This window comes from Mycetocola sp. 2940 (assembly GCF_040548835.1).
Lineage (GTDB): Bacteria > Actinomycetota > Actinomycetes > Actinomycetales > Microbacteriaceae > Mycetocola_A.
This window is the reverse complement of the sequence record NZ_JBEPSK010000004.1, coordinates 168,313-282,616: the sequence shown is the minus strand read 5'-3', so window position 1 is coordinate 282,616 and position 114,304 is coordinate 168,313. Positions and strand designations below refer to the sequence as shown.

Sequence of the window (114,304 nt, the reverse complement as noted above, 5' to 3'; positions counted from 1 at the left end):
AGTGGGTGAGATAGATGAACATCGACGCCCCGGCCACCGCGGCGACGAGGGGAACCAGCCACCGCGGCACGCGTACCGCGGGAACCCAGACCAGCGCGAGCACGCCTCCCGCGACGAGCATCTCCCGCATCGGATCACCGAAGAATCCGGCCGAACCGGCCACGGCGATCGCGGAGACGAGGATGCGCCGGGCCGTCGTGTCAGCACGGGCCACGAGCCAGCCGAGTGCGATGAGCCACACGACCACCGGCGCCGAGTAACGTTCGACGTACTCGGCCCGAGGGCCGGCGATGGCGACGCGCGCGATGAAGGCGATCGTGAATACCACAAGAGCGAAGGCGAAAGGCGATCGCCGTTCAAGACGGTCGACGGCGCGGAACGCGAACAGCGCGGCGAGACCGGCGAGAGTCCAGAGCATTGCTTCGAGGAACCAGAACTGCCACTGCTCGTTCCACCGTCCTTCGCTCGGCACGAGGTTGTTCAGGAGCAGTACGGTCGTGAGCTGATACTGGCCGGTCAGAAGCGCGACGCCCCCGATCCAGAGCACCGCGGGCGCTGCGAGTTGGGCAGTGCTGCGCCCGAGCGAGCGGAGCCGCGACCGCCCCTCCACCGATGCAAACTGGAACCGGGCGAGGTTGTACCCGGCAACGGCGAGCAGCAGGTGCGCGCCGCCCTTGACCACGAACAGGTCGGCGTGGGTGCCGACGATGAGCACGATCGAGAGCGCCCTCAGCATGGCGGGTGTTTCGAGGTGGACGAGGCTCGCGAGACGCGAGCGCAGGCGCGCACCGACTGGCCGGTGTGAGGTATCCGCCGGGCCGGCGGGCACGATCGACGTGTCGGCGACGTCATCGGTGTCGGCGGTGGTGGTCGACGCCGCCAGTTCCCGCACGGTGCGCGTCGGCCAGTCGCGCGGCAACGCGCCAACCATCGACTCCAGCCGCAGGGACACCTCGATGTAGCTGAGCGAGTCGCCGCCGAGGCCGGCGAAGGAGTCGTCGAGTGTCACGTCGGGGCGGGTCAGCAGTGTCGCGAACAGATCGCGGATCGCTTCGGGCGAGGTGTCGGTCGGGGACGCGCCACGCGTACCACCGGAGACGACGGCGCGATCCTGCAGTGCGGCGAAACGCACCAGCGCCGCCGTGTCGGGCTTGCCGCTCGAGGTGCGAGGGAACTCGTGGACCGCGTACGCCGCGATGGCGTGCTCCGGTACACCAACGAGCGCAGCAATGCGCTCCTGTGCCCGGCGAACCGTGCGGTCCGAGGTGGCGAAGAGCAGCAGCCGTTCACCGGCGCTGGCGACGCGCACGTCGATTCCCTCGTCGGCGAGGAGCCGCTCCACCCGGTCGAGGTCGACCCGCAGTCCGAAGATCTTGACGAAGCGGCTGATCCGGCCGACGATCTCATACAGCCCGTCCTCGCGACGGCGGGCAAGGTCCCCGGTGCGCAGCTCAGAAGCGGTGCGACCGAGCCTGAAGTCCTCCGGTGTTTCGGCGTAGCCGAGCATCACGTTCGGGCCCTCGTAGACGAGCTCCCCCGAATTCCCGGCCGGAGCATCCGTGCCGTCGCTCGCGTCGATGCGAAAACGACCACCGGGAATCGGTCGTCCGATGGCTCCGGCGGATGCACCGATCAGCTCGGGAGGCAGATAGGCCATCCGTGCGGTGGCTTCGGTCTGGCCGTACATGACGAACAGGTCGAACCCGCGTTCGTCGCCGATCTGGGCGAAACGATGGACGGTCTCGGGCGCGAGGCGTCCACCCGCCTGGGTCACGTAGCGCAGGCTCGGAATCGGACGTTCGGCGAAGCCGCTCGCCTCGAGCAGGTCGAAGGTGTGGGGCACGCCGGCGAAGGAGGTGATCCGGTGAGCGGATGCCTCCTGCCAGAAGGCGTCCTCGGTGACGGACCGCTCCGTGAGCAGAAGGCTCGCACCGGTGAGCAGATGGCTGTTCACCACCGACAGGCCGTAGCAGTACTGCAGGGGCAGCGTCGTCGCAGCCCGGTCGCTGGATTCGAGCCGCAGATACTCGGCGATGGATGCGGCGTTGCTGCGCAGGTTGTCGAAGGAGAGACGCACGAGCTTCGGCGACCCGGTCGACCCCGACGTGCTGGCGAGCAGCGCCAGCTCGGGATGGAAAACGTGGCGACTGTCCGGGTGACGCTTGTCGAGCGTCCATCCTGACGGACCGTTGTGGGCGACCACGTCGGGTCTGAACCGCTCGGTGAAGGTGGCCCGGTGGGCCACGCTCGCCTCGTCCTCCCCGTCGGGTACGAGGAGCACGGGGTGCCCGTCCTCGAGCGCGGCGAGGTAGGTGACGATCGGCTCGAGCGCATTGGCCGCGGAGATCATCACGAGGCGCCGGATGCCACCGAGCTCACTCCTGCGCTCGCCGACCCGCCGGGCGAGTTCCGAGTAGGTGATCGTCCCACCGTCGACGACCAGTGCCGGAGCGTCGGGTCGGCCGCCGAGAAGGGACAGGCCGGGGGCAGCGGCGATTGTTGGCATTGACGAAGAGCACTTTCGGCGGGGAACGGGGAGGCGACCCGGGGATCCGGGCTTAGGTAAGCATAACCTAACAGCGAGGCCGGAGCCCGGGTCGCGCCCCGTCGAGCTTCAGGCGACTACAACGTTGCCGCCGACGGGTCCCAGTCCTCCGCCAGAGGCACCGGCTTCTCGACGGTGGAGGACACCGTTGTCGTTAGCCCGGTCTCGGCGGCGGCCGAGATGGACAGCAGCACGTCGAGCACGTGCTCGGCGACCGCGCCGCTTGCCCGCTCCTGCCCTCCCCCGCGGATCGCCCGGGCCAGGTCGAGAACTCCCGACCCGCGCCCGAAGAACGACCCGGTCGCCGTCAGGGTCGTCGGTTCGTCGTGTCCGAAACGCCACAGGGTGGAGTCCCCGTCGAACATGTTCGGGTCGGGCAGCACAATGGTGCCTTCGGTGCCGCTGATCTCGACGAAACCGGCACGCGGCAGGGCGTTCTGGAAGCTGAAGGTCGACTGCGCCGACTGACCGCCTTCGAAGCTGATGAGGGCTGCGTGGTGGGTGGGAACTTCCACGGGGAACGTCTCACCGATCCTCGGGCCGCTGCCGACCGAACGCGTGTCGTGCGATTTCGAGGACACCGCGCTGACCCGTGCGGCCGGCCCGAAGGCGTGGACGAGCGTCGTGACGTAGTACGGGCCCATGTCGAAAAGCGGGCCGGCGCCGTACGCGAACAGGAAGTCGGGATTGGGGTGCCAGGCTTCGGGCCCGGGCACGTGGAAGATCGTCGTCGCGGTGAGCGGTTCGCCGATGTCGCCGCGGGCGATCGCGCGTAACGCGGACTGGATGCCACCCCCGAGCACGGTGTCAGGGGCACACGCGACACGCAGGCCGGCCGCAGCCGCGGTGGCGAGCAATCCGGCTCCGGATGCGGCGTCGAGCGCCAGGGGCTTCTCGCTCCAGATGTGCTTGCCAGCGGCAAGGATCTGCTGGCCAACCTCGACATGGACGGCAGGAATCGTCAGATTCACAACGATTTCAATGTCATCCCGGGCGAGGAGTTCCGCGACGGAGCCGCTGCCCGAGATGCCGTAGGCGGTTGCCTGTGCTTCAGCGCGGGCCAGGTCGATGTCGGCGATGAAGCGCACCTCGACGTCACGGAACTTCGTCAGATTGTCCAGGTACTGCGTGCTAATGACTCCTGCGCCGATGATGCCGACGCCGACAACTCCGGTGCGGCTCACTTGTCGTTCTCCGAGAGCCATGCGAACGACTGGGCGACCCCGTCGAAAACATCGCCGGCATAACCGTCGAACTCGACGACCCGCAGGGCATGGGGTGCGGCCGCGAGAATCGCTCGGACGTTGACATCCCCCTGTCCGGCCGGGAGCTGGGACTCGAACGCGGTTGCGAGGGCATCCGGCACGTTCAGCGCGCTCTCGCTGCTGGGCAGCGCCGTGGCGATGTCGCCGACGATCGGACCGTCCTTGATGTGGAGGAACTGCACCCGCTGGCCCAGACGCTGAAGCAGCTCAGCCGGGTCGACTCCCCCGACCGTGGCCCAGTAGGTATCGACCTCGAGCACGACCTCGGGCGAGAGTCGCTCGAGGAACAATTCGTAAACCGGGCGGCCGTCGATTGTGTTCGCGAACTCCCACTGGTGGTTGTGATAGCCGAATCCCAGCCCGGACGCGGCCGCCAGGACCTGCAGTTCGTTGACCCGGTCGGCGATCCAGGCGACGTCGTCGCGCGTCTGCCACCGGTCGGCGGGGATGAACGGGTCGATCACGGTGCCGATGCCGAGCTGCGCGGCAGCGGCGAAGGCACGCTCAGGATCTTCGGAATCGATCACCGGCGCGTGGCCGGACGGTGCGGCGACACCGGATGCCGCGAACGCTCGGGCGTACTCGTCGGCACGCTCCACGAACGCATACGGTTCGACCTTGGTGAAACCGATCGCCGCGATGCGGGCGACAGCGCCCTGAAGGTCATCGGCGATCGCGTCGCGGACGGTGTACAACTGCACGGACGGAGAAGTGGGCATTGAATGGCTCCTGAAGACTGACGACGGGATGGGAGGCGTGCCGTGCACCAATGGCACGAGAGCAGTTTAGGGTCGTTCGGACCTCGCTGTCGCGCCAGGTGCCACCGCGGATGGGACTCTGCACCGAGCACGAAGGTCCCGTCTCCGCCAGGTGGCGGGCCCTTCGTGCGCGGTTTCGCTATGCGCTCAGCAGCGCACCGCGATCAGCGGCTAGCGCTCGATCTTGTCGAGGTGCAGCATCTTCGCGAGGTTCTTGTCGAGCTCGTCGTCGCGGAAGACCTTCTTCCAGTCGTCCTTGATGATCGATTCCTTGCCGTAGTCCATCGCGATGAGGCACGCGTCGCTGAACGGGTTGTCGCCACGGAGTCCGTTGGCGAGCGCGACCTGCGTGTGGCCGAGGAGGATCGACCGTGCTGCGGGCTCCGGAACACCCATCGTGTTCACGGCTTCGTCGAGGGCTTCCTTGAGGAGCGCGCCGATCATGCAGGCGATGGTCTCAACGAGAGTCGGCTCGAGCTGGGCGAGCTGCTTGATGGTGACCCAGTGCACGTCGACGACGGGGGCGTAGATCGCCCGGACGGTGGCCTCGACGATGGCCTTCTTCTCGGGGTCGTCCGACTCGATCGCCGCGATGGCATCCTGGGGCGCGGCGATGCCGCCGAACGTGTCCGCGTACTCCTCAGGCGTGGTGCGCTGCAGGAAGATCGACGGGTGGCACGGGTGCGCAACCGCCTGGATGACGTCGTCACGGGTGGTGAGCAGTCCGGCGTATGCCGCGGCGGGGTCGAGGGTGAGGACGATGGCGCCCGCCTTCAGCTGCGGCACGATCTGGGCCGTGACGGGGCCGAGGGCGAGGTCGGGGACGGCGAGCACGACGATGTCGGCGTCGGCGATCGCTTCAGCGGTCTCGGTGAGGTCACGGCCGGCGGCACGGACACGGTCCTGGCCGACGGGCGAGTTCTCGCTGTAGAAGACGGTGTGGTCGGTCTTGGCGAGGTTGTCGGAGACGCGGGTCCCCATCTTTCCTCCGGCGCCGATCACGGCGATGGTGGGGTTGAAGTCGGTCGTGGTCATCGGTTTCTCCTCAGGTAGTCCAGGGTGGTGGTTGTCCAGGCGATCTCTGCCTGCACGGTGGTTTCGGGGTCGCCCTGCCACGGCAACCAGTGTTCGACGATTTCGTTGATGCCGCGGGCCTCCGGCGTCACGGTCGCGAGCAGGTGGGGGTAGTCGTGCAGCCCCTCGCCCATCGGGGCACCGCTGTAAGTGAAGCCGACCCAGCCGTCCTGTCGCGCGAAGGCGAAGTCCTTCACGTGCACGTTGCGGGTGAGCGGGGCACACCGTTCGACGGCATCCCTCGGCAGTTCCAGTCCGGCGACGACATTCGCCGGGTCGAGGCAGATGCCGAGCCGGTCGCTCCCGACGCGTTCGATCAGGCCGACGAGGTCCGCGGTCGGCACCTGCTCGTACGTCTCGAGCGCGAGCGTCACGCCTGCCGCATCGAACGACGGCAGAATGTCGTCGAGAATGCGGGATGCCTCGTCGAGGCTCGGGCGGAAGTCCGGCGAGTAGACCATGCTCCGTACGAGCTCAGCGTCGAACAGGTCAGCGAGACGCAGGAACTCGGTCAGGTGCGCCGGGTCGATGCCCTTCGTCCCGAGCTCGATCGTCAGCCCGAGGCTGCGGGCCGCGGCGGCAGCGTCGTCGAGCTCGGAGTCGGACATCTCGAGAAGCGGCGCGTAGTCGCAGATCTGGAACAGATCGACGTCGAGCTCACGGGTGCGCTCGAACGCACCGACCAGGCTGAGCGGCTCGGGCACTCGCGCCGAGTGCTGCCAGAAGAAGGCGTAGGTTCCGAGGCCGATCATGCGCGTACCGTGGATCCGGCGAGCGTTGCGGCCTCGTCGAGGACTGATGCCAGCGCCGCCGGGTCGTGCGCGAAACGGCCGAGGAACAGCCCGTCGACCGAACCGCCCAGGGCGGTCAGCAGGCCGGGTCCTGCGGATCCGCCGTAGATCACCGAGCTGCCGTCGCGACCGGGCAGCGCGTCGACGGCGGTACGGAGGGCACGAGCGACAGCGATGATGTGCTCAGCGGGCGCCGGTTCGGGGGCGCCGATCGCCCAGACCGGTTCATAGGCGACGTGAACACGGCCGGCCGGGGCGCCATCGAGCGCGGAGTGCAGTTGCTGGATGACCTCGCGGGCGGCGGCATCTGGTTTGCTGCGGAGCGTCTCACCGATGCAGAGCACAGGGGCGATGCCGTTGCGCAGGGCGGCGGTGGTCTTCGCCGCCACGATCTCGTCGTCCTCGCCGAAGATCCGTCGTCGTTCGGCGTGGCCGACCTCGACGACGCCGACACCGAGTTCGGCGAGCTCAGCGCCTGAGACCTCGCCTGTGTACGCGCCGTCGTCCTCCCAGAACAGGTCCTGGGCGCCGACGACGACCGGGGTCCCGGCCAGCGCCTCGATCGCGGCGGGGATGGCGACGAAGCTGGGGATGACGAACAGTTCCACCGCGCCGTTCCTCACCGACTCGTTCTCGCGGGCCAGCTCGGCCACCTGAGCGAACCATTCCCGGGCGCGGGCGTGCCCGAAGTACATCTTCAGGCTCACTCCGACGACGACGGGTGCCATCAGCAGCTGCCGGTGGCTTCGTACGTGTCGAGGACGGCGACTTTCTCAGCGCTGGCGGAGGTCTCGTCGAAGCGGTAGGTGAGCCATTCGCGCACGAGGCGGCGGGCCAGTTCGGCGCCGATCACGCGCTGGCCGAGGGCGAGCACCTGCGCGTTGTTCGACAGCACGAGGCGCTCGACCGAGAAGCTGTCGTGGGCGACGGATGCGCGCACGCCCTTGACCTTGCCGGCCGCCATCGCCACACCCATCCCGGTGCCGCAGATCACCAGGCCCCGGTCGGCCTCCCCTGCCGCGATGGCCTCGCCGACGGCGACGCCGACCCGCGGGTACGGGGTGTGGCCGTCAGCGTCCACACCGACATCGGTGACGCTCTCGACGAGGTCGTTGGCGAGGAGGTCCTTCTTGAGGATCTCTTTGTAGTCGAATCCGGCGTCATCGGATCCGATGACGATACGAAGCTTGTCCATTTACTTTTCCTGTTCCTTGAGTACGGTGGCGAGTCTCTGGACGATGAGCGCGAGCGAGTGCGCTCCGGCGTCCGGGGTGCCGAGCGATTTCTCGGCGTGGGGCCGTGCCCGGCCCATCCGCGGCAGTAGATCGGCGGTTGCGGCGGCAGCAGCGGTCGACGCGTCCGCGGCGATCGCCCAGGCGGCGGCGAGTCGCGCTCCCCCGGCGATCTCACGCGACAGGGTGTCGGCGAAGGGGACGAGCGAGTCGACCATGGTTTTGTCGCCGGGCACGGCGCCGAAGGTCAGGATGCTGTCTTTCGCACCCTGCACACCGGCAGCGACCGCAGCTCGGGTCGGCGCGGCCGTGTCGCCGAGCGCCGTGGCGACGGCGGTGAGCGCGGCACCCCACAGCGCACCGGACGTTCCTCCGGCGCGGTCGGACCAGGCGTCCGCTGCGCGGGTGAGCACGGTCTCGGCGCCGGCACCGCGGTCGAGGGCGTCCTGCGCCGCCGCCTTCGCCGCCTGCGAGCCACGCTGCATCCCGATCCCGTGGTCACCGTCACCGGCGACCGCGTCGATCCGGCCGAGTTCGTCGACGTTCTCGTCGATCACGCCGGCGATCGCCTCGATCACGGCGAACGCGATCCGGGCGGCCGCCTGGGATTCGGCGCTCGCGTCCGGGATCTCGTCCACCCCGGCGGCGCTGTCGACGATCGGTGCCTGCTCGGCCGCGGCGACGGAACCCTTGCGGTAGGCGGGCGTGTCGGCCGGGGCACGCCAGAACGTTTCGAGTTCGTCGTCGAGCCAGAACAGGGTGAGCGAGACCCCGGCCATGTCGAAGCTCGTGACGAGTTCGCCGACCTCGGGGTCGACGACGGTGACGCCGGCGTCAGCGAGGAGCTCGGCGACCCGGCGGTACACGACGAACAGTTCCTCGTACTTGACCGAGCCGAGGCCGTTGAGGATGACCCCGGCCCGCTGCCCGTCGGCGGAGTCGATGCCGTCCGGGAGTTCGGCCAGGAGCCTCGTGACGAAGAGTTCGGCGAGGCCGTCGGCGGTGGGCACATCGGTTTCATCGATCCCGGGCTCGCCGTGGATGCCGATCCCGACGCCCATCCGGCCTTCGGGCACGGTGAACAGCGGGGCTTCTGCTCCGGGGAGGGTGCAACCGGTGAACGCGACCCCGAACGACCGGGTGCGCTCGTTGGCGAGCGTGGCGACCCGGACGACGTCGTCGAGCGAGTAGCCCGCTTCGGATGCCGCAGCGGCCGCCTTGAACACGGTCAGGTCGCCGGCGATCCCGCGGCGTTTGTGCTTCTCCGCGACCGACGCGCTGGCGATGTCGTCGGTCACGACAACGGTCCGGCAGTCGATACCGTCAGCGATCAGGCGCTCCTGCGCCTGGGTGAAGTGCAACACGTCGCCGGCATAGTTGCCGTATGTGAACAACACACCGCCGCCCTGGGACGCCGCCGCGCCGACCGAGTGCACCTGCTGGGCCGAGGGCGACGCGAACAGGTTGCCCATCGCGGCACCATGAGCAAGACCCTGACCGACCAGGCCGCCGAACGCCGGGTAATGGCCCGACCCGCCGCCGATCACGACAGCGACCGATCCGGGTGTCGAGACCGTGCTCCGGATGACTCCCCCGGAAACCCGGCGAACCTGGGAGGCGTTGGCCGCGACGAAACCGTCGATCATCTCGTCGGCGAAAGCGACCGGGTCATTGAACAGGCGAGTCATATGCGAGAGCTCCGAATAGGTAGGGAAAGAGTAACGGTGTGGGGGTGGGGCGGCCGGATCGCGGCCGCCCCATCGACGGTTGCTGCGGACGGTTACTGCGCCAGAGCCTGGGCGTCGACCTCGTCGACGGTACCGGGCGGGGTCCTCTTGGCACGGGACAGGATGAGCATGATCACGCCGGAGAGGGCCATGAAGCCACCGACGATGAACATCGGCAGCTCATAGCTGCCCGTCCAGTCCGCCACGGCACCCGTGAGGAACGGCGCCGAGAATCCGGCCAGGTTTCCCACGGTGTTGATCAGGGCGATGCCCGCTGCGGCTGCCGCTCCGGTGAGGAATTGCGTCGGCAGGGTCCAGAAGTTCGGCAGGGCCGAGAAGATCGCCGAGGCGGTGATGGCAATGATCAGGATCGTGGCGAACGGGGACCCGGCGAAGAGGGCGAAGGGGATGCTCAGCGCGCCGACGAATGCCGGGATGACGATGTGCCAGGTCTTCAGTCCACGCCTCGTGGCATCCCGGGACCAGAAGTACAGGGCGAACGCTGCAGGGATGTACGGGATAGCTGTGATCAGACCCTTCTGGAAGGTGTCGAACTCGGTACCGAACTGAGCCTGGAAGCCCTCGATGATCGTCGGCAGGAAGAATCCGAGCGAATAGAGGCCGTAGATGAAGCCGAAATAGATGAACGCGAGCGCCCAGACCCGACCGCTCTTGAAGGCGTCGCGGATGCGGCCGTGTCCGTGCGTCTTCTCGGTGTGCTTGCGCTCGGTCTCCAGGGCTCCGGTGAGCCAGACCTGCTCTTCATTCGTCAGCCATTTGGCATCCGCCGGGCGGTCCTTGAGGTAGAAGAAGGCGACGATGCCGATGAGAATGGCGGGAATGGCCACACCGAGGAACATGAAGCGCCAGCCTTCGATCCCGAGCCGTTCACCCTGGATGACGAGGATGGCTGCGAGCGGGGCTCCGATGACCGTCGTGAGTGGCTGTGCCAGGTAGAACAGCGCGAGGATCTTGGAGCGGTGCGCCGCGGGGACCCAGAGGCTGAGGAACAGGATCGCCCCGGGGAAGAAGCCGGCTTCGGCGACACCGAGCAGGAAGCGCAGGACGACGAGCTGCTCGAAGTTCTGGACCCAGGTGAAGAGCAGGGCGACGATTCCCCAGCTGACCATGATCCGGGCGAGCCACTTACGGGCGCCGAACCGGTGCAGGGCGAGGTTCGACGGAACCTCGAGCAGGATGTAGCCGATGAAGAACACGCCCGAGGCGAATCCGAACTGCGCCGCAGACAGCGCGAGGTCTTCGTTCATGCCGTTCGGAGCAGCGAACCCGATCGCGGTCCTGTCGAGGTAATTGATGAAGAACATCAGTGCCACGAAGGGCACGAGGCGAACGGCAACCTTCTTGATCGCAGACTTCTCGACCGCTGATTGCGGTTGAGAAGTCGGTGTGGTGGAGGCCACTTCTAACTCCTTTGTTAAGACACGAAACTGCGACGAGGCTCAGAAAACACTGCTGCCGCGAAACGAGTATTCAAGAAATTTTGAATGCTGTCAACCGGTTGACCAAAATATTCGTCAACCGGTTAGCCGAATTGACGCTGAGGGGGTGACTTCCGCGAGGCATCCGCTAGCCTCGAGCCATGCCGGCATACCCGAATGATACGTCCGCAGGAATCGCTGCGTCCATTGGCAGTCTTGCCGGAAATACACCGGTGTCCGCTGTGGCGAAGCGTCTGCTGGAGATCTTCACTCGGGGTGACATCGAACCAGGGACCCGGCTGCCCCCGGAACGCCAGCTCGCGACGACCCTCGGCGTCGGCCGCTCGGCTGTTCGCGAAGCCCTTGCAGCGCTCGAGCTGCTCGGCATCGTCGACGTACGCCCCGGCTCGGGAACCTACCTTCGCGGTTCCGCAAGTGAACTCCTCCCCCAGACGCTCAGCTGGGGGCTCATGCTCGACGAGCCGCGAACCGCGGAACTCATCGAGGTACGTGGAGCACTGGAAATCTACGCAGCGCGACTGGCCGCATCCCGGATCTCTGACGAGGCGCTCGGACGCCTTCGCGAGCACCTCGACGACATGCGTGCACACATCGACGACCTGCACGCGTTCGTCGAGGCTGACCTGCAGTTCCACTCCGAGCTCGCGCGCAGTATCAATAACACGGTTCTTCTCGACCTGTTACAGAGCATCCGGTCTCTCCTCCGCGTCTGGGTGGACCGTGCAGTGCAGCAGCCCGAGGAAGCCTCGGTAGCGATCGAAGAGCACACCGCGGTGTTCGAAGCGATCGCGACGCGGGACCCGGATGCTGCGGCGTCGGCCATGGCCATCCACATGAACACGGCAGGGGCGCGCCTCTCCCGGTCACTGACGCCGTAGCCGCCGCATCCAATGGCTCGCTGTCGTATTCTGTCGGCTCAGGATCCCCGACGGGGCCGCATCGTGGTGTCCTTTGCTCCTACTATGGAGGAGACGAACGGTCAACCGGTTCACCGCATGCGGTGAACTCAATCGAAGGAAATGGATGACGTGACTGGAAGATTGCAAGGCAAGACGGCACTCGTGACCGGGGCGGGATCCGGGATCGGCCGCGCCATCGCCGAACGATTCGCTCGCGAGGGGGCCACTGTTGTGATCTCCGACCGCGACATCGACGCGGCGAGGGCCGTCGCATCAGCCATTCCGACAGCGATCGCACTCGAACTGGACATCGCCGACGAGTCCAGTGTCGCCTCCGCCTTCGCCGGGCTGGCCGATTCGGGGCGCGCTCCCGATGTGGTCGTCGCCAACGCGGGTGTGCAACTGTTCGGTCAGGATGCGCCCATCGCCGACCTCTCGCTCGAAACCTGGAAGCGCACAATCGACGTCAACCTGACAGGCACCTTTCTCACGGTCAAGCATGCCGTGCGGGCGATGCTCGGGCGCGGTGGCTCGATCATCCTCACGGGCAGTCCCACGGGCTTGAACGGAGAGGGACGGGATTTCACCGCGTACTCGTCGTCGAAAGCGGGTATCCACGGGCTGGGCCGCACGGTCGCCGCCGCGTACGCGGCAGACGGCATCCGCGTCAATACGGTGGTGCCCGGCTACACCGAGACTCCCCTCGTCTCCGCGATCTCCGGTGACGCAGAGGCGCGCGCCGCGATCGTGTCACGCATTCCCCTCGGCCGGGCCGGTAAGGCTGACGACGTCGAAGGAATCATGGTCTACCTCGCCAGCGACGAGGCCACGTTCGCCACCGGCGCGATCTTCCGCGTCGACGGCGGCATGACGACGCTCTAGCCCGTGGCCATGACCGACTCCTCCACGGCGAGACCAGCTCGGATCGAGCGCCTTCATCCCCCGACCGACCTCCTGCTCGAGCGAGAGGCGACGGCAACGACCCACGTCATCGGTCCATGGTCGATGTCACTTCGGGGCGCGGAGATCGACGACATCACCTTCGACGGAGCGCTGATTCTCCGAAGCATCCGTCTCATCGGGCGCGATGAAGACTGGCGCACCCTGCCGATGCACCTTGACGCCAATGGACCGCAAACCGGATTCCACCGAACGGGTGAGGGTTTTGACCTGCACGGACGCGGTGGAGCCGACGGCAGTCTCTTCAGGTGGAGTCTGGCTCTCCAGATCGACGGTGATGCGCTGGTTGTCACGGCTCGCGTTGAGGCCACCACGTCGTTTCGCCGCAACAGGCTCGGCCTCATCGTGCTGCACCCGCCGGACCTCGCCGGTCGCCCGCTGGCAGTGGAACATCCGGCGGGAACCACCACCACGACGTTTCCCGAGCGCATCTCCCCGCACCAGCCCGCCAGGGACATCGGTGCCTTGTCGTGGCAAGCATTGACCGCGGCCGCACAGGGTGCCGCGGCCGTGGACTGCGATCTCCGGTTCACCGGCGACGTGTTCGAGATGGAAGACCAGCGCAACTGGACGGACGCGTCGTTCAAGACCTACTCGACCCCGTTGTCGGAGCCCTTTCCGGTGGAGCTCGCCCGGGGCACCGTCGTTCACCAGTCCGTCGAGTTGCGCTGCGCGGGCCCCGGTCGCGGTCGCACGTCGGCGGAAGAGCCCGACCCGGGAAGGTCGCTCAGCGCGGGCGTTGCGTTCGGCGCCGAAGACCCCACCATCACGCTCCCCCACGTGACGACCTCGGTGTCGAACGGACCCGGTGCCGGACCCCAGATGTTCCCGGCGTTCGGACCGCTGCTCTGTGAGCTGGATCCCGGCTTTGCCGGCTGGCGCGCCGTGCTCGACCGGGCCGTGCGGGAATCCGGCGGGCGGGCACTCGACCTGCGGCTCATCGTCGAGCAGCCCGACGAGGTGAACCCGGTGTTGGATGTGATCCGGGATGCGAACATCGCCATCGACAGGGTTGGCGTCTTCGACCGGAGCACGCACGTTTCTGAACCTCACCTGCTGGTCGGCCTCCGGAGAACGCTGGACGACCGCGGCATCACCGCCGACCTGCTCGGCGGCACCCGCGCCCACTTCACCGAACTCAATCGGAACCACGCCCGGCTTGCGGAGTGGGACGGACCGCTGTCGTTCAGCATCACGCCGTTCATGCACGACCGGGGCGGGCATCAGCTCGTGGAGTCCATTGCCATGCAACGGCTCGTCGCCCGCGACGCCCTCGACATCGCGCAGGGCCGCCCGCTGCATATCGGACCGATCACGCTCGGAGCCCGGTTCAATGCCGTGGCGACCACCCCTGCCCCGTCGCCAAACGAGGGCACCATTTCGGAAGGATTCGGGGCCGAGCTGGTCGACGGCGCGACCGACCAACGGCAGAGCTCACCGTCCCTGGCCGCGTGGGTGCTGGCAAGCGTCGCCGCACTGACGGTCAGCGGCGTCGCCTCGTTGTCCTACTTCGAGGCATCCGGAGCCCGTGGGCTCGTCGACGCCGACGGGCACAAGACGGCAGCGGCTGAGATGCTGGAGGTCATCGCCACGCTCTCAGGCGGCGCGGTCGCCCCTCTGCTGTCGGATCATCCGGCGATCGTGGGTCTCGCCGTCGCCGGACGAGGCGATGGTGCCGACGCCGGCACCAGGGTGGCTTTGGTGGGCAACCTCAGTGATACGCCGGTGACCGTCGAGATGGACGAAGTCGACAGCGTCACGCTCCAGCCAGGCGCCACCACACGGATCGCGATCCGTGGGCACTCGTTTCCCGCGGGTCACGCGTCATCGACCACATGATCGGCGGGGCTCACACGTGAGCCCCGCCGATCATTCCTGGGTTGACTAGCCTTCGAGCGCGAAGCTCGTGTAGGTGTCGGCGTTGGAGGTGTCGATGACGACGCAGTCGATGGACTGTTTCTCTTCGGCTCCGGTCTCCCCGGTGCGGATGAACTCGTCAGCCTGCTGCACGGCGAGTTCCGAGATCAGAACGGCCGGCTGCAGGCCGGTGGCAACGAGCTTGCCGTCCTTGATCGCCTGAACGGCGTCGGGGCTGCCGTCGAAACCGACGATCTTGATCTTGTCGAGCAGCCCTGCAGCCTCGACGGCGGCGACGGCGCCGAGCGCCATGGTGTCGTTGCCGGCGATGATGCCCTGGATGTCGGGGTCACGCTGGAGAAGCGTCTCCACCTTCGAGAAGGCTTCATTCTGGTCCCAGTTCGCCGTCTCCTTGGCGGCCGAAACGAGGTTCGGGTACTGGGAGATGACACTGGCAAACGCCTCAGAGCGCACGCCGGCGTTGGTGTCCGACTCCTTGCCGGTCAGTTCGATGTACTTGCCACCGTCCGGAAGGGCAGCGACGAAGGACTCGGCAACGGCCGCAGCGCCCTGGGCGTTGTTCGCGACGATCTGTGCCTTGGCAATGCCGGATTCGTTGATCTCACGGTCGATGAGGAACACAGGAACCCCGGCTTCGTCCGCTTTCTTGATCGGGCCGATGGATGCGTCGGCACCCGCGTTGTCGAGGATGATCGCCTTGGCGCCCTTGCTGATGGCGGAGTCGATGAGTTCGCTCTGCTTGTTCGGGTCGTCATCGTGCGAGGCGACGGAGGTCTCGTAGCCGAGCTTCTCTGCCTCGGCCTTGGCGGCATCCGCTTCTGCCTTGAAGAAGGGGTTCTCCTGCGCGGGCGTGATGATCGCGATGAGGCCGCCGGCCTCGCCGGAGCCGGAGCCGGAGTCGTCCGCGTCGCTTGAGCCGCCTGGGGCTCCTGCACAGCCGACGAGGCCGACGATGGTGAACACTGCGACTGTCGCAGCGAGAATCTGTCGCTTCATTGCTTGGATGCCTTTCGTTTCTTGGTGTGTTCGGCAGGAACGCCGGGATGGGAATTTCGGTCAGGAAAGTGTTTTGGCTGGAGTCAGGTCGCTGTGGCTGCTGGCAGCCAGCGCCGCGTTCTTCGATCGTTTGATGCGCTGCTGGGCCTGGTCGAGCATGACGGCGAGGATGATGACGGCGCCCTTGATCGTGATCTGCCAGAAGGTTGAGACGCCGACGATCACGAGGCCGTCACTCAGGAAGCCGATGACGAACGCACCGATGAGCACGCCGCGCACGTTCCCGCGGCCGCCGGTGAGCGCCGCGCCGCCGATCACGACAGCGGCGATGGCGTTGAGCTCGAACGATTCTCCGAGTTGAGGCGCGGCGCTGGTCAACTCGGACGAGATGATGAGGCCTGTCGTCGCTGCACAGAACCCGCTGATCATGTAGACGCGCAGTTTGACTCGTTGAACCGGAACCCCGGAGAGTTCCGCCGCCCGCTCATTGCCACCTGTTGCGTAGACCCAGCGGCCGAACGGCATCCGCGTGAGCACGAAGGCGGCCACGAGGGCGAAGACCACCATGATCCAGATCGCGGTAGGGATGCCGAGGAGTCGCCCGCCCCCAATCAGGCCGAAGCCGGTGTTGCCCAGTGCCTCCTCCCCACCCAGCCGCGGATAGGTCGAACCGTTCGAAATGAGAAGAGCGGCGCCTCGGGCGACGTACAACATGCCGAGGGTCGCGATGAACGGGGCGACGCTGAATTTCGTCACGAGGATGCCGTTGATCCAGCCGACGAGGGTCCCGACGGCGAGCGAGCACAGCACGACGACCCACACCGGCGGGTAGACCACGACGCCGAAGAGGTCGAGCTGCCAGCCCTGGAGGAGCACGCCGGCGACGACCCCGGACAGCCCGACGGTCGACCCGACGGAGAGGTCGATGCCTCCCTTGAGGATGACGAAGAGCATGCCGAGCGCGAGGATCGCGTTGTAGGCCACGTGCTTGGTCATTGTCAGCAGGTTGTTGAAGGTCAGGAACGAGTCCGACAGCAGCGCGAAGATGATGACCAGAACGATGAGGGCAATGAACGCGCGGCCCTCGAGCAGGATCCCGAGGTAGTCGATCTGGCGCTTGTCAGCACCGGCTTTGCCGTTGCCGGGGCCTCGGCCATTCGTGGACGGGCGCACGCCCGACGTCGTTGCAGTCACTTTCCGAGTCCATTCTCTGGTTCCACAGCATCGGTTGATTCGCCGGAGGCCACCATGAGGCCCTCGCGGTCGGTGTGTTTCGGGTCGAACTCGGCGACGATCCGGCCCTTGGAGAGCACGATCACCCGGTTCGACACGCCGAGGGCCTCGCCTACCTCGGAGGTAGCGAAGAGAACCCCGAGCCCCCGTTTTGCTTCGCGGGCCATGAGCCCGAAGATCTCCGCTTTCGCTCCGACGTCGATTCCGCGGGACGGCTCGTCGAGCAGGATCACCTCAGGCTCGGTCATGAGAATTTTCGAGATCACGACCTTCTGCTGGTTGCCGCCGGAGAGCGAGGAGATGGCCGCCGAGGGCCCCGACGTCTTCACCTTGACGTCGGAGACAGCTTTGTCGATGCTGGCCCGCTCCCCCCGTCGATTGAGGACGATGCCTTTCACGAAGGCGAGCAGGTTGGCGAGCGAGGCGTTCTCGCCCACCGTCATCGTCTGGACGAGGCCGTCCCGCTGACGGTCCTCCGGCACGAGCGCAAGTCCGAGGGCGATACGCTCTGCGACCGATTCCCTGTCGAGCACCCGACCCTTGAGTTCCACGGTTCCCGACTGGATCGGGATTCGGCCGGCCAGGGCTTCGAGAAGCTCCGTCCGGCCGGCGCCCATGAGCCCGTACAGACACACGATCTCCCCCGCGCGGACCTCGATCGAGAGGTCGTCGACGGCGAGTCGCGCCGGGTTCGACGGGTCGGCGATCACGATGTTCTTCAGCGACAGCACCGGTTCGCCGAATTCCTCGAGGAGGTCGGGCGACAGGTCGCCGACGTCGCGCCCCACCATGTTGGAGATGACCCAGCCGAGGTCGATCTCGTTCCGGTCACCGAGAGCGACGAGGTCCCCGTCCCGGAACACCACGGCGTGATCGGCGATCTCCAGGGCCTCTTCGAGGTGGTGGGAGATGTAGACGATGGCGACGTTCTCGGCGGTGAGCTCACGGATGAGCCTGAAGAGAACCTCGACCTCGGTCCCGCTCAGCGCCGACGTCGGTTCGTCCATGATGAGCACACGCGCGTTCCCGGCCAGAGCCCGGGCGATCTCGACAATCTGCTGCTGGCCGAGACGGAGGTCACCGACCAGTGTCTTCGGGTCGAGCCGTTCCTCGAGCCGTTCCATGAGCCGGACGGTGGTGGCGTTCTCCGCGCCGTAGTCGATGATGACTCCGCCGCGCACCTCTTCGCGGCCCATGTAGATGTTGTCCCTCACATTGAGGTTGGGGGCGAGGCTGAGTTCCTGGTGGATGATCGCGATGCCGCGGGATGCCGCGTCGACGGTGTCGCGGAGCTGCAGCGGTTGGCCGTCCAGCTCGAGCGTGCCCGATGTCGGGGTTTCCACACCGCTGAGGATCTTCATCAGCGTGGACTTTCCCGCGCCGTTCTCGCCGAACAGCACGGTGACCGTGCCCTTCCGGATCGAGAAGTCGACGCCTTTCAGCGCCCGGGTCGCGCCGTAGCTCTTCGTGATGCCGATGGCGCGCATCACGACGTCGTCCACGTCGGTCACTGCTCCACCCCGAACTCGACGGGGACGACCGAAACGAGGGCTGGATTCACCCGGGTGAACGCGCCAGTGACCGTGACGGTCTTCCCCTCGAGCGTGGCCGGGTCGACATCCGCGAGCACCTGCTCCTTGACGAGGGTGTTCAATTCGGTCGCGACCTCCTGGAACTCGAGCTGGTTGGTGAAGTCGTTGAAGTTGACGGTCCCCGTGGCGTCCCGGATCGCCGTGCCGTTGATGGCAGGGCCGATCTGCACCTGCACGACGACACCCTCGGGGAGGCCTTCGACGGCCACCGGGAGGATCGACCCGTTGGGCGCGCCGGCGACACCGGTGAACGTGACAGGGAACGAGTAGGCGCTCGACGATCCGGAAGAGTGACCGAAGTCGGCCTCATCCGCGCCGCCGGCGAGGTCTTCGAGCAGCGCCGGAAGCTCCGTGGCATCCTCGGTGATCGCGGGGACGATGTCCTCGTCGAAGTGTTCGGCGGCGTAATCAGCCGGCTCGAAGGCCCCCGCCTGGGATGCTTCGGCCGCCTCGCCGATCGAGAGCACCTTCGTGCTGGCGATCGCCGCCGCGACGACGACGAGGGCGACCAGAACGCCGGTGAGCTTCACGATCAAACGGCGTCGTGGTGCGGTAACGGTCATCGACCGGCTCCTTTGCGGGTCACGCATCTCCAGCATTTCGGCAACAGGTCGCCTGGCTGTGAGTGCTGTGCGGTGTCGAGATCCATCGACGGGGCGTGCCTATCATGTACCACTCGTCACCTTTTGGTCAACCGGTTGTTCAGGAGGTCGGTAGTCGAACCGACTGATGGCTGGTCAACGGCAAAGGCCGTGCGGTCATCTGCCCGCACGGCCTCTGCCTCCTACAACGCGTGTAACCCTTGACGGCTCCCGCCAGTGCACCCTGAACGAAGTAGCGCTGGAAGAGCAGGTAGACGATGAGCACGGGCACCGCCGACATGAAGATGAACGCGTTCAACGGTCCATAGTCCGTGCCGTGCTGGGTCGAGAAACTCTGCACGGCCAGCGGGATCGTCCAGTTGGTCTGGGAGCGGAGCAGCGTCATCGCCATGGCCTATTTTTCGCCGCCACTCACAACGATGCGTGTGGATTTCCGCGAGATCGGGATGACCACCTTCCGCATGCTGCATCAGCAAATACTCACAGGACAGTTCGGCGAGCACCCCGTGCTCGATCCGGAGCTGATCATCCGTCCTTCTACCGCCGCACCGCGCGCACATTCCCTCTGAAGCCGGGCGGCTACGCCAGGACGGCCGGACCGCAACCGACCGGGCCGGCTGAGCGCCGACGTGAACTCACTCTCATTCTGCGGCAAGATGTTCAGCTCGAACTCGACGGATCGTGCCTGAGCGGGAGCGGAGCACGATCGACTCGGTGGTGACCGCCCGTCCGACGCGTCGAACATCTCGCACGAGCCTCCGTCCGTGACGCCGGCCGCGACGAATCGGAACGAACCCGCGTACCAGCGCGAAAACGGGTGAAGGCGAAGCCGATGTCATCCTCGAATTCGGGGGGGTGACTTTCAGGCCCGGCGCGAACCTCTTCAGCGACGATGACGGCATCCTCGTAGAACGCTGAAGCGTGTCGAGCGTCCCAGCGAATAACTCAGGGATGGTCCTGGCAACGGTCTCTCAGGCGCGATCGTGCGGAACGGATGCGGCAGACGCCGCGTTCGTGCCTGTCGACGCCCGCCCTGCCAGCCACGAGCAAACAACCGCCTGCCAGCGTTCGCAGTCCGAGTTCCAGGTCATGGTGTGATCGGCGTCGAACGCCTCGAGGTCGACGATGTCCGGGCGCAGGTCCCGAAGGCGGGCGGAGAGCGCGAACGGCGACGACGTGTCGGGGCTGCCGTGGAGGATCAGGGTCGGCACAGTCAATTCGTCGGCACGCGCGATCCAGTCGAAGCGGCGCAGATCGACTCGGTTGGCGAGTCCTGTCACACGAGCCATCGTTCGGAATTTCAGCCACGGCACCGCGAGGACGCCTGTCCAGTCGGGCATCCCTGCGCGTGCACAGTTCGCTCTGATCGTCGAGACCCAGTCGAGAACGGGCGATTCGAGGACGAGGCCTGCGATCAGGCCGTGGAACTCGGCATCGGCGCCGAGCTGCAGCGCGATTGCCGCTCCCATCGACCATCCGACGAGCACGACGCTGCGTGCACCATTCTCACGCGCGAAGCGCACCGCCGCACGCACGTCATCCGCCTCGTCGGACCCCAGCCCACTTCTTCCGGTCCCCACGAACGGACCTTCACCATCGTTCCGGTAGGTCACGACGAGCGACGTCAGTCCGGCTTCCGAGGCAGCGTGCACGCCACGAAGCACGCCGGCGCGGGAGCCTCCGAGGCCGTGGATGTGGATGGCCCAGATGGTCGACGAGTCACCCTCAGGAGCGACGAGCCAGGCGGGCGAGGGGCCTACTCCCGTCGGCACCTCGACATCCGTGACCGCCAGCCCGGCATCTTCCGGACTCGAGAAGATAATGCCGCTCCAGGATGCTCGCCCGCCGACTGTCAGGCCTTCGCCGGGCTCGCCCAGAACCTGGCGGGCGACGAGACCCGGTCCGCGATCCTCGGCTTCGGGTGACAGTCGAACCCGGCCACCGTTCTCGACGAAGAGGCTGTACAAGCCGTGCAGCGTGGTCCGTGGCGTCCGATCCAGCACGACGGTGAGCAGCTCCCCCGACGTTTCCACGCCTCGAATCGTGAGGTCGTACTGTCGCCCGCCCGGTGCGGTCAGGCGCCTCGCGATCACCAGCCCGAGCCCTCCGAACGCCACGCCCGCGGCGGCCACCACACCTGTCGCCGCCCACGTGACTCTCATCGCTGCTGCCTTTCTCCGGTCGTCGCCGACGTCGTCTCTGGCGACGAAGGGTTCACGAACCGGCCCCTTTGGCGATTGTGAACGTCAGATTCATGATTATGCAGGTTGATGAGTCCCGGCAAACCCTCAGCCCGAGCTCCCGCAGTGCTCTCAAGTGTCGACACCTGGCGGGGCCTTGCCCGCTCCATCTCAGGCGCGTACCCTGACCCGCATCCGTACCGGCACCACAACCGGCGGTGACCGGGAGCGGATCGAAAGTGGGACCGCAATGCCTGCCGCTCTCGAACTCGCACGGACCGCATATGAAGAGCATCGGTGGACCGTTGCTCGAGATGCGTTCGATGTCGCCCAGAACGAGGGACAGCTCCCGGCCCGCGACCTGGAACTGGCGGCAACGGCTGCGCTCCTGCTCGGCCTCGAGACCGACGGGGTCGAGACCCTCACCCGCGCGCATGAGGAGTACCTCGCCGCGAACGACATCGTTGGGGCCGTTCGATGCGCGGCCTGGCTCGGAATCCACCTGATGAACGCGGGGAACCGTGCGCGCGGCGGCGGCTGGCTCGCACGCGCACAACGTCTGGTGCACGGCGACGCTGAATCGGAGGTCGCTGAGGGGTTCCTCCTGATTCCGGTGGGGCTGGGGTCGCTTTACTCCGGCGACGTAGACGGCGCACTGCGGGCATTCGACCAGCTCGCCACTTTCGCCGAGCGGTTCGCAGACCGCGACATCTACTGCCTCGCACAGCTCGGCCGGGGGCAGTCGAGGATCATGGCCGGCCAGGTCGAGGACGGGATGACCCTGCTGGACGAAGCCATGGTCGCTGTCACCGCGGGCGAGATCTCACCCCTCCCGGCAGGCATCATTTATTGCGCGGTGATCGGCACCTGCCATCTGGCTTACGACCTGAAACGCGCCCACGAGTGGACCGCTGCGCTCGACCAGTGGTGCGCCGCACAACCCGACATGATTCCGTTCAGCGCCCAGTGCCAGGCCCACCGCGCGGCGCTCTACCGCCTCCACGGCGCCTGGTCCGAGGCATACAGCGCTGCTCTGATCGCCGAGGAACGGTTCGGGCTCGGAGACCGGGACGCGGCATACGGGGCGTTCTACCAGAAGGGCGAGATCGAGCGGCTGCGCGGCGAGTTCGACGATGCCGAGGCGTCCTATCGCCGCGCGGGCGAGACCGGATTCGAGCCCCAGCCGGGCCTCGCCCTCCTTGCCCTCGCTCGCGGCCACCGTGACGTCGCGCTTGCACTCATCCGCGGCGCCGTTGAGGGATCCGATCCGGGGACGCGGCGGCGGATGCTCCCAGCACTCGTCACGATCGAACTCGCCGCCGGACACGTCGAACTCGCCCGGGCGGCTGCAGACGAGCTTCGAGTCGTCAGCTCCGACAGCCGGATGCCGATGCTGAACGCATCGGCGAGCCACGCCAACGCGGCAGTGCTGCTCGAGGAGGGCGATGCGCTCGGCGCCCTCGGCGAAGCCCGCCGTGCGAGTGCGCTCTGGCGGGATCTCGACCTGCCTTTCGAACTGGCCCAATGCCGTGCGCTGATCGCTCGCGCACACCGCATGCTCGAGGATGAGATCTCAGCCGAGGTCGAATTGCAGGCCGCGCGAGCCATGTTCGCGGAACTCGGCGCCACACCGAGCGTCCGGGAGCTGGACGCGCTCCGCCGACAGCGGGGCGACTCCCCGCTCACGACGCGCGAAGTCGAAGTTCTGCGCCTCGTCGCGTCCGGTCTGACCAACAAGGCGATCGCTGCGGAACTGTATCTCAGCGAGAAGACCGTCGCTCGACATCTCAGCAATATCTTCGCGAAACTGGACCTCACGTCACGGGCGGCCGCGACCGCCTACGCCTACCGGCAACGGCTGGTCTGATCCGCGGCGGTCGTGGGCTGCGATCCGCGAAGCGAGATACTTCGCGTCTCGGCTCACGCCGGGAAGGGTTGCGGAGGTGGCGGCATACAGGAACTGCTGCCCGAGCAGATAGAGGCCGGGAATGGCCGACACGACGCCGCGCACCTGGTCGGGTCGCTCCGCGGATGCACCGGGCAGGTCCAGGATGCCGAAATCCTCCCGGTATCCGGTGCACCAGATCACAGTCGCGACGTCCAGTGCCTGTCCGTCGGCGGTGGCGGGCCGGCCGGCGACGACGTCAGCGATCCGAGGCACCCGTGTGACGCCGGCCGCGGCAAGATCCCGGAGCCGGGTGCGGATCAGCGGTGGCCCACTGAACTGAGCGGCGGCCCTCCGGCCGATCGGCGTCCTCAGAGTCAAGACTCGGGTGCCGGCGAACCGGATCAACGGCAGAGCGAAGCGGGCGGCGGTGCGTCCGTGTCGGAAGGGAAGCTCACCCACCGGCTCACCGGCCAGCAGTACCGGCCGGTCGGAACTCAACTCGAGCGCGATCTCGGCCCCCGAGTTGCCCAGCCCAACGACGAGGACTGCACCTGGGTGCAGCTGTGCCGGGTTACGGTACTCGCTGGAGTGCAACTGCAGGGTCGAGTCCGCGATCCGATCCGCGAAGGCTGGCACGACCGGCGTCTGCTCCCCACCGGTCGCAAGCACGACATTGCTCGCGCGCCATTGCCGATTGCCCGCCTCGACGAGGAATTCGTCGCCATCTCGCCGCACCCGTTCAGCGCGGACACCTGTGGAGACAGGAAGCGCAAACCGCGTTGCGTATGCCTCCAGGTAGTCAGCTTCCTCATCCTTGGTCGGGAACCTCAGCCGATCGCCCGGGAACGGCATGCCGGGGAGGCCGTCGTACTTGGCGGGTGTGAACAGTCGCAGCGAATCCCATCGCTTGCGCCAGCCATCCCCGACTCGGTCTCCGGCGTCCAGGATCACAAAGTCTCGCTCTGAGCGAGCGAGGTAATAGCCGAGTGCGAGTCCTGCCTGCCCGCCGCCGATGATGACGATGTCAGCTGACTCCAACGATGTCCGAAGCGATTTTCTGTCCATCGCTCCGCCTCCTGTTCTGATTGTGTTGCTGGACTGGCGATCCGCCTTGGCGGCGGAACTGGAGAAACATGGCGAGCATGACGGCCGACGCCACGAGGTAGAACCCGTGGAGCAGCCAGAGAGGCCCGACCGGCAGGCTGAAGACGTAGAGCGAATGAACCCCGTTCGCGACGTTGATGAGCGCGAGGTTGCCAAGGCTGTATGAGCGAAGATCCTTCGTGCGAGCGGCCTTCAGCACCATCGGCAGGTTGCTGAGGGCGAACAGCATGGTCGACGCGATGCCTGCGAGAATCGGGATGTCCATGTCCCAAGGCTAGGAACGCCCGGCCCCCACGGAATCGGGCGGATGACCCATTTCGGGCCCTCAAGCCAATGGGTGATTCTGTCCACGCCAGGATGTCCTATCCGGCGCGTGAGAGCTCCAGTGCGAATCAGGTCGTCAGTGGCCGGAGGGGGCCTTCACCGGAGCAACGTCAACGATCGTCCGTCGTTTCCCTGTTCGCGACGGTTTCCACCCAGTCTGTCGCTTCATCCGAGAGGTAGAGGCCATCCGGGCCGCTGTGCCCGACCCACGAGGCGTCTGACGTGACGGCGGCTCCGGTGGCCTCGATCGAACTCAGGATGTGGGCCGGCACGGCCTCCCCATTGTGGGCGATCAGCCAATCGCGCATCGCGGAATCGAGCTTCGGCCACCACTCGTCGATGTTCATGGGATGAGCCTGTCACTCACCTCTGTCACCCGCCAGCCCCGGTCGCGGCTAAATCTACGACGCTGCGGGTCGACGCCGGTAGTTGATGTAGAGGATCAGGATGCTGACACCAAGCACCCAGGCCGGGAAGATGAGTGTTACCCACAAGCTGACGCTTGTCACGACAAGAAGCACCGCCGCCACGAGGTAGGTCACGATCGCCAGCCATCGGGGCAGAACCCCCGTCCTAAGCCACATCGTGGCGAGTGAGACCAGGAGGACGCCGGCCATCCTCAACGCGTAGATGTTGCTGACCTGCAACATGACGGCCCGGCCGAAGGTCGCAACCTCGGCTTGGCGCGGCTCTTCGGCGATGAGGGGCACGGTGGCCAGGATCCCTCCGGCGAGCGCAGCGGAAACGAAGACCATGGCGAGAAACAGAAGCCCGCTGCCCATGAAGACTGATGAGAACAGTTGATCTTCCGCATCTTTGAACCGGTCGCGTATCACACCCAGGAACCACAGGAACGCTATGCCGGCGAAGGGGATGAGCGCGAGGCTCACGGTGATGCGGGTGGTCGCACCCTCGTCCAGCCAGTTCACGCTCGGTTCGAGCCGGTCAGGAAGAGAGATTCTCAGGAGCACGAGGGAGGTTCCGAAAAGCAGCGCGAACAAGACCCCCGCCAGTGCCGCCGCGCGGGGAGAATTCAAGGCTCGAGGCGGTGAACCAGAAGTCGCTGCCATGTCGGTCTCTTCCACGGTTCGTCGCCCTAGCCTGGCGGTGCAATCGGGTTCGCCGACTTCACATAGATGTAGACGTCGACGCGGTCGCCCTTGAGCACGAACCGAGTGAGGCGACCGCTCGGCATCAGGAGGTCGGCGATCGTGTCGACGCTGTCGGGTGAACACGCTTCGGCGCCGATCCCCTCATCGAGCCCCTGAACGGGGTGGGCAACGAGCAGGCATACGGTTCCGTAACGGCTCTCTCCGCTCCACACGCTGAGGTATCCGAAGTTCTCGTAACGCCGCATGTCCCCTGCACCGAGACCCAGCCGGTCCAGAGTGCCGTGCGGGTCCTTCGGCACATCGGAGACGGCACCGACGGACTCCAGTGCGAGCACGTAGTCCGGAGGGACCACGTCGTACGCCCCTCCCGCATCGAGGGGCTGCGCCTTCGTCGGTGTGTCCGTCAGTATTGGAGCCGCCCCGAAAGCAAGCAGTTGCGATATCCACCCCACGAGGGCCACGCCAACGGCAATGGCCGCTATGGCGACGACGAGGATCGCCAACCAGCGACGACGCCACCACGGTGCTGTGGAGGCTCCGGCCCTGGGACCGGCATCGGCGGTCGGCCGGTTGGCGCCGTCGTTCGCAGTGGCCGACCCTCCGGCAGGTTCAGCGACGGGCAGGCGTTCCGGGCCCGGGGCGCGTTCCGAGGCCCGAACGAGTTCCGGCAGCGGAGCGGGTGTCCTTCCGTCCGCGTGGATGCCGGAAGTCAGCCGTTGGCGGCGCGCGGATTCCAGTTCGAAAAGCCGAGCCTGTGCCGCCGCATCCCCCGCGATGTCGGCATCCGGTCCGTAGGCGCGTCGTCGCAGGCGCTCCAACTCGTTGGATACCTCGAACTCGGCCGAACCAGGCGGCACATCCATGCGCTCATTATCCGCGCGGCTGCGACAGGAGGAAAGGGGATCACCCGCCCGTCACAAATAGAGGGTCGGCTCCACGAATCGGGCAAACCCCCTCGCGCTCCCATCTCACGAGGGAGTAACGTGCGAGCCACGCTTCGCTGGCCGGGTACCCAACGGCCTGTGCGAATTCGCCCGGGTACCCGAACCTGAGGAGACGTCGATGTCGCTCGCCCCGCTCCACGCCCTGCCCGTCCGTGCCGGCGCACTCGGAGCCCGACGGCGCATCGTCGCCCTCCTCGCTGCAGTGGCCGTCACATCCACTCTGGCCCTTGCCGCGCCGCAGCCGGTCGCCGCGCACGAAGGCGATCTGCCTTCGCTGCTCGTGAGTTCCGCAGCCAACAGGTCCGCTGCTGCTTCGCTCAGCGGCGCGACGGTCAAGGGAATGATCTACCCGTTCTTCCAGGAACAGGCAGGCATCAGCGCGGTGGAGTTCTGGTTGAACAACACGTCGATGACTGGCGCACCGCGCCAGGTCGAGCGCACGGCGCCGTACGACTTCGCGGGAGGATCCGCGACCATCGCCAGTCCGTTCGACTCGACGAAGGTCAGCGAGGGCTCCCACACGATCTCAACGCGGGTGACCTACACCGACGGCGACGTGCTCACCGGCGAGACGACCTTCACGGTCGACAACATTGCGGAACCGCCCGCACCAGCACCGACCCTGCGCTGGAATGCCGGCGGAGGCGGGGTCACGACGGGAGGCGTCAGCTGGGCGGCAGACGCGAATTTTTCTGGCGGGAAGTCGTATTCCAACCCCGCTGTGACGGCGATCGCGGGCACCACCGACGATGGGATCTACCTCAACGAACGCAGCGCCACCCAGAACCTCGGCGGGTTCGGCTACTCGATCCCGGTCAGCGCCTCCGGAACGCACACCGTCACGCTCCACTTCGCCGAGATCTACCACGGGGCGACCGGCGGCGGTCCAGGCGGCACAGGCAAGCGGGTGTTCAGCGCCAACTTCGAAGGCGGCGCCGCCGAGCTCGTTGACTTCGACATCTTCGCGGCGGTGGGAGCGATGACCGCTACGGCCCGCACGTTTGCGGTGCCCGTCACGGATGGCCGGCTGGACATCGCGTTCACGGCGAAGACCGACCAGCCATCGGTCGCGGCGATCACCGTGGTCGCGCCGACAGGTGGCACCACGCCACCCCCGCCCGCTCCGCCGACCGGCGATCCCACCCCGTTCGCCTGGGAGACCCGCGCGCAATCGCCGATCGCACGCTCTGAGGGCCAGGGAGCCGTGGCCGGCGGCAAGCTCTACGTGTTCGGAGGCTTCTACACCGGCACGATCACAACGGCGAGAAGCGACGTCTACGACCCGGCCACGAACTCCTGGTCCCCGCTCCCCGACCTGCCGGAGGAACTGACGCACTCAGCGGTCGTCGCCGATGGCACCACGGTCTGGCTCGTCGGCGGCTACGTTGACAATCACCCGGGGCCGTCGACCCGAAGCGTGTGGAAGTACGACACCGTCAATCGCACCTACGCTCGCGGACCGCTGCTGCCGGCCCCGCGCGGCGCGGGCGGCGCGGCAATCGTCGGACGCGAACTGCATTTCTTCGGCGGCACCAGCCGCGTGGCAGGATCGACCGCCGACCCCGACCAGCCGGACCATTGGGTCCTCAACCTCGACAACGGAACCACCTGGAGCGCTCGCGCACCCCTGCCCAATCCGCGCAACCACCTCACCGGGGCGACGGTCGACGGCAAGGTCTACGCCATCGGCGGGCAGCACAACGAGAATGAGAACACCGGTCTGCAGTCGGACGTCCATCGCTTCGATCCGGCCACCAACGGCTGGACAAAGATGGCGAGTCTGCCCAAGGCGCGGAGCCATATCGTGAGCGTGGTGCGCGACGGTCAGATCCTGGTGCTCGGCGGCACCAACCCGGGCAACACGGCGAGCAGCGACGTCACGGTGTACGCTCCCGACAGCAACACCTGGTCGAAGCTTCTCTCGCTTCCGGGAGGCCGCAAGACCCCGGTGGCCGGACTCGTGAACGGCGTCGTCTATCTCACCGGCGGCAGCCTCGCGACGAGCACCTACGCAGGACGCTTCGCCGCGCGTTGGGAGGCCGGCCCGGCGATGCCCGTCGCCCTCGGCGAGGTCGCCGGTGGACGGATCGGTTCCACCGTGTACCTGGTCGGCGAGAGCAGTACCGCGACCCTGGCGCTGGACCTGGCGACGGGGGTGTGGCGTTCCACCCTGCCCGTTCGCCCATTCGTCGGTCACCATCACGCGGCGGAGGTGCTCGGCGGCAAGCTCTACCTCTTCGGCGGCCTGGGAGCCGGTGCCGGCAAAGTTCAGATCTACGACCCCGCGACGAACGCCTGGACCCTCGGTGCGGACATGCCGTTCGCCGCCGGATCCAGCTCCTCCGCCGTCATCGGCGGGCGAGTCTACCTCGCGGGCGGCATCATCGGGTCGGCGACGACGAACCGTGCTGCGCGCTACGACCCCGCGACCAACACCTGGACGGAATTGGCCACCATGCCCCAGGGCCGCAACCACGCGGCATCCGCCACCGATGGCTCCCGGCTCTTCGTGGTCGGCGGTCGCGGGCCGGGCAGCGGCGACGGCAACACGGTGGCCAACGGCTACGACACCCTGCAGGTCTACGACCCGGCAACAAACGTCTGGCGCTCCAGCGCCACTGCGGGAGCAGGGCTCGCAGCGCTCCCCCAGGCCCGCGGCGGCATGGGCAAGGCGGTGTACTTCGGCGGCGAGCTGTACGTGATGGGCGGCGAAACGCAGAACGGCGCCGGTGCCACAACCCGGAACGTGTACTCCCGCGTTGACATCTACAACCCGGTGACGAACGTCTGGCGCCTCGGAACGCCGATGCTGACCGCGCGGCACGGCATCTTCCCGGTGCTCACTGGCAACAGGATCACGGTGGCCGGCGGTGGAGTGCAGGCCGGGTTCTCAGCCTCGTCATCCGTGGAGACCTACACCGCGCGCTAACGCGCGCAGGCCGAGCCGTTGGAGTTGTTGCTCGCCTGGATGGGACCCCCACGGACCGGGGGCACACAGTACGATTGCTTTCCATCCGCGCGTCCGCAAGGCGCAGGGGATGGTGAACGGCTTCGACGCCGTAAGGCTCGGCGCCTGCTTGACATGCGACACGCACCAGACCAGCGAGGCGAAATGCGAAAGATAATCAACGACCCGGCGAACTTCGTCGATGAATTCCTGGCGGGCATCGTGGCCGCCCACCCCTCCAGCTACCGATTCGCCTCCGCGGACGGTCGCGCGGTCATCGCCGCCGATGCGCCTACCGCCGGCCGCGTCGGAATCGTCACCGGTGGCGGCAGCGGGCATCTGCCGCTCTTCATGGGCTACGTGGGTTCCGGTCTGGCGACCGGCGCCGCTATCGGAAATGTCTTTTCATCACCGTCGCCGGCTCAGATCCTGCGAACGACGCAGGCGGTTGATGGCGGTGCGGGTGTGCTCTACCTCTACGGCAATTATGGCGGCGACATCTATAACTTCGATCTCGCGGCTGAAGCCGCTGCTGCTGAAGGCATCCGCACCACCACCGTTCTCGGCTATGACGACATTCTGTCGGCGCCGGCAAGCGCAGCTCGAACGCGACGTGGTGTGGCCGGCCTGGTGTTCGCGTACAAGATCGCCGGCGCTTCTGCGGCGCGCGGGGATGACCTCGAAACGGTGGAGCGCTTCGCAAACGCCGCGGTCGACGGCACCCGAACCGCAGGGGTGGGACTGGCCCCGACGATCCTCCCTGCAGCCGGCAAGCCAACCTTTGAGCTGGCGGAAGGCGAGATGGAGGTAGGCGTTGGCATCCACGGCGAAAGCGGTGTCCGCAAGGCGGCCATCGAGCCTGCCGACGCGATCGCCGACGACCTGTTCGACCGGATGAAGGATGAGGTCGGGGTGGGGCCGGGCGCACGCCTTGCTGTGCTCATCAACGGGCTCGGTGCGACACCGCTTGAGGAGCTGTACGTGCTGTATGCCCGCGTTGCCCAACGCATCACCGACGCGGGGGCAACGGTGGTTCACAACTTCATCGGCGAGTACGCCACGAGCCTGGAAATGGCCGGCGCGTCGATCTCCCTTCTTGTCGTGGACGACGATCTCGAGCAACTGCTTGCCGCACCTGCGTCCTCCCCGTTCTGGCGGCCCGGTTCGATTGTGCCCGACACGTCCCCCGAGAATGCAGCCGCGATCATTGACCGCGTGCAGCCCGCGGTGGTGCCGACCGCCGCCTTCGAGTCCTCCATCCGTTCCGTGATTTTCGCTCTCGCGAATTCACTTCCACAGCACACCGACGAATTGCGTGATCTCGATGCGGCACTCGGTGACGGAGATCTCGGGATCACCGTTTCTCTGGGGGTGGATGCCATGGCAACTCGCGTCCGGGAACTGCCGGTGAACGCCACAAACAGTGCTCTGCTGCGGGAAGCGGGGATGGCATTCGCCTCGGCGAATCCGTCGACGTTCGCGGCGCTCGTGGGCGCGGGCCTCGTGTCGGCGTCCACCATCGTCGACGACGCCCGCCCCATCGACGAAGACACCGCCCTGCTCATCGGGCGGCACGTCGCCGAATCGATTTCGCGTCGCGGCGGAGCCCAACTCGGCGACAAGACCCTGCTCGACGTGCTCTCCCCCGCCCTCGACGAACTGAGCGGCCATCCATCCGAGCGCGAGTTCGACGCCTTTCTGCAGGCCCGGGTCGACGAGGTTGCAACTCTGAGATCTGCCCGGGGCCGAGCTGCGTGGCATCAGGAGCGAAGCGTCGGTCTCAAAGACCCGGGTTCCGTGGCCGTGGCGTACGCATTGTCGGCGATATTCCTCGCGGCAAACGATTAAGGGGCCAGATCGCCCATGCCTTCCAGGCTCTCGAGCCATCGCACGATGACAGCCTCGTCGACAGGTGCAAAGCCGCGTACATCCACTCCCACGTTGAACTGACGTCCGAGAGTCGCGAAGAGGTTGTGAACGTGGCCGTGGATAATGGGCAGGCCGGAATTACGGGGCCGGTAGAGCCGATATCGGTCCTCGTCCAGCGAGTCACCAACATATGGGAAGTGGCAGACGACGACCCTGCGTTCCCCGATCGAGTGCTCAAACTTTTCCGGCAGGATGCTCCATCCCGCGTCCTCATACAACGGAAGGAACTTCGCATCATTCCGGCGGCCCTCGAACGATTCGGCGATTCGGTCATGATTTCCGGGCACGAGATGCTTGTGACCTTCTAATCGGGCTGTCAGGGCAATCTGTTGCTCAATCGCTTGTCCCAGAGCGAGATCACCGAGGTGATAGACGACATCGTCGGGCGACACCGTCGAATTCCACTTCTCGATGAGCGCCTCGTTCATCTCCTGCACGTCTCGAAACGGACGATTGCAGTACTTGATGATGTTCTCGTGCGAGAAGTGGGTGTCGCTCGTCCACCAGGTGGTCATGGTGTCCGCGCGTTCCATTCGGCGGTCATACAGGTTGTCTCATAGCTGGATTTCTCAGCGCGACGTCGCTCGGATCTTCTTGAGTTTCAGATTCTAGCTCCGCCACCGCTCGCGCACACCTGCCTCCAGCCGGTCAGCGCCCGATGCGCTCCGGGTGCGCATCCGGCCAGCATGTCGGCGGGGTGGCGCGCTGCCGCTCCCTATTCGGGGCAGTGATGCTCGGGCTCATCGGCGAGGCGCCCCTCGGCGCGCAGTCTTTCGGTCAGAACGTCCAGCACGGCCACCTGCCCACGCACGAGCTTCACCCGTGCCTCTGCCAGCCCCACCCACCGCGCATCATCCACCTCGGGGAATTCCCGCAACACCCCCGATCCCTTGGGCCATTCCAGCTCGAAGGTATTGCTCGCCAGCCGATCAACGGCGAAGTCCGCCTCAGCGGCGAACACCGTCACCACCTTCCCGGACGACTGCCGGAACTCCCCCAGTTCCTCATACTGTGCTTCAGGCGCCGGCACCCCAATCTCCTCCTCGAACTCCCGCCGCGCCGCCGCGAACGGGTCAGTTCCGGGCTCGTACTCCCCCTTCGGAATCGACCAGGCCGCGGCCTGCTTCGCCGCCCAGAACGGACCACCCATGTGCGCGATCCACACCTGCGGCTCCCCGGCATCCGTCAGCCGATACAGCAGGATGCCCGCGCTCTGCACCACCATCAGCTCTTCGCTCCGTTCAGGCTTCCCGGCGTTTCAACGCCGTTCAGGCACTTCGGAGGCGGCCGCGTCACGGTACCTCGCCAGCTGGTCCGGCGCCATCCGGTGGTACCCGGCGCCAACACCGAGACCCCGTCCGGAATCTCCTTGAGCGTCTCCTCTGACAATGGGAGGTTCCCGAACATCGGTTTGAGCTCGACAGTCGGAATGTTCAGAACGACGGAGCGAAAGAAGTCCTTGACCTCATCGGTCGGCCTGGGTATCTGCATGACTCTCCCTGTCAGCGCACGGTCAACAGATACTCCACGTGCTCGTTTCCGACTGTCGATCCCCGCTCTATGCAGTGTCTTCGTGCCGACGGCCCCAAGTCAACCTGCGGCCACCGATGACGCCTCTGACGTCGCGGTGCGGACGAACTAGCCGAGGTGGATTGCCTCGACCGCTTCCGCGACGATAGCGGGCACCGGCTGGTCAATGTCGACGACAATTCCAGGCTCGTCCTCGGCCAGGGGGTCAAGCGCGACGAATTGGGAATCTAGCAGTCTCCTGGGCATGAAGTGGTCGCTGCGGCCCTCCAGGCGGGACGCGAGAACCTCCTTTGAACCGGAGAGGTGCACGAACCGTGTGGCTGGCGCATGGTGGAGGATTGCTTCACGGTAGGCCCGACGGAGCGCGGAGCAGGCGATCACCATTCCGGTGCCTTCGCCGGCGTCGGAAAGCGTTGTACCCACCGTCGCCAGCCAGGGCCAGCGGTCCTCATCGTTGAGCGGTGTGCCGCCGGCCATCTTCTCAATATTCGATAGTGGATGCAGCGCGTCACCATCGACAAACGGAACCCCGATGGCACCGGCGATGAGCGTCCCAATCGTGCTCTTGCCCGCCCCGGAGACACCCATCACGATGATCTGGGCGCCCTCGGGTTTTCCGTTGCCGTTGGTCATGCGTCGATTCTTCTCTTTCCAGTCCCGTACGCCGTGTCGAGCGCACCCCCACCCCCGCGGGCCGGAAGTGCTGTGCGATTGACGCCGGCAGACCTACCGGCTCTCGTATTGCGTCAATACCTGGACCTTGGCCGCAGACGCGGAGTTGGGGTCGAATTCGTAGCCGATCCACTCGCGGGCGAGACGACGGGCCACCTCGAGACCCACGACTCGCTGCCCCATGGTGAGGACCTGGCAGTCGTTCGACAGTACCGAGCGTTCAACTGAGAACGAGTCATGGGCCGTCGTCGCACGGATGCCGTCGACTTTGTTCGCGGCGATGGCCACGCCGATTCCTGTTCCGCAGAACAGGATGGCGCGGTCAGCCTTGCCCTCGATTATCAGCTCGCCGGCCGCGATACCGACAAATGGGTATGGCCTGTGGAAGTCGTCAAGTCGATCGGAACGGTTTACCCCTATGTCGATGACTTCGCTGACGCGCGGGTCAGCCTGAAGGTCAACGAGGATCTGGTTCTTGTAGTCGACGCCGGCTTCGTCCGACCCGACGATGAGACGAAGTGTCATGAATTGTCCTTCTGGGTCGCGGATTCTGCGAGATGGCGTCCGAGCGCGGTGACGATCAGGCCGAAAGAGGTCGCGCCGGGGTCCGGAGTTCCGAGGCTCTTTTCCGCGAGAGGCCGCGCCCGTCCTTTTTTCGGGCGGAGAGCGGCGGTGTCCTCAGCCGCCCGGACGGCCACCGCGGCCGCCGTGATCCAGGCGTCCGGGAACGAAAATCCGTTGCGGATGCCATCATCGAGGCCCTCCGCGAACGGCACAATTGCATCCATCATGGTTTTGTCGCCGGGTTCGGCTTTGCCGAGTTCCAGGAGGCGATCGGCGAAGGCGTTCACCGCTGCTGCCATCGTCTCGGCAGACGGCTGCTCGGTGTCACCGAGCGTCTCGCCGAGGGCACGGAGACCCGCACCCCACAGCACGCCCGAGGTTCCTCCGGCCCGGTCACCCCAGGCGTCGCCGGCCGCGGCGAGAGTGGATGCCGCTCCGGCACCCCGCTCAACAGCAGCGGCCGCGCCAGCGTACGCCGCGTCGATCCCGCGCACCATCCCCCGCCCGTGGTCCCCGTCTCCGGCGATGGCGTCAAGATCGCCGAGCATCGACTCGGAATCATGGAGGGTCGACCGGACGACGGCGAGGGCAGCGTGGCACCGTTCGGCCAAAGCCCGCGATTCCTCGGTAGAGTCCGCAAGCTGGTCATCGATCGCGACGTCGGCGTTTTCCGCGGCGCTAGCAGACATCGCGGCCACAGAGCCTCGACGAAACCCGGGAGTCTCGGCGGCAGCGACCCACAACTGCTCGAGTTCGTCGTCGAGCCAGGTGATAGTAAGGGAGACGCCAGCCATATCGAGGCTGGTGACCAGCTCGCCGACCTCGGGCGCGACAAGAGTGTAGCCGGCCTCCCGGAGCAGCGGAGCGACGGTGCGCCAGAGTACGAAGAGTTCCTCGAGCTTGCTCGAGCCGAGCCCGTTGAGGAGCACGGCGATACGAGATCCGGCGCCCTCCGGAGTTTCAACGAGCACGCGCTCGACAAGTTCCCTGCCAAGCTCGATGGCAGTCGGCATCGTCGTATCGTAGAGGCCCGGTTCGCCGTGGATGCCGAGCCCAAGAGCCATAGTCCCCTTCTCGAGCGAGAACAGGCGGTCATCCGCGCCGGGGAAAGTGCAGCCCTGGAACGCGGTGCCGATGGTACGCGTGTTGTCGTTCGCCTTGCGGCCGAGCCGCACGACCTCAGCGAGGTTCTCCCCCGCTTCTGCCGCTGCACCCATCACTTTGAAGACGATGAAGTCCCCGGCGATGCCGCGACGCTTCTCGATCTCGCCGACCGGAGCGCTCGCGATGTCATCCGTCACGAGAACGTTCTCGACGGCGATCCCCTCCGCTGCGAGGCGCTCGGACGCCATACCGAAGTTCAGAACGTCGCCCGCGTAGTTTCCGTACGTGAAAATCACCCCGGCGCCGGAGTCCGCCGCCTTCGCCACCGAATACGCCTGTTGCGCCGACGGCGAGGTGAAGATGTTCCCCACGACGGCCCCTGTGGCGAAACCGGCCCCGACAATCCCCGCGAATGCTGGGTAGTGACCCGAGCCGCCTCCAGCAAGCACGGCCACCCGGGGAGCGGCGGGTCGCGCGCGACGCACCACCCCGCCAGGCACCTGGCGCACGAGATTCTGGTGCGCGTCACAGAAACCGGCGAGGGCTTCGTCGGCGAAATCGGCCGGATCGTTGAACAGTCGAGTCATGTCGCTCAGCTTTCTCGCTCGAGGGCACGCGGCCCGAACGGTTAGTGGATGTGGCTGCCGCCGTTGATGTCAACCGTCGAGCCGGTGAGGTACCCGGCGTCCTCGGACGACAGGAAGGTGATGACAGCGGCGACTTCCTCGGCGGTGGCGGTGCGACCGAGCGGGATGTCAGCGGCGATGGCTGCTTCGATCTCTGGGGTGGTCCCGACCCGGATGTTGGTGTCGACGGCACCGGGGGTGACGGCGTTCACGGTCACGCCGTTGCCGCCCAGCTCCCGCGCGAGCGCCTTGGTGAAGCCGAGAATCGCGGCCTTGGCGGCTGAGTAGGGAACCTTGCCGAACACGCCGCCGCCGCGCTGGGCGGAGACCGACGACATGTTGACGATGCGTCCGTACTGGTTCTCGATCATGCCAGGCAGGAAGGCACGGGTCACCAGGTACGTGCCGGTGGCGTTCACCGCCATGACTTTGTTCCACAGGTCGAGACTGGTCTCGAGGAACGGCACCGGCGAGGTGATCCCGGCGATGTTCGCGAGGGCTCCGATGGCGGGGATCCGGTCGGCGGCGACTTCGGCGGCCACGGCGGTGTGGGCGGCGACGACGGATGCCTCATCGGAGACGTCGATCTGGTGGCCGAACGCCGGTACTCCGAATTCGGAGGCGATGTCGGCTGCGACGGAAGCGGACTTGTCCCCGTCGAGGTCGAGGATGACGATGGCCCAGCCTTCGCGGGCGTAACGCTGTGCGGTGGTGATTCCGATGCCGCGTTCAGAGGTTGCGCCGGTGAGGACGGCAGTGCGCTGGATCGTGCTGGTCATGTTTCTCCTAAGTAGGTGTCGGTGGCAGTGCAGGGGAAAGGGGAATGGCTCAGATGAGCGCGGAGATAAAAGCCCCGGCCTGAGCGGCTGCGGCGGGACGTTCGGGGTTCTCGACATCCCGGGTCTCGAGTTCCAGGGAGAAATGCCCCGTGTAGCCGGAGTCCGCCAGCGCCCGCAAGCCGCCGGTGAAGTCGGCTGAGCCGTTCCCGATACTGAGACGAATGTCGCCAGGCACCGCGTCGCGGAGGTGGACATGCGCAATCCGACCGGCGAAGCGGTCGACGTAGTCGGTGGGGTCGCCGCCGGAAGCCGTGATGTGACTGAAGTCCATGACGAGCCGCACCCCGGATCCGTCCAGTCGCTGCGTGAGCTGTTCTGCGCGCTCGGTGTTGAAGCACAGCCGGAAGAAGTGGAGGGATTCCGTCCAGATCTCGACGCCGAACGTCGTCGCGCGCTGGGCTGCGGAGGTCAGTTCGGCAGCGACGGCGTCGAAGTCCTCGTCGAGGCTACGGATGGGCTCGTGATCGATCGCGCCGCATGGCAGCACGAGTGCATTCGCCCCGATCGCGGCGGTCAGGGTCAGCAACATGTCGAGGTGCGCCTCCCGGGATGCCCGTTCTTCGGCGGTCAGAACGCGGTTGAGGTCACCGATGTCGCCGTTCACCGACCGCACGCGCAGCCCCGATGCATTCACCGTCGCGGCGACCGAGTCGACCGCTTCGGCGTCGAGAACGAACGGCACGTGGTCGCAGACCCCGGGGAGCGCACCGAGGTCGATCTCGTCGAACCCCGTCTCGCGAATCGTCTGTAGTGCCGTGGCGAGATCCTGGTGCCGGAAACTGATTGAAGAACAGCCCAGTCGAGAGTGAAACATCGTCATTGATCCTCTGAAAGTCATCGGCACGAAATTTTGCCGTCAGTCGATGATACGAAGTTCTTTGTCGACAGTCAACATTGATTTGTCGCCAGTTGACACAGGGGTGCGCCACGCGCAGACTGGAGGGGCGGGCGGCACTATCGCGCGCGAGCGCACCGCGCGCCCACGTGGGCGGCCTTGTGTCGTCCCATAGGATCGACCGTTACGGCTGACCCTGAACAACTGACGCACCTCGAAGGACCACTCATGAGCGCACCGGCATCCCTCCTCGGGCTCGAACGCACGAGCCTGCGCCAGCAGGCGCTCGCTGCACTCCGCCGCGCCATCTCCGTCGGCGAACTACCGCCGGGAACACACCTCGTCGAGACCGAGCTGTCCGAGATGCTGAAGATCAGCCGCGGCACACTCCGGGAGGCCCTGCGTGAACTCGAGCAGGAGGGTCTCGTCTCCGCGGGATCCCGCGGCCGGCTCAGCGTCCGCCATCTCGACGCCAAGGAGATCCGGGATGTCTTCGCCGTGCGCGGAGCGCTCGAATCGCTGGCGGCCGCCGGGCTCAGCGAGCTGACCGACCGCGCAGCGATCATCGCGGAGCTCCGCGCGGCGATCGGCACCATGGGTCGCGCCTCGCAGGGCGACCTTGAAGCCCGCATCGAGTCCGACCTCGACTTCCACCGCACGCTGTGCAACCTCGCTGGCAATGAGACCCTCTCGCGCTCGTGGCAAGCCCTCGAGGGAACCATCCGCATGTCGATCATGTTCGCGGGAGCGGATCGCGCCATCGACAACATGGGCGTCAACCGTCACAGCGAGATCGTGGACGCCATCGAGTCCGGCGACGCCGAGCGCGCCCGCACCACGATCACCGCACACATGCACGAAGCGGTCACGAAGCTCATCTCGTAGCGGCTACTTCTCATGCCCGATCGCCGCGAGGACGTTGACGAGGGTGTCCGGTCCCCCGACGTTGCCCGGAACCACGACGTACAGAATCTCGCGACCGTCGACGGCCGTCATCCGCCAGACCGAGACACCGGGAAGCACCTGACCGAGGACGAGGGCGGATGTCGCGCCGACGCCTGAGCGCGCCACCTCGGCTGACGTGATTCCGCCCTTCGCGACGACCACCTCGACGCTCGGGAGCAGGTCACGGACCGCGGTGGTCAAGGCGAGCATCACCCGCTCCCCGTGGTCGAGCGTGTTGTGGTCGGCGGACCGCTCCCGCGACGTCGTCACGACGGTGACTCCGTCGGTTGCACCGGCCGCTCGGGCCGCCGCGTCATGCCCGGCCGGTTCCGGTTCAACGAGCGCCGCGGATGTATCGATGACGACGGGCTGACCCCAGGCGCGGGCAACGAGGTCGAGTTGCGCCGACGCCCCGCCGGTGTGCGACCCGCAGGCGAGCAGCGTGGGCGGCCGTCCCTCAACGAGGGGTGTGGCCAGCAGCCCGGAACTCTCGACGCCGGCGAGCATCGCCGCGAGCGGCGCCGCCGAACGAACGACGATGCTGCGACCGTGGACGCGGGCGGTCCGGATCGCCTCGGCGATACGGCGGATGTCGTCGTTCGTGACGGCATCCGGAACGGCCACAGACCCCGCCGCCGCGTCCTGCAGGATCGAAGCCAGGGTCGCGGCATCTCCACGCACAACGTCAAGGCTGACTGGCAGCGGTTCGCGCGCGGACTTCTCGCGCACGTACTCGGCGAGGACGCCGCTGGCGAAGGGGAACACCGGGTCGTCGGCATATTCTGTCTCGTGCGCCGGGGTATCGCTCCCGCCGGTGTTCACGTAGTGCACGCCGCCTCGGGTAGTGCGGCCGCCGTCCGGGAAGGCGGGGACGAAGATCATCAGCGCGCCGTCGTCGAGGAACTGCTCGGTCTCGGCGAAGACGTGGCCGCGAAGGGTCGAGTCGCCTCTCAGGACGAACTGGATGTCCTCCCCCAGCCGGCTGCCGGCGGCGAGGGCGTCGTTGCGGACCTGGCGGACGAGGGCAACGGCACTCGCCTCGTCGATGGCCCGGGTGTTCGTCTGCACGTAGACACTGTCGTCGGTGCGGAGCGCCTCGGTCAGCAGGTCGGCGTCGCTGACGAGCAGCACACGGACGTTGCTCGCGGATTGGGTGCCGGTGGGGTCGTCGTCGAGAACTACGGTCTTCATGCGTGGGATCTGCCGGCCTTCGGGTTGTCTGAGGAGGAGGAGCCGCCCATGTCTCCGAGGGCGTAGAAATCAGTGATGTGGTCCTGCAAGCACCTTGCAGCGGCATCCGGATCGCGACGCCGGAGGGCCTCGAGCAATTCGCGGTGCTCACGCCGGACCGTCTCGGCCGTCGCCCGCCAGTCGTCGAGTCGCGCGTACGCCTCGATCATCTGGCGGTTGATGGCGATGCGCAGCGACTGCATGAGGTGGGCGGTAAGCGCGTTGCCCGTCGACTCCGCGATCCGCACGTGGAACGCGGTGTCGAGCCGGTTGAACTCAGCGGTCGTCACCTGCGGGTCGTCCATACTGTCGAGGATGCCGGCGAGATCGTCGAAGTCGTCCTCTGCCGCACGGAGTGAAGCCTCCCGCCCGCTCCAGGTTTCGAGCGCGAGCCGGGTTTCGAGCACGTCGGTCTGGTCGAACTGCCCGAGCGCCAGCTGGAGCTTGAGCAGGTTGACGAACCCGGGGCCGGGGGTGCCGACGAGGGCTGCGCCTCCATCTGCTCCCCCGCCCCGCCGGATGTCCACGAGGCCGAGCGCTTCGAGAACCCGAAGTGACTCCCGCAGCGACGGCCTGGACACGCCCAGCTGCACGGCGAAGTCCCTCTCGCTCGGGAGGTGATCTCCCGCGGCGAGCCGGCCGTCGAGGATGCGCTCCTCGATCTGCGCCATGACCTGTTCGTAGGTTCGGAGGCGTTGGACGGGTTCCCACCCAGCAGTTGTCGACATGCGAGCTCCAGCTCTCGAGGAATGCGGCGGATGCCGCGTTCATCCTAGGACGTGGTCGGAAGGTCAGGCCGAGGCGAGTGACTCGGCGCGGAACTCCGCTTCCAGTTCCTTGCGGACCTGGACGGCCTGCAGGGTATCGTCGACAGCGATGTCGTCCCACGAGATCGTGCCGTCCTTGGGCACGTCACGGATGAGCTTCGCGCCGTGAGCCAGGCCAAGCGGGAGGGCGTTGTTCGCCAGCGACAGGTGCGCGGGCGCCAGCTTGCCGAACACCGTGTAGCCGCCTTCTCCGTCGAGGGTGTCCCCCGCACGAAGGTCCTTCTTGGCGGTCGACACCACGTCTCCGCGGAACCCGGTCGGGCTGCCGGTGGCCTCACCGCGGAGCACGGCGGATGCCACGCTCACCCCGAGTTCGAGACCGATCATGTGGTACGGACGGTACAGCGATCCGTAGCGCCCGGTCTCATCGGTGTGGACGCCGTACTCGGCGAAGCATTGCACCGCGTAGTCGGTCTTCGCTTCGAAGGTGACGTAGACGCCCCAGCGGAGGTTTCGCTCCACCTCGGTTCCGTCGCGGTGGAGGCTGGAGGCGATCTCGACCGTTCCGCGCCGGGTCAGGCTGCCGCCGAGCGACTTCTCGCGGTAGACCGTCGGCAGGTCGTCGACGCCGGCAGGCGGGAAGAGGAGCCCCTCGTCCTGCGGGGTGAGTCCGGTGCCGTTGGCGACGGCCGCCATCTCGATGGCCGACTTCGTGCCGTCGAGAAACGAGTTGAACATCTTCGGATTGAAGTCACCGGTCGCGAGCTGCTCGGCGGAGAAGCCGTAGTAGTCCCAGACGGTGTCGGGGGTGGAGTAGTTGTACTCGGGAAGGTACTTTGTGCCTTTTCCGGCGGCGACGATGTCGAAGCCGACCGTGCGGCACCAGTCGACGAGTTCGCAGATGAGCGCCGGCTGGTCGCCGTACGCCATCGAGTAGACCACGCCGGCGGCCGCAGCCCTGCGCTGTAGGATCGGCCCCACCATGCAGTCGGCTTCGACGTTCACCATGATGACGTGCTTGCCGTTCTCGATGCTCGTGAGCGCGTGGTAGGTGCCGATGATCGGGTTGCCGGTGATCTCGAGGATGACCTCGATCTGCGGCAGGCGCATCAGGTCGTCAGCGCTCTCGATCACGGCGGTCCCACCGTTGCGGAGTGCTTCGTCGAGCGTCGCGGCCGCATAACGCTCTTCGGGCCAGCCGGTTCGCTTCAGGGCGTCGCGGGCCTTCGGCACGTTGATGTCGGCGACTCCGACCACGTGGATGCCGACGGTGTGCAGAGCCTGCGTGAGGAACATGGAGGCGAATTTTCCGGCTCCGATGACCCCGACGCGGATCGGTCCGTCAGTTTCGGTCCGGCGCTGCATGAGCGAATACAAGTTCACGTCTACTCCTTTGTGGGCGAGCCATCTGTATTGGTTGGATGGTCTGACCTTCAAAGTGTGCGGGAAGGTCAGACCATCTGTCAAGTCGCGTTCGGAACGAGGTCAGCACTCTCGGTGTGCCCGGCAGCGGATGCCTGCGCCGCGAGCCGCGTGTGCACCCGCGACCGCCAGCCGATGAGAGCCGCCCCGGCTACGAGCGAGAGCCCGGACCCGGCCAGCACTCCCAACGCGCCCTGGTCCATCAGCTCCGGCGACTCGGCGAAGGCCAGCTGATTCATGAGAAGCGCGACGGTGAATCCGAGCCCGCCGGTGACGGCGAGCGCAAAGAGGTCCCACACCGGGATCGACGGGGCGCCCTGTCGTCGCGCCACCCGCGCGCCGATCATGCCACCGAGGGTGATTCCGACGGCTTTGCCCACCGGCAGGGCGACAGCCAGCCCGATGAACACGGGCCCGAGGGACTGCGCCTGTGGCAGCGGCACGAGTGCTGCGGTGAAGGCGAACAGCGGCAGGATGACCCCGTTCGACCAGGGCACGAGGTGATGAGCGAGCCGTCGGCCGTACGACCCGCGCATGACGAGGCCGAGCCCGACGCCGGTCAGGGTGGGGTGGATCCCGGACTGCACCACGAGGAACCAGGCGCAGACGGCGACGACGGCCATGAGCAGCCCGACCGGCAGAAGGTGCCCGTGGAGCGTGCGGCTCAGGAGCCCGAAACAGCCGATGGCAACGGCGGCGCCTGCGAGGGCAGGAACGTTGAGGTCGGACGAGAACAGAACCGCAATGAGGATGATCCCGATGAGGTCGTCCAGAACGGCCAGCGCAAGCAAGAAGATCCGCAGACGGGAGGGGAGACCGTGCCCGAAGATGGCGAGGACCCCCAGGGCGAAGGCGATGTCGGTCGCCGTGGGGACCGGCCAGCCTCTGGCCGCTTCCTCCCCGGCGATCAGCAGGTAGACGAGCGCGGGACCGGCGACGCCGCAGACGGCAGCGATGGTCGGCACGAGCGCTTTCCGGACACTGTTCAACTGCCCGTTCGTCAGTTCGTTCTTGAGTTCAGCGGCGACGACGAAGAAGAAGACCACAAGCAGACCATCGGCGATCCAGTGGCTCGCCGAGAGATCCAGACCGACCGCAGGGAGACCGAAATGAGCCGTCTTGAGGCCGAGGCCGACGTCACGGAACGGGCTGTTCGCGAGTGCGAGCCCGAGCGCCGCTGCACCGAGAAGGAGCACGGCGGAGTGGCGATCGGATCGGAAGATCGGCACGAACCGGTTGCGGATGGTCTGTATCATCGGTGATCACCATGACTGAACCCATTGTTGTTACCGCCATCTTCTTTCCCGCTCCCGGCCAGTTCGACGCCGTCCACGATGCCCTCCAGCCTGCTATCGCGGCGGTGCACGACGAACCCGGCTGCATCCTCTACGCCATTCACCGCGCACCGGATGACACGATCGTGATGATCGAGAAATGGGAGTCGGCCGACCTCCTCGACGCACATGGAGCGGGCGAGGCCGTCGCCGCGTTGAACGCTTCGCTCGAGGGAAAACTCGCCCGGCCCGTCGACGTCACCCGCCTCGTTCCCCTGCCCGCTGGAACAGAAATCCAGGGCACGCTCTAAGACCATCGAGGAGGCCGGCGCTTCCCCATCGCCCCGAACCGTCCCGCCCGTGTGAAACGACGGAGCGAGACGTCTCGGCGAACCGGAGGCGCCGGCCTTCGCTGCGCCGCGGCAGCGCCCGGCGTGCCGTCGCGTCGGCGAGAAGGGAATCGGTGGCATGGGGCGCTCCTTTGCGTGGATGAGATCAATATACGTCAACTGTCGACGGTTCTAATGTTGACAATCAAACGCTGCTGTGTTTCGATGATCACCACCCGGCCCGGTTGAGCCGCCAGGACACCCAGCTTTCCTGCCGAGTTCATCCCCGCCGAAAACCCGCCAAAAACTCTTCCAGTCGTGTCTTGTAAACAAAGTGGTATCGGTTACACTTTCCAAGCATCCCTCATTCGAGACGCACACGGCAAGAACTTTTCATCGCAAAGGAGCGACCATCAACACAACATCGTCGGTCGACCACACAGAATCGACCACCACCGCCAAACCCACATCGTGGGTCGACCGGATTCTCAGCGGTCTTGATCGCTTCCTTCAAATCGTGTGCGTGGCACTGCTCGGTGTCGTCGTCCTCTCGGTGAGCTGGCAAGTGTTTTCCCGGTATATCACCGCCTCATCGGCATCCTGGACGGTCGAACTCGCCTCGTACAGCTTCGTCTGGCTCTCGATGATCGCCATCGCCCTCGGCGTGCGCCGTGGTCGGCACATGGTGCTCGACATCTGGGAGTACGTGCCTTACAAGCGCTGGCTGATGCGGACTCTCGAAACGGTCACGGCACTCATCGTCGTAGCGGTACTCGCTGCCCTCATCTGGTACGGGTTCGAGGCCCTGCCCGCGTCTTTCCGGCGTAATTCTCCGGGACTCGGAGTTCCGTTCGGGTGGGTGGCACTCGCTGTCCCCGTGGGCGCCGTGTTCTCCCTCGTCTTCGCCATCGAGGCGTGGTGGAAGCTCTTCCACGCCCCCCAGGGTGTGGACCCCTTGACCGCTCCGGTCCTCTACCAGCCCGACGACGTCATCATCATCAAGGGAGAAGTTTAACCATGGGTCCGTTCATCCTGAGCAACTTCGCCGTCGCGATGCTCCTCCGCGTGCCGGTCGGTTTTGCCCTCGCCGCCGCCTCGCTCTTCACCCTTGCCATCGTCACCGACGTTCCTCTCGCCATCGGCGCACAGAGGATCGTCGCGGGAATCACCCCCTTCCCTCTCCTCGCCATCCCCCTGTTCATCCTCGCCGGCGCGGTGATGAACGAGGGCGGAATGACGAAACGCCTCCTCGATGTCGCTGACTCCGCCGTCGGCGGTATGCGCGCAGGACTCGCCCAGTCCATGTCCATCACGTCACTCCTCTTCGGTGGCATCTCCGGGTCAGCCGTCGCCAGCGTTTCGAGCCTCGGCCGCATCGTGATCCCCGCGATGAAGGAACGCAAGTACCGTCCCGAGTACTCCGCAGCCGTCGTGGCAGCTGCTCCCGTGGTCGACCCGATCATGCCGCCGAGCATCACGATGATCGTCTACGGCGTGGTGACGGGCACCTCCATCGGGGCGCTGTTCTTCGCCGGCATCGTTCCCGCGGTGCTCTACGTGGTCATGCTCATGATCACCGTGCACTTCACGGCCAAGAAGTTCGGCTTCACCAAAGAGGCGATGGAAGAGGCCAAGGATCTCAACAAGCTCGGCACGATCCCCAAGGAGGATCGCCCCAAGTTCCTGATCTCCCTCTACCGCGCCATCCCCACCCTGCTGCTCCCGATCATCATCCTGGGCGGCATCCGGTTCGGAATCTTCACGCCGACGGAAGCGGCCGCGATCGCCGTCGTGTACGCGCTGATTGTCGGGTTCTTCGTCTACAAGGAACTGTCCTGGAAGCGGCTTGTCTACGCACTCGCCGACTCGGTCCTGATCATCGGGCTCATCATGCTTGTGCTCGCGGCGGCCCAGATCTACTCGTGGGCGCTCACCTCGGGCCTCGTGCCCCAGGCGGCGGCAGAGGCCATCTTCTCTGTCACCGAGAACCCGATGGTGCTCCTTCTGCTCATCAACGTTGTGCTCCTCATCGCCGGCATGTTCATCGAGGCGAACGCCGCGCTGATCATCATCGCGCCGATCCTGTTCCCGGTCGCCACGTCGATGGGCATCGACCCGGTCCACCTCGGCATCGTGATCGTGGCCAACCTCAGCGTCGGACTGCTCACCCCACCGGTGGGAGTCGGCCTGATGCTGGCAGCGGAACTGGCCAAGGTCAGCATGCTCCAGGCGGTGAAGGCGGTAGGCCCGTTCCTCTTGATGGGAATCATCTACCTGCTCATCATCACGTTCATCCCCCAGATCTCACTCTGGCTCCCCAACCTCCTCTCCTAGCACGCATCCATTCCCGAACACCCCTGCAATCCATACACACAAGGAAGTGACATGAAGAAGCACATCGTAATCGCGGCTCTCTCGATCGGCGCTCTCGCGCTGACCGGCTGTGGCGCCAGCGGCGCGGCCGAAACCAAAGCCGACAGCTCAGACAAGGCCGCCGCGGCAGAGCCCGTCACGCTCGTTCTCGGGCACGCCGGAAGCGAAACCGACCCACGCCAGACCGCGGCGCTCCAGTTCAAGGAGCTGGTCGAAGAGAAGTCCGACGGACAGATCACCGTCGAGATCCACTCCGCGTCGACCCTGGGAACCTGGGAAGAAATGGTCGAAGGCCTCCAGCTTGGCTCCGTTGATGTCGTGATCGAAAGCCTGCTGGCTGTCGAGGCGTACACCGACCTGTCGGGCATCGAGACTGCACCCTTCCTCTATGAGGATGAAGAACAGTTCTTCGAGGTCTGGGAGGGCGACCTCGGCACGGAGATCAAGCAGGCCATTTCGGATGCCTCCGGCTACGAGATGCTCGGAAACATGTACCGCGGTCCTCGCCAGCTCACCACCAAGGAGCCTGTGGAGACGCTCGACGACCTCAAGGGTCAGACCATCCGCACGCCATCCGCACCGACGATGCTGGCGACCTGGGAAGCACTCGGCGCCCGCGCCGAGGCCCTGCCGTTCAACGAGGTCTACTCAGCGCTCGAAAGCGGCGTGCTCGACGGCCAGGAGAACCCGCTCGACGCGATCCTGTTCAACAGCATCCACGAGGTCGCGCCGTACATCGGTGAGACCAGCCACATGTACGCGAACTACCACTTCATCACGTGGAACGACGCCATGGCTGCGCTCCCCGAGGAGTACCAGGAGATCATCCGCGAATCCTCTGATGAGGTCGGCGAGACGTACACGGAAGACACGATCGCCAACACCGAGGACTACCGCAAACAGCTCGAAGAGGCTGGGGCCGAGTTCGTCGAGATCAAGGACCTCGAGAAGTGGGTCAAAGCGACCCAGCCCATCATCGACGGCCTGCCGGAGCAGGTTCAGGAATGGGTTGAAGAGGTTCGGGGCTAGTCCGCGACACTAAACGACAGAAGAGCGGGGCCCGGGAAACCAGGCCCCGCTCTTTGTTGTCGCTGGACGGGCAGCACGGCGGCATCGTGCACCGGCACGGCAGAAGGAAACAGCGCTGAGGCAAGGACGCCCATGCCGAAACGTCCTTGTGTGGCGCCGATTTCCTTATCCCGTGCAGCCGGACGGAGTCACACGATTATCGGGATGCCGTCGCCGGCCTGCTCGATCAACCAGACCGGCCCGCTAGTTCACGGCGCGCGTGCTGGAGCGTACGACGAACTCCGCTTCGATGACGACCGAGCGCGGGTCCGAGTCGTCGCCGATGCGCTGCAGGGCGAGATCCACGGAATGCGCAGCCATGAGCGTCGTGGGCTGGCGCATGATGGTGAGGGATGGCGTGAACAACTCGGTCCACGGGTTGTCGTCGAAGACGATGAGCGAGAGGTCCTCAGGGACCCGCACCGAGGACTGTCGGATGCGGCGAACGCTCGCGGCGACCTGCGCCGTGTTGGCGACGATGATCGCGGTGGGCGGTTCGGGCAGGCTGAGCAGGCTGCCCGTGGCATCCGCCCCCTGGTCCCCGCGGAACGGAATGTTGCGCAGTAGCTGCGGGTCAGTCGCCACCCCTCGCTCGGCGAGCGTCGCCAGATGCCCTTCGGTGCGCGCCCGGCCGGTCGTCGTCGACAGGGGTCCGGAGATGAACCCAATCCGGGTGTGCCCGAGATCGAGAAGGTGCTCGGTCGCCTCGCGGGCGGAGCGATCGTTGTCGATGCTTACGAGGTCGGCGTGCGGAACGCCTTCCACATACCGGTCGACGAAGACGATGTTCGTGCCCAGCTCGATCAGGCGCTGCCAGGAATCCACATTCGTGGAGGTCGGGGTGGCGATCACGCCGCCTACCCGGCGCGCGGCGAGCGTGTCGAGGGCGTCCTGTTCGAGGCGAGCGTCTTCCTGCGTGGTCATGAGTATGACCTGCACCCCACGAGATCGCGCCTCGCGGACGATTGAATCGGCGAGTCGGGCGAAGAACGGGTTGGTCACATCGGCGAGGAGCAGTCCCAGCGTCGTCGTCGGGCCGGATTTGAGTTCCCGCGCGGCGGTGCGGGGCCGGTACGACAGGTCCTCCATCGCCTTCATCACGCGCTGCCTGGTGGCCGGCGCTACAGGCCCGGACCCGTCGTTGAGCACGCGTGACACAACAGCGATGGAAATCCCGGCCGCAGCCGCGACATCCCGGATCGTAGCTGGCTTGGACATCGGCTCCCCTGGATCACTGGTGGTAATGGTAACGGTTTACCTCAGCTTACGGGAAGCTCTTGCGCGAATTGTGGAACAAAGTGGAATCGGTTACACTTTCATCACCAGCTGACATCGACAATGACGTCTCGGACCGGTTGCGGTCCGCCATTCCTCACAGAAAGTCCCATATGAACCTGCACAGCCTGCTGAAGGACCGCGAAGCGTCCGGACGCCCCATCCGCATCGGACTCATCGGAGCCGGCCGCTACGGCACCATGTACCTGGCCCAGGCCCGCAACATCCCCGGCGTCCACGTCGTCGCTATCGCCGACATCAATACCACGCGTGCCCGCGGCGCGCTCGACCTCGTCGGCTGGCCCGCCGAGGCATTCGTAGACGACATAGAGACAGCGATCTCCAGCGGCTCGACGACGATCGTCGCCGATGCCTCGGCGCTGTTCTCCGCCGACCTGGACGTCATCGTCGAGGCCACTGGTAACCCCATCGTGGGAATCAACCACGCGCTGGCCGCCATCAACAGCGGAAAGCACATCATCATGGTGACCGTCGAGGCCGACGCTCTCGCCGGCCCGGCCCTCGCAAAGCGTGCAGAGGCCGCTGGAGTCGTCTACTCGATGGCATACGGCGACCAGCCCGCCCTCATCATGGAACTCGTCGACTGGGCCCGCACCTCGGGCTTCGACGTCGTCTGCGCCGGCAAGGGCGCCAAATACCTCGAGCACTACCACGAGATGAACCCCGACAACGTCTGGGACAACTGGGAGTTCTCGAAGGAACTCACCGACTCCGGCCAGCTCAACCCGTACATGCACACGTCGTTCCGTGACGGAACCAAGGCTGCCATCGAGATGGCAGCTGTCGCCAATGCCGCGGGCCTGCGCCCGAGCGATGACGGACTGACCTTTACCCCGGGCGACCTCGAAGAGATCGCCACAATCTGTCGTCCATCCGACGTCGGTGGCGTTCTCGCTCACGAAGGAACGGTCGACGTGATGTCGAGCGTCACCCGCGACGGCGACTGGATCCCCCACAACACCCAGGAAGGCGTCTTCGTGGTGGTCAAGGCCACCAACGACTACGTCTCCGGCTGCTTCGACGAGTACCCGTGGCACCCCGACCCGACCAAGCAGTACGCGGCGCTCTACCGCCCGTACCACTACGTCGGTCTTGAACTGAACGTTTCGATCGCCAACGCCGCCCTCCGCGGCATCGCGACCGGATCGCCGATCGGGTTCTACGCCGACGTCGTCGCGACAGCAAAGAAGGACCTCAAGGCGGGCGAAATGCTCGACGGTGAAGGCGGCTTCACCGTCTGGGGCAAGCTCGTCTCGGCTGAGAAGAGCGTCGCCGAAGGCCACCTCCCCGTCGCGATGGCGCACCACGTCGAGCTCGTCAACGATGTCCCCAAGGGCGGCATCGTGCGCTGGGAAGACATCGTCATCGACGACAGCCTCGCCACAGCGATCGAACTCCGTCGCGAGACCGAAGCCCTCGCGGCTGTGGCGGTTCCGGCCTCCTGATGACCGGGCTCTCTCTCCTCGGACTGGGAGCGATGGGGCTGCCCATGAGCGAGGTTCTCCTCGCTCATGGGCAGCCGCTCACTGTCTGGAATCGCACCGCCGCGAAAGCGGAGTCGCTGCGCGCTTCCGGAGCCGTCGTGGCCCGGACACCGGCTGATGCCGCCGCCCGGATCACGCTCACTGTGCTTCCGGACCTCGCCGACGTCCAGGCTGTCGTCGACGGCCCGACCGGCCTGCGCGCGGGCTGGCTGGCCGCCGGCATCCGTTCACCCCTTCTCGTCGTCATGGGCACGGTCTCCCCCGTCGCGGTGCGCGAGTACGCGGGCGAACTCGCGGCCGACGGCATCCGTCTCGTGGATGCTCCGCTCAGCGGAGGCGTCATCGGTGCGCAAGAGGCGCGGCTGAGCATCATGGCCGGCGGATCTGTCAACGACGTCAAGGAGCTGCAGCCTGTTTTCGCGATCCTCGGCGACATCGTGCGACACATGGGACCGGTCGGAACCGGCGAACTCGCCAAAGCGTGTAACCAGATGATCGTCGCGTCGACCGTCTCGGCGGCATCCGAAGCGATGATTCTCGCCCGGGAAGCCGGCCTGGACCGCGCAGCGCTGCTCGACATCCTGCGCGGTGGCCTCGCCGGCTCGGAGGTGCTTCGCCAGAAGGGCCAGAACTGGGTGGACGAGTCATTCGAGCCGGGCGGCACCGCCGCCTACCAGCTCAAGGACCTGGCCTTCGCCCTCGCTTCGGCGGCCGAGGCAGGCGTCGATCTACCACTCACGACAACGGTGCGCGACATGTTCGCGGCCCTCGTAGACTCGGGGCAGGGCGGCCTCGACCACACCGGCGTTTTCCGTGAACTGGAACGTCGCTCAACATTTCTGTTCCCGGTTGGAGAACTCTCATGACATCCATCACCTTCGTCGGTATCGGCGCGATCGGCCTGCCCTTGGCCACCCAGCTCGTACGTGCCGGGCATAGCGTTGCCGGGGTTGATCCGATGCCGGCAGCTCACGCACGGGCGGCAGCAGTCGGCGTGCCGGTGGTCCCCGCAATCACCGACGCTGAACGGACTGAGATGGTTATCGCGATGGTCGCGACGCCCGACCAGCTCGATACGCTCGTGACGCAGGCGGGCGACAGCGTGCACGGCCAGACCTGGGTGATCATGTCAACGGTCGGGCCCGAGAGCGTTGCGGCGCAGGCCGCACGCCTGACCGCTGCCGGAGCCCGCGTTGCCGACGCCCCCGTCACCGGCGGGGTCGCGCGGGCGAAAACCGGCGAACTCGTGATCTTCCTTTCCGGCGAGCAAGCGACGGTCGAGGAAGTCACACCCGTGCTCGAATCGTTCGGCACGGTTCGCGTGGTGGGATCCCGGGTCGGGGATGGGCAGAGCGTGAAGGTCGTCAACCAGCACCTGTGCTCGGTGCACATCGTGGCGGCTGCGGAGGCCCTCAGCCTTGCAGCCTCCCTGGGTCTCGACCAGGCCGAGGTTCTCGATCTCATCGGAGGCGGTGCCGCGGGCTCGTGGATGCTCGCCGATCGCGGACCTCGAATGCTTGACGACGATGCGCAGGTGACGAGCACGATCAACATCTTCGTGAAGGACAGCGGGCTCGTGGCGAGTGCTGCGGCCGCATCCGGCGCCGACGTGCCGCTCCTCGCCGTCGCGCAGGCTCGATATGCCGAGGCTGCCGCATCCGGACTTGGTCAGAGCGACGACAGTCAGGTGATCGCCACGTATCGAGGGTGATCTCCCCGCCAGCCTGCGCCAATCCCGTCACTGTCGACAGTCAACCGCTAGCCGTCAGCGGTCGGCTGTTAGATGTTACTCGTTGACAAACTCCTTGATGAAGCGCACACTGGTTCCACGCTCATCGTCGACGGTCGACGGTGACCGCGATTGAAGGGGATTTCAATGAGCAACGACGCTCTGACGATGAGAGGGCCTGTCGCAGGAACGAAGGACGCCAAGCGCGTCGCTATCGGGTCCGGTGTGGGTGCCGTCATCGAAACGTACGACTTCATCGGCTTCGGAACCGCAGCCGCCCTCTACTTCGGAACCGCCTTCTTCCCTGGCGGTGACCCCGTCACCGGGACCCTCGCCGCATTCGCCACACTCGGCGTGGGATTCGCTGCCCGCCCACTGGGGGGCATCCTCGGCGGCCACCTCGGCGACAAGGTGGGCCGTAAGCCCGTGCTCGTCGGCTCGCTCATCCTGATGGGCCTGGCCACGTTCGCCATCGGCCTGCTGCCGACCTACGCCACGGCCGGAATCATCGCGCCGATCCTGCTCGTGCTCGTGCGGATCATCCAGGGGCTCGCGTTCGGCGCTGAGTGGGGCGGTGCGATTCTGATGAGCTACGAGCACGCACCGTGGAAGCGGAAGGGAAAGTTCACCGGAATCGTGCAGGCCGGCTTCCCCGTCGGACTCCTCCTCGCCAACCTCGTCTTCCTCGCCAGCGGTGCGCTCGGCGGCGACTGGGCCTGGCGGGTTCCGTTCCTCGCCAGCATCGTTCTTGTCGCTGTGGGCCTCATCATCCGTGCGAAGGTGCCCGAGTCCCCCGTCTTCGAAGATGTCAAGGAACGGGGCCAGATCGTCAAGAACCCCATTGTCGAGGTCATCCGCACCGATTGGCGCAACATCGTTCGTGGAATCGGACTGCGGATTGCCGAGACCGCGGGCTACGCCGTCTCGATCACCTACATGATCTCCTACCTGCACACGACCGGGCTGGCCAACAAGTCCGAGACCCTCGTCGCGCTCTGCGTGGCATCCGCGATCGGGATCTTCGCCACGATGGCGTGGGCCCGTCTGACCGACCGGGTCGGACGGCGACCGGTGTATGTCTGGTCGTGCCTGTTCGCGCTGTTCTTCGGCATCCCGATGTTCCTGATGGTCAACACCGGGCTGTTCGCGCTGGTCATCGCGACCATGGTCATTTCGTACGCCGTCTGCCAGAACTCACTCGCCGGCGCCCAGGGCTCCTGGTTCCCCGAACTGTTCAACGCGAACACCCGGTCCTCCGGAGCATCCCTCGCCTACCAGATCTCGGCCATGGTCTCGGGCTTCACTCCCTTCGTCACCACTCTTCTCTTCCTCTGGCTCGGCTGGGTGGGACCCGCCCTGCTCTTCAGCTTCTACGCCGGCATCGGCCTCTGGGCAGCACTCGTCACCCGTGAAACGTGGGGACGGCGCGAGCGCAAGCTGGCCGACGAAGCCACCATCGCCGACACCGCCAGCCGTGCCGCCCAGGCGCCGGCCGCCCACTCTCACCACTAAGGACAGTGCAGATGACATCCATCACACAGGAGACCGCCGCAACGACCGGGCACGGATCACTCGCCGAACGCATCGAGACGGTGGCTGCTGCTGCCTACCGGATGCGGCACTACGCACTCAACATGGGCGAGGTCCAGGGCCAGGGCTACGTCGGCCAGGCCCTCGGATCCGCAGACATGCTCGCGACGGTTTACGCAGACCAGTTGCGGTTCCGCCCGGACCAGCCCGAGTGGGAGGGACGCGACCGGTTCCTACTCTCCACCGGGCACTACGCCATCGGACACTACGCGGCGCTGGCCGAGGCCGGGATCATCCCACTGGACGAGCTCCTGACGTACGGGTCAGACGACTCGCGGCTGCCGATGTCGGCGATGTCGACCTACACGCCGGGAATGGAGATCTCCGGCGGCTCGCTCGGGCACGGACTCGGCATCGCCGTCGGAATCGCACTCGGCCTGCGGCTGCAGGGATCCACAAGCCGTGTCTTCAACTTCCTCTCCGACGGAGAAATCGACGAAGGTTCCACCTGGGAGGCGGCGATGGCCGCGCATCACCACCAGCTCGGCAACCTCATCGCCATGGTCGACGTGAACGCGCTTCAGGCCGATGGCAAGACGGCGACCGTCCTCAGCACCGAGCCGCTCACAGAGAAGTGGGAGGCGTTCGGCTGGTACACCCAGCGGGTGGACGGCAACAACACAGCGGAACTGGTTGAGGCGTTCGACAACGCGACCTCCCGGGCATCCCTTGCCGGACCGCCCGCGATCATCCTCTGCGACACACTCGTCGGCCGTGGCGTGCCGCTGCTGGAGGAACGGGAGAAGGCGCACTTCATGCGCATCGACGAAAACGAATGGCAGGTCTGCCGCGAGCAGCTCACCGCCGGATACGAGAAGAGGGTCCACGCATGAGCACGACGACGGCACCGAAATTGAAGACATCGGCGATGATCGCCTCGTTCGCGGACCCCGGCCAGAAGACGATCAGCGCTCCGTTCGGGCACGCGCTCGTCAAGGCTGCCCAGGAAAACGACAAAATCGTCGGGCTCACGGCAGACCTCGGCAAGTACACCGACATGCACATCTTCGCTGAGGCGTTCCCCGAGCGCTTCTTCCAGATGGGCATGGCCGAGCAGGTCCTGTTCGGCGCGGCGGCCGGATTCGCCGAGACCGGCTTGATTCCCTTCGCGTCGACGTACTCCGTCTTCGCCGCACGACGGGCATACGACTTCCTCTGCCTGGACATCGCGGAACCCAACCTCAATGTCAACGTCGTGGGCGGCCTCCCCGGCCTGACAACCGGATACGGCCCCAGTCACCAGGCAACCGAAGACATGGCAATCTTCCGCGCGATGCCCAACCTGACGATCGTCGACCCCTGCGACTCGGTTGACATCGAGCAGGCCGTCCCCCAACTCGCAGCCAGCGACGGACCGACATACCTGCGACTGCTTCGCGGCAAAGTTCCCACCGTGCTCGACGAATACGACTACACGTTCGAACTCGGCAAGGCAAAGGAACTCCGCGGTGGAAACGACGTCGTGTTCGTCTCCAGCGGTCTGATGACCATGCGCGCCCTCCAGGCCGCGGATGCCCTCGCGAAACACAAAGTGGACGTGGCGGTGGTGCACGCCCCAACGATCAAGCCGTTCGACAGCCAGACCGTCCTCAACGCCATCGACTCGAACCGCCTCGCGTTCACCCTCGAGAACCATTCCGTCATCGGCGGCCTGTTCGAAACGGTCGCAAGCGCCAGCGTTCGCGCCGGCCTTGGAAAACGGATCGTCCCGATCGGCCTCCCCGACGAGTTCCTCGACGCCGGGGCGCTGCCAACCCTTCACGAGCGGTACGGCCTCTCGGTCGACCGGATCGTGGCGAAGGTGCTCGCCGAACTGGGCTAGCTCACACGGCCGGTCAAGGGGTGTCTGACCCCCTGATCGGCTGCCAGAATAAGACCGACAGTCAATTTTTGACTGTCAACACCTGACGTCAGGCGAAAGGCATCTCATGGCCGCACCCGCATTGCTCCCCGGGCTGGAACGAACGAGCTTGCGCCAACAGGCACTGGACGCGCTTCGACGGGCCATTTCGAGTGGCCAGCTGGCACCGGGGACCCCGCTGGTCGAGACCGAGCTCTCCGAAATGCTGAGGATCAGCCGCGGTACCCTCAGAGAAGCGCTCCGAGAACTGCAGCTCGAGGGCCTCGTCTCGTCTGGCGCTCGCGGTGGGCTCAGTGTCCGCCACCTCAACGCCAAGGAGATCCAGGACCTTTTCGCCGTCCGCGCGGCATTGGAGTCCCTCGCAGCCCGAACCCTGAGTTCGCTCCCCGACCGCTCCACGATGATCGCAACACTGCGTGACGCGATCGAAATCATGGCCCGCGCCGAGCACGACGGACTCGAGGAACGCATTGAAGCAGACCTCAACTTTCATCGCACGCTGGTCGCCCTCACCGAGAACGAAACCCTCGTGCGCTCCTGGCAGGCTCTCGAAGGCACCATCCGCATGTCGATCATGTTCGCCGGCGAAGACCGTGCTGTTTCCAACATGAACGTCGACAGGCACACCGAGATTGTGGATGCCATCGAAACAGGGAACCCGGCTGAGGCTCGGACGACGATCATCACGCACATGGACGAAGCCGCGAACAACCTCGTCGCCTGAACGGAGAGGTTGTCCACGGTCAGGTTGGAAGCGATTTGGTGTGGCGCGTGTTCTCCGACTCACCCGACCGTCGCTCATCCCCGCCTCAATGCCGCTCCTCGAGCGTCGTCGGGCCAACGTTCGCATCGAGCCAATCAACCAGTGGCTGTGAGGCGCGAAGAACACTGACAATGTGGTCCTGCGCGCTCGATGTGTGAATCCAGCTCATGGTGGCGGGCCACTGCTTCCAGGCGGCAAGGTCCCTCTTGCGCAGAAGTCCGGCACGCGGGTGGTCCTTCGGGTACCCGCGTGGAACGGTCTTCAGACTGCCCCGGGTGATGACCTCGATCCCGGCAGTGGCGAGCTCATCGATCACCGGTTGAAGGGCGCTGCCCGGTTTCTTGGAGGCGACCGCGTCGCGGTATCTCGCAAGCTGATCCGGCGCCATCCGGTAGTACCCGGCGCCCACACCGAGACCCTGTGACGAGAATTGCACGTACCCGCGACCCAGTGTCGCGCCGATTGCCGTCTTGTACGGGGACTTGTCCGCGCTGAATCGGATGTCACGATGGGGTCGGAAGATTTTGCCCTCCCCGAACTCGTCCGCGAGTTCGTGCAACAGCGCCTCCATGGGAGCGAGGACGCTCTCCTCGTAGACGGTCTTCATGGTGGTCCAGTATTCGCGCGAGTTGTCAGCTTCCAGACCGCGATAAAACGTGACGGCCTCCGCTGGCCAGCCAGTGAACGATTTCGGGTCCATGCGCTATCGCTTCTTCCGGGGTTTGGGCTGTTTGGCCGGGAGCTCACCGACCTGTGCAAGAGCCGTCTGGATCCACTCCGAAACACGCTCAGGGTCTGAATTCCAGGTAAGCGGAAGCGCTGTGTATCCGCCCATCGGTCGATCCGGTGGCCCGAACGGTCCCGGCGCCCGCGATTCCCCGGAGCGTCTCCTCTGACGATGGGTCGATCAGGCGGACACCGATCGCCGAGCCGAACAGGCCGGCGAACATGTTGCCGTTCACGAACGCCCCGAGGTTCCCGAACATCGGTTTGACCTCGACAGTCGGAATGTTCGGAACGACGGAGCGAAAGAAGTCCTTGACCTCATCGGTCGGCTTGGGTATCTGCATGACTCTTTCTCCCGATAGCCCATCGCGCTGCGTTTGGATGCACCGCCTCGCCTCTGACCTTGATATCCGAGTGGCAGAGCAATTCTGCCGTGAACGTCATGTCCTGCACCAGTACTGCGCCCCTCCCCGCAAACGCAAGGGCACCACCTGAAGGGAGCGAGTCCAGTCGTTCAGCCATCTTGTTGACGGTTCGTTCCGCGTCGTTTAACCTCCTTGAGAATTGTCACTCCGGAGGAAACATGACCACCCAGCGACCCCTTGCGCTTGTGACCGGAGCTTCCCGGGGCATCGGTCGCCGTGTTGTCGAGCAACTGCTGGCCAGTGGTTATCAGGTGATTGCTACCGGACGCGAACTCAGCGCGCTGGACAATGTGTCGCGTTCCCTGCAGACCTCGTCGCTTGAATTTGCGCTCGTCGACCTCGACTCACCTGATGTTCAGCGACAGGTGCTGAGCGCCATCGGTGAGCGCCCCCTCGCGCTGCTCGTCGCGAACGCCGCTCGCTTCGCGCCGTGGGATGAGACGGCAACCAGTGCCAACATCGCAGACGCTGAAAACATCATGTCGACCAACTTGTTTGGCACCTGGCGGGTGGTGCAGGCGTCCTTGCCTTCCCTGCGGAAGGCTCGAGCGGCCTCCATCATCGCCGTGGGAAGCGGCTCCGGATCACACGGCGATACCGAATTCGGACTTACGACAAATGCGGGTGCCGTCAGTTACGCCGTCTCCAAGGCCGCACTCCATGCGCTGATGCGGAAGCTATCGACCGAACTGGCCGGTGAGGGTATCGCGGTCTACACAGTGGACCCGGGCCTCACCGCTACGTCACCAGGAATGGAGGAGTTCGGGGCTCGACCAATTGAGGACGGAGCCACCAGCGTTCTCGCCCCCCTGCATGCGGCGGTCGATCCAGGTTCCCTGACACGCGATGGAAGAGTCCTCCCGTGGTGAGATCCACGCGGCACCGGCATAGGTGACGACTCCCGCACTACGACTTCGCGAGTGGGAATGCCGGCAGCGCCGCCCGGAGCGTGATGAGGTTCTTGGCGTGTTCGTTCAGCCGCTCGTCCTCGTCGGTTGAGAGCACCAGCTGTGGGACGCGAGCTGCTCTGCCGTCTGTGCCGACGGAAACAAAAATACTCATGCACTGGGTCGTGAGGTGAGATTCCCGTGTCCTGGGATCGGCGGAGTGGACCTGGATAGAAAGGTGGATGCTGCGCTCGCTCGTGTGGATGATCCGCGCCTCCACCTCGACGATGTGCCCGATGTGGATCGGCCGATAGAAATGGATGCCGCCCGCATAGACCGCCACCGCGTCCTTTCCCGTCCAGCCGATCGCACAGGTCGATGCGGCCTCGTCGATCCACCGCATGACGGTGCCACCGTGAGCGTTGCCACCCCAGTTGCTGTCCGTCGGCGCAGCGAGGAACCGAAATACCGTCCTGGGCGCCGTTCCTTCATGGCCGAACGCATTGCGCTGCATTTCTTCGTGGATGCGGCGACGGGCATCGATGCGCACGACCGCTCCGTCGCTCACGCGGCGGTCGTCATCGGTGGCCGGCCGCCACTCCGGCACGGCGACGGGTCGTTTGTCGTCGTCGACCGCGACGAAGACGAGGATGCAGTGTGTGGCCGTCCTGAATTCACCGCGGCGAGCATCCGCCGCCCTTACGGTCACCAGCACGTGCATGCTCGACCGTCCGGTGTGGATGATCCGGGCGTCCGCTTCGATCAGGCTCCCCGGTGTGATCGGCCGAGTGAAGTGGACATTCCCGACATAGGCGGTCACACAATAGGAGCCGCTCCACCCCACCGCGCACGCATACCCGGCCTTATCAATCCACTCCAGAACCCGGCCGGCCTGGATTGTCGAACCGTCGGAGGTAACCTCCGTCGGCGCGGCGAGAAAACGCAGTGAGATGCGGTCAGCAGGCGGAGAGGTGGTACTCGAACTCACGATGGCCAGTCCAATCTCTGTGCGGTCGCTCATCAGCCAACGGTGAATGTGCCCTACGCGCTGCCGGTCGTTCACGCCGTCGCGGTGCCGCATCGCCGGGAAGTCTACGCCCGATTGCGGCCAGTATTGCCGTTCCGCCCCCATAGAAGCACACAGAGCGCATGAACACCGCGCGCTTCTCATGCGCTCTGTATCAGTGAACCTCCGACCTTTCGTTGATTAATCCAACAAATTCGCTCCCGACCATTGACCTTGTTTGCCTCGCCCGGTTATGGTCCACAGACATCACTAATTTCGACGGCAATGTCGAAACTTTCGAAAGGCTTCGTTCAATGAAGAACATCCCGATGTGGGGCCACGGCCCCCGCTCCCCTGCCGCTGCTGCTTGTTCGCAACACCCGCTCGCACGTGGGCGGCACGGTCTGGTCGCGAGCGCGACCGCGTTCGGCCTCCTGGTCGGTGCTCTTGTGCTTCCGGGAGCACAATCCGCTGCAGCCGCCGACGCGACCGTTCTTTTGCAGGAGGATTTCGAGGACGGCTCGTACGACTCGCTCACCCAGAACGGCGGCCCCACGCTCTCGGTGGTCGACGCCGACGGCGACAAGGCGCTGCTCGTGCAGGGCCGAACGAATGATTACGACGGGGTGAAGACGCCGGCGAACCTGCTGCAGGCCGGCGGCTCGTACACGTTCTCGGCGCAGGTGAAGCTGTCGGCCGCCGCAGGCACGACCACGTCTGCGCGCTTCGTCGTCGAGCCTGCCTACACCTGGGTGGGCAACACAACCGTGACGGCGGATGCCTGGACCACGATGAGCGGCACGTTCGTTTCCCCCGCAGGCGCAGACCCCGCGACCCTCCGCGCCTACATCGGCACGGGTGCGCTCGCCGGGCCTTACGACTACCTCCTCGACGACATCGTGATCACCGGCACTGCGGGGCCGGCACAGCCCGAGACCTGGCAGCCCACCCCGGATGCTTCCTTCGTGCCCGGTGGAGCGGTCGCCGCGACGACGACACCGGTCACGACTGCCCGAGGCACCGGCAATCGGGTCGCACTCACCTTCGACGACGGCCCGAATCCGGGCGAGACCGCCGCGATCCTCGACGTCCTGAAAGCACAGGGCATCCACGCGACCTTCTGCATCATCGGCCAGAACGTCCAGCAGGCCGGAGGCACCGAGCTGCTGAAGCGCATCGTCGCCGACGGCCACACCCTCTGCAACCACGGAACCTCCTACGCGGACATGGGATCGTGGACGCAGACGCAGGTCGAGACCGACCTGAAAGCCAACCTCCGCATCATTCGCGAGGCGGCCGGCGACCCGACCCTCGCCGTTCCGTACTTCCGCGCACCGAACGGCAGCTGGGGCGCGACAGGCACCGTGGCCGCGGCGCTCGGGATGCAGCCACTCGGGCTCGGCTCCGTCATCTTCGACTGGGACGGGAACGACCTCAGTGAGGCGACCCTGACGGCGAACCTCCGCGCTGCTTTTACGCCAGGCGCGATCGTCCTCGCACATGACGGCGGTGGCGACCGCACGAACACGGTGAAGGCGGTCACCACCGTCATCACTGAGAAGGTGGCCGAGGGCTGGACCTTCACCCTGCCCAAGGGCGGCACTACGGCTGAGGCGGCCGTGGGTCTGACCTCTGACTTCGAGGAGGGCACCGACGGCTGGACCGCCCGTGGCGACGGCGTGCAGGTGGCGACCAGCAGCGACGCGCGCACTGGATCGGGCAGCCTGCTCGTCACGAACCGTACCCAGCCGTGGCACGGCGCCACGATCGACGTCACCGACGACATGCCCGTTGGTGCCGCTCTGGGCATTTCGGTCTGGGCGAAACTCGCTCCGGGACAGTCGCCGGCGGGAGTGAAGATCTCCGTGCAGCGCGACAACGGAGGCGGCAGCGCCTACGAGGGCGTAGCTGGTGCCGGCGCGCAGATCACCGTAGACGGCTGGACCCTCATCAGAGGCACCTACACGCTGGCGGCCGCCGCCGACCGCGCCCAGGTGTACGTCGAGGGCCCGGTTGGCGTCGACTTCCTCCTCGACGACTTCGCGCTCGCGCCGATCGTCGAGAAGCCGATTCAGTCGGATGTCCCGGCCCTGAAGGACGTGCTCGGCGCGGATGGCATCGAGCACGTGGGCGTCGCCATCGACGCACGCGAGACGGTCGGCACCGCTGCCGATCTGGTCAAGAAGCACTTCAACGCGTTCACCCCGGAGAACGCCGGCAAGCCGGAGAGCGTGCAGCCCATTGAAGGCCAGTTCGCCTTCACACAGATCGATCAGCTGCTCGACTTCGCCGACGCCAACGGGATCGACGTGTACGGGCACGTGCTGGCGTGGCACTCGCAGACCCCGGCCTGGTTCTTCCTCGACGGCACGCGCCCGTTGACGAACGGTGCGGCGGACCAGGCGCTCCTGAAGTCCCGGATGCGAGCGCACATCGCGGGCATCGCCGCCCACCTCGACGAGCGCTACCCGGACGGCGACAGTCCGGTCTGGGCATGGGATGTGGTGAACGAGGTCATCGCCGACGGTGACACCGCCAACCCGCACGACATGCGCGACAGCCGCTGGTTCCAGGTGCTGGGCGAGGGCTTCGTCGATGAGGCCTTCCGGCTGGCGGACGAGTACTTCCCCGACGCTGCGCTGTTCATCAACGACTACAACACCGAGATGCCCGAGAAGCGGGCTGACTACGTCGAGTTGATCAGTGCGCTGAAGGCACGCGGTGTGCCGATCGACGGCGCAGGGCACCAGGCCCACGTCGACGTCGCCCGGCCGGTGCAGTGGCTCGAGGACTCGATCGAGGCGGTCGACGCCATCGACCCGAACCTCCTTCAGGCGATCACCGAACTCGACGTGAACGCCTCGACGGAGAACCAGGGCGCCGACGTCAGTGGCGCGCCGATCGATCCGTACAGCCCGGCATTCGAGAACGATGAGGACGCGGCGGCCGAGGTCGGCTACTACTACCGCGACCTGTTCGCCATGCTGCGGGAGCACGACTCCTCGATCGAGTCGGTGACCTTCTGGGGCATCAGCAACGCCCGCACCTGGCTGCGGACCTGGCCTATGGCGCGCCCGTGGGAGCAGCCACTCCCGTTCGACGACGACCTGCAGGTCACCCCGGCCTACTGGGGCATTGTCGACCCGACGAAGTTGCCCGCCCGCCCCGCGGACGTGCTCGCCCCGCGGATCGCGGACGTGTCGGACGTTCGCGCTGTCTCCACCGGGGCCGCGGGAGTGAAGATCCAGTACTCGCTGCCTTCGGCGATCGACACCTTTGACGGCGTCGTCCCGCTGGACTGCGACGTGCCGAGCGGCAGCAAGTTCGTGATCGGAACCACGACCGTGACGTGCACGGCGACGGATGCTGCGGGCAACACCCGGACCAGTTCCTTCGACGTGATCGTCACGCGAAAGGTTCCTGGCAAGAAGTAATCCACCACAGGGAGGCACTCCGACCATCGGTCGGGGTGCCTCCTCTTTTTATTGCGTGGTCACATGCGAGAGTCGGCGCATCCGATAGAGCTCGGGGCATCGGCTTCGCGCGCGAAGGTTTTCATCGCCGAAACGGGCATTCGGGTTACCGGTGGCGCCGCGGGCGGTCGTTGTATGACGCGGATGCCGGAAAACCGTCGCGAAAACCGGCATCCGGGTCATGCGAATCGGGTCGCCGACGGGTGCCCCCGTTCGTCTGGCCCGGACGTCGGGTTCCCGGCGCGTCGGCAGCCGAGTGCCGCTAACGCCCTGACCCAGTCAAACGCGTGAGTGCAACCGGACCGTTGCCGTCTCACGCCCCGGCGAGAGCGAGACCGGTGCAGTCTGCGCGTCGCGCCCGATCAGGTAATCACCGAAGAAACCCGTGATCGACAAACGTCCGTCATGATCGGTGCGCATCGTCGTTCGCGGCAGCCACCACTCGCCCTTGACCAGCGACCGGAGGGCGTAAAACGAGGGCTTCGGTGTTCCGTCGGCGCGAATGAGCCCGCCCGGCGCACCGAGCCAGGCACCGTCGTCGGTGAGTCCCCAGTACGTGATGGCCTGCACGGCCGGGTGACCGACGAGTGAGCGATAGTGGCGGACGATCTCGTCCGCTTGCCGGGCCTCCCCCTCGGGCGTCGACGGCCAGGACGGGATCTGATAGTCGTTGAGGTCGACGATCTCCGGCGGCATGAGGTGCCCCGAGAGCAGCGTCGTCTCGGTGAGGTGGAGGGGCAGCCCGAAGCGGGCGAATCGGTCGACCATCGCGAGCATGGTCTCCTCTCCCCAGTACCCCTGATGCATGTGCGTCTGGAGGCCGATGGCGTCAACGGCGATCCCCGCGTCGAGCACACCGTCGATCAGGGCCTCATAGTCCCTCGACAGGTCGAAGTCGTTGAGAACGAGCGTCGCCGACGGGTTCGAGGCTCGGGCTTCCTCGAACGCGAGCTGGATCATCGGTACTCGCCCGATGCTCTGCGCGAGGCGCGTGATGCCGTTCTCCTCGGCCGTGAAGATGGGCATGATGACGACTTCGTTGATGGCATCCCACGTGTTGATGACACCGGAGAAGTCGGTCACCTCGCGTCGGATCCTCTCTCGCTGCAGCCGCTCGATCTCCGCGACCGGCAGACCGGAGAGCCACTCGGGCGCGAGCGTATGCCAGGTGAGCGGATGCCCCTTCACCGTGACTCCGCGCTCAGCAAACCATGATGCGGTCCGGAGAAGTCTCCGGGTGTCCGGCTTGCCCCGGGTCGGCTCGAAGCCTCGCCAGTAGAAAGGCAGCGTCGCAGTGTTGAAGAGGTCGAGCCACATGGTCTCGAGGTCCGACAGGCCGGCGAGCCCGGCTCCTCCGAAAACGGCACCAGTTGCGCCATCCTCGTCCGTCTCACCGTTGGCCAGGGGGATGAAGTCGAAGCCGATGTTGCCAAAGGCGAATGCATGACGGTGCTGTTCCACCGTGACGTCCGCGTCGCGAACCGGATCACCCGAGGAGTCGAGCACGGTGACCTGCGCCGTCGCCCGGCGGTGGGCGAGGCTCACGCGCCGCCCCTCACGACCTCGTCGAAGCTCAGGTGGAAGGCGCGGTCGAATCCCACGGCGCGCGGTGCGCCGGTCAGCTGCACCGAGTGCGAGATCCGGATGTCGGTGCTCGACGCGCCGAGACCCACCACGATCTCGCCGGGTTCCACGACTCGCTCGCCGTTTCGTCCGGTGAAGCTCGTGACGTCGGCGGGGAGGTGAATCGAGAGATCGACCGATTCGCCTGGCTCCAGTTCCACGCGATGGAACCCGACGAGACGCTGGACGGGCCGCACCGCAGATGCGACGGGATCATGGACATAGACCTGCACGACCTCAGCCCCGCGCCGCTCCCCCGTATTGAGAATACGAAGTCCCAGGGTCGCTACACCGTCCACGCCGATGACGGCGGGGCCGTGCTCGCGAGCGGTCCAGGCGAAGTCGGAGTAACCGATGCCGTGCCCGAAAGGGAAAGCCGAGGTCGGGTCGATGCTCGACACACTGTTCGAGCGCGCGAGCGGCGCCGCGAGATACGTCGACGGCTGCGTGCCTTCGGTGGCCGGAATACTGACCGGCAGCCGGCCGCTCGGATTCACCCTTCCCGAGAGGATGCCGGCGAGCGCGCCGGTTCCCTCTTCGCCTGCGAAGAACGCCTGCACGATTGCGCCGGCGCCCGACACGGCGGAGCCGAGCGCGTATGGCCGACCGGCGAGCAGGGTGACGACCGCAGGAGTCGTCGACGCCACCACGGCGTCCAACAGCTCCTGCTGCGCGCCGGGCAAACGGAGGGACTCCACGTCACACCCTTCGCCGCTCGTGCCGCGGCCGAACAGCCCGGCGCGGTCGCCGAGGGCGACGATGACGATGTCCGCCCGTGCCGCGGCCTCGACCGCTGCAGCGATCCCGGTGGTTTCCCCACCGTCGATCGTCGTGCCGGCGACGTATTCGATCGCGGCATCGGGGAATTCGCCGCGAAGGCTGTCGAGCAGGGTCGGCAGGTCGATTCCCAGTGGCGTGTCAGGGTGCTGAACGCCGACGTGAGCAGGGAACGAGTAGCACCCGAGAACGGCGAACGGGTCGTCGGCCGTTGGCCCGACGACGGCGATACGGCGCGGAGCGGTGAGCGGGAGGACTCCGTCGTTGCTCAGGAGCACGATCGATTGTTCGGCGATCTCACGCGCGACGGCGCGGTTGCCCGCGTTGTCGAGGTCGATGGTGCCGCGGATGCCTTGTGTATCGTCGATGTTCACGCCCCGGAGCGCTTCCGGCGAGGCATCCCAGTCGGGATCAAGCAGCCCGAGTTCGACCTTCTGCCGAAGCACACGCCGAAGCGCTCGGTCGATGACCGCTTCAGCCAGGTCGCCTGACCGGACAGCCTCGACCAGCGGCGCACCGAAGGTCTTCACCGTGGGCAGTTCGACGTCCACGCCCGCGGTGAGGGCGAGAGCAGCCGCTTCGCCCCACGAACCGGCGACGCCGTGAAGCATTTTGAGGAACGCGATCCCGAAATAGTCGGCCACGACGGTGCCGTCGAAACCCCAGGTTTCACGCAGGAGCCCGGTGAGGAGCGACTCGTCAGCCGCGGATGGCACACCGTCGATATCGGTGTATGAGTGCATGACTGACCGCGGCTTGCCTTCTCGCATGACCATCTCGAACGGCACGAGCAGCACGTCAGCGAGCTCACGCGGACCGACCGAGACCGGCGCGAGGTTACGGCCGGCTTTCGATGCCGAGTATCCGACAAAGTGTTTGAGGGTGGCGACGATTCCTGCGGCCTCGAGCCCGCGGACATACGCCGTTCCGATCGAGCCGATGAGATAGGGGTCCTCACCGATGGTCTCTTCGACGCGACCCCAGCGCGCATCCCGCACGACGTCGAGCACCGGGGCGAGACCCTGGTGAATTCCGACCGAGCGCATGTCCGTACCGATGCGGTGGGACATCCGCTCAATGAGCGCCGGGTTGAACGACGCGCCCCAGGCAAGCGGTACCGGGTAGGCCGTCGCCCCCCAGGTGGCGAAGCCGGCGAGGCATTCTTCGTGTGCGACGGCGGGAATGCCTAACCGGTTGGATGCGACGATCCGGCGTTGGCTGCGGAGAAGTGACAACGCGCCCAGTGCCGGGTCGACGGGAGCCGAACCGAATGGCCGGGTCAGCTGGCCCAGTCCGTTGGGCAGAAGCGCGTCGAGGTCGATGACGTCGTCCATGTCGTTCTGGTGCGGGGCGACGTCTCCACCCTCGCTGGACGCGCCGACCCAGACGCCGAACAACTGTGCGATCTTCTCCTCGAGGGTGAGCTCGGAAAGAAGGGCGTCAACGCGATCGGACGGGGATGCTGTGACGTCGTGCCATGCAGGCGTAGTCGTCGTGATGCTCAAGGGAGGTCCTAACCTTTGACGGCGCCGGTAAGACCGCCGACGATACGGCGCTCGAACAGCGTGAAAAATATCAGTGCTGGAATCATGGACAGTGAGGTGAAGGCGAGAACCTTCGCCGTGTCCACCGAATATTGCGACGCGAACGCCTGCACACCGAGCGGGAGCGTGTACATCGTCTGGTCTCCGAGGATGAACAGTGGCAGAAGGTAGCTGTTCCAGCTCGCCACGAACGCGAGGATGCCCGTCGTCACGACGCCGGGGAGAGACAGTGGCACGACCATCCGGAAAAAGAATCCGAGTCGGCTCGTGCCGTCAATCGAGGCGGCCTCCTCGATCTCGTCGGGGATGGCTTTGAGGAACGGCACAAGGATGATCACGGTCACCGGCAGTCCGAACGCGATCTGCGGCAGGATTACACCGGCCAGGCTGTTCATCAGACCCAGGTCCTTGATCAGGATGTAGAGCGGCGTGATGGCAACCGTCATCGGAAACATCAGTCCGGCGGCGAACAATGAATACATCACTCCGCGACCGCTGAAGTGGTATCGGGCAAGGACGAAGCTCACCATCAGTCCGAGAACGACCACACCAACCGTCGTGGCGATCCCCGCGATCACTGAGTTGCCCACCTGCTGCCAGAACGTGGAGCTTGCGAGTACCTCGGCATAGTTGTCGAAACGCCACGGGCTTGGGAAGCCGGCAGGTGAGGTTGTGATCTGCGAATTGTCGCGGAAACCGCCGAGGATGATGTAGATCACAGGTCCGAGGCAGAGCGCGATGAAGACGAACGCGATGAAGTAGGTAGAAGGATTGCCCCATTTCTGGCGTTCGCGATTGCGTCTCGCCTCACGAGGCGGCGCCTGAGCAACGAGAGCGGTCATCACTTATTCCGTTCTGTGAGCGCCCCGGCGGTGTCCCGACGGAGGATGATGCGCTGGTACGTCAGCGCGATGGCGAGGGAGATGAGGAACATCACGACGGCGACAGCGCTGCCGAAGCCGAAGTTGCCCGAGGTACGGCCGTTGGCAACCATGTAGGTCGCCATCGTCGATGTTCCGGCCGTCGAGGCGACATATTGGCCCCAAATGATGAAGACCAGGTCGAACAACTGCAGCGAGCCGATGATCGAAAGGAATGCCCAAATCCGCAGGGTCGGGCCGAGCAACGGTAGCGTGATGCTGCGCTGAATCTGCCAGTAGCTGGCTCCGTCAATCGCAGCGGCTTCGAATAGTTCATCGGGGATGCTCTGCAGTCCCGCAAGGAACAGGATCACCGCGAAACCGATGTACTTCCACGAGATGATCAGCATCAGCGACCAGATGGCGATGTTCGGATCTGAAATCCAGTCGGCCTTTAACGCGCCCAGTCCGACGTTGTCCAGGAAACCGTTGACGGAGCCGGAGGTCTGGAGCATGAGCCCCCAGCCGATGCCGACGATGACCTCGGAGATGATGTACGGTACGAAAATCAGAACGCGGATGAGCGACCGACCCCGGATCTTCTGATTCAGCAGAAGAGCGAGAACGACAGCGATGGGTCCCTGAATGAGCAACGACAGCACGAGGATGAAGCCGTTGTGGCGCAACACGTCATGGAACGCGCTGTCCTGGAAGATGATGAAGTAGTTCTCGAGACCGACGAAGTCGGTGGCGGGCCCGTAGCCCTTCCAGCGGAAGAAACCGTAGTAGCCGGCCATGATGACCGGGAAGATGACGAAGCCGACGAAGACGACGATGGCGGGCCCGGCCAAGAGTGTGATTTCGAGGCGCTTACGCCAATCGGTTGGACGCCGGCGGGGCCGCGGTGTGGCAGGGGATGCCGCGCGAACGCCATCCCCTGCCGTTACCGTGCCCTGCGGCGGCTGCTGGTCGATCATCGACGAAGCACCCCCTGCAGGATCAGTCATGATGAGGTGCTCTATCCCTTGGCTGCTGCGTCGTTCACGGCAGAGACGATGTCCTCGGCTCCGGCCTTTCCGGCGAGCATGTCGACGACGCTGGTGTTGAGTGCGTTACCGACGTTCTGCCCGAACAGTGTGTCGAGCCAGACGGAGACGTACGGTGCCTCGTTGTAGGCCTCGAGGACGGACTGCAGCGCGGGGTCGGTCACGACCGACTGAGCGTCCTGGTTGGCGGGAAGGGTGTTGAAGGCCGTGGCGTAGCCTTCCTGGTGCTCTTTCTGCATGAAGAAGTTGAGGAACGCAGTGCACTCTTCCTTCGGCGCCTGCGCCGAGCAGGCGAAGCCATCGACGCCGCCCATCATGGCGCCCTCGGCCCCGTCGCCTCCGTCGACAGCCGGGAACGGGAACCAGCCAAGGTCAGCCAGCGGCTTCTTGTCCGGGGTGAGGTCAGCAATGACTCCAGGGTTCCACGCACCCATCAGTTCGATGGCGGCCTTGTGGTTCGCGATGAGGCCGGCTGAGCTTCCTGCCCCCTGCTGTGCCGCAGTGGTCAGGAATCCGTTGTTGAACGGTTCCGATTCGACCAGCGCTTGCATTTCTTCGCCGGCCTTCAGCCAGCACGGGTCGTCGAACTCCTTGGTTTCCGCTGCCTTGGCCAGGGCATCCTCTGAACAGGAACGGACGGCGAAGAAGTAGTACCAATGGGCGGCAGGCCATGCGTCCTTCGCACCGACGGCGATCGGCTCGATGCTTGCCGTCTTGAGCTTGTCGACGGCGGTGTTCAGCTCGTCCATCGTCTTCGGTGTTTCTTCGATGCCAGCCTCGGCGAAAAGATCCTTGCTGTAGTACATTCCGCCCGGCAGCACCGCAGTCGGCATGCCGTAGATCTTGCCGTCGATTCCGAACGCGCTGAGCACGCCCTCCGGCACGGCGGCCTTGGTCTCGTCAGAGATGGAATCGGAGATGTCCATGGCCTGTCCGGCGGTCACGACGTCGGCGAGCTTGCCACCACCGCGTGCCATGAAAATGTCTGGTGCGTCGCCGGAGTTCAGCGCCGTCTGAAGCTTCCCGTCCATTTCCTCGTTCTGGATGGACTGCATCTTGATGGTGACGCCGGGGTTCTCATCTTCGAACGCGGCGATTGTGTCTTCCCAGTAGGCCTTGCCGGCTCCGGTCGTCGAGTTCTGCCAGAACGTCATGGTGACACCGCCACCCTCGGTTGCTCCACCGCCGGAGCTACACGCTGACAGGCCACCGAGGGCGACCGTTGTCACCGCCCCGACGGTGAGCAGCTTCCTGATGCTGTGCTTGTTCATCTTTGAACGCCTCTCGAAAGTTTCGACATTTGCGTCGAAAGTGATTAGGATGGTGTGAGCCTAAGCATTCGCCGGTCCAAACGCAAGTTGTTTCTCGCAACAAATAGAGATTGGTTCCTCATGGTCGACCCAGGTCGCAAGGTCAAGCTCAACGAATTGGCCGATGAAGCGGGAGTTTCACTCTCCACAGTCTCCAAAGTCCTCAACGGACGCTCAGACGTATCCGCGCAGACGCGCGCGAAAATCGAGAACCTCCTTGACAAGCAGGGATACCAACGACGCGCCGGCCTGCCCAACCGCGGCACTCTGATCGAGCTCGTTTTCCCCGAACTCGAGACAGCTTGGGCGATGGAAATCATTCGCGGGGTCGAAAATGTCGCTCGCGCCAACGATTTGAGCGTCGTACTTACCGAGTCAGGTGACCGCCACTCCCCCTCCCCTGCCTGGATCACCGGCGTCCTCCGCCGGCGCCCTGTCGGGGTCGTGCTCGTCTTCGCCGATCTCGCGGCGGAAGCGAAAGCGACCCTCCAGTCCCGCGCCATCCCGTTCGTGATCATCGACCCGGCCGGCGACCCGGCGCCGGATGTTCCCTCTGTCGGGTCGGCCAACTGGTCCGGCGGTCTCGTCGCCACACGTCATCTCATCGAACTGGGACACACCCGGATCGCCGCGATTACCGGTCGCGACGACATGATGTGCTCCTTCGCCCGCGTCGACGGATATCGGTCCGCCATGAACTCGGCCGGTATCGAAATCGATGAACGCTTCGTACGATTCGGCAACTTCCAGGTCGATGGTGGCCGCAGCATCGCTCTCGAACTCCTGGCACTGCCTGACCGTCCCACAGCGATCTTCGCGGGCAGTGACCTCCAGGCGCTCGGCGTCATCGAGGCGGCCAGGACACTCGGCCTTCGGGTGCCCGACGACCTCTCGATCGTTGGCTATGACGACCTGCAGCTCGCCCAGTGGTCCAGTCCGGCGCTGACAACGGTGCATCAGCCGCTCACAGCGATGGCGGAAGAGGCCGCCCGCCTGGTCATCCGAATGTGTGAAAGCGCCCTTGAAAGCATCCCTCGGATGGACCTCGCGACGCGGCTCGTCGTCCGTGAGAGCACCGCTGCGCCGGCCGCCGGCTGACGAAGTCAGAGCGCCCGGCCCTGCGAGCAGGTCTCGGCGGGGCGGGGCGACGGTGAAGCCCGGCTCGACGGCGGCCGCGCACCCCTCGTATATATTTGGCCGAGAGCGCCACCACGAACGGAGACATCGATGCGGCCCACGATGCTCGACGTAGCGCGATTGGCTGGCGTCTCAATCAAGACGGTCTCCAACGTCATCAACGACCATCCGTATGTCCGCGCGCAGGTCCGAGACCGGGTCCGGAACGCAATCCGCGAACTGGACTACCGGCCGAATGTCTCCGCACGGGGGCTGCGCTCAGGAAAAACAGGAGTCATCGGGCTCGCTCTCCCGGCATTGAGGGAGAGCTACTTCGCTGAGCTCGCCGACTCCGTCATTCGTGCTGCGGAGCGACGAGGGCGCAGCGTGCTCATCGCACAGACCAATGGCGATCGCGTCAAGGAGCTTGAAGCGATCAAGGGCACTGGTTTGCAGGGGACCGATGGATTGCTTCTCAGTCCGACGAGTCTGGGCGAGACGGACGTGGATGCCCTTCAGGTGCCCTTGCCGATCGTGCTGCTCGGGGAACGCATCTTCGGCGGTCCGACGGATCACGTCTCAATGCACAACGTGTCGTCAGCCCAGGCGGCGGTCGAGCACCTTCTGGATCGGGGCCGCCGGCGCATCGCTCTCATTGGAGCGCCCGAACCTCTCGCCCAGGATCCGAGCTCGGCGACTCTGCGTCTCAAGGGTTACCAGCGTGCCCTCGCCGCCGCGGGCATTAACGAGGCGCCCGACCTCCTCTGCGTGACCGACACCTGGGGCCGAGAGGCTGGAGCGGCCGCTGTTCGCCGCCTCCTGGCTGACCGGATTTCCTTTGATGCTGTCTTCGCCCTGAACGACTCGCTAGGCCTTGGAGCGCTTCGCGCGCTGGGTGAAGCCGGTGTCCGGGTTCCAGAAGAGGTCGCCGTCATCGGGTTCGACAATCTCGACGAATCCACATATTCGGTGCCTTCACTGTCCAGCGTCGATCCTGACCGCGAGTCGATCGCTGAGATCGCAGTCGAGATGCTCGTCGAACGGATCAATGAGACGGGCGAACGCCGTCCGCCGCGGCTGGTGAAGCCGGATTTCCGGATCGTCGAGCGTGAATCCACCAGCGTCAGCGTCGTTGGGCGTTGAATCACACAACGGGTTGAGGTGGTCATTCGGAGTCATCGAAGCGCGATTGCGGTCCAGGAGACCGGAGGGAGCGTAACGCTGAGAACCCCGGCGGCGAGCATCGCCGAATCGTTCTCGCGCGGTGCCACGCGTTCCGGATCGGCGAGGGTGTTCTTCGCGTAGACGTCCGCGTCCCAGAGCGACAGCGACTCCTCAATGTGCGTCAACCCGAGCGTCGACGCCTCAACCTCGACCGTTGTTTGTGCCTGGGCGCGATTCACCAGGAACACTGACACCTCGCCAGTTTCTTCGTCGTAGGTCACGACAGAATCGACGACCGGCACACTGCCGTACTCGTCCGTCTCATAGCTGTCCGCCTGCACCCGTGTCTCGAGAACGATCCCACGAGCAAGTCGTGACGTGATGGCGAACGGGAAGAATGTTGTTTGCCTCCACGCTGGCCCTCCGGGCTCCGTCATCACCGGGGCGATGACGTTGACCAATTGCGCGAGCGAGGCGGACGTAACCCGGTCGGCGTGCCGGAGCAGCGTGATCATCAGCGATCCAACGACCACCGCATCGGCGACCGAGTACTTGTCTTCGAGCAGCCGCGGGGCGACCGGCCAGTTGTCGATGCCCCTGATCTTGTCCTCGTCGCGGTAGCGGGAAATGTACCAGACGTTCCATTCATCGAAGGAGATGTTGACCTGCTTCTCGCTGCGTTTCTCGGCGCGCACGGAGTCCGCGGTGGCGACCACCGCTGAGATGAATCCGTCCATGTTGACCGAGGACGCGAGGAAGGAGCCAAGGTCACCGTCTTTTTCCTCGTAGTAGGCGTGGCAGGAAATGTAGTCGACATCGTCGTACGCGTGCGCCAACACCGTGCGCTCCCAGTCACCGAACGTGGGCATGTTCGCGCCCGACGATCCGCACGCGACGAGTTCGATGGTGGGGTCCAGCTGGCGCATCGCCTTCGCCGTTCTCGCCGCGATCTTGCCGTAGTCACCCGCTGACAGCTGACCGAGTTGCCACGGACCATCCATCTCGTTTCCCAGACACCACATCCTGACGCCGTACGGCTTGGTCCGTCCGTTTGCTGCTCGCTGATCTGCCAGAGTCGACTGCCCATTGAGGTTCGTGTACTCGAGAAGATCGAGGGCCTCCTGCACGCCGCGAGTGCCCAGGTTCACTGCGAGCATGAGCTCGCTGTCCACCTTCTCCAGCCAACTCGAGAACTCGTGCAGACCAACCCGATTGGTCTCTGTCGAGTGCCAGGCGAGATCGAGCCGAACGGGGCGGTCCTCGATCGGACCCACGCTGTCCTCCCAGCGGAAGCCCGAGACGAAGTTGCCGCCGGGATAACGGATGGTCGAGACGCCGAGCTCTCGGACCAGATCGATCACATCCTGGCGGAAGCCATCGGCGTCTGCCGTCGGGTGTCCGGGTTCGAAGATGCCGTCGTACACCGCCCTGCCGAGATGCTCGATGAAGGACCCGAAAATCCTCCGGTGGATTGGACCAACCTGATACTGCGGATTGATGGTGATGCGTGCGCGAGGCAACGTTCGGGTCCTCTCGTTCTCGATTGTGTTCTGGTCGACCGAGTCAGTTTCGCCAACCAGGCAAACCAGTGGCGTCTACGCTATTACATCGTTGTAAGGTTTTCGTAAGAGAACGAGCACAAACTGAAGGCAGAAACGTGATCCTCAACCTTTCACGGTGAATTCTTGACAGCACGGATAGACGCCGAACCCGTGCCGACTGATGGTTGAGAGCGGGCGGGATCGTCTCGCCGGGTCACTGCCATCCTGCGGAGTCCCCGCCTGTCTCAGAGGCCGACGGCCGCCATGCCTGCGTCGTCGTACCGATTGCCCGCCACGCCGATCCGGTCGACGAGCCGGTTGAGGTCGGCAACGTCGTCGGCGGAAAGGGCGACGGCCGTCGCGCCGGCGTTCTCGTCCAACCGCTCGCGGCGTCGTGTGCCCGGGATGGGAACGATGAACGGATGCTGCGCCAGCAACCAGGCCAGGGCGACCTGGGCCGGGGTTGCACCGCGCTGCGCGGCGAGGTCGCGAACGTGGTCGACGATCGCCTGGTTCGCGCGCAGGTTCTCGGCTTCGAACCTCGGTACGCGAGCCCGGATCTCGTCGGAGGCGAAGGTCGAATCCGGGGTGACGGTTCCGGTGAGGAAGCCCTTGCCGAGCGGGCTGAACGGCACGAACCCGATGCCGAACTCGAGGCACGCGGGGAGAACTTCCGGCTCTGGGTCGCGCGTCCACAGCGAGTACTCGCTTTGGATGGCAGTGACAGGGGTCACCGCATGAGCGCGGCGGATTGTCGCGGCGCTGGCTTCAGAGAGACCGAAATGCTGAACTTTGCCCTCGCTGATCAACTCACCGACAGTGCCGGCAACGTCTTCGATGGGCACATTCGGGTCCACGCGGTGCTGGTAGAGCAGATCGATCGAGTCGACGCCGAGGCGCTGAAGTGACCCTTCGGCCGCGCGACGAATTTGCTCCGGGCGCGAGTCCACGCCCTGTGCGCGGCCGTCCGCGAAGCGGAAGCCGAACTTGGTCGCAATTGTCACCCGATTCCGTATCGGCGCGATCGCTTCACCGACGAGTTCCTCGTTGTCGTAGGGCCCGTAAACCTCTGCCGTGTCGATAAGGGTCACCCCCTGGTCGACGGCATGCCGGAGGACACCGATCATGTCCTGGCGGTCACCGGGATTGGGCCCATAACTCTGGGACATCCCCATCGCTCCGAATCCGATCGCGGATACTTCGAGGCCCTGTCCGAGTGCTCTCCTGTGCATGGTTACTCCTTTGTGTCAGCGGGGTAAGTGATGAATGAGACTATGTGGCAGTCACCACGTGCTTGCAATAGTGCGTTTCGCGATCCACCCGGCTGCCGTGTGCGCGAATTCGCCAGAGGCTCGAGGCCATCGGTCATGAATCGAAGTACAGCGAGGATCCCAGCACCGACATCAGGTCCCGCTATTACGGCTTCTCAGAGGGCGAGACCCTCGATTACACCTACGAAATCGTCGGCGACACACTCACCATCTGGATGGGCGAGCGCGGCTCCCGCGCCTCTTACGAAGGAACCTTCAACGACGACGGCACCATCCTCACCGGCGCATGGCACTACCCCGGCGGAGGTGGATATCCCGCTGTGCCCACGCGCGCGTGTGGCAGTTGAAAGTGTCCCGCCCTTCGGCATTCGCGCATTCAGGCGGGGACAAGCTGCAGAGCCTCGGCGATCGCACGCAGGGCTGCCCGCGGATCGCCCTCAGCCGGCACGACCTGCACACACACGTGGTCAGCGCCGGCATCGAGGTGTTTTCGGACCGCTGAGGCCAGCGCGTCCGGGCCGCCGAAGCGCACAATCGCGTCCACGAGACGGTCACTTCCGCCGTCGGCGACGTCTGCCGCTGTGAATCCCGCCCGTCGCATCGTTGTGACGTAGTTGTCCAAGCGCAGGTAGGGCTTGAGAAAGTTGCGCGCCGCAATTCGGGCCGCGACGACATCGGTATCCAGCACGACCGTCTGCTCAGGCGCGACCAGGGCGGCGGGGCCAAGCGCCGCCCGCGCTTCCGCAGTCTGGGAGGGCACCGTCAGATACGGATGCGTGCCCGCCGACCTCTCACCGGCGAGGGCGAGCATCCGGGGTCCCAGAGCGGACAACACCCGGCGGCTCGCCGGGACGTGCTTCTCGTCGAGAACGTCCAGGTAGCGGCGCATTGCGTCCATGGGCCGCACGCGTTCCGGGGTGGCCTCCCGGTGCCCGGAGCCGATGCCCAGCAACAAACGTCCCGGGTGCTCTGCGTCGATTCTGTGGAACGAGTCCCCGAGTTCCGCGGGGTCAGACTTCCAGATGTTCACGATTCCCGTGGCGATCACAATGGATTGGGTACCTTCGAGGAGCTGTTCGGCGTGCCGGAGGTCGGAACCTGGGCTCCCGCCGAGCCAGATCGTGCCGTAGCCGAACGCCTCGATGTCGGATGCGAGCGCCACATCCACAGCACGATCACTACGCCAGACTCCGATGCTCCCTAGCTCGTCATTCCAGCTCACGATGATCTCCGCTTCTGTATCGATGTCGTGTTGGCCGATAGACCACTGGCCGCGACAATGGCACGTGCCACCCTCAGTAGATCGTAGGTGAGTCCGCCGGACACAACGCCGATCTTCGCCGTCCACTCGAGCGATGCATGAGGCAGCCGCTTCCAGCGTGTCCCGCTTCAGCCGTCCGTCACGGTGATGTTCGCGGGATGGTGTCGCGAATCGCGATGGATCACGGGCGACGATCAGCCGCGCCACCTCAAAATCGTTGGAGCGTATTCAGAGCAGCAACCGACGTCCGTGGGCAGTGCTACTGGCCTATGACACCATCCGCTTCCACGCGCGCCGCCGCCGCCGTGTCGATGAGGGTCACCCCCTGGTCGACGGCATGCCGGAGGACACCGATCATGTCCTGGCGGTCGCCGGGATTGGGCCCATAACTCTGGGACATCCCCATCGCTCCGAATCCGATCGCGGATACCTCGAGGCCCTGTCCGAGTGCTCTCCTGTGCATGATTACTCCCCGACGGCGGCGGTTGGCGATACGTCGGCCGGCAACAGGGGAAACGGAACCGCATTGCGACGCCCGACAAACCTCGATGTACTCATCACGATCCGACGATCGGCACTGCCTTCGTTCACACCGTCATCGACGACCACTCCCGGGTCGCCTACGCGGAAATCCACGACGATGAGACCGCGGTCACCGCAGTCGGTGTCCTCCGCCGGGCGGTGTCCTGGTTCGCCGCTCGCGGCGTGATGGTCGAACGCGTGCTTTCCGACAACGGCTCCGCCTACAAATCCCACCTCTGGCGAGACACCTGCACCGAGCTTGGCGTCAAAGCGAAGAAGACCCGCCCCTACCGGCCGCAGACCAACGGAAAGATCGAACGCTTCCACCGCACTCTCGCCGACGGTTGGGCGTTCAGCAGGCACTACCCGACCGAATCAGCTCGCAGGAACGCACTCCCGGCCTGGCTCCACGAATACAATCACCACAGACCCCACACCGCCACCGGAGGCCACCCACCCATCAGCCGGTTAACCAACCTGGCTGGGCAGTACATCTAGCTCGGGAGGAATGCCTGGGCGCGTTTGATCGTGATTGCCCGTCGCGCATCGCTGACGGGGAGCTTCTTGCAGATCCGCACCAAGGAAAGGGGATCGATCATTCCAGCTTCCACCAGCGCGTCGACGAACTCGATGTCCTTCTCCTCGCCGCGAACGAGCTTCGCGGCGCACAGATCGTGTGGATCGAGGCATCGGGCGAGCGGACCGGAGGGACCGTCAGGTGCCACCTGAACAGTGCGGGTCTCCCAGCCGTTCGGGAGCACCGCGGTCGTGATGTTCACACCCTGAACGTAGAAACCGTGGTCTTGGTGGAACTGAGACCACTCCCCCAAGTTGGCGTCGATCAAGGTTGCAAGGCTGTAGTACTGATCGTCGGAGATCGGCGCAATGTCGACTTCGTCCGAGAGCGTGGCCCGCGCTGGCAGCTGGGTTTCATCATAGGAACCGAGGATGGCCTGGCTCCCAATGACGAGTACCTCGCGTTCTCCAGTGACCCGCGTCGCGTGGCGAACAGCGTCCTCGAGCTCGGCGCGCTTCACGCTTGATTAGCCCGTTCGATCGCCGCGAGCCGCTCATCCTGAGTGAGAGCACCAGCGAACGGAGAGTTCTGCCGAAGTTCCCGGCCCTCCGGAGTGTCTGCGAGCATGCCATCGATCAGCACACCGACCGGACTATCCACCAACTCAGCCCAACGATCCACCCATTGCTGCCCGATCGGGGAAGTGAGCCGTGCACGAAGACGACCCAGGTTGCTCGGCACCACCTTGAGGGCCAGTTGCGGGTCATTCTTCAGCTTGTTCGCGAGGGCGCGATGCAGTTCCATCGTCACCCGCTCCTCACGACGATTGTTGACGACCTCCACTCGGGGACGGCGACCCATCACTCCAAGTGCGCGTTTGAGAGTTCGGAGCTGGATCCGGTCCTCTCGCTCAGACTGCTCCATTCGCGTCACCGTACTCGGAGCTACGCCCATGTTCTCAGCGAGTTCGCGAACCGTCCAGCCGACTGCGCGGCGCGTGTCTGCGATCGTTGACGACATCTCATTTCCTCCTTGTTGCATTGTACTGCAACAAGGCCCAATCCTTCACTAAATTAACCGTCCTCCCCGATAGCCGATAACGCCTCGTATGTGTCGACGCCCGGCAAGGACTTATGGTCGGTCGGCGCAGGAGCGTACTGCTTGAAGATTTGACCCGAGAAACCCGACACCTGTCGTGCGCCTCCGATTGGTACGCGGACACACCAGTCATCCTCGACGTCACATAGCCCACGATTTCCTCCGGGAGAGGTACGAAAGCATCCGTATGGTCGTGCGGGACTCAGTGGACGTCCCTCCAGGCGGAGGGACAACTGTCGCCTGATATCAATGCGCGCGCCGTCGCGGCGCCTATCTTCGCCAGCTGGGATGGCCTCCTCATCAAGTGGAGGTATGACAAGACCATCGATATGCGCGCACACATGACGTACCTGGTGAGCGCGCTCGGCATCGAGGTCACGACACGCAGGTTATAGAGCCCGCTGACGCAATTGCTTTGTTGCTGGTGGTCCAACAGACATCAGCGCCGCCCGGTCCGAGCCAGCCAGAGGATGCCCGTGGAAACGACGGAAACTGTAGAGGATCATTCCCATCGCGATTCCGCCCGAGGCGATAAGCGTGATGCCGGTCCCCCACCCGCCCATCAACCACCAGCGACCCGCCACAGGCCACCACCCCGGCGTCGGGGTACCGATTCCCCAAACGATGCCGATTGCGACCAAGGCTAAGCCGCCCAGAATGCTGGAAACTATCCGTGGCCAGGTTTGCGCGCCCTGGGACGCGAGCAACAACGCTTTGGCCTTCACGGGCAGGAGAAGCCGCTTGGCCCACTTATAGCGCATCGCCAACAGCGCGAGACCGGCCGCCAGGCACAGGAGGCCTGGTCCGGGGAGGACCAGAGCGGCGACTCCCGCGACCAGCAGCATCCAGCCTGCAAGCTCGATGGCTCTGCGTTTCACCCACGTCGGAACGGACTTGCGCGGTTGTTTGGCACTCATCGTGCTTCCCACTTACTGGCCCAGGGCCCCTCACACAAGACGACGCTCGCAGTTGTCAGTGGCATCCGTAAGCCCGGGGGCTTCTTGCCCCTTCGCCTCAGTATGCGCCCCCGTCCCCTTAGGGCCTACTAAACCAGCGCTGCGCACAGCCACTCCCAGATTCTTCCGGGAAACGAGACGTGGTATGCACGCGGCTCGACGTCGGTGGATCCACTAAGTTCATACATTCGACGTCCTGGTTCAAACGGACAAGCGAGAACTCCACCGTCGTCGCCAAAGGGCCTCACATGTCGCAGGCTGAAGGGGCGACGCCAGCCGTGTTCTCGACGAGCTCCCATAGCCATGGCGGATTCGCTCCGACTCGGGATGTCGTAACCCCCGCCACGGTTGCCGCCCAGCCGCCGATTCGACGAAGCGTGGACGCGGTAAGTTCCCCGAGGCCTTCCTGCCGCACGCCATCGATGATCGCACCCATCGCGGAGTCCCCCGACCCGATCGTGTCGGCCACGGTTATCCTGGCGGCCGGCACGTCAATGCTGGCTTGTCTTGAGGCGAGCAACAAACCATCGCCGCCACGAGTTATGACCGCGAGTCGAACGCCGAGCGCCAGCAATCCGGCGATCACGCGCTCAGGGGTTTCACTTGGGTACAGCCAGAGGGCGTCTTCGTCGCTCAATTTCACAACCTCGGAGACGGAGGCCAACGCCTCGAACTGCTCGAGGACCTCGTGGTGGAGACCAATGATCGACGGTCGGATGTTGGGGTCGAAGCTGCTGGTGACTCCGGCGGGAAGCGCCATGAGGAGTTCGCGCACTTTTTCGGCACCCGGCGCGAGAAACGCCGCGATAGACCCGACGTGCACGTGCACCGCTCCCCCGACCTCTGGCGTCACGGGGTCCCACGCGATGTCGAAGGTGTAGTGGGCTGACCCATCCGCCTGTATTCGAGCGACCGCGGTCGGCGTGCGCTCGGCGTCCCTCGAGATGACCGCTACGTGTGACTCGGCCAGGTGTGCTCGGGCGCGCCTACCGCGGTCGTCGTCGGCGAGGTGGGTGACGAGCCGCACGCTGTGGCCGAGCCGTCCGAGGGTGAGTGCGACGTTCGCGGGTGATCCGCCGACGTGTTCAGTTCGCACGCCGCCCCGTTCGACGATGTCGATGATCGTCTCCCCTACGACCAGCACGTCACTTCGTGCCGGGACGATGTTGTTATTGCTCATGCTTCTCTCGGCAATCGATCGGCTACCGGGCGTCGATCGGTTCGACCTGCACCCGGGTCAGCGGCATAGAGGGATAGACCTGCTCGGTGAACGTGACGAGACCCCCGGCCGCGTAGACCTCGACGATCGAGGCATCCACCACTATGCGCAGGTCAATCTCGTCGGTGTAGTCGGTCGGCAGCGGAGCCCAGTCGACCGAGGGGAAGTCGGGGTGGAAGGTCACGTTCCCACTCTGGGTGCGGTCGAACGTGATGCTGCGATCGTCCCCGTCGACCGTGATGACGACACGATCGACCCCGGATTCACCGGCGAGAATGACGGCTGTTCGGTCGGCGGGTCCGCACGGGACGGTGACGTCGAAGACGTCGACGCTGCCACTGCCGGCCGGGAGGATCGGTTGCTGGCGAACACGGAGCCGGCGGTCAGCAGATCGAACGAGCTCGACTTCGCGGACCAGAGACATCGCGGAACGCCACGGCTCGGTGGGTGTCTGCCCGGCGTACTGCCAGTTGCTGGCCCAGCCGATCATCAACCGCCGCCCGTCCGGGGCGTCGTTGAAGGAGACGGGTGCGTAGTAGTCGCGTCCGTAGTCCAGCCAGTCGTAATCGGCGGGATCCGTTGAGTCGGTGAGCCGTTCGGGAACGAACGTTGCACCGTCGAAGTCCCCGACGAAGTACTGGGCGCCCGAGCCGCCGGCGATGCCGCCGGGACTCAAACTGACCACGAGTACCCAGCGGGTTTCATTCGTGCCTTCAATGCGGAGGGGGAACAGGTCGGGGCACTCCCAGACGCCCTCGACGGCATGCGCCGGGCCGAAGCGTGATTGCAAACTCCAGTCGCGGAGGTTGTCGGAGGTGTAGATGACGACCTGGCGGGCGACGGCCTCGACCGCGACCATGACCCAGTGCCCGTCGGCATCCCCGTACCAGAACACCTTCGGGTCGCGGAACTCGTCGGAGCCGATGTCAAGGACCGGGTTCCCGGCGTAGCGGGTCCAGCTAGCTCCGCTGTCCACACTGTAGGCGAGGGACTGCGCCTGGGATCCGGGTTGGCCGTCCTGCGGTGGCCGGGCGCTGGTGAAGATCGCTACCAGCGCGGTCTCCCCCGCGGCTGCGAATCCGGCGGTGTTGCGAACGTCAGCGACGGCGCTGCCGGAGAACACCATTTCTTCCGCGGTGAATGGGATCGCGATGTCGTGCTCGGTCCAGGTGACGAGATCGGTGGAGGTGGCGTGGCCCCAGGACAGGTTGCCCCAGACGTTCGCGTGCGGGTTGGTCTGGAAGAAGAGGTGGTAGATGCCGTCGTGGTAGAGGAGCCCGTTGGGGTCGTTGAGCCACGAGGTGGCAGCGGTGAAGTGTGCTGCCGGACGCGCCGGTGTGCTGGTGGGCTGGTCGGCGACGGTTGTGGCTTCGGGGCGGGGCGCGGTCACAAAGAACTCCTGGTGGATGGGTTGGGTTGGCATTCGGGCGCGAAAGTCGCGGCATGGAGCCGGTGCAGGAGGCGGACCTCCTGCACCGGCTACCGGTTACTTGCCGCCTTGCTGGAAGCGGTCGTATGCGGACTGGTAGGTGGCGATGACGTCATCGATGCCCATCGACTCGAGCTGGGAGACGTACCCGTCCCATTCGTCGTCGACGGTGCCGTTGACGATCCAGGAGGCGAACTTCTCTTTGACGAGGGTGTTGATGTCGGCGACGGCGAAGGACACCTGATCGAGTTCATCGTTTGACAGCATCACCGGCGGGTAAGCGTCATTCGCCTGGTGCGGGGCGTAATACTCGGCCACGAGTTCCTGCCGTTCCTTGGCGCGTGGCTCCGGAGCGACGACGGTTTCGAAGTCTTCCTGGGTGGTGATTTTCGGGCCGCCCGGGGCGACCTTCTGGCGGCGCTCGCCCTCTGACTCTCCTGCTGCTGCCGGAATCTGCTGGAGGATGCCGTTTTCGTCTTCTTCGAGGGTGACGCCGATCGGTCCCCAGTTGACCTGTGCGGACATCACCGGGTCGAACAGGCGGTCGGCCCAGCGCATGGTGGCGGCGGGGTATTCGTTGCTGCGGGTGATCGCCATGGCGCCACGGCCGATCTCCTGGTTGTTCGCGACGCTTGCCATTTGCTCGCCGTCGACGCCTTCAAGGATGCCGACCATTTCGTAGTCGCCGACCCGGTCATCCCCGACCATTTCCTTCAGTTCCCACCAGAAGAACGAACCGAGGACCGGGGTCGCCGCCTTGCCCTTCGAAAGGTAGGCGACGTCATCCTGGGAGAACGACTCAGGGTCGATCAGCCCATCGGCGTGCCAGTCGGCAAGCGCGGCGACTCCCTCCTTGTAGCCGTCAGTGTTCGCCGTGAACTCGACCTTGTCGTCGCGGACAATGCGGTGGTCGTTGTTCTCCGGCTGTCCGCCGAGGGCGGCGATGAGGTCATTGGGGTTCGCGCAGAAGGAGTCGGTCCGGAAGGACAGCGGTATCTCATCCGCTTTGCCATTTCCGTTCGGGTCCTGCGTCTTGAAGGCCTCCAGTGCCGATCGGTACTCCTCGATGGTCGCAGGCATCGGCAGGCCGAGCGCATCCAGCCAGGCCCTGTTGATGTACAGGAAGTTCGGGTACTGCAGGATCCCCAGTTCCTCGACGGACGGCAGCGTGTAAATGTGGCCATCGGATGCCGTGATGGCGGCACGGATGTCGGGACGATCCTTCAGGATGCCGGAGAGTGTTGGCGCGTGGTCGTCGATGAGATCCTCAAGCGGGAGCAGAGTGCCGTTGTCGCCGTTTTGAACGATCTCAGCGTCGGTGAGGCCGCTGTTGTACAGCACGTCCGGGAGCTCATCACTGGCGAGCATCAGGTTCTTTTTCTCGGCATACACCTGCTCGGGCACGTTCTCCCACTTGATGGCGATGTTCGTGTCGCTTTCCCACTGCTTCACCAACTCCATTTCGGAGTATTCGGGAGCGAGGGGCGACTTCGTACCGCCGAAGGTGAGGGTAAGAGTGTCGTCCACAATCGGGAGGCCCTCCTTGTTGAATCCGAAGTCCGCTGACTTGTCTGCAGCGCTCTTGACATCCCCTCCCCCGGCGCAGCCGGCGAGGAGAACGCTGCCTGCGATGGCGATCGCGGTAGCGGCGTAGAAACGGCGGTGTCTCATGGTGTTGTCCTTTGGTTTCGAGGTGTGGTGCAGGGAGGAGAAGGTCAGCTTTTGACGGCGCCGAGCAGGGCACCCTTGGTGAAGTGCTTCTGCATGAAGGGAAGGACGATCAGCAGCGGGATCGTGGAGATGACGATCATTCCGTACTTGATCAGCTCACCCAGGCGTTGTGCCGCGGCGTATGAATCGAGTGCTCCTGTACCTCCGGCGGAGGTGACTTCGGACTGAATGAGCACGTTGCGCAGCACGAGTTGGAGCGGGTACTTGCTCTCGTCATCGAGGAAGATGAGCGCGTCGAAGAATGCGTTCCAGTTGGCGACAAGGTGGATCATGATCATCAGGAAGATCAGCGGCTTCGACAGCGGCAGCACGATGCTGAAGAAGAACCGGAAGTCGCTGGCCCCGTCCATCTGTGCCGCGTCGCGGAGCTCACCCGGAACGTTGTTCTCGAAGAACGCCCGGGCGATGATGAGGTTCCACACCCCGACAGCGCCCGGAAGCACGACCGCCCAGATGGTGTCCAGCATCCCCAGGTCGCGGACGACGAGGTAGCGGGCGATGAGTCCGCCGTCGATGAACATCGTGATGATGAACAGCAGCATGAAGAACGTGCGCCCGTACAGGTCTTTCCGTGACAGGGCGTACGCGGCGCAGAGGATCGTCGCCACACTGATGATCGTTCCCAGCACGGTGTACAGCACCGAGTTGCCGAAGCCGCGGAGGATGGTGGAGTCGGAGAAGATCCGCGTGTAGCCCTCTATCGTGAAGCCTTGCGGCCACAACCAGACGTTGCCGTTGAGGATCTCCGTCGGTTCGCTGACCGAGGCGATGACGATGAAGTACATCGGGTAGATGATGGCCGCCATGGCCAGGATTAGGGTGCCGATGGCGATCGTGTTGAACAGAGGGTCGGCGAACCGGTCGCCGAAGCTGCCGCGTTTCCTGGGCCGCGGGGGCGACAGGCGGCCCTCGGTGACTGACAACTCGACGAGTCGTTCGGGCGTAGTGGGGAGTGTGGAGGTCATGGCGTCATCACCAAAGGCTCGATTGGCCCGAACGGCGGGCGACCCAGTTGAAGGTCAGCAGCAGCACGAGGTTGATTAGGGAGTTGAACAGCCCGATTGCGGCCGAGTAGCTGAACTGCGCTTGCTGCAGTCCTGCCTTGTAGACGTAGGTCTGGATGACTTCAGAGGTCGGCAGGTTGAGGTCGGTCTGCATCAGCAGCACCTTCTCGAACCCGAGATTGAAGAGGTTGCCGATGGCGAGGATGAACAGGATCGTGATCACCGGCATGATGCCCGGGATGTCAATGTGCCGGATCCGCTGCCACTTGTTCGCGCCGTCAACGCGGGCTGCCTCGTGCAGGGCGGGATCGATCGCAGTGAGGGCGGCGAGGTAGACGATCATCGAGAAACCGGCGGTCTGCCAGATGTCGGATCCGATGTACAGCGGCCGGAACCAGTCGGGCGAGCCCATGAAGAAGATCGGATCACCGCCGAAGGTCACGATCGCGTTGTTGACGATGCCGGACCGCGGGGAGAACAGCAGGTGGATCATCCCGACAACGACCACGACGGAGATGAACGACGGCGAATAGAGCACGGTCTGGGTGAGCTTCTTGAATCGTTCGCTCTGCAGCTGGTTCACGATGAGCGCCAGAATGATCGGCACCGGGAAGGCGATCAGCAGCCCCAGCGAGTTCACCGTGAGGGTGTTCACCAGGAGGCGTTCGAACTGGAACGACTCGACGAAACGGATGAAGTGTTCCAGCCCGACCCAGGGACTGCCGGCGAATCCATCGGCCGGGTTGTAGTCACGGAATGCAATCTGCGCGCCGTACATCGGCCAGTACTTGAACAGGAGGACATAGACGACGGCCGGGGTTAGTAATACGTATAACTGCCACGACCGGATCGCTCGACGAAGGTGCGAGCGCACGCGCCCGGACTTCAGCGCCGGCCTCTCTGGCCGAAGCGCGGTCGACGGGATTTCTGTGGTCATGCGGGCACCTTTGCACTCGCCACTGATCCGCGACGGACCAGTGAGCATTCAATGGGGTTCTGGGTGGGCGTCTCAGCGGCGAGAAGCAACTCGACGGCCCGGCGGGCCATCTGTTCGTAGGGCAATGCGACCGTGGTGAGACCAGGGTCGAGGTAGGGCGCCAGCGTGTCCTGGTTGTCGAAGCCCACGATCGAGCAGTCGTCCGGGGCATGCAGGCCGAGTGACTCCAGGGCACGGTAGGACCCCCAGGCGGTCCGGTCGTTGCCGGCGAAGATCGCGGTCGGCCGATCGCCCTCGTTCCACAGGTCTCGGGTGAGGTCGAATCCGTCCTCGACGATCCCGGAGCCGTAGCGCAGAAGGCGGGGGTCTTGTTCGATCCCGGCTTCGCTGAGAGCTCGGCGGTAACCGGCGAGCCTGCCGATCCCGGCCGGCAGGTCGCTGTCGGGTGGCTGGATGTTGATCATCCCGATTCGCGTATGGCCGGCTCCGATGAGGTGCTTCGTGGCGGTGTAGCCACCGAGCTCCTCGTCGGGGAAGACGCTGGACACGAGGCCGGCTCGGTCTTGCGCGTTCACGACCACCGTGGGGATACCGGCCAGGGCGGCGGGCACGTCGACGACGCGGTGGTACATCGACGCGTAGACGACGCCCTGAACCCGATATGACAGCATCATGTCGATCGCTGCCGCTTCGAGCTCGGGTTCGTTGAAGGTGTCGACGCTGAGGATGACGTTGCCGGCCTCCCAGGCGCAGAGTTGGCTGCCCTTGAGCAGCTTGCCGGCGAAGGGAGCGCTCGCAACCTCGTCGGAGATGAAGCCGATCATTCCGGACTTGCCGCTCCGCAGGGACTTCGCGAAAGCGTTGGTCCGGAAACCGAGTTCCTCGACCGCGTCCAGGACACGGACTTTCGTGGCCTCGGCCACGCGACTTCCGCCGACGTTGTTGAGAACCAGGGAGACGGTGGCTTGCGAGACGCCGGCACGCTCGGCGACCTCCCACATTGTTGGAGTGCTGCTCTTGCGTGCCATGTCTCTCACCTCTTCGTAAGTTTGGTTATTCGTATAACTCGACCTGGATCAGAGTAACCCGTCCTCTTCCGCGCGTCAAGAAATATATGCGGATCGCGTTAACCTCCCCGCCGAAGGAGGAGAGATCCAATACCCCGCTGCGCGCGATCAGATCGCCGGCGCCGGCACGACCTGCTCCGAACGCAGTCCCTGAATCCGCAAGAGAAACTCGACTTCACGGCTGGTGTCGTCGAGCATCGCCCGCCAGGTGAAGAAGGCGGCTTCGAGTTCGGCTTGAGTTCCGTTGTAGACCAGACGCTTGAAGTCGCTTGCGAGCGGCGAAGTCTTCTCCAGGAAGCTGCGCCGGCGCACGTCCGAATATGCGTCGAGTACGTCAGGATCGGCGTGCCCCTCGATCACGGCAACGAGCGCAGGAACGAGCACCTCCACGTCGAGTAATCCAGATGTAAGGCCAAGTGCGCCAGTCGGGTTTGTAACGTGCGCGGCATCCCCCGCGAGCAACACCCTCCCCGAACGGAACGTCTCGGCAGCACGCTGGTGCATCCGGTACGGCGAGTACGCTTCCAGTTCGAAGGTCTTCGGCCCGGGCAAGAATGCGTCCATGAACTTTCTTACCCGGTCTGGGATTGTCACTTCGGGCAGGTCGTCTGGCTCGTTGAAGGTGACCCGCCACAGGCCGTTCCCCAGCTCGGCGACGATGCACCCGTATTCTGCATCCATCACCATGTTCGCCGAGCCAAAGCCATGCGCCGCGAAGTCATAACGGATATTCGTCGCAACGAAGCGGTCCTGCCAGGTGAATCCAGGGAAGTCCGAGCCGATGGACTTGCGTGTCGTGCTCCTGCCGCCGTCGGCACCGACCACCCAGTCGGCGTGCAAACGTTCTCCGGAGGTGAGAACCACGGTAGCGGAGTTGTGCGCGTGATCGACAGCAGCCACCTCCGCGCCGAATCGAATGGTCGCCTCTGCATAACTCCGCAAGTGCCTGAGCGCGATTTGCGAAAGCTGCCCTTGACCTAAGTTGACGTTGTACGGGAAAGGCACCAAGCCTTCGAGCTTCGACAGGTCGGAGGCGTATGTCTCACCGGTTGCGAGGAGCCGGAAGTTGTTGCGGGTGACCCGGATTCCCGCCACCTCGACGTCGGCGAGGATGCCGGCATCATGCAATACCTCGAGGACGACGTACTGATACGCGGCCGCACGCGGTGCATCGATTGGTGCAGGTGCACCGTCCAGCAACGTCACTCGGATACCCCTCCGCACAAGAGCGAGTGCGGTGACCAGCCCTATAGGGCCTGCGCCTACGACGATGACCTGTGTCATTTCTTTCCTCCGGTGCAGTCAGAGTGCACCAATGCCGGCTCTCCTACCATACGGTCATACAATCACATGTCCGCATCAGATGTCTCGATGGCGTTCACGCTCCGAACACCCTCAAGAATTTCTCGGATATCCTGCGTCGGCTGGAGGGTGGCCCATCGGTCACCTTTTCCTTGGGCGAAGCGAGCTATTCGAAGACGGTGCCTGGGCTGTGCTCAGCCTCATGACGGGGGCGCCGCTCCCCGTGCTCGCCAGCATCGGCAAGATGGGTGCGATCGCGGCTGCGTTCACCGTCATTCCCCTCTCGGCCCTCGCGCTCACTGGTGGGGTGGTATCGCTGCCGCGGTCCCGCGGCTGGACGCCCCGTCCCCGCGGACACAGGCCGCCATCCGGCGTGGTCGGCACAGCCGCTCCGGGCGGGTACTGGGGTCGGTGATCAACCGGGGATGCCGATGCGGCGCTCCCCCGACCGCAACTGCTGGATGACGACCGCCACGACCAGGAGCGTTCCCTGGGCGACGTTCTGCCAGAACGTGTTGACGCCGAGCAGCGTCATTCCGTTCGTCAGCACACCCAGCAGGATCACGGCGAGGATCGTGCCTGCAATCGCACCTTTGCCTCCCTTGAGGGCGGCACCGCCAAGAGCAGCTGCCGTGATGGCCTGCAGTTCGAGCCCTTCCGATCCAGAGACCGGTTGGCCAGAGCCTGTCCGCGCCGTGATGAGGATGCCGGCGATCGCTGCGACCGCTCCGGTGATCATGTAGACGCCGATGATGTAGCGGTTGATGTTGATGCCTCCGAGGCGCGAGGCGATGTTGTTGCCGCCCACGGCGTAGATGTTACGTCCGATTGTGGTGTATCGGAGCACGACGTGAGCAAGGACGGCAACCACGACCAGCACCCAGATGAGGATCGGAGCGCCGAGAAACGTTCCACGTGCGAGGAAGACGAAGAAGAAGTCGGCGCCCGTGTATCCCTGGGCCCGGCCATCGGAGATCAGTTGTGCCACGCCTTTGAATGCTGCGAGCGTCGCCAGGGTGGCGATGACGGGATTGACGCGACCGAACACGATGATGCATCCGTTGATCAGTCCACAGGCGATACCGATGGCAATCGCGCCGAGGGCGCCGATTGCGGCGGAACTCGTTGCGGTGAAGATCATGGCGGAGGTCACGGAGGTGAGACCGGCGATGGAACCGACTGAGATGTCCAATGCGCCGAGGATGATGACGATCGTCTGCACGACGGCCAGCAGTCCGACGATGGCGATTGCCGTTCCGATGACCCGGAGGTTGGGCACGGTGAAGAACAGCGGGTTCTGCAGTCCGATGATCGCCACGACGAGTGCGATCGCGAGGATGAGAGAGATGTTCTGCACCCCCACGGCGCTGATGAAGCGTTTGAGCGGCGACGTAGTGTCGACGACCGTCGGTGACGTGCGGGTTCCGGTCGTGGACACGGGGTCTTCCTTTCGGGTGCTGATGGTCATGCGTGGACTCCTTCGTCCATGGCGAGTGCCAGGATTCGTTCCTCGGTCGCCTCGGCGCGGGAAAGCTCCCCGGTGATGCGGCCTTTGGCCATGATGTAGATCCGGTCGGAGACGCCGAGAACTTCGGGCAGCTCGCTGGAGACGACGATTACTGCAACGCCCTGGTGAGCGAGTTCGTCGATGATTCCGTAGATCTCTGACTTCGCGCCTACGTCGATTCCCCGCGTTGGTTCGTCGAGCAGCAGCACTTTGGGAGACGTAGCGAGCCACCGCGCCAGCACGACTTTCTGTTGATTGCCGCCGGAGAGGTTGCCGACGAGCTCTTCGCCGGATGGTGTTCGAATTCGGAGACGGCTGATGAACTCCTGCGCGAGCGCGCGCTCCGCGCGACGGTTCACGAAGATCCAGCGCGAGAGGGACCGAAGTACAACCAGGGCGGCGTTGTCGCGAACAGACCGCTGCAGCAGCAGCGCTTCAGCCTTGCGTTCCTCCGGTGCGAACCCGATTCCTGCCCGGATGCTGTCGGCGGGCTGTGAGATACGTTTCACCTTGCCGGAGATCGCGATCTCTCCGGTTGTGACGGTGTAGTCGCCGGCGATTGTCTTCATCAGCTCGCTTCGCCCAGCCCCGACGAGCCCCGCGATCCCGACCACCTCGCCGGCTCTGACTCGAAGGTCGACGCCGTCGACGAACTGGTTGCCGACGTTGCGCAGTTCGAGCACGGTGTCTCCGAGCGGCGCAGGGTCGCGGTGGAAGAACTGGGTGAGGTCCCGCCCCACCATCATGCGAACGAGTTCCTCATGGTTGGTTTCGTCAACGGGTTTCGTTCCGACGAACGTTCCGTCGCGGAGCACCGTGATGTGGTCGGCCAGTTGGAAGATCTCACCCATTCGGTGCGAAACGTAGGCGATTGCGACACCGTCAGCCTGGAGCTGGCGGATGAGAGCGAACAGCAGACTCACCTCGTCGTCTCCAAGCGACGAGGTCGGTTCGTCGAAGCAAATGATTCGCGGCCGACTGACGACGGCGCGCATGATCTCAACGATTTGCCGCTGCGCCGGGGAGAGGTCAGAGCCGAGCATTTCGGCGCGGATCGCTCGGTCGAAACCCCACTTGGTGAGCTCATCGCGTGTGCGTTGAAGAAGCGCGCGTCGGTTGTAAGCCAGGGATCCGAGATCGCCGATGAAGATGTTTTCGGCAACCGAAACGGCCGCGACGATCTCAGGTTCCTGGGCGATGACGCGGAGCCCGGCAGCTCGAGAATCGGTTGGATCAGAAAAGTGGACGGGTTTTCCGTCAATCTCGAGCGAACCTTCGTCCGGTTTCAGGTCGCCGTCGAGGATCTTGAGGAGAGTCGATTTGCCTGCTCCGTTCTCGCCCATCAGTGCGGTGACTTCACCTGCCCGCAACTCAAGTTCGACACCGCGCAGTGCGCGCACCGGCCCGAAGCTCTTCGTGATCCCGGTCGCGCGGAGCGCTATTGGTTCGTTTTGCACGGCTCTTCTCCCATCCTCTTCGTTGGGTCAGCGGATGTGGGGCGGACTCGGAATAACATTCGTTCCCGCCCCACAGTTCCGGTTAGGTGCAGACGACGCCTTCGGCTTCCCAGTTGCTCGCGTCGACAATCTCCGTGTTGGCGATCGATACGGGCGGGAGTTCGGTGCCGTTGCGCAGCAGGTCGATCATCGAGGTCGCGGCGGCCTTGCCGACCTCAATGCCCGAGATGAACAGCGCGGCCTTGTTGCCCGTGTCCTGCCCGGCCTTCCAGTCCTTGCAGGTGAGGTAGGCGCCGAGTCCGACACCGATGATGTCCGCGGGCGCTACTCCGGAGTTCTGAAGCGCGGTTACAACACCGGTCTCGCTCTCGTCGTTGCATCCCCAGACAACCCAGTGCTTCACCCCGGCGTTGGCGGTGATAATCGCGCCGGCTTTGTCCTGGGCGTCCGTGGCGGAGTTGTCCGTGCCGATGTCGATGACCTCAGGTGCATCCGGCACTGCTTCCGTGAAAGCACTTGCTGCACCGTCTACGCGCTGCTGACACACAGAAAGGTCTTCCTTGTACGCCGACAGGATGCGCGTGTCCGCTGCAGTCCAGCCGGCTTCGGCGTAGAGGCGGGCGGCTTCGGTTCCGACCTTCTCGCCCATCGATGTACCGTCGAAGCCGGAGAACGGGGCGGCTTCGCCGGCGCTGTCTTCGATGGTGTCGTCAGCAGCCATGATCGGGATGCCGGCCTCTTCGGCCATCTGGATCACCTGCGGGCCGATCTGCTGGTCCGGTACGACGATGATGATGCCATCAACGTCCTGGGCGATGGCGGCCTCCACTTCGGAGATCGCCTTGTTGGAGTCGGTGCCGAGGTCGACGACGTTGATCGTTACGTCGCCCGCTGCCTTCGCCGCCTCCTTGGCGCCGTTTGCCTCGTCGATGAAGTACTGCTGGTCGCCCTGCTTCTGTAGGAACGCGATCGTCAGCGCTCCTTCCTTCGGGCCACTGGCAGGCTCGTTCGATGAGCCGGTCTCCATTCCGGTGGTACAGGCGCTGAGAGCGACGACAGCGAACGCGGCGAGCACTGCCGCCGTCGATGCCTTGCGTCCGGTCTTACGTGCTGCATGGATGTTCATCCGCATTCCTTATCCTCATTGATGTGACGGCCGCGGGGCCTCAGGGATGTTCGCTTTTCAGGGACGAGACACGAATCCCAACAGTCGTTCGGGCGTTCGCCTCTCAGTTGTCCTTCACGATAAACGTGAGCACGCAACCAAAAATACGTGCATCAGCGCTCGAGCATGGAGGACGATCAACCGGAGGATATGGACGATCCCACGATGATACAACTCAGTCGAAGCTGTTACGCGCCGCAGACATGCCGCGGCCCGTCCTGAGCGAACACACCGATCGTCCATTCAATGTGGGTGGACCCGCCCGGGCGCAGCACTCGGAGGTCGCGGCCATTGTTCAGAGCATCCGGCGGGCACGTCATCGGCTCAACAGCCAGGGCGTGCCGGTTGCTGTCCGAGGTGAAGGACTCCGCTGTGTACACCTGCACCCAGTCCACGCTCGGATCGCAGGCAATGTCGATTCCGCGATCACCGCTGCTGACCCTGACATGCGCTCGCCCATCGGCACCCGCGCGGAGTGACGTGAAGGCATGATTGATGACCGTGCCGCAAATCGTACGCCCGACCCGGAAGTCCAGAGAACCGCCGTCGTGCAGGGTGACGTCGGCGATGCCGACCGGAAGGAGCCGATCCGCCGACACCAGCATCACCTCCGTAGCTGGAAGCTCGAGAGACCAGTCGTCGACGGCGCCCGGACCGACAGGTCCCGCCACGACGTACGGGTGACCACCCAGGCCGATCGGCGCTTCCGACTCGCTCTCATTGGTCGCGCGGATGCGCTGGCGCAGACCCCAACTGCCCAGCTCGAACTCCACTCGGACCCGCACGCGCCACGGGTAGCCGGGCTGCGGCTGAATCGTCGTTTCGAGTTTCAGAGCACTCACCGTTCGGTCGACCAGGTCGAATGACAACCACGCGACGAGCCCGTGGGCGGCGTTCGCTCGCTCGGGCTCGTTGATCGGGAGTTGGTGGGCTACCCCGTCAAAGACATAACGACCATCCGCGACGCGGTTGGGCCACGGTGCGAGGACGGCCCCGCGCATGCCCGGTCGGATCTCGTCCGCATCGAACGGAACGATCAGATCGCGACCTTGCTCCGTCAGCGAGCGCAGGGTTGCTCCCACGCTCGCCACGCATGCCTCGTAGGCACCGAAGCGAATCCAGTGCTGTTCACCTGATGCCGGGTTCGGCGTCACTCGGAATCGGTCTCCCGGGAGAAGAGCAACAGTTCCGGGAGGCTGGTGGCGAAGTAGTCGGTCACTCCGTCGTCGCGGACCGCGGCCGGGGCGACGTACCGCGGTCGCTGCTCGCCGAGGCTCGCTGGTGGATCAGTGACTGGACGGCCGAGCGCCGCGATCGTGGCATCCCACGCGGCGACGGCACGGCCCTCTCCACCCTCCCAGGGGTGGAACGATCGGGTCGTCAGAATGTCGTAGCCCTCGTCGGCGCCTCCGCTGAGGGCGAGAAGGCTGACGTACTCGATCGTCAGGTCGTCTCGTTTGAGTACAAGATCCCGCACAGGCCGCAGGCGGGCGAGGCGCTCAGCCGGGGTTTGGCCGAGTCGGACTGCGAGTTGGTCCTGCTCGTACCGGAGTCGTGCGTCGTCGGGGGCAATTGCGACGGCCGACTCGTAGCGACGCCAGGCGGTCTCGTCGTCGGCGGCGATGTTGTAGGCGGCCAGCGCGGCGTTCCGGAGCAGTACATGGTTCTCCAGACCGAGTTCGATCGCAGCATCCCACAGTTCCAGTGCTTCCCGACGACGGCCATGCGCGTAGAGCAGCATGCCCTGCAGATGGAGCGCAACGGCATCGCGCGTGTCCGCCGCGATTGCGGCGGCGAGAGCATCGTGGGCGTCGAGACCGAAAGGGAATGCCCATCCAAGCTCGCTCGATCGAGCTGCCTTTCGGTGTTCGGCCGCCTCCTCAGCTGAGCCCGCCGCGTCAAGTAGTGCTGCAGCCACGTAATGGGCGACAGGACGAACGTTGCCAGCTGCGGTGACGGGTGCGGCGACCACGGTATCGATGATGGTGAGTGCAGCGGATGTCTCTCCCGCGTGGGCGAAGTCGAGCGCGACGTCGAGGAGGATGCCGGCGTCCTCGCTCACCCGTTCTCCCGCGAGCGCTCTGAGGGTGGCGTCAAGAGGGTCGGCGGCGAGTGCTCCACGAACGATCGTCTCTGCTTCGGCAGATCTGCCGGAGCGCTGGAGAATCATGGCGCGCAGCGCGATGCGACGGGTGTCGTGGCCGACAATGTCGTCGAGCGTGTCGAGAACGCGGAGGGCGGCACGGTTCTGCCCTCGTTTGCTGAGCGACCGCGCGAGCTCGAAGCCCGCCCCAGCCGCCCAGGTACCGTCCCAGCCGGCCTTCCCAAACGCCTGCTCTGCCTCGACCGCACGGCCGAGACGACGAAGCGCGAGACCACGAAGGTAGAACGCTTCGGCGTCGATCGGGTTGGAGTTGCGCCGGGTCAGTCGGGCCAGTGCCACGTCGACGTGACCAAGTGCCGCCGTGTACCTGCCAGCACGGTAGTGCCGATCGGCGAGGGCTATGTTGGTGCGCACGTCCCCGGGATCACGTTCGATGGCCGCGTTCCAGTACGTCAGGGGTGATCGCGTCGGGTGCCGGTACTGATCCAGGTGCATCCCGGTGAGGTAGAGCTCTTCGACCGTGTCGATTTCTGCGGCCAGGGCCGGCTCGGTGGCGACTGGGGGCTCCTCGTCAGCCGGGGACGCCGGTGTCCAGCGAACAAGCAGCCGGCCGTTCGCATCGCGCAACTCGGCAGAAAGGTCGCCGTCTCCTTCGAAAACATCTCCGGAGTCGATCTGGGCCGATACTCCCGGCACGAGGTCCTCGACCCGAGAGGCGAGCTCGACGCCGTTTCGGATAAGTGCCAGTCGCGCGCCGGGCGTCGGGGCCGTGACAGCGAACGTCGCTCGAAGGATTCCATCATGGTCAACATGCACTGCTGCATCCGGAGTCGCCTGGTGGGCCGCCCCGATCGCAGGAATCGGGTACCAGTACTGCGTGAAGACCTTCGTCTCGCCGGGCAACAACCAGCTGAAGTCAGGCTGGTTGTCGGTGTAAACCCCGGCCATGAGCTCCACATAAGCTCCATCGGCGTCCGTGAGCTGAGTGTCCCAGGCGTGCCCGAATGGTGCATCGCCCCAGGTCCACTGCTTCTTGCCCGGCGAGACGCGCCGCTCCGCCCAGTGAACGAACCCGGCGCCGGCGGCATGGTCGTAGCCACCGAAGAAATCCTGGTTCGAGTCGACGATCATGTAAGACGTCGGCACGGGGATGTTGCGGTAGAAATCGATCCTGTCGGCACCCGGCGTCGCTTCAGCAAGCGCGGGATAGTCGACACCGTAGTAGGGACGGTCCGCTTGGGGGAATGCTGTGATGGCGCGACGTGCGTGGTCGGCCACGTAATTCACGTCCTCCGGGAAGAAGGACTGGTAGTCGTCATGGGCCAGAGCGGCCACATTCGCCCACCAAAGAAACGTCTGTCGTTCGCTCGTGCGATTGTGCAGCCGAACGGCGAGTTCGACCACGGAACTGTCGGGGCGCAGGCGCACGCCGTGTTGCGCTTGCATCCGAGCGAACGGGTCGTGGTCCGAGCACCACACCGTCACCGACCCGTCGTCGCTGTACTCGATGTGGGTCTCGACCGGAAGGAAGGTGGCTGGCCGATGATGCTGCGGCCAGTTGAACTCAACACCTCCGCTGACCCACGGGCCGGCAAGGCCGACAAGAGCCGGCTTGATGACGTTGTTGCGGTAGAAGAAGTCGTAGCCGGTGGTCTTGTCGTAGCCGATGTGGATGCGGCCACCGAGTTCGGGAAGAACGACGAGGCGGACAAAGCGGTTTTCGAGGTGGACTGCCTGCCACTCGCGGTCTGCGCCTTCATCGGACACCGACTCAGTAAACGGAATCGGGTACACCTTGCCGCTCGACCCCTGGTAGACGCGGTGGTCGAGGTACATGGGGTACTCGCTTGGGCGGCCGGCTTCGTACGTGCGGATGGTGAGCGGCTCGTGCCAGGCAACAGCGCCGCCTGCATCGATGGAGTCCTGCAGTTCAGCGGAAGCGTCGGGCAGAGTGATACTCGCGGGCGCCTGCTCCGTCTGAACGGTCGGATCCACCTCGTTCGCCATCGGCAGATTCTCCGCACGCTTGTCACGTTGTTCGACAGGCATCATTGACCTCGTTCTCATCATCAGGGACCGACCAGGATCCGAATCGGCAACCCGGCCTTCGGCATCCACCTTCGACGCTAGGAGCGCCGAGTCTCGTTGTGTATGGTGTGAACGAGGAACAACATGGACGAAACAGTGATCCCTTCGGAACCCCATTACCGCATGGAGGGTTTCACCAACCAGCGGCTGTGTGTTGTGCCCCGCCCCCAGGTCGAGGCGGCACTGACACGTCCGGGAACACGACGACTCTTCGTCACCGACGCTGGGTACTTTCCCGCAGCGGAGGGACACGGGCGCAGACGAGCGCGAGGAACACCGGAGACGATCGTCATCCTCTGCATAGCCGGCAGCGGGGTCGTCACTCTCGACACCGCCCAGCATGTGCTCACGCCGGGGGCATGCATTGTGATCCCTGCAGGACTCCCGCATCAATACGTCACCTCGCCAGAAAATCCATGGACGATCTGGTGGCTGCATGTGAGAGGTACGGACGTCCCGGACCTCACACAGCTTTTGACCTCGGAGGAGCGACCTGTCCTGCGCCTGCGCTCACTCGACCGCGTCGTCTCTCTCTTCGACGAACTCGTCAGCCTGCTTGAGCGCCGCCTCTCCCCCGCCCACCTCCTGGCTGCATCCGGGGTGGCGTGGCATCTGCTCTCCCGCATCGTTGCCGACAGTATCCTGCCGGCCGAAGGCTCCCCGTTGGAGCGGGCGATGCGTTATCTCGAGGCCCGCATCGACGGCACGATTCAGGTGAAGGAACTCGCGGCACTGGTCGGCATGTCCCCGTCGCATCTCAGCGCGCTATTCCGGGAGGCGACCGGGAGCGGTCCGAATGCGTTCCATACCTCGCTCAAGATGTCGCGGGCGCGCGGGCTGTTGGACACCACGACGATGCCCGTCACCGAAATCGCCCTGGCGGTCGGCTACACCGATCCGCTCTACTTTTCACGCCATTTCCGTCGCATCCACGGCACCAGCCCGACCCTCTACCGAGCCCAGCACAAGGGATGACCCGAACGCTCGTCTCCGTCGGTTAGTTCTGCACCAAGTCGCTGTGAGAGGGCGCCGGGTCGATCGGCTCTCGACCCAAAAGATCAGGCAGGCAATCTCGTGATCCTGCTACCGAGCCGAATATACGGGGTCGCCGACGTCGGATTGCACTCCGCTCGAGTGCGCCGATGTGTGATGGCCACGGCCCAAATCTTGAACATGTATCGCGGGTCAGGTGTCTTCTTTATTGGCGACCAACCACTTCCCACCGTTCGCCCGGAAGAATTCAGACATCCGACGTGCACAATGTGAGTTTGGCCCCTGGCGCTTCTATATCCCAAGGAGGACATCCCTGTGCTCGTGCACCAGCCCCCATATTTGAGGTCTACATCACCACCGTGAAAGAACTCCCGGCTGAAGTCCCCGCATCACCGGGAATCTCTCCTGCACTCGTCGCATCCGGACACTCCCTGCTCGTGATCATCTCGCATATGCTCAAGAACGGTACGGCCTCCACTGCACTCGGCCACGACTACTATCCCGACCGCAACTATGAGAGAGCAAGGATTCGAGCCCTGGCGCTGCTCCAGTACCTAGGGATATCAGGTCCACATCACCCGGCAGGTTTTGCGTATCCGACCATCGGTTGCCTGGTGAATCACCGCCGCTCGACTTCGATACCGCTGCAAAGCGACCCAATCGACCAACCAACCACTTACAAAGGAGTAAACCCATGCCAGAGTTCGACAATCTCGTCGCCGTGGTCACCGGTGGCGCGTCCGGGATCGGCGCGGCCATCGCCGCCCGCCTCGCCGACGCCGGGGCACAGGTCGCTGTGCTCGACCTCGACCCGACCGCTGCTCACCCCGCGCACTTCGCATTGGAGGCCAACATCGCCGACCGTCTCTCCGTCAACGGCGCGATCGCCGCGGTCGCCGAAAAATTCGGCCGCATCGACATCGTCGTCAACAACGCCGGCATTGGTGCCCAGGGCACCATCGCCGACAACGACGACAACGAATGGGCTCGGGTCTTCAGCATTAACGTCACCGGGATCGCTCGGGTTTCATCGGCAGCGCTCCCGTGGCTGCGCAGGTCGCCGTCGGCAGCGATCGTCAACACCTCCTCGATTGCCGCAACGGCGGGCATCCCTTCGCGCGCCTTGTACAGCGCGTCAAAAGGCGCTGTGCTGTCACTCACACGTGCGATGGCCGCCGATCACCTGCGTGATGGAATCCGGGTGAATGCGGTAAACCCGGGAACCGCAGACACCCCGTGGGTCGCGCGCCTGCTGTCGACCGCGGCGGACCCGGATGCCGAGCGTGCAGCGCTCAACGCCCGTCAGCCGCACGGGCGCATGGTCAGGGCGGATGAAGTCGCCGACGCGGTCGCCTACCTGGCCAGTCCGCGCTCGGGCTCCACCACCGGAACCTCGATCGCGGTCGACGGGGGTATGCAGGAACTGCGTCTCCGTCTGGAGTGAGCCGGTGCAATCGAGGTCCCTAACCTTCGAACAGCGCGTTGAACTCTGAAGCATGAGTCTGGCATCCTCCGGCAGGACGCCCGTCGACGGAGCCGCTGCTTTCCGGATCTGATCGAGCAGAAGTCGTTCATACTTCCCTTCACTGATACATGTGATGTATGCTGTTTATGCGCCGACCGGCGCTTGTGTTCACTCAGTCAAGGACGATATGAAGATCACCGGCTATCGCTGCTTACGGACCTTCCACGACTGGGGCCGACCGGTCGGAGACGTGAACGGAGTCATCGGATCGGGCGTGACGGAGGTCCCGGTCGTTCTCCTCGAAACCGACGAGGGCATCACGGGCGTCGGCACCGGGTCCGTGCACGACATCGACCGTCTATTCCCGGCGATCGAGGGTGAAGACCCGCGGGCCGTCGGCTCGCTCTACGACATGATGCTGGCCCAGGTCTTCAAAGCCGGACACTCCGGTGCAACCTTCGGCGGCATCGGCACCCTCGACATGGCCTTGTGGGACCTCAAGTCGAAGATCGCCGGCGAGCCGCTGTGGCGCTTGCTCGGTGCCCGCGACCGCTTCGTCGCCGGGTACGCATCCGGGCTGGAGATCGCCCTCGACGACGAGGAGCTCGCTGTCTTCTACGTGTCCATGGCCGACCGCGGGTTCACGAGCGGCAAGCTCAAGGGCGGACGTGACGTCGACACCGACATCCGCCGCCTCGGCATCATGGGCGACGCACTCGGGCGGAATACGCCCCGCCCCGCACTCATGCTCGACGCGAACGAGTCCTGGAACCTCAAGCAGGCCGTGCGCTACGTCTCGGCGGTCGAGGACAAGCTCGACCTCACCTGGATCGAAGAACCGCTTCGCCGGTGGGATGCCGCTGGGCACGCGCTGCTCAGCCGTTCCGTTCGCGCGGCGGTCGCCACCGGCGAGAACCTGACCGGTCTGGAACAGTTCGCTCCCCTCTTCGACCACAGCGCCGTCGACATCGTCCAGACCGGAAGTGTCTGGGGCATCACCCACTTCCTCCGCGTAGCGTACGCGGCCCACTCACGAAATCTGCCGGTCAGCCCGGTCGGGATGACCGCGAACCCTGCGGTGGCGCATGCGGCAGCATCCGTTCCGAATCACCTGTCGGCCGAGGTGCAGGACCTGGGCTCGCCGTTCGGGATCGCGATCGACCAGGAGTTCGCCGACGGCGGGGTCGTGCTCGGTGACACCCCCGGCAACGGACTCACCGTCGATGAGGCGGCGATCGTCGCGGACCAGCGCTCAGCAAGCTGGCTCTCGACCGAAGGACCCCACGTGCGTTCGCCGCGCGCCGGCCTGCGCCTCGTGGCCGACCCGCCCGTTCTCCCGGCCGGGCTGGTCGACTGATGGAGATCCGGAACGGTCTGCACCGCGTCGAGGCTCCACTCGGTGAGCGGTTCGTCGCGCTCTACCTGCTCGACGGACCGGAGGGCGGCCTGCTGTTCGACTCCGGTCTCACCGAGAGTGTGACGGGCACACTGCTGCCCTACCTCGACTCCATCGGCTACGACCTGTCGCGGTTGCGCTGGGCGATCAACTCGCATTGTGATTTCGACCACACGGGCGGCAACGCGGCCCTGCTCTCGGCGGCCCCGCACGTGCACCTCATGGCTGGGACCCTCGACGTTCCGCTCGCCGAAGACCTCGACGTGCTCATCGAGGAGCGCTACGGCGAATTCCGCGACTCCGACGGCTTCGACGATCCGCCCGAGACGACGGCGTACATCCGGTCGTCGGCCCGGGTTGCGCCGATCGCGCAGGGTCTGGATGGTGGCGAGGAGTTCGACCTCGGCGACCGCGTCGTCCGCGTGCTGCACACGCCCGGACACAGCGACGGCCACCTCGCGCTCTGGGACGAAACCAACTCCGCACTCCTCATCGGCGACGCGACCCTCGGCGAGACGGTGCCGACGGCGGACGGCAAACCGGCCTTCCCTCCCACTTACCGCGACACCGACCCCTACCTAACGAGCATCGAGACGTTCCGGCAGCTTCAGGCCGACCTGCTGCTCACCGCCCACTACCCGGTCTACGAGGGCGACGCGGTCGAGCAATTCCTCACCGTCTCCGCCGACTACACGAACCGCCTGGACCTCGAGATCACCGCAGCGCTCACTGCCGCCTCCGGCTCGCGCACGACCCTCGAGATCATCCACGACATCGCCCCGGCTGTGGGCGAGTGGAGCGACTCCGCGGCCGAGTACCTCATCTTCCCCGTCACCGGCAACCTCGAGCGGATGGTCGATCGCGGCACCGTCGTCGTCGGCGAGCGCGACGGCATCCGGACGTGGAGACGTGCATGAGCCGCGTGCGGGTCGGTGCCGTGGGAGAGCAGGCTGGTGGGCCACGAGCAACCCCTTCCCGCTCCTCGCCGAACGGGACGACGTCGTCCTCGTCGGCGTGTGGGGACTCGGACCCGACCTGGGCGCCGTGCGCGACAAATTCGGCTTCGGCATGGCCACCGAGAGCGTCGACGAGCTGCTGGACTCCGGGCTCGACGCCGTGATCGTGACGACGCCGCATGACCTGCACTTCGACGTGGCCTCGAAGGCGCTCAACCGCGGACTGCACGTGCTGTGCGAGAAGCCCATGACGCTGCGCGCCGACCAGGCCTGGGACCTCGTGGAGCGCACCGAACGCGCCGACACCCACCTGCTCGTCCGGTACGCGCTGTGCCACAGGGCATCCCCCACCCGCGGGCTGTTCGGCGGCGACCCGCAGCACATGCTCGAACGCTGGGGCTCGGACACGAAACCGTCAGAGAGCATGTGGTCGGATCCGGCCCACGGCGGAGGTTACGCCCATCGGCAGATCACCCACTCTTCGGCGCTCTTCTTCTGGCTCATCACGGGCGCGAGCACCGAGAACAACAGCACGGTGGAGGTCGCAGCGCGCTCGGTCGAACTGATCGAGGCGCTGCTGAAATCGTCCACCTCAGACGGAAAAGAGATCGTGGTCCATGACTGACACCCCCGGCGTACTGAGCGGCTACCGTGTCGTGGACTGCTCGATTGCCATGGCGGGCCCGTTCGCGGCCCAGCGTCTCGGCGACCTCGGCGCCGACGTGATCAAGGTCGAGCCGACGGCTGGCGAGTGGCAGCGCTTCGCCGCAGCCGGCGGCGCGGCCGGCAACCAGATCAACGTCTCGTTCCTCTCGCTCAACCGCAACAAGCGGTCGCTCGCCGTCGACCTCAAGTCCAAGGGCGGCACCGAGGTGATCCGCGAACTCGTGGCCTCGGCCGACGTGTTCCTGCAGAACTACCGCCCCGGCGTCGCCGCGCGGCTCGGTCTCGATTACGAGACGCTCAGCGCCATCAACCCGGCCCTCGTCTACGTCTCGATCTCGGGTTACGGCGAAACCGGCCCGTACCGGGATCGTCCCGGTCAGGACCTGCTGCTGCAGGCGATGTCCGGCGCGATGCTGTCCGCCGGCCGCCAGGGCGAGCCGCCGTCGCCCGCCGGTCAGTACCTCGCCGACGCCGTGACGGCATCCACCGCGTTCGAAGCGGTTCTGGCCGCGCTGCTGCACCGCGAACGCACCGGAGAAGGCCAGCTCGTCACCGTCAACATGCTCGACGCGCTGACGACCCTGCAGATGCAGGAACTCTCGGTCTTCACCATCGGCAACGTGCCGCAGGAGCGCGGCACCGAACCCAACGCGCACGTCTACATCCGCGCACCGTACGGCGTCTTCGCCACCAGCGACGGCTACCTCGCGCTCGGGTTCGCCGATCTGGAGACCCTCGGCCGGGTCATCGGGGAGCCGAGCTTCGAGGGTATGGACCCCGAGGTCGAGGGCTGGACCCACCGCGATGAGCTCTACGCGAAGACCGAAGCGCGCCTCGCCACGCGCCCGACAGCAGTGTGGCTCGACGAGCTGCTCGCGGCAGGCATCTGGGCCGGCCCGGTGTACAGCTACCAGGATCTCGTCGACGACCCGCAGATCGCCCACAACGGCACCTTCGTCGAATACGATCACCCCACAGAAGGTCGCATCAAGACGCCCGGGTTTCCGTACGTGTTCTCGAAGACGCCGGCTCGCATCGACCGCGGCGCACCGCTCGTGGGCGAGCACAGCCGCGAGGTGCTCGCAGAGCTCGGCCTGAACGGCGAGCGCGTCGACGCCCTGTTCTCGTCCGGAGCGGTCGCGGGATCATGACGGACTTCGTCGGACTGACCTGGGATCATCCCCGCGGACGGGATGCGACTCTCGCCCAGGCCGTCGCGTACGAACGCGAACTCCAGGGCATCACCTTCGCCACCGACGACGCCGCCGAGGGCCGCGCTGCCTTCGCGGAGAAGCGTCCCGGCGTCTTCCACCGCCGCTAGCCCTGAACCGAGGAGCACCATGACCGACTGGACCGGCGGAGTCGCCGCCCTCCTTCCCGCCGACGCCGAGCGGGCCACCCTCGTGGGCCGCGCCTGGGATCCCGCCGCAGGCGGACCGAGCGTTGTCGCCGTGCGCGACGGCCTCGTGATCGACCTCAGCCGCCACGTCGCGACGATGAGCGAGTTGACGGAATCCACCGTCGACGTCGCGACCCTCGACGGCCCCCCACTCGGCACCCTCGCCGATCTGCTCGCCAACGCGCCCGCGGACGGGCGGGACGCATCGAACCCCTGGCTGCTCTCACCCATCGACCTGCACGTCGTGAAGGCGGCCGGGGTCACGTTCCCGGTGTCGATGCTGGAGCGCATCATCGAAGAGCGGGCCCTCGGCGCTGCGGATGCCGCGGAGTCGGTTCGCGCGGGCATCCTCGGTTCCCTGGGCACCGATCTGAGCGACCTCGTGCCCGGCTCCCCGGAGGCGATGCTGCTCAAGGACCACCTTATCGCTGAAGGACTGTGGAGCCAGTACCTCGAGGTGGGCATCGGCCCGGACGCGGAGATCTTCACGAAGGCGCCCGTGCTCGCCACGGTCGGAACGGGCGTCGACGTCGGCGTCCGCTCCGACTCGCACTGGAACAACCCGGAGCCCGAAGTGGTGCTCGTGATCGCGTCGGACGGACGGATCGTGGGCGCCACGCTCGGCAATGACGTCAACCTGCGCGACATCGAGGGACGATCGGCCCTGCTGCTCGGGCAGGCGAAGGACAACAACGCCTCGGCGGCAGTCGGTCCGTTCCTCCGCCTCTTCGACGCCGGGTTTGACCTCGACGCACTCCGCCGGGAGACGATCACGCTCCACGTCGATGGTGCGGACGGCTATGCGCTCGATGCGCGTTCGCACATGGAACAGATCAGCCGCGATCCGGCGGACCTCGCCGCGCAGACCCTCGGCGACCGACACCAGTACCCCGACGGCCTGGTGCTGTACCTCGGCACGATGTTCGCCCCCTCCGATGACCGCGGTGAAGCCGGCCACGGTTTCACCCACCACCGTGACGACATCGTGCGGATCTCCTCGCCCGCGCTCGGCGCGCTCGTCAACCGGGTGCGATCCACCGAGGACGTGGAACCGTGGGTCTACGGGATCGGCTCCCTCATGACAAACCTGGCCGAGCGCGGCCTGCTCATCAGGCAGGTCCTCGCATGACTCTCACCACGACCGACCCGCGAAGTGCGTCCACCACAGACACCGGCATCCCGGCGACGACCGACGAGCAGGTCGCGGCGATCACCGCCGCCGCCGTGGACGCGTTCCGTGAACTCCGCAGCCGCTCCCGCGGGTGGCGGGCGGGGCTGCTGCTCGCCCTCGCCGACGGGCTCGAGGCACGCCGCAGCGATCTCGTCGCGACTGCGCAGAGCGAGACCGGGCTCGCCGAGGCACGCCTCGGGGGCGAGCTCACGCGCACGGTCTTCCAGCTTCGGCTGTTCGCCGAGGCCGTGGCCGAGGGCGGCTATCTCGAGGCGATCATCGACCACGCGGGCGACACCCCCCTCGGGCCCGGACCCGACGTACGCAGGATACTGGTGCCGATCGGGCCGGTAGCCGTCTTCGGCTCGAGCAACTTCCCGTTCGCGTTCTCCGTCCCCGGCGGAGACACCGCCTCAGCTCTGGCGGCCGGCAACCCGGTCGTGGTAAAGGCCCACGGCTCCCATCCGCTCACGTCCCGCGCCGCCTTCGACGCCCTGGTTGACGCCTCCGCCGCCTACGGGGCACCTCACGGCACCCTCGGGATCGTCTTCGGCCAGGCCGGGGGTGCCACACTCGTCGCCGACCCGCGGATCGCCGCTGTCGGTTTCACCGGATCGCTCGCCACGGGTCGCATCTTGCTCGACATCATCGAGAACCGCGAACGTCCAATCCCGTTCTACGGGGAACTCAGCAGCCTCAACCCGTTCATCGTCACAGCCGGGGCGGCGGATGCCAGAGGAGACGCGATCGCTGACGGACTGTTCACGTCGTTCACCGGCTCAGCAGGCCAACTGTGCACGAAGCCTGGCATCGCGTTCCTGCCCGCAGGCGCCGAATCCCTCGTCGCGACCCTCGTCGAACGCGCACAGGCCACCGCAGCACAGCCGCTGCTCAACGAGCGGATCTTCCGTGCCTTCGGAGTGATCCGCGAGCGCCTCGTCGCCGACGGACGCGCCCGCGTGCTCGTCGAGCCGCGCCCGGGTGACGACGGGTTCACGATGACCCCCGGCATCCTCGAGGTCGATGCCACTGATGTCACCGAAGCCGTCGCCGAGGAAGCGTTCGGCCCGCTGATCGTTCTCGCGCGGTACGACGATCTGGAGGACGTGCGGTCCGCGCTGAGGGCGGTCCCAGACTCCCTCACCGCCACCCTCCACTCCGAGCCCGACGAGCTCGCCGGTCTCGCCCCCCTCGTCGAGGACCTGCAGGACTTGTCGGGCCGCATCGTCTTCGACGGCTACCCCACGGGCGTCCGCGTGTCGTGGGGCCAGCATCACGGCGGACCGTGGCCGGCGACCAACACGGCGCACACCTCGATCGGAGTGACCGCGATCCGCCGCTTCCTCCGCCCGATCGCCTGGCAGGATGCTCCCGAGTCCGTGCTTCCGGAGGAGTTGCGTGACGCATACACCGGGGTGCCGCGTCGGGTCGATGGCGTGCTCACGCTCGCTACACTGGGCTAATGAGCGAGGCACAGACGGAAGCGGTCCCGGGATCCCGGTCCTTCCTCGGCGCGGCCGACGCCCGCACCCCCGCAGCACGTCTCGGTGTCGCTGTGGTGCACGACCTCGTCAACGCCATCGTGACGGGCGAGATCGCCGCCGGCGAGTCGCTCCCGCCAGAGGTGCCACTCAGCCAGCACTTCGGAGTGAGCCGCACGGTCATCCGCGAGTCGGTCAAGCGCATCGAGGAGAAGGGCCTGGTCACGGTCGTGCAGGGCCGGGGCACTCAGGTCCAGCCGTCCACGTCGTGGAACATTCTCGACCCGGTGGTGCTCTCCGCGCTCGTCGAGAACGACGATTCGGTGGGTGTGCTCGACGAACTCGCTGTCGTGCGCGGGGCTCTTGAGGGTTCGATGAGCGCTGAGACGGCGCGAACCCGCTCCGACGACGAACTCCAGCAGTTGCGCCTCGCCCTCGAGCACATGCACGAGACGGTCTCCGACGGAGAGGCGTTCAGCCAGGCAGACGTCGACTTCCACTTCCTCGTCATGACCTTCTCGGGCAACCGTCTCGCCGAGAACATCACCAGGATTTTGTTCCAGCGCGCCCTCGAAAGTGCACGGTTCTCGGGCACTCCGACAGGGGCTGCGTTCCAGCTCACTCTCGAGGAACATCGCCGCGTGCTCGAGGCGATCGAGAGAGGCGATTCAGCCGGCGCTGAAGAGGCCATGCGCCGCCACATCGCCGACGCCTGGCAGCGTCGCCGCCTTCCCATCCACAAGAAGGTTTAGCTGTACCCAGCGACGCCGTTCAGTCGAGGTGCCAGACCTCGTCGAGCATCTCCCAGTTGAGGGCATCCGAATCCGCGTGGAACGGCAGCTGGCACGGTCCGGTGCGCGCCCACCAGTCGCGGGTGATGGGGTCGGCGGCCATCCGGACCTGGTCGGCCTCATAGCCCTCGCCCACGTACTCGAACGAGGTGAACAGCACATCGCCGGTGACGAAGATCGTGAAATTGCGGATGCCGCATTCCGTGATCGTCGCTTCGACCTGAGGCCACACCGCGCGGTGGAGTTCGAGGTATTCCTCGCGCCGTTCGGGTCGGAGGCGGGCGGCCATTCCGAAGCGCCTGCGAACGGTCATCCCTTGGTGCCGCCCGCTGTCATCCCGGTGACGAGGAAGCGCTGGGAGAACAGGAAGATGATGAGCACCGGCGCGACAGAGATGATCGTGGCGAGTGCCAGAACGGGCATGTCGATGGTGACGGATCCGGCGGAGGTCGGGTTGAAGAGCGGCACGTTGGAGAGCAGTTCGGCGAGACCGACCTGTACCGGCGACTTGCGCCCGGGGACCATGACGAACGGGAGGAAGTAGTTGTTCCAGTTGCCGACCAGGTTGAAGAACCCGACCAGGGCGATCACCGGCGTGGCGAGAGGCATCGCTACCCGCCAGAACACGAGCAGTTCCCCCGCGCCGTCGATTCGCGCGGCGTCGAGAAGGTCCTTCGACACGCTCGTCGAGAAGTAGATGTAGGTGAGGTAGACGCCGAACGGAAAGAACGAGAACGGAAGGATGACAGCGAGCGGAGACCCGATGAGCCGCAGGGCGCTGAGCTCGAGGAAGATGGGGAGCACGAGGGCGGTGTTCGGAATGAGCATGACGATGAGCGTCGTGACCAGCAGCGGCCGCCGCAGTTTGAAGTCGGTCATCGCGAGCGCATACCCGGCCGGGATCGTCACCACCAGGGTGATGACGAGCGCGACTCCGGAGTAGAGGGCCGAGTTGGCCAGCCAGACCCAGATGATGCCGTTCTGGAACTGTCCGAGTTGCGCGAAGTTGTCGGCTAGGGTCTGGAACGTGCCGACGCTGAACGGGTTATCCAGCAGCAGCTGCCTGGCGGTCTTGGTGGGTGCGAACAGCAACCACAGCAGCGGCAGGGCAAAGAAGATGACGAAGAATCCGGCGATGACGAGCGCCAGGACCCGTCCCACCCACCGACCGGGGGCAAAGCTCGTGCGGTCGGCGACGACGCTATTCGCGGTCAAAGAGTCCTCCTCGGAAGACGAAGAAGGCGGCGAGGGCCACGGCGACGACGAGCAGGAGCAGGGAGATCGCCGCCGATCCATTGAAGTCGCTCTGGCGGAACGCGTACAGGTACGCGAGCTGGTTGAGGGAGTAGTCCGGCGGCACGACGCCCTTGCTCGCCTGGGAGAGCACGCGCGGCTCGACGAAGAGCTGGGTGCCGGCCGCAAGCGACATGATCCCCATGTACGCGATCCACTTGCGAAGCAGGGGAATCTGGATGTACCACGCCGTCTTCACGGCGCCGGCGCCGTCAATGCGGGCTGCTTCCATCACCTCGGTGCTGATGTTGTTCAGCGCGCCGAACATGATGACGATCCAGCCGCCGGCACCCGTCCAGAATGCGATGACGGTGAAGATGATCGGCAGGTTGTCGATCGAGACGGTTTGAACGAAGGTGTGGAGGCCCATCGCGTTCAGCACGCCGGACACGGGACTCACCGTGGGGTCGAGCAGGAACAGCCAGAGCATGACGCTCGAGGCTCCCGCGAGTGCACCGGGGATGTAGTACAGGAATCGCACACTTGTGGAGAGCCAGCGGGCCCGCACCGCGTGAACGATGAGAGCGAGGAGCACGACGAGGAGCGTGAGGCTCACGAGCCAGACCACGAGGTAGATCGCGACATGCTGCACGGCGGGAAGGAACCGGTAGTCGCCGAAGACCTTGACGAAGTTGTCGAACCCGACGAAGGAGCCGTTCTTGGTGAAAGCCAGGAAGATCGCGTAGAGCGTCGGAAGGACTCCGAACGCGAGGAGGAGCAGGCCGTAGCCACCCGAGAAGGTGTAGCCCATGATCGACTGGCTGCGATCGGGGCGACGGCGAGGTGGGCCGCCCCGCCGTCGCCCTTTCGGGGCGACGGCGGCAGCAGCGATGGTGTTCGTGGACAAGGTGTCGTCCCTACTTGACGGTGTAGCCCTGGACCTGAGCTTCGTTCTTGACCTTGGCTTCCCAGTCGGACACCAGATCCGCGAAGGTCTTGCCGGCCGCGAGACCGGGGACAACGACGCTTGCGTACGCGGTTTCCGGGCTGAAGCTGGGGTAGCCCCAACCGTCCCACACACTGTTGGCGGCGAGGGTGACATTCTTCTCGAAGTCACCGACGAAGTATCCGCTCTCCGCCTGCGTCTTGAGCCAGGCATCCGACGCTGACGCGTAGGCTGGCAGGCCGGATGCGAGGGTCACGGCGTCGTCTGAGCTGACGGCGAACTCCATGAACTTGGCGACGGCGTCGAGGTTCTTCGAGTGGCTGGAGGCGTACCAGATTCCACCACCGACGTTTCCGGTGACCTTGTCATCGCCGTCCCAGTAGAGGGGCTCGCCTGCGCCGATGACGCCGGCGGGGACATTCAGGTTGTCCGGGTTCTGGAAGATGGCGCCGGCGTACCAGGCCGGTCCGGGGACGGCGACGAGCTTGTCGGCGTATTTCTGGACGAACTCGGCACTGAACACGCTGTCCTGGACGAGTGTTCCGTTGGCGACCATGTGGTCGAGCAGTTCGGTCATCCGCTTCGAGTAGTCATCGGAGAAGTCTGACGAGAACGTGTCGCCCTCGACCTGGAAGATCGGCGCCTTCGCACCCCAATAGTAGACGTACGTTCCGACGAACGAGTCGCCGACAGAACCGAGGATGTAACCGGGGTGTTCGGCGGCGAGCTTGTCGCTGAGTTCTTCGTACTCCTCCCACGTGGTCGGGACCTCGTAGCCGAACTCGTCGAGCAACTTCTGGTTGTACCAGAGCACGTTGGGTGCCAGGTCGTTGCGCACTCCGTAGACGGCGTCATCGACGGTGACGGGGTCGAGCGCGCCATCCGTGAAGCCGTCCAAGAACTTGTCGCTCAGGAGACCCTTGTCGAGCGGGGCAGCGAAGGCCTGGACGCCGTTGGTCTCTTTGGCCGCCCACGACGCGTCATTCTGCTGCGTGGAGAAGACGACGTCTGGCCAGCCCTCACCGGACTGGTCGAAGAGGGCGATCTTGGTCTGGAAGGTTCCGGAGCCGCCGGCATTTCCGTCGTAGGTCTCGATGTTCACATCGACGTCGGAGTTGGCTTCCTGGAAGGCCTTGGCGATCGGTTCGCGGGCCGCGTCAACCCACACCGTGATCGAGCTGTCGGCGTCCTGCTCTGCCGCGGAGAATCCGTAGTCACTGTTGACGTCTCCGCCGGTCTCGGCCGCACACCCGGCGCCGAGCAGAGCGATCGACGCTGCAACTGCGGTCAGGGCAAGGGCACGAGATGTGCGGGTGACGGAGAAACGGTGATGCTGTGCTGACATGTCGCGTCCTTACTTGTCGACTTCGTTGACGACTGCGCCGACGTTTCGGCGGCCGAAGCAATTACATCATACATGTGACCTATCCGCAATGATCGGAGAGAATCGAGCGATCGAGTCCTGTTCACCTCGCCACAGGTAACCGGCGCATTCGTGATCAGGCTTGCACGAACCGTTGCCGAGCGGTGCCGAGGCCGTCGATCTCGAGTTCAACGACATCGCCGGCCCGGAGGTAGGGGTGATCCGGCAGCCCCAGAGCGACCCCGGCGGGTGTTCCCGTGTTGATGAGATCCCCCGGGTGCAGCACCATGAACTGGCTCACGTACCAGATCACGTGTGCGACATCGAAGACCATGTTCTCCGTCGAGCCGTCCTGCCGCCTCACGCCATTGACGCTGAGACGCAGACCGAGCCGTTGCGGGTCGGCCGCGTCGTCGGCAGGCACAAGCCAGGGACCAAGCGGGTTGAACGTCTCGCAGCTCTTTCCCTTGTCCCACTGCCCGCCCCGCTCGAGCTGGAATTCGCGCTCCGAGACGTCGTGGGACACCGCGTAGCCGGCAACGTAATCGAGCGCATCGGCCGGCGATTCGAGATAACGGGCGGTGCGCCCGATGACGACGCCTAGTTCGACCTCCCAGTCGGTCTTGGTCGACGCGCGTGGAACGAGCACGTCATCGAACGGCCCGACTACGGTCGAGGGGTCCTTCATGAAGAGCACTGGCTCCCCAGGGATTGCGGCTCCGGTCTCTGCCGCGTGGTCGCGGTAGTTGAGGCCCACGCACACGATCTTGCCCGGGCGTGCGATCGGCGCACCCACACGCATCACGCTCGCGTTTGCGATTTCGGGAAGCGCATCCGCCTCCAGAGCGGCGCGGGCACGGGCGATGCCGCCGCCGGCGAGGAACGCCCCATCGATGTCTGCGGTGATTGAGCGGAGGTCGTAACTCACGCCCTCCCGCTGAATTGCGGGGATCTCGTGGCCTGCGTCGCCGAGCCGTGCAATTTTCATGATTCTCCAGAAGTGTCGATGCGGTAGAAGTGTGCGGCGGTGCCGCCCAGGATGGCGTCTCGTTCGTGAGCTGAGAGCTCGGCGAGGACCGTCTGTAAAGCGTCCCACATGCGCTCATACCCGCCCGCGAGGAGGGCGAGCGGCCAGTCGCCGCCGTACATGAGCCGGTCCGCGCCGAAAAGGTCCAGCGCGTCATACACGAAAGGTCGCAGGCCTTCGACCGTCCATGAGCCGACGGGGCCCACGCTCGAGTACAGACCCGAGAGTTTGGCGTGCATGAGCGGGTTCGCAGCGGCCACTGCGAGCAGGCGGCGCCAAACTGCGCGATCGTCAGAGGTTCCGCCGATGGGCGGCTTACCCAGGTGATCGATCACGACCCTGAGCCCCGGATGTCTCGCCTCGATGCGGGGGAGCTCCGCCAGGGCGGCAAACCCCGAAGTTGGGAAATCAAACGCCAACCCGGACTCGGCGAGCAGGGTGAGGCCGCGATCCATGTCGGGTCGCTCGAGCCAGCGCGGCTTCCGCTCGTGCACGAGCACGCGAACTCCCGCCACAACCGGTCGTGCGAGAAGCCACTCGAGCCGTGCCTCAAGGGCGGCGGGATCGTCAAGAGGTGCCCACGCGACCACGGCCCGAACGAGTGGCTCGCGAGATGCGACATCCAGCATCAGGTCGGTGTCGGCAGCGTTGTCAGCCGCCTGCACGAGTACAGTGCCGCCGACGCCCAACCGTTCGAGAGTGGGGGCGAGTTCATGGAATTCCACGGTGCGGTTGATCTCGCCGAGGCCCGAGCCCATCCAGTCGTAGCGGGCGCGGTCGATGTCCCACACGTGCTGGTGGGCGTCGATAATCACCGTGACGCTCCTTGAAGAAGGCCTGCCTCGTCGAGTTCCGCCCAGAGTTCGTCGGGGATGCGGGATTCGTAGCGGTCGACGCTGCCGTCGACCTGCTCTGCGGTTCGCGTACCCACGACGACGGAAACCACTGCGGGATGCCGCAGCGGGAACTGTACCGCTGCATCCGGCAACGTGACGCTGTGACGCGCGCAGACGTCGGCGATGAACCGCGCACGCGCGATGAGTTCACGCGGCGCTTGCTGGTAGTCGTACAACGCGTCATCAGGTACCACCGCACGGCTGAGCAGGCCCGAATTGTAGACGGCAGCGGTCACGACTCCGACTCCACGTTCGAGCGCGAGCGGCAGTAGGTCATTCGCCGCAGAATCGTCCAGCAGTGTGTATCGCCCAGCCACCATCACGACGTCTACGTCGCACTCGCGCACGAAATGCGCGAGCATCGCCGACTGGTTCATACCCGCGCCGATTTCCCGAACAACACCCTGGTCGCGCAACTCGACGAGCGCGCCGATCCCTTCGGTTGACGCCTGCTCCCAGTGAAAGTCAGGGTCGTGGAGGTATGCAATGTCGAGGTAGTCCAGCCCGAGGCGCTCGAGGCTCTCGTCCACCGATCGCAGGATTCCGTCCCGACTGAAGTCCCACTCACGCCGGTACAAAGCGGGTGTCACGAAACCGTGCTCGTCCTGCTCAGTGGCGCGCTCGGGGGTAGGGATGAGGGCACGCCCCACCTTGGTGGAAATCACGAACTCTTGACGTGGAAATTCTTTTAGCGCGGCACCGAGGCGGCGTTCGGAGAGTCCGATGCCGTAGTGGGGTGCCGTGTCGAAGTAGCGGATGCCGCGACTCCAAGCCGCACCAACGGCGGCGGTCGATGCATCGTCTGTGGTTTCGCGATTGAGATTGCCGAGCTGGGCAGCGCCGAAGCCGACCTCTGTCAGCAGTAGGCCATGGTTGAGCGATCGACTTCGGATCCTTCACTCCTCTACATTGAGTTGATATGCCAATACATATTACATCATACCTTAGCTCCCCGGTGCTCCTTAATACCTGACCAATGGATGGCTCGGTCTACTTGCGTGAAACTCGACCATGTCACAGAAGGGCGGGCCGTGACTCGCGGATTGGCGAGCGCACTACCCGACGCGACTGCGACTGATCTCGATCGTCGCCGCCTCCGAGTGTGGAGAGGCGTGCGCTTGCGATCTGACGGAGCCGGTCGGTCTGAGCCAGCCGACGGTGTCGCATCACCTCAAGGTCCTCGTCGACGCGGGCTTCCTCACCCGCACGCAACGTGGGACTTGGGCGTACTTCAAGCTCGTACCCGGCGCGCTCGACGCCGTCTCACGCCTGTTGACCAGCGCGTGAAGGGAACCGGGCCCGCCTGGGCACGCCCCGCTCTGGCCGATCTGGTCATGGCCTCCGGCGTGCAGAATGCGAGTAGCAATCCCAATAGCGCGCGAAGGGGTGACTCTGGCAGAGCTTCCTAGGCGCAGTTGATGCGATCAATACGCGGACCGCCCTGAGCGTCGCAAATTGAGGTCGGCAACGGGTGCGAGTGAAACACCCCGAAGGTCAGCACTACTGCGGGATCGGCTCACTCCGTCGCCCTGTATCCCGAACGTGACGATGCCCAGCATCAGATCCTGTACATCCTGAGCTCTGACGTCGAGCACGCGAGCGATGTCCGAGAACCCCTCCCCCTGGCTGCGCAGATCGCTCATGACCTGCGTCAGCAAACTGGAGCTTTCGGCGAGCAAATCCGAACCAGGCTCGCCGCGACGAAATCCCGCCATGGAGAGTTGCTTGGCAAGTGTGCTGTAGGTCCATTCCGAGATCACACCAAGACGGTGCGCACGAAGGTTGAGCGCCATTGCGCTCACCCGCCAGCGCCGCTTGAGCATCAGAACGTCCTCGAGCATGAGATTCCCGCGGATCGAACCGAGCACGTCAGCGCGCGGCATCAAGAACGAACTCGCGAAGTCGTTCGCCGCTTGTTCCTTTCCCTTGCCGGGCTCCACATGAGGCGAACCTCCGTGCATGACGAGGTGCCCGAGTTCGTGGGCCAGATCGAACCGTAAACGCTCGGCGGACTTGTGGATGTTGAGGAAGATCACTGGCGGCGACCAGGAGCAGGCGCGCCTTCGGGGAGTGTTGCTGCGCGAAGGGCAGCGCGTCGCGGACGAGGAAGTGCCGCGCGAAGGCGGGAACCCGTGGCGTGAACGGGTGCTGGCGCGGTCGGCCGACGGATCCAGCGTCACCTGGAGCCGGACGCGCGTGTCGGTGGGTGGTGGTGAGGGCAGCAGCGGGCTCCTGTTCGACCAGGCCGTCGAGACCGGCGCGTCGGAAGACTCACCTGCGTAGACGCCGTCTTGTGTCCGAGCGGATCCCGCTCGAAGACGGGATGTGCGCGATGCTGCCGCTTCTGGTGATCCCGCCGCGCATCCGAGGTTTGTGGCCCGCGCGGACGGACCCGACCCGCACGAGGGGGCTTTCTGATGGCGTCCAGCCCGTACGGCGTCGAGCGACGCCCGCCAACGGGCCGCGGGGCACCGTCCGGAAGAAGCTATGACTCGTCTCATCCGTAGCGCACGATGTCGCGCACAACAGCCAGAACCGAAGCTCGTCCACTTCGAAGTCGAAAGTCGCACTCATCGGAGCGCTCCCGCAGCACGGGTATTCGAGTCGTGCTCACGAAGACTGCTGTCAACGGTGAATCGAAGGTGAG

The 114,304-nt window shown here is 65.4% G+C and carries 103 protein-coding genes and 4 pseudogenes (2 of these 107 running past the window's edge); 38 read left to right on the top strand and 69 right to left on the bottom strand.

Annotation, left to right across the window (positions count from 1 at the left end):
- From ABIE24_RS08335 to ABIE24_RS08295, 9 genes are all read right to left on the bottom strand, one after another.
- Nucleotides 1–2,506, bottom strand: partial view of an AMP-binding protein gene (locus ABIE24_RS08335; protein WP_354498622.1) — the 5' portion only. Its footprint begins 221 nt before the window's first position; 2,506 of the gene's 2,727 nt are visible here — the first part of the coding sequence; the start codon lies at nt 2,504–2,506; its stop codon lies off the left edge, out of view.
- A 116-nt stretch (nt 2,507–2,622) separates the two neighbouring features.
- Nucleotides 2,623–3,750 carry a Gfo/Idh/MocA family protein gene (locus tag ABIE24_RS08330; protein WP_354498620.1) on the bottom strand — a complete coding sequence of 376 codons (1,128 nt, stop codon included), beginning with the start codon at nt 3,748–3,750 and terminating at the stop codon, nt 2,623–2,625.
- Nucleotides 3,726–4,529, bottom strand: a complete 804-nt coding sequence (locus tag ABIE24_RS08325) for a sugar phosphate isomerase/epimerase family protein (RefSeq protein ID WP_354498618.1) — start codon at nt 4,527–4,529, stop codon at nt 3,726–3,728. The genes ABIE24_RS08330 and ABIE24_RS08325 overlap by 25 nt, the downstream gene beginning before the upstream one ends.
- Before the next feature lie 210 nt (nt 4,530–4,739).
- Nucleotides 4,740–5,603: a phosphogluconate dehydrogenase C-terminal domain-containing protein gene (locus ABIE24_RS08320; RefSeq protein ID WP_354498616.1), complete on the bottom strand. Its 864-nt coding sequence runs from the start codon at nt 5,601–5,603 to the stop codon at nt 4,740–4,742.
- Nucleotides 5,600–6,394 carry a sugar phosphate isomerase/epimerase family protein gene (locus tag ABIE24_RS08315; RefSeq protein ID WP_354498614.1) on the bottom strand — a complete coding sequence of 265 codons (795 nt, stop codon included), beginning with the start codon at nt 6,392–6,394 and terminating at the stop codon, nt 5,600–5,602. Before ABIE24_RS08315 ends, ABIE24_RS08320 begins: the two co-directional genes overlap by 4 nt.
- Entirely contained in the window at nt 6,391–7,161 is a 771-nt protein-coding gene (locus ABIE24_RS08310) for a triose-phosphate isomerase family protein (RefSeq protein ID WP_354498612.1), read from the bottom strand. Before ABIE24_RS08310 ends, ABIE24_RS08315 begins: the two co-directional genes overlap by 4 nt.
- The gene (locus ABIE24_RS08305; RefSeq protein ID WP_354498610.1) at nt 7,161–7,628 is read right to left on the bottom strand and encodes a ribose-5-phosphate isomerase; all 468 of its coding nucleotides are present in this window, start codon (nt 7,626–7,628) and stop codon (nt 7,161–7,163) included. Before ABIE24_RS08305 ends, ABIE24_RS08310 begins: the two co-directional genes overlap by 1 nt.
- Nucleotides 7,629–9,353, bottom strand: a complete 1,725-nt coding sequence (locus ABIE24_RS08300; RefSeq protein WP_354498608.1) for a dihydroxyacetone kinase family protein — start codon at nt 9,351–9,353, stop codon at nt 7,629–7,631.
- Nucleotides 9,354–9,445: 92 nt separating this feature from the next.
- Nucleotides 9,446–10,813, bottom strand: coding sequence for an MFS transporter (locus ABIE24_RS08295; RefSeq protein ID WP_354498606.1), 1,368 nt, complete (start codon nt 10,811–10,813; stop codon nt 9,446–9,448).
- A gap of 260 nt (nt 10,814–11,073) precedes the next feature.
- On the opposite strand from ABIE24_RS08295, the gene ABIE24_RS08290 reads away from it, so the two are divergent.
- From ABIE24_RS08290 to ABIE24_RS08280, 3 genes are all read left to right on the top strand, one after another.
- On the top strand, nt 11,074–11,730 hold the full coding sequence (locus tag ABIE24_RS08290) for a FadR/GntR family transcriptional regulator (RefSeq protein WP_354498604.1): 657 nt from the start codon (nt 11,074–11,076) through the stop codon (nt 11,728–11,730).
- 141 nt (nt 11,731–11,871) lie between these two features.
- A complete protein-coding gene (locus ABIE24_RS08285) occupies nt 11,872–12,633 on the top strand; it encodes an SDR family NAD(P)-dependent oxidoreductase (RefSeq protein WP_354498602.1) in 762 nt (253 codons plus the stop codon).
- A 9-nt stretch (nt 12,634–12,642) separates the two neighbouring features.
- Nucleotides 12,643–14,550 carry a D-apionate lactonase family protein gene (locus ABIE24_RS08280; RefSeq protein ID WP_354498600.1) on the top strand — a complete coding sequence of 636 codons (1,908 nt, stop codon included), beginning with the start codon at nt 12,643–12,645 and terminating at the stop codon, nt 14,548–14,550.
- Nucleotides 14,551–14,595: 45 nt separating this feature from the next.
- On the opposite strand, the gene ABIE24_RS08275 is transcribed toward ABIE24_RS08280, so the two are convergent.
- The 5 genes from ABIE24_RS08275 to ABIE24_RS08255 form a co-directional block, all read right to left on the bottom strand.
- Nucleotides 14,596–15,585 (bottom strand): D-ribose ABC transporter substrate-binding protein, encoded by a 990-nt coding sequence (locus ABIE24_RS08275; protein ID WP_354498598.1) that lies wholly within the window; start codon nt 15,583–15,585, stop codon nt 14,596–14,598.
- A gap of 60 nt (nt 15,586–15,645) precedes the next feature.
- Nucleotides 15,646–16,779, bottom strand: coding sequence for an ABC transporter permease (locus ABIE24_RS08270; protein ID WP_354498596.1), 1,134 nt, complete (start codon nt 16,777–16,779; stop codon nt 15,646–15,648).
- On the bottom strand, nt 16,776–18,329 hold the full coding sequence (locus ABIE24_RS08265; RefSeq protein ID WP_354498594.1) for a sugar ABC transporter ATP-binding protein: 1,554 nt from the start codon (nt 18,327–18,329) through the stop codon (nt 16,776–16,778). Before ABIE24_RS08265 ends, ABIE24_RS08270 begins: the two co-directional genes overlap by 4 nt.
- A complete protein-coding gene (locus ABIE24_RS08260) occupies nt 18,326–18,973 on the bottom strand; it encodes a DUF2291 family protein (RefSeq protein WP_354498592.1) in 648 nt (215 codons plus the stop codon). The genes ABIE24_RS08265 and ABIE24_RS08260 overlap by 4 nt, the downstream gene beginning before the upstream one ends.
- A gap of 139 nt (nt 18,974–19,112) precedes the next feature.
- Nucleotides 19,113–19,403 (bottom strand): ABC transporter permease family protein, encoded by a 291-nt coding sequence (locus tag ABIE24_RS08255; RefSeq protein ID WP_354498591.1) that lies wholly within the window; start codon nt 19,401–19,403, stop codon nt 19,113–19,115.
- Here ABIE24_RS08255 and ABIE24_RS08250 point away from each other — a divergent pair.
- A complete protein-coding gene (locus ABIE24_RS08250; RefSeq protein ID WP_354498589.1) occupies nt 19,402–19,581 on the top strand; it encodes a substrate-binding domain-containing protein in 180 nt (59 codons plus the stop codon). The genes ABIE24_RS08255 and ABIE24_RS08250 overlap by 2 nt on opposite strands.
- Nucleotides 19,582–19,653: 72 nt before the next feature.
- On the opposite strand, the pseudogene ABIE24_RS17675 reads toward ABIE24_RS08250, so the two are convergent.
- Nucleotides 19,654–19,796, bottom strand: a pseudogene (locus tag ABIE24_RS17675) (fructose-bisphosphatase class II); the annotation flags it as partial.
- Between ABIE24_RS17675 and ABIE24_RS08245 the strand changes: the two are divergent.
- Entirely contained in the window at nt 19,796–19,930 is a 135-nt protein-coding gene (locus tag ABIE24_RS08245; protein ID WP_354498871.1) for an RraA family protein, read from the top strand. The pseudogene ABIE24_RS17675 and the gene ABIE24_RS08245 overlap by 1 nt on opposite strands.
- A 53-nt stretch (nt 19,931–19,983) precedes the next feature.
- Here ABIE24_RS08245 and ABIE24_RS08240 read toward each other — a convergent pair whose 3' ends face one another.
- A complete protein-coding gene (locus ABIE24_RS08240; protein ID WP_354498587.1) occupies nt 19,984–21,174 on the bottom strand; it encodes an alpha/beta hydrolase family protein in 1,191 nt (396 codons plus the stop codon).
- A 268-nt stretch (nt 21,175–21,442) separates the two neighbouring features.
- Between ABIE24_RS08240 and ABIE24_RS08235 the strand changes: the two genes are divergently transcribed.
- Nucleotides 21,443–23,059, top strand: a complete 1,617-nt coding sequence (locus ABIE24_RS08235) for a LuxR C-terminal-related transcriptional regulator (protein ID WP_354498585.1) — start codon at nt 21,443–21,445, stop codon at nt 23,057–23,059.
- On the opposite strand, the gene ABIE24_RS08230 is transcribed toward ABIE24_RS08235, so the two are convergent.
- The 5 genes from ABIE24_RS08230 to ABIE24_RS08210 form a co-directional block, all read right to left on the bottom strand.
- Entirely contained in the window at nt 23,012–24,145 is a 1,134-nt protein-coding gene (locus ABIE24_RS08230; RefSeq protein WP_354498583.1) for a flavin-containing monooxygenase, read from the bottom strand. The genes ABIE24_RS08235 and ABIE24_RS08230 overlap by 48 nt on opposite strands.
- The gene (locus ABIE24_RS08225; RefSeq protein ID WP_354498581.1) at nt 24,105–24,449 is read right to left on the bottom strand and encodes a hypothetical protein; all 345 of its coding nucleotides are present in this window, start codon (nt 24,447–24,449) and stop codon (nt 24,105–24,107) included. The genes ABIE24_RS08230 and ABIE24_RS08225 overlap by 41 nt, the downstream gene beginning before the upstream one ends.
- A 169-nt stretch (nt 24,450–24,618) precedes the next feature.
- Nucleotides 24,619–24,855 carry a hypothetical protein gene (locus ABIE24_RS08220; RefSeq protein ID WP_354498579.1) on the bottom strand — a complete coding sequence of 79 codons (237 nt, stop codon included), beginning with the start codon at nt 24,853–24,855 and terminating at the stop codon, nt 24,619–24,621.
- Between the two features lie 54 nt (nt 24,856–24,909).
- Nucleotides 24,910–25,545, bottom strand: coding sequence for a hypothetical protein (locus ABIE24_RS08215; protein ID WP_354498577.1), 636 nt, complete (start codon nt 25,543–25,545; stop codon nt 24,910–24,912).
- Nucleotides 25,546–25,604: 59 nt separating this feature from the next.
- Entirely contained in the window at nt 25,605–26,483 is an 879-nt protein-coding gene (locus ABIE24_RS08210) for a hypothetical protein (protein ID WP_354498575.1), read from the bottom strand.
- Between the two features lie 199 nt (nt 26,484–26,682).
- Between ABIE24_RS08210 and ABIE24_RS08205 the strand changes: the two genes are divergently transcribed.
- Both ABIE24_RS08205 and ABIE24_RS08200 read left to right on the top strand, forming a co-directional pair.
- Nucleotides 26,683–29,493, top strand: a complete 2,811-nt coding sequence (locus ABIE24_RS08205) for a Kelch repeat-containing protein (RefSeq protein ID WP_354498573.1) — start codon at nt 26,683–26,685, stop codon at nt 29,491–29,493.
- Nucleotides 29,494–29,676: 183 nt separating this feature from the next.
- A complete protein-coding gene (locus ABIE24_RS08200) occupies nt 29,677–31,359 on the top strand; it encodes a dihydroxyacetone kinase family protein (protein WP_354498571.1) in 1,683 nt (560 codons plus the stop codon).
- Here ABIE24_RS08200 and ABIE24_RS08195 read toward each other — a convergent pair.
- From ABIE24_RS08195 to ABIE24_RS08165, 7 genes are all read right to left on the bottom strand, one after another.
- Nucleotides 31,356–31,973, bottom strand: coding sequence for a metallophosphoesterase (locus ABIE24_RS08195; RefSeq protein ID WP_354498569.1), 618 nt, complete (start codon nt 31,971–31,973; stop codon nt 31,356–31,358). The genes ABIE24_RS08200 and ABIE24_RS08195 overlap by 4 nt on opposite strands.
- Before the next feature lie 182 nt (nt 31,974–32,155).
- Nucleotides 32,156–32,665, bottom strand: a complete 510-nt coding sequence (locus ABIE24_RS08190) for an NUDIX hydrolase (protein ID WP_354498567.1) — start codon at nt 32,663–32,665, stop codon at nt 32,156–32,158.
- Between the two features lie 413 nt (nt 32,666–33,078).
- Nucleotides 33,079–33,603 carry a gluconokinase gene (locus ABIE24_RS08185; protein WP_354498565.1) on the bottom strand — a complete coding sequence of 175 codons (525 nt, stop codon included), beginning with the start codon at nt 33,601–33,603 and terminating at the stop codon, nt 33,079–33,081.
- Between the two features lie 93 nt (nt 33,604–33,696).
- Entirely contained in the window at nt 33,697–34,167 is a 471-nt protein-coding gene (locus ABIE24_RS08180) for a ribose-5-phosphate isomerase (protein ID WP_354498563.1), read from the bottom strand.
- Complete coding sequence (locus ABIE24_RS08175) at nt 34,164–35,897, bottom strand: dihydroxyacetone kinase family protein (protein WP_354498561.1); 1,734 nt, start codon at nt 35,895–35,897, stop codon at nt 34,164–34,166. Before ABIE24_RS08175 ends, ABIE24_RS08180 begins: the two co-directional genes overlap by 4 nt.
- A gap of 41 nt (nt 35,898–35,938) precedes the next feature.
- Nucleotides 35,939–36,715, bottom strand: coding sequence for an SDR family NAD(P)-dependent oxidoreductase (locus ABIE24_RS08170; RefSeq protein ID WP_354498559.1), 777 nt, complete (start codon nt 36,713–36,715; stop codon nt 35,939–35,941).
- A gap of 49 nt (nt 36,716–36,764) precedes the next feature.
- Nucleotides 36,765–37,589, bottom strand: a complete 825-nt coding sequence (locus ABIE24_RS08165) for a sugar phosphate isomerase/epimerase family protein (RefSeq protein ID WP_354498557.1) — start codon at nt 37,587–37,589, stop codon at nt 36,765–36,767.
- 249 nt (nt 37,590–37,838) lie between these two features.
- Here ABIE24_RS08165 and ABIE24_RS08160 point away from each other — a divergent pair, with 249 nt between their 5' ends.
- Nucleotides 37,839–38,495 (top strand): GntR family transcriptional regulator, encoded by a 657-nt coding sequence (locus ABIE24_RS08160; protein WP_354498555.1) that lies wholly within the window; start codon nt 37,839–37,841, stop codon nt 38,493–38,495.
- A 3-nt stretch (nt 38,496–38,498) separates the two neighbouring features.
- On the opposite strand, the gene ABIE24_RS08155 is transcribed toward ABIE24_RS08160, so the two are convergent.
- The 4 genes from ABIE24_RS08155 to ABIE24_RS08140 all read right to left on the bottom strand — a co-directional run bounded on the left by ABIE24_RS08155 (nt 38,499) and on the right by ABIE24_RS08140 (nt 43,230).
- Nucleotides 38,499–39,746, bottom strand: coding sequence for a four-carbon acid sugar kinase family protein (locus tag ABIE24_RS08155; protein WP_354498553.1), 1,248 nt, complete (start codon nt 39,744–39,746; stop codon nt 38,499–38,501).
- Nucleotides 39,743–40,513, bottom strand: a complete 771-nt coding sequence (locus ABIE24_RS08150) for a FadR/GntR family transcriptional regulator (RefSeq protein ID WP_354498551.1) — start codon at nt 40,511–40,513, stop codon at nt 39,743–39,745. The genes ABIE24_RS08155 and ABIE24_RS08150 overlap by 4 nt, the downstream gene beginning before the upstream one ends.
- Nucleotides 40,514–40,576: 63 nt before the next feature.
- Nucleotides 40,577–41,935 carry an NAD(P)H-dependent oxidoreductase gene (locus ABIE24_RS08145; protein WP_354498549.1) on the bottom strand — a complete coding sequence of 453 codons (1,359 nt, stop codon included), beginning with the start codon at nt 41,933–41,935 and terminating at the stop codon, nt 40,577–40,579.
- Between the two features lie 80 nt (nt 41,936–42,015).
- On the bottom strand, nt 42,016–43,230 hold the full coding sequence (locus ABIE24_RS08140) for a Na+/H+ antiporter NhaA (protein WP_354498547.1): 1,215 nt from the start codon (nt 43,228–43,230) through the stop codon (nt 42,016–42,018).
- Between the two features lie 11 nt (nt 43,231–43,241).
- Between ABIE24_RS08140 and ABIE24_RS08135 the strand changes: the two genes are divergently transcribed.
- The 4 genes from ABIE24_RS08135 (at nt 43,242) to ABIE24_RS08120 (ending at nt 46,979) form a co-directional block, all read left to right on the top strand.
- A complete protein-coding gene (locus tag ABIE24_RS08135) occupies nt 43,242–43,559 on the top strand; it encodes a putative quinol monooxygenase (RefSeq protein ID WP_354498545.1) in 318 nt (105 codons plus the stop codon).
- Between the two features lie 541 nt (nt 43,560–44,100).
- A complete protein-coding gene (locus ABIE24_RS08130) occupies nt 44,101–44,592 on the top strand; it encodes a TRAP transporter small permease (protein ID WP_354498543.1) in 492 nt (163 codons plus the stop codon).
- A 2-nt stretch (nt 44,593–44,594) separates the two neighbouring features.
- Nucleotides 44,595–45,911: a TRAP transporter large permease gene (locus ABIE24_RS08125; RefSeq protein ID WP_354498541.1), complete on the top strand. Its 1,317-nt coding sequence runs from the start codon at nt 44,595–44,597 to the stop codon at nt 45,909–45,911.
- A 51-nt stretch (nt 45,912–45,962) separates the two neighbouring features.
- The gene (locus tag ABIE24_RS08120) at nt 45,963–46,979 is read left to right on the top strand and encodes a TRAP transporter substrate-binding protein (protein ID WP_354498539.1); all 1,017 of its coding nucleotides are present in this window, start codon (nt 45,963–45,965) and stop codon (nt 46,977–46,979) included.
- A gap of 243 nt (nt 46,980–47,222) precedes the next feature.
- Here ABIE24_RS08120 and ABIE24_RS08115 read toward each other — a convergent pair whose 3' ends face one another.
- Entirely contained in the window at nt 47,223–48,236 is a 1,014-nt protein-coding gene (locus tag ABIE24_RS08115) for a LacI family DNA-binding transcriptional regulator (RefSeq protein ID WP_354498537.1), read from the bottom strand.
- A 170-nt stretch (nt 48,237–48,406) separates the two neighbouring features.
- Between ABIE24_RS08115 and ABIE24_RS08110 the strand changes: the two genes are divergently transcribed.
- The 7 genes from ABIE24_RS08110 (at nt 48,407) to ABIE24_RS08080 (ending at nt 55,702) form a co-directional block, all read left to right on the top strand.
- Nucleotides 48,407–49,759, top strand: coding sequence for an NAD(P)H-dependent oxidoreductase (locus ABIE24_RS08110; protein WP_354498535.1), 1,353 nt, complete (start codon nt 48,407–48,409; stop codon nt 49,757–49,759).
- Nucleotides 49,759–50,664, top strand: coding sequence for an NAD(P)-dependent oxidoreductase (locus ABIE24_RS08105; RefSeq protein WP_354498533.1), 906 nt, complete (start codon nt 49,759–49,761; stop codon nt 50,662–50,664). The genes ABIE24_RS08110 and ABIE24_RS08105 overlap by 1 nt, the downstream gene beginning before the upstream one ends.
- The gene (locus ABIE24_RS08100; RefSeq protein WP_354498531.1) at nt 50,661–51,509 is read left to right on the top strand and encodes an NAD(P)-dependent oxidoreductase; all 849 of its coding nucleotides are present in this window, start codon (nt 50,661–50,663) and stop codon (nt 51,507–51,509) included. The genes ABIE24_RS08105 and ABIE24_RS08100 overlap by 4 nt, the downstream gene beginning before the upstream one ends.
- Nucleotides 51,510–51,674: 165 nt before the next feature.
- On the top strand, nt 51,675–53,039 hold the full coding sequence (locus ABIE24_RS08095; protein WP_354498529.1) for an MFS transporter: 1,365 nt from the start codon (nt 51,675–51,677) through the stop codon (nt 53,037–53,039).
- A gap of 11 nt (nt 53,040–53,050) precedes the next feature.
- Nucleotides 53,051–53,950, top strand: a complete 900-nt coding sequence (locus tag ABIE24_RS08090; RefSeq protein WP_354498527.1) for a transketolase — start codon at nt 53,051–53,053, stop codon at nt 53,948–53,950.
- A complete protein-coding gene (locus ABIE24_RS08085; protein ID WP_354498525.1) occupies nt 53,947–54,939 on the top strand; it encodes a transketolase family protein in 993 nt (330 codons plus the stop codon). Before ABIE24_RS08090 ends, ABIE24_RS08085 begins: the two co-directional genes overlap by 4 nt.
- 106 nt (nt 54,940–55,045) lie before the next feature.
- The gene (locus tag ABIE24_RS08080) at nt 55,046–55,702 is read left to right on the top strand and encodes a GntR family transcriptional regulator (RefSeq protein WP_354498523.1); all 657 of its coding nucleotides are present in this window, start codon (nt 55,046–55,048) and stop codon (nt 55,700–55,702) included.
- An 85-nt stretch (nt 55,703–55,787) separates the two neighbouring features.
- Here the strand turns inward: ABIE24_RS08080 and ABIE24_RS08075 are convergent, their stop codons facing one another.
- Both ABIE24_RS08075 and ABIE24_RS08070 read right to left on the bottom strand, forming a co-directional pair.
- Nucleotides 55,788–56,441: a DUF2461 domain-containing protein gene (locus ABIE24_RS08075; RefSeq protein ID WP_354498521.1), complete on the bottom strand. Its 654-nt coding sequence runs from the start codon at nt 56,439–56,441 to the stop codon at nt 55,788–55,790.
- Between the two features lie 88 nt (nt 56,442–56,529).
- The gene (locus tag ABIE24_RS08070) at nt 56,530–56,811 is read right to left on the bottom strand and encodes a hypothetical protein (RefSeq protein WP_354498519.1); all 282 of its coding nucleotides are present in this window, start codon (nt 56,809–56,811) and stop codon (nt 56,530–56,532) included.
- Between the two features lie 239 nt (nt 56,812–57,050).
- On the opposite strand from ABIE24_RS08070, the gene ABIE24_RS08065 reads away from it, so the two are divergent.
- Nucleotides 57,051–57,761 carry an SDR family oxidoreductase gene (locus ABIE24_RS08065; protein WP_354498517.1) on the top strand — a complete coding sequence of 237 codons (711 nt, stop codon included), beginning with the start codon at nt 57,051–57,053 and terminating at the stop codon, nt 57,759–57,761.
- 37 nt (nt 57,762–57,798) lie between these two features.
- Here ABIE24_RS08065 and ABIE24_RS08060 read toward each other — a convergent pair whose 3' ends face one another.
- A complete protein-coding gene (locus ABIE24_RS08060) occupies nt 57,799–58,800 on the bottom strand; it encodes an acyl-CoA thioesterase (RefSeq protein WP_354498515.1) in 1,002 nt (333 codons plus the stop codon).
- Nucleotides 58,801–59,099: 299 nt separating this feature from the next.
- Between ABIE24_RS08060 and ABIE24_RS08055 the strand changes: the two genes are divergently transcribed.
- Nucleotides 59,100–62,219 carry an endo-1,4-beta-xylanase gene (locus ABIE24_RS08055; protein WP_354498513.1) on the top strand — a complete coding sequence of 1,040 codons (3,120 nt, stop codon included), beginning with the start codon at nt 59,100–59,102 and terminating at the stop codon, nt 62,217–62,219.
- 318 nt (nt 62,220–62,537) lie between these two features.
- Here the strand turns inward: ABIE24_RS08055 and ABIE24_RS08050 are convergent, their stop codons facing one another.
- From ABIE24_RS08050 to ABIE24_RS08030, 5 genes are read right to left on the bottom strand one after another with little or no spacing between them, the layout of a single operon-like run.
- Entirely contained in the window at nt 62,538–63,803 is a 1,266-nt protein-coding gene (locus ABIE24_RS08050; protein WP_354498511.1) for an endo-1,4-beta-xylanase, read from the bottom strand.
- Nucleotides 63,800–66,163 carry a beta-xylosidase/alpha-l-arabinosidase gene (locus ABIE24_RS08045; protein WP_354498509.1) on the bottom strand — a complete coding sequence of 788 codons (2,364 nt, stop codon included), beginning with the start codon at nt 66,161–66,163 and terminating at the stop codon, nt 63,800–63,802. The genes ABIE24_RS08050 and ABIE24_RS08045 overlap by 4 nt, the downstream gene beginning before the upstream one ends.
- A gap of 8 nt (nt 66,164–66,171) precedes the next feature.
- Nucleotides 66,172–67,044, bottom strand: a complete 873-nt coding sequence (locus ABIE24_RS08040) for a carbohydrate ABC transporter permease (protein ID WP_354498507.1) — start codon at nt 67,042–67,044, stop codon at nt 66,172–66,174.
- On the bottom strand, nt 67,044–68,069 hold the full coding sequence (locus tag ABIE24_RS08035; protein WP_354498505.1) for a carbohydrate ABC transporter permease: 1,026 nt from the start codon (nt 68,067–68,069) through the stop codon (nt 67,044–67,046). The genes ABIE24_RS08040 and ABIE24_RS08035 overlap by 1 nt, the downstream gene beginning before the upstream one ends.
- A gap of 11 nt (nt 68,070–68,080) precedes the next feature.
- Entirely contained in the window at nt 68,081–69,379 is a 1,299-nt protein-coding gene (locus ABIE24_RS08030) for an extracellular solute-binding protein (protein WP_354498503.1), read from the bottom strand.
- 120 nt (nt 69,380–69,499) lie between these two features.
- Between ABIE24_RS08030 and ABIE24_RS08025 the strand changes: the two genes are divergently transcribed.
- Complete coding sequence (locus tag ABIE24_RS08025; RefSeq protein WP_354498502.1) at nt 69,500–70,516, top strand: LacI family DNA-binding transcriptional regulator; 1,017 nt, start codon at nt 69,500–69,502, stop codon at nt 70,514–70,516.
- A 129-nt stretch (nt 70,517–70,645) separates the two neighbouring features.
- A complete protein-coding gene (locus tag ABIE24_RS08020; protein ID WP_354498500.1) occupies nt 70,646–71,677 on the top strand; it encodes a LacI family DNA-binding transcriptional regulator in 1,032 nt (343 codons plus the stop codon).
- Nucleotides 71,678–71,709: 32 nt separating this feature from the next.
- Here ABIE24_RS08020 and arfA read toward each other — a convergent pair whose 3' ends face one another.
- The 4 genes and pseudogenes from arfA to ABIE24_RS08000 form a co-directional block, all read right to left on the bottom strand.
- Complete coding sequence (gene arfA, locus ABIE24_RS08015; RefSeq protein ID WP_354498498.1) at nt 71,710–73,218, bottom strand: arabinosylfuranosidase ArfA; 1,509 nt, start codon at nt 73,216–73,218, stop codon at nt 71,710–71,712.
- A 266-nt stretch (nt 73,219–73,484) separates the two neighbouring features.
- Nucleotides 73,485–74,471 (bottom strand): aldo/keto reductase, encoded by a 987-nt coding sequence (locus ABIE24_RS08010; protein WP_354498496.1) that lies wholly within the window; start codon nt 74,469–74,471, stop codon nt 73,485–73,487.
- Nucleotides 74,472–74,886: 415 nt separating this feature from the next.
- Nucleotides 74,887–75,732 carry an LLM class F420-dependent oxidoreductase gene (locus ABIE24_RS08005; RefSeq protein ID WP_354498495.1) on the bottom strand — a complete coding sequence of 282 codons (846 nt, stop codon included), beginning with the start codon at nt 75,730–75,732 and terminating at the stop codon, nt 74,887–74,889.
- Between the two features lie 340 nt (nt 75,733–76,072).
- Nucleotides 76,073–76,234, bottom strand: a pseudogene (locus tag ABIE24_RS08000) (aldo/keto reductase); the annotation flags it as partial.
- A gap of 5 nt (nt 76,235–76,239) precedes the next feature.
- Here ABIE24_RS08000 and ABIE24_RS07995 point away from each other — a divergent pair.
- Nucleotides 76,240–76,791 (top strand): annotated as a pseudogene (locus ABIE24_RS07995) (integrase core domain-containing protein); the annotation flags it as partial.
- Here the strand turns inward: ABIE24_RS07995 and ABIE24_RS07990 are convergent.
- The 10 genes from ABIE24_RS07990 to ABIE24_RS07940 all read right to left on the bottom strand — a co-directional run bounded on the left by ABIE24_RS07990 (nt 76,788) and on the right by ABIE24_RS07940 (nt 87,535).
- On the bottom strand, nt 76,788–77,330 hold the full coding sequence (locus tag ABIE24_RS07990) for a DUF6036 family nucleotidyltransferase (RefSeq protein ID WP_354498493.1): 543 nt from the start codon (nt 77,328–77,330) through the stop codon (nt 76,788–76,790). The pseudogene ABIE24_RS07995 and the gene ABIE24_RS07990 overlap by 4 nt on opposite strands.
- The gene (locus tag ABIE24_RS17670) at nt 77,327–77,830 is read right to left on the bottom strand and encodes a helix-turn-helix domain-containing protein (RefSeq protein ID WP_502916255.1); all 504 of its coding nucleotides are present in this window, start codon (nt 77,828–77,830) and stop codon (nt 77,327–77,329) included. The genes ABIE24_RS07990 and ABIE24_RS17670 overlap by 4 nt, the downstream gene beginning before the upstream one ends.
- Nucleotides 77,831–78,297: 467 nt before the next feature.
- Nucleotides 78,298–78,825, bottom strand: a complete 528-nt coding sequence (locus ABIE24_RS07975; protein ID WP_354498491.1) for a PGPGW domain-containing protein — start codon at nt 78,823–78,825, stop codon at nt 78,298–78,300.
- A 283-nt stretch (nt 78,826–79,108) separates the two neighbouring features.
- Nucleotides 79,109–80,044: a carbohydrate kinase family protein gene (locus ABIE24_RS07970; protein ID WP_354498489.1), complete on the bottom strand. Its 936-nt coding sequence runs from the start codon at nt 80,042–80,044 to the stop codon at nt 79,109–79,111.
- Between the two features lie 22 nt (nt 80,045–80,066).
- Entirely contained in the window at nt 80,067–81,473 is a 1,407-nt protein-coding gene (locus ABIE24_RS07965) for a glycoside hydrolase family 32 protein (protein WP_354498487.1), read from the bottom strand.
- A gap of 96 nt (nt 81,474–81,569) precedes the next feature.
- Complete coding sequence (locus tag ABIE24_RS07960; RefSeq protein ID WP_354498485.1) at nt 81,570–83,183, bottom strand: ABC transporter substrate-binding protein; 1,614 nt, start codon at nt 83,181–83,183, stop codon at nt 81,570–81,572.
- A gap of 44 nt (nt 83,184–83,227) precedes the next feature.
- Entirely contained in the window at nt 83,228–84,208 is a 981-nt protein-coding gene (locus tag ABIE24_RS07955) for a carbohydrate ABC transporter permease (protein WP_354498483.1), read from the bottom strand.
- A gap of 7 nt (nt 84,209–84,215) precedes the next feature.
- Nucleotides 84,216–85,184, bottom strand: a complete 969-nt coding sequence (locus tag ABIE24_RS07950; RefSeq protein ID WP_354498481.1) for an ABC transporter permease — start codon at nt 85,182–85,184, stop codon at nt 84,216–84,218.
- Nucleotides 85,181–86,212 (bottom strand): LacI family DNA-binding transcriptional regulator, encoded by a 1,032-nt coding sequence (locus tag ABIE24_RS07945; protein WP_354498479.1) that lies wholly within the window; start codon nt 86,210–86,212, stop codon nt 85,181–85,183. Before ABIE24_RS07945 ends, ABIE24_RS07950 begins: the two co-directional genes overlap by 4 nt.
- A gap of 147 nt (nt 86,213–86,359) precedes the next feature.
- Nucleotides 86,360–87,535 carry an FAD-dependent oxidoreductase gene (locus ABIE24_RS07940; RefSeq protein ID WP_354498477.1) on the bottom strand — a complete coding sequence of 392 codons (1,176 nt, stop codon included), beginning with the start codon at nt 87,533–87,535 and terminating at the stop codon, nt 86,360–86,362.
- Nucleotides 87,536–87,755: 220 nt separating this feature from the next.
- On the opposite strand from ABIE24_RS07940, the gene ABIE24_RS07935 reads away from it, so the two are divergent.
- Complete coding sequence (locus ABIE24_RS07935) at nt 87,756–87,968, top strand: hypothetical protein (protein WP_354498475.1); 213 nt, start codon at nt 87,756–87,758, stop codon at nt 87,966–87,968.
- On the opposite strand, the gene ABIE24_RS07930 is transcribed toward ABIE24_RS07935, so the two are convergent.
- From ABIE24_RS07930 to ABIE24_RS07910, 5 genes are all read right to left on the bottom strand, one after another.
- Complete coding sequence (locus ABIE24_RS07930; RefSeq protein ID WP_354498473.1) at nt 87,969–89,021, bottom strand: ABC transporter permease; 1,053 nt, start codon at nt 89,019–89,021, stop codon at nt 87,969–87,971.
- Nucleotides 89,018–90,517, bottom strand: coding sequence for a sugar ABC transporter ATP-binding protein (locus tag ABIE24_RS07925; RefSeq protein ID WP_354498472.1), 1,500 nt, complete (start codon nt 90,515–90,517; stop codon nt 89,018–89,020). The genes ABIE24_RS07930 and ABIE24_RS07925 overlap by 4 nt, the downstream gene beginning before the upstream one ends.
- 82 nt (nt 90,518–90,599) lie before the next feature.
- A complete protein-coding gene (locus ABIE24_RS07920; RefSeq protein WP_354498470.1) occupies nt 90,600–91,643 on the bottom strand; it encodes a substrate-binding domain-containing protein in 1,044 nt (347 codons plus the stop codon).
- Nucleotides 91,644–91,870: 227 nt separating this feature from the next.
- Nucleotides 91,871–92,836, bottom strand: a complete 966-nt coding sequence (locus tag ABIE24_RS07915; protein ID WP_354498468.1) for an aldose 1-epimerase family protein — start codon at nt 92,834–92,836, stop codon at nt 91,871–91,873.
- Entirely contained in the window at nt 92,833–95,793 is a 2,961-nt protein-coding gene (locus tag ABIE24_RS07910) for a DUF5107 domain-containing protein (RefSeq protein WP_354498466.1), read from the bottom strand. The genes ABIE24_RS07915 and ABIE24_RS07910 overlap by 4 nt, the downstream gene beginning before the upstream one ends.
- A 165-nt stretch (nt 95,794–95,958) precedes the next feature.
- Here ABIE24_RS07910 and ABIE24_RS07905 point away from each other — a divergent pair, with 165 nt between their 5' ends.
- The 10 genes from ABIE24_RS07905 (at nt 95,959) to ABIE24_RS07860 (ending at nt 106,153) form a co-directional block, all read left to right on the top strand.
- Nucleotides 95,959–96,849 (top strand): AraC family transcriptional regulator, encoded by an 891-nt coding sequence (locus tag ABIE24_RS07905; protein ID WP_354498464.1) that lies wholly within the window; start codon nt 95,959–95,961, stop codon nt 96,847–96,849.
- A 712-nt stretch (nt 96,850–97,561) separates the two neighbouring features.
- Nucleotides 97,562–98,311 (top strand): SDR family NAD(P)-dependent oxidoreductase, encoded by a 750-nt coding sequence (locus ABIE24_RS07900; protein WP_354498462.1) that lies wholly within the window; start codon nt 97,562–97,564, stop codon nt 98,309–98,311.
- Nucleotides 98,312–98,519: 208 nt separating this feature from the next.
- Complete coding sequence (locus tag ABIE24_RS07895) at nt 98,520–99,689, top strand: mandelate racemase/muconate lactonizing enzyme family protein (RefSeq protein ID WP_354498459.1); 1,170 nt, start codon at nt 98,520–98,522, stop codon at nt 99,687–99,689.
- Nucleotides 99,689–100,645: an MBL fold metallo-hydrolase gene (locus tag ABIE24_RS07890; RefSeq protein WP_354498457.1), complete on the top strand. Its 957-nt coding sequence runs from the start codon at nt 99,689–99,691 to the stop codon at nt 100,643–100,645. The genes ABIE24_RS07895 and ABIE24_RS07890 overlap by 1 nt, the downstream gene beginning before the upstream one ends.
- Complete coding sequence (locus tag ABIE24_RS07885; RefSeq protein WP_354498455.1) at nt 100,638–101,309, top strand: Gfo/Idh/MocA family protein; 672 nt, start codon at nt 100,638–100,640, stop codon at nt 101,307–101,309. The genes ABIE24_RS07890 and ABIE24_RS07885 overlap by 8 nt, the downstream gene beginning before the upstream one ends.
- Nucleotides 101,302–102,501 (top strand): CaiB/BaiF CoA transferase family protein, encoded by a 1,200-nt coding sequence (locus ABIE24_RS07880; RefSeq protein ID WP_354498453.1) that lies wholly within the window; start codon nt 101,302–101,304, stop codon nt 102,499–102,501. The genes ABIE24_RS07885 and ABIE24_RS07880 overlap by 8 nt, the downstream gene beginning before the upstream one ends.
- Complete coding sequence (locus tag ABIE24_RS07875) at nt 102,498–102,671, top strand: hypothetical protein (protein WP_354498451.1); 174 nt, start codon at nt 102,498–102,500, stop codon at nt 102,669–102,671. Before ABIE24_RS07880 ends, ABIE24_RS07875 begins: the two co-directional genes overlap by 4 nt.
- 19 nt (nt 102,672–102,690) lie before the next feature.
- The gene (locus ABIE24_RS07870) at nt 102,691–103,878 is read left to right on the top strand and encodes a fumarylacetoacetate hydrolase family protein (protein WP_354498450.1); all 1,188 of its coding nucleotides are present in this window, start codon (nt 102,691–102,693) and stop codon (nt 103,876–103,878) included.
- Complete coding sequence (locus ABIE24_RS07865; RefSeq protein ID WP_354498449.1) at nt 103,875–105,383, top strand: aldehyde dehydrogenase family protein; 1,509 nt, start codon at nt 103,875–103,877, stop codon at nt 105,381–105,383. Before ABIE24_RS07870 ends, ABIE24_RS07865 begins: the two co-directional genes overlap by 4 nt.
- Entirely contained in the window at nt 105,383–106,153 is a 771-nt protein-coding gene (locus tag ABIE24_RS07860) for a FadR/GntR family transcriptional regulator (protein WP_354498447.1), read from the top strand. Before ABIE24_RS07865 ends, ABIE24_RS07860 begins: the two co-directional genes overlap by 1 nt.
- A 19-nt stretch (nt 106,154–106,172) precedes the next feature.
- Here ABIE24_RS07860 and ABIE24_RS07855 read toward each other — a convergent pair whose 3' ends face one another.
- The 7 genes from ABIE24_RS07855 to ABIE24_RS07825 form a co-directional block, all read right to left on the bottom strand.
- Complete coding sequence (locus ABIE24_RS07855; RefSeq protein WP_354498445.1) at nt 106,173–106,481, bottom strand: L-rhamnose mutarotase; 309 nt, start codon at nt 106,479–106,481, stop codon at nt 106,173–106,175.
- Nucleotides 106,482–106,501: 20 nt separating this feature from the next.
- Nucleotides 106,502–107,407 (bottom strand): carbohydrate ABC transporter permease, encoded by a 906-nt coding sequence (locus ABIE24_RS07850; RefSeq protein ID WP_354498443.1) that lies wholly within the window; start codon nt 107,405–107,407, stop codon nt 106,502–106,504.
- Nucleotides 107,394–108,332, bottom strand: a complete 939-nt coding sequence (locus tag ABIE24_RS07845) for a carbohydrate ABC transporter permease (protein ID WP_354498440.1) — start codon at nt 108,330–108,332, stop codon at nt 107,394–107,396. Before ABIE24_RS07845 ends, ABIE24_RS07850 begins: the two co-directional genes overlap by 14 nt.
- Nucleotides 108,333–108,342: 10 nt before the next feature.
- On the bottom strand, nt 108,343–109,716 hold the full coding sequence (locus ABIE24_RS07840) for an ABC transporter substrate-binding protein (RefSeq protein WP_354498438.1): 1,374 nt from the start codon (nt 109,714–109,716) through the stop codon (nt 108,343–108,345).
- Between the two features lie 154 nt (nt 109,717–109,870).
- Nucleotides 109,871–110,722, bottom strand: a complete 852-nt coding sequence (locus ABIE24_RS07835; protein WP_354498436.1) for a fumarylacetoacetate hydrolase family protein — start codon at nt 110,720–110,722, stop codon at nt 109,871–109,873.
- A complete protein-coding gene (locus tag ABIE24_RS07830; protein WP_354498434.1) occupies nt 110,719–111,576 on the bottom strand; it encodes an amidohydrolase family protein in 858 nt (285 codons plus the stop codon). The genes ABIE24_RS07835 and ABIE24_RS07830 overlap by 4 nt, the downstream gene beginning before the upstream one ends.
- The gene (locus tag ABIE24_RS07825) at nt 111,573–112,517 is read right to left on the bottom strand and encodes an aldo/keto reductase (RefSeq protein WP_354498869.1); all 945 of its coding nucleotides are present in this window, start codon (nt 112,515–112,517) and stop codon (nt 111,573–111,575) included. Before ABIE24_RS07825 ends, ABIE24_RS07830 begins: the two co-directional genes overlap by 4 nt.
- Nucleotides 112,518–112,716: 199 nt before the next feature.
- Between ABIE24_RS07825 and ABIE24_RS07820 the strand changes: the two are divergent.
- Nucleotides 112,717–112,944, top strand: a pseudogene (locus ABIE24_RS07820) (ArsR/SmtB family transcription factor); the annotation flags it as partial.
- Nucleotides 112,945–113,081: 137 nt separating this feature from the next.
- On the opposite strand, the gene ABIE24_RS07815 reads toward ABIE24_RS07820, so the two are convergent.
- Complete coding sequence (locus ABIE24_RS07815) at nt 113,082–113,693, bottom strand: ImmA/IrrE family metallo-endopeptidase (protein WP_354498432.1); 612 nt, start codon at nt 113,691–113,693, stop codon at nt 113,082–113,084.
- On the opposite strand from ABIE24_RS07815, the gene ABIE24_RS07810 reads away from it, so the two are divergent.
- Nucleotides 113,677–113,940 (top strand): hypothetical protein, encoded by a 264-nt coding sequence (locus ABIE24_RS07810; protein WP_354498430.1) that lies wholly within the window; start codon nt 113,677–113,679, stop codon nt 113,938–113,940. The genes ABIE24_RS07815 and ABIE24_RS07810 overlap by 17 nt on opposite strands.
- Before the next feature lie 214 nt (nt 113,941–114,154).
- Here the strand turns inward: ABIE24_RS07810 and ABIE24_RS07805 are convergent, their stop codons facing one another.
- A protein-coding gene (locus ABIE24_RS07805; RefSeq protein ID WP_354498428.1) for a hypothetical protein crosses the window boundary here: on the bottom strand, nt 114,155–114,304 show its end. Its footprint extends 195 nt past the window's final position; only the last 150 of its 345 coding nucleotides appear in the window; its start codon lies off the right edge, out of view; it ends in the stop codon at nt 114,155–114,157.

Excerpts from the sequence above, each read along its gene's own strand:
- ABIE24_RS07950 (WP_354498481.1), bottom strand. The coding sequence starts at position 85,184 with ATGACCACAGAAATCCCGTCGACCGCGCTTCGGCCAGAGAGGCCGGCG.
- ABIE24_RS08010 (WP_354498496.1), bottom strand. The coding sequence starts at position 74,471 with ATGCACAGGAGAGCACTCGGACAGGGCCTCGAAGTATCCGCGATCGGA.
- ABIE24_RS08185 (WP_354498565.1), bottom strand. The coding sequence starts at position 33,603 with ATGACCAACGGCAACGGAAAACCCGAGGGCGCCCAGATCATCGTGATG.
- ABIE24_RS08175 (WP_354498561.1), bottom strand. The coding sequence starts at position 35,897 with ATGACTCGACTGTTCAACGATCCGGCCGATTTCGCCGACGAAGCCCTC.
- ABIE24_RS08030 (WP_354498503.1), bottom strand. The coding sequence starts at position 69,379 with ATGAACAAGCACAGCATCAGGAAGCTGCTCACCGTCGGGGCGGTGACA.
- ABIE24_RS08240 (WP_354498587.1), bottom strand. The coding sequence starts at position 21,174 with ATGAGAGTCACGTGGGCGGCGACAGGTGTGGTGGCCGCCGCGGGCGTG.
- ABIE24_RS08225 (WP_354498581.1), bottom strand. The coding sequence starts at position 24,449 with ATGGACATCCCGATTCTCGCAGGCATCGCGTCGACCATGCTGTTCGCC.
- ABIE24_RS08035 (WP_354498505.1), bottom strand. The coding sequence starts at position 68,069 with ATGACTGATCCTGCAGGGGGTGCTTCGTCGATGATCGACCAGCAGCCG.
- ABIE24_RS08310 (WP_354498612.1), bottom strand. The coding sequence starts at position 7,161 with ATGGCACCCGTCGTCGTCGGAGTGAGCCTGAAGATGTACTTCGGGCAC.
- ABIE24_RS08230 (WP_354498583.1), bottom strand. The coding sequence starts at position 24,145 with ATGGACAGAAAATCGCTTCGGACATCGTTGGAGTCAGCTGACATCGTC.
- ABIE24_RS07835 (WP_354498436.1), bottom strand. The coding sequence starts at position 110,722 with ATGAAAATTGCACGGCTCGGCGACGCAGGCCACGAGATCCCCGCAATT.
- ABIE24_RS08275 (WP_354498598.1), bottom strand. The coding sequence starts at position 15,585 with ATGAAGCGACAGATTCTCGCTGCGACAGTCGCAGTGTTCACCATCGTC.
- ABIE24_RS08210 (WP_354498575.1), bottom strand. The coding sequence starts at position 26,483 with ATGGATGTGCCGCCTGGTTCGGCCGAGTTCGAGGTATCCAACGAGTTG.
- ABIE24_RS08285 (WP_354498602.1), top strand. The coding sequence starts at position 11,872 with ATGGATGACGTGACTGGAAGATTGCAAGGCAAGACGGCACTCGTGACC.
- ABIE24_RS07970 (WP_354498489.1), bottom strand. The coding sequence starts at position 80,044 with ATGAGCAATAACAACATCGTCCCGGCACGAAGTGACGTGCTGGTCGTA.
- ABIE24_RS08150 (WP_354498551.1), bottom strand. The coding sequence starts at position 40,513 with ATGTCGACAACTGCTGGGTGGGAACCCGTCCAACGCCTCCGAACCTAC.
- ABIE24_RS08160 (WP_354498555.1), top strand. The coding sequence starts at position 37,839 with ATGAGCGCACCGGCATCCCTCCTCGGGCTCGAACGCACGAGCCTGCGC.
- ABIE24_RS08025 (WP_354498502.1), top strand. The coding sequence starts at position 69,500 with ATGGTCGACCCAGGTCGCAAGGTCAAGCTCAACGAATTGGCCGATGAA.
- ABIE24_RS07975 (WP_354498491.1), bottom strand. The coding sequence starts at position 78,825 with ATGAGTGCCAAACAACCGCGCAAGTCCGTTCCGACGTGGGTGAAACGC.
- ABIE24_RS07960 (WP_354498485.1), bottom strand. The coding sequence starts at position 83,183 with ATGAGACACCGCCGTTTCTACGCCGCTACCGCGATCGCCATCGCAGGC.
- ABIE24_RS07875 (WP_354498451.1), top strand. The coding sequence starts at position 102,498 with ATGACGGACTTCGTCGGACTGACCTGGGATCATCCCCGCGGACGGGAT.
- ABIE24_RS07870 (WP_354498450.1), top strand. The coding sequence starts at position 102,691 with ATGACCGACTGGACCGGCGGAGTCGCCGCCCTCCTTCCCGCCGACGCC.
- ABIE24_RS08255 (WP_354498591.1), bottom strand. The coding sequence starts at position 19,403 with ATGGCGATGACGCTGCTCCGCTCCCAGACCAACTGGACGATCCCGCTG.
- ABIE24_RS08070 (WP_354498519.1), bottom strand. The coding sequence starts at position 56,811 with ATGCAGATACCCAAGCCGACCGATGAGGTCAAGGACTTCTTTCGCTCC.
- ABIE24_RS08095 (WP_354498529.1), top strand. The coding sequence starts at position 51,675 with ATGAGCAACGACGCTCTGACGATGAGAGGGCCTGTCGCAGGAACGAAG.
- ABIE24_RS08200 (WP_354498571.1), top strand. The coding sequence starts at position 29,677 with ATGCGAAAGATAATCAACGACCCGGCGAACTTCGTCGATGAATTCCTG.
- ABIE24_RS08080 (WP_354498523.1), top strand. The coding sequence starts at position 55,046 with ATGGCCGCACCCGCATTGCTCCCCGGGCTGGAACGAACGAGCTTGCGC.
- ABIE24_RS07880 (WP_354498453.1), top strand. The coding sequence starts at position 101,302 with ATGACTGACACCCCCGGCGTACTGAGCGGCTACCGTGTCGTGGACTGC.
- ABIE24_RS08055 (WP_354498513.1), top strand. The coding sequence starts at position 59,100 with ATGAAGAACATCCCGATGTGGGGCCACGGCCCCCGCTCCCCTGCCGCT.
- ABIE24_RS08330 (WP_354498620.1), bottom strand. The coding sequence starts at position 3,750 with ATGGCTCTCGGAGAACGACAAGTGAGCCGCACCGGAGTTGTCGGCGTC.
- ABIE24_RS08115 (WP_354498537.1), bottom strand. The coding sequence starts at position 48,236 with ATGTCCAAGCCAGCTACGATCCGGGATGTCGCGGCTGCGGCCGGGATT.
- ABIE24_RS08085 (WP_354498525.1), top strand. The coding sequence starts at position 53,947 with ATGAGCACGACGACGGCACCGAAATTGAAGACATCGGCGATGATCGCC.
- ABIE24_RS07860 (WP_354498447.1), top strand. The coding sequence starts at position 105,383 with ATGAGCGAGGCACAGACGGAAGCGGTCCCGGGATCCCGGTCCTTCCTC.
- ABIE24_RS07900 (WP_354498462.1), top strand. The coding sequence starts at position 97,562 with ATGCCAGAGTTCGACAATCTCGTCGCCGTGGTCACCGGTGGCGCGTCC.
- ABIE24_RS07810 (WP_354498430.1), top strand. The coding sequence starts at position 113,677 with ATGTTGAGGAAGATCACTGGCGGCGACCAGGAGCAGGCGCGCCTTCGG.
- ABIE24_RS07940 (WP_354498477.1), bottom strand. The coding sequence starts at position 87,535 with ATGACACAGGTCATCGTCGTAGGCGCAGGCCCTATAGGGCTGGTCACC.
- ABIE24_RS07930 (WP_354498473.1), bottom strand. The coding sequence starts at position 89,021 with ATGACCATCAGCACCCGAAAGGAAGACCCCGTGTCCACGACCGGAACC.
- ABIE24_RS08075 (WP_354498521.1), bottom strand. The coding sequence starts at position 56,441 with ATGGACCCGAAATCGTTCACTGGCTGGCCAGCGGAGGCCGTCACGTTT.
- ABIE24_RS08325 (WP_354498618.1), bottom strand. The coding sequence starts at position 4,529 with ATGCCCACTTCTCCGTCCGTGCAGTTGTACACCGTCCGCGACGCGATC.
- ABIE24_RS07920 (WP_354498470.1), bottom strand. The coding sequence starts at position 91,643 with ATGAACATCCATGCAGCACGTAAGACCGGACGCAAGGCATCGACGGCG.
- ABIE24_RS08205 (WP_354498573.1), top strand. The coding sequence starts at position 26,683 with ATGTCGCTCGCCCCGCTCCACGCCCTGCCCGTCCGTGCCGGCGCACTC.
- ABIE24_RS08320 (WP_354498616.1), bottom strand. The coding sequence starts at position 5,603 with ATGACCACGACCGACTTCAACCCCACCATCGCCGTGATCGGCGCCGGA.
- ABIE24_RS07935 (WP_354498475.1), top strand. The coding sequence starts at position 87,756 with ATGACGGGGGCGCCGCTCCCCGTGCTCGCCAGCATCGGCAAGATGGGT.
- ABIE24_RS08140 (WP_354498547.1), bottom strand. The coding sequence starts at position 43,230 with ATGATACAGACCATCCGCAACCGGTTCGTGCCGATCTTCCGATCCGAT.
- ABIE24_RS17670 (WP_502916255.1), bottom strand. The coding sequence starts at position 77,830 with ATGTCGTCAACGATCGCAGACACGCGCCGCGCAGTCGGCTGGACGGTT.
- ABIE24_RS07895 (WP_354498459.1), top strand. The coding sequence starts at position 98,520 with ATGAAGATCACCGGCTATCGCTGCTTACGGACCTTCCACGACTGGGGC.
- ABIE24_RS08235 (WP_354498585.1), top strand. The coding sequence starts at position 21,443 with ATGCCTGCCGCTCTCGAACTCGCACGGACCGCATATGAAGAGCATCGG.
- ABIE24_RS08040 (WP_354498507.1), bottom strand. The coding sequence starts at position 67,044 with ATGACCGCTCTCGTTGCTCAGGCGCCGCCTCGTGAGGCGAGACGCAAT.
- ABIE24_RS08105 (WP_354498533.1), top strand. The coding sequence starts at position 49,759 with ATGACCGGGCTCTCTCTCCTCGGACTGGGAGCGATGGGGCTGCCCATG.
- ABIE24_RS08125 (WP_354498541.1), top strand. The coding sequence starts at position 44,595 with ATGGGTCCGTTCATCCTGAGCAACTTCGCCGTCGCGATGCTCCTCCGC.
- ABIE24_RS08065 (WP_354498517.1), top strand. The coding sequence starts at position 57,051 with ATGACCACCCAGCGACCCCTTGCGCTTGTGACCGGAGCTTCCCGGGGC.
- ABIE24_RS07910 (WP_354498466.1), bottom strand. The coding sequence starts at position 95,793 with ATGGCGAACGAGGTGGATCCGACCGTTCAGACGGAGCAGGCGCCCGCG.
- ABIE24_RS07955 (WP_354498483.1), bottom strand. The coding sequence starts at position 84,208 with ATGACCTCCACACTCCCCACTACGCCCGAACGACTCGTCGAGTTGTCA.
- ABIE24_RS08155 (WP_354498553.1), bottom strand. The coding sequence starts at position 39,746 with ATGAAGACCGTAGTTCTCGACGACGACCCCACCGGCACCCAATCCGCG.
- ABIE24_RS07905 (WP_354498464.1), top strand. The coding sequence starts at position 95,959 with ATGGACGAAACAGTGATCCCTTCGGAACCCCATTACCGCATGGAGGGT.
- ABIE24_RS08170 (WP_354498559.1), bottom strand. The coding sequence starts at position 36,715 with ATGACCAGCACGATCCAGCGCACTGCCGTCCTCACCGGCGCAACCTCT.
- ABIE24_RS08250 (WP_354498589.1), top strand. The coding sequence starts at position 19,402 with ATGGCCTATTTTTCGCCGCCACTCACAACGATGCGTGTGGATTTCCGC.
- ABIE24_RS08120 (WP_354498539.1), top strand. The coding sequence starts at position 45,963 with ATGAAGAAGCACATCGTAATCGCGGCTCTCTCGATCGGCGCTCTCGCG.
- ABIE24_RS08280 (WP_354498600.1), top strand. The coding sequence starts at position 12,643 with ATGACCGACTCCTCCACGGCGAGACCAGCTCGGATCGAGCGCCTTCAT.
- ABIE24_RS08110 (WP_354498535.1), top strand. The coding sequence starts at position 48,407 with ATGAACCTGCACAGCCTGCTGAAGGACCGCGAAGCGTCCGGACGCCCC.
- ABIE24_RS07840 (WP_354498438.1), bottom strand. The coding sequence starts at position 109,716 with ATGTCAGCACAGCATCACCGTTTCTCCGTCACCCGCACATCTCGTGCC.
- ABIE24_RS08135 (WP_354498545.1), top strand. The coding sequence starts at position 43,242 with ATGACTGAACCCATTGTTGTTACCGCCATCTTCTTTCCCGCTCCCGGC.
- ABIE24_RS08100 (WP_354498531.1), top strand. The coding sequence starts at position 50,661 with ATGACATCCATCACCTTCGTCGGTATCGGCGCGATCGGCCTGCCCTTG.
- ABIE24_RS08220 (WP_354498579.1), bottom strand. The coding sequence starts at position 24,855 with ATGAACATCGACGAGTGGTGGCCGAAGCTCGATTCCGCGATGCGCGAT.
- ABIE24_RS08315 (WP_354498614.1), bottom strand. The coding sequence starts at position 6,394 with ATGATCGGCCTCGGAACCTACGCCTTCTTCTGGCAGCACTCGGCGCGA.
- ABIE24_RS07945 (WP_354498479.1), bottom strand. The coding sequence starts at position 86,212 with ATGGCACGCAAGAGCAGCACTCCAACAATGTGGGAGGTCGCCGAGCGT.
- ABIE24_RS07890 (WP_354498457.1), top strand. The coding sequence starts at position 99,689 with ATGGAGATCCGGAACGGTCTGCACCGCGTCGAGGCTCCACTCGGTGAG.
- ABIE24_RS07855 (WP_354498445.1), bottom strand. The coding sequence starts at position 106,481 with ATGGCCGCCCGCCTCCGACCCGAACGGCGCGAGGAATACCTCGAACTC.
- ABIE24_RS08165 (WP_354498557.1), bottom strand. The coding sequence starts at position 37,589 with ATGTTTCACTCTCGACTGGGCTGTTCTTCAATCAGTTTCCGGCACCAG.
- ABIE24_RS08195 (WP_354498569.1), bottom strand. The coding sequence starts at position 31,973 with ATGGAACGCGCGGACACCATGACCACCTGGTGGACGAGCGACACCCAC.
- ABIE24_RS08260 (WP_354498592.1), bottom strand. The coding sequence starts at position 18,973 with ATGACCGTTACCGCACCACGACGCCGTTTGATCGTGAAGCTCACCGGC.
- ABIE24_RS07865 (WP_354498449.1), top strand. The coding sequence starts at position 103,875 with ATGACTCTCACCACGACCGACCCGCGAAGTGCGTCCACCACAGACACC.
- ABIE24_RS08060 (WP_354498515.1), bottom strand. The coding sequence starts at position 58,800 with ATGAGCGACCGCACAGAGATTGGACTGGCCATCGTGAGTTCGAGTACC.
- ABIE24_RS08300 (WP_354498608.1), bottom strand. The coding sequence starts at position 9,353 with ATGACTCGCCTGTTCAATGACCCGGTCGCTTTCGCCGACGAGATGATC.
- ABIE24_RS08305 (WP_354498610.1), bottom strand. The coding sequence starts at position 7,628 with ATGGACAAGCTTCGTATCGTCATCGGATCCGATGACGCCGGATTCGAC.
- ABIE24_RS08020 (WP_354498500.1), top strand. The coding sequence starts at position 70,646 with ATGCGGCCCACGATGCTCGACGTAGCGCGATTGGCTGGCGTCTCAATC.
- ABIE24_RS08190 (WP_354498567.1), bottom strand. The coding sequence starts at position 32,665 with ATGGTGGTGCAGAGCGCGGGCATCCTGCTGTATCGGCTGACGGATGCC.
- ABIE24_RS08180 (WP_354498563.1), bottom strand. The coding sequence starts at position 34,167 with ATGACACTTCGTCTCATCGTCGGGTCGGACGAAGCCGGCGTCGACTAC.
- ABIE24_RS08090 (WP_354498527.1), top strand. The coding sequence starts at position 53,051 with ATGACATCCATCACACAGGAGACCGCCGCAACGACCGGGCACGGATCA.